95 protein-coding genes (1 of these 95 running past the window's edge) are annotated in these 115,343 nt (G+C 69.7%); 54 read left to right on the top strand and 41 right to left on the bottom strand.

Annotation, left to right across the window (positions count from 1 at the left end; translation table 11 throughout):
- Positions 1-11 precede the first annotated feature (11 nt).
- Positions 12-722 (bottom strand): hypothetical protein, encoded by a 711-nt coding sequence (locus OV208_RS27590; RefSeq protein ID WP_267576909.1) that lies wholly within the window; start codon positions 720-722, stop codon positions 12-14.
- A 115-nt stretch (positions 723-837) separates the two neighbouring features.
- On the opposite strand from OV208_RS27590, the gene OV208_RS27595 reads away from it, so the two are divergent.
- Positions 838-1,671 (top strand): hypothetical protein, encoded by an 834-nt coding sequence (locus OV208_RS27595; RefSeq protein ID WP_120543427.1) that lies wholly within the window; start codon positions 838-840, stop codon positions 1,669-1,671.
- Between the two features lie 12 nt (positions 1,672-1,683).
- Complete coding sequence (locus OV208_RS27600) at positions 1,684-2,994, top strand: M18 family aminopeptidase (protein WP_267576910.1); 1,311 nt, start codon at positions 1,684-1,686, stop codon at positions 2,992-2,994.
- A gap of 109 nt (positions 2,995-3,103) precedes the next feature.
- On the opposite strand, the gene OV208_RS27605 is transcribed toward OV208_RS27600, so the two are convergent.
- Positions 3,104-5,221: a M4 family metallopeptidase gene (locus OV208_RS27605; RefSeq protein WP_267576911.1), complete on the bottom strand. Its 2,118-nt coding sequence runs from the start codon at positions 5,219-5,221 to the stop codon at positions 3,104-3,106.
- A 369-nt stretch (positions 5,222-5,590) separates the two neighbouring features.
- Between OV208_RS27605 and OV208_RS27610 the strand changes: the two genes are divergently transcribed.
- On the top strand, positions 5,591-6,178 hold the full coding sequence (locus OV208_RS27610; RefSeq protein WP_267576912.1) for a DUF2378 family protein: 588 nt from the start codon (positions 5,591-5,593) through the stop codon (positions 6,176-6,178).
- A gap of 24 nt (positions 6,179-6,202) precedes the next feature.
- Here the strand turns inward: OV208_RS27610 and OV208_RS27615 are convergent, their stop codons facing one another.
- Complete coding sequence (locus OV208_RS27615) at positions 6,203-7,216, bottom strand: S1 family peptidase (RefSeq protein WP_267576913.1); 1,014 nt, start codon at positions 7,214-7,216, stop codon at positions 6,203-6,205.
- A gap of 180 nt (positions 7,217-7,396) precedes the next feature.
- Here OV208_RS27615 and uvrA point away from each other — a divergent pair, with 180 nt between their 5' ends.
- The 3 genes from uvrA (at position 7,397) to OV208_RS27630 (ending at position 14,585) form a co-directional block, all read left to right on the top strand.
- On the top strand, positions 7,397-12,700 hold the full coding sequence (gene uvrA / locus OV208_RS27620; protein WP_267576914.1) for an excinuclease ABC subunit UvrA: 5,304 nt from the start codon (positions 7,397-7,399) through the stop codon (positions 12,698-12,700).
- Positions 12,701-12,734: 34 nt separating this feature from the next.
- Complete coding sequence (locus OV208_RS27625) at positions 12,735-13,298, top strand: glutathione peroxidase (RefSeq protein WP_267576915.1); 564 nt, start codon at positions 12,735-12,737, stop codon at positions 13,296-13,298.
- A 141-nt stretch (positions 13,299-13,439) separates the two neighbouring features.
- Positions 13,440-14,585, top strand: a complete 1,146-nt coding sequence (locus tag OV208_RS27630; protein WP_267576916.1) for a chemotaxis protein — start codon at positions 13,440-13,442, stop codon at positions 14,583-14,585.
- A 12-nt stretch (positions 14,586-14,597) separates the two neighbouring features.
- Here OV208_RS27630 and OV208_RS27635 read toward each other — a convergent pair whose 3' ends face one another.
- The 5 genes from OV208_RS27635 to OV208_RS27655 all read right to left on the bottom strand — a co-directional run bounded on the left by OV208_RS27635 (position 14,598) and on the right by OV208_RS27655 (position 17,654).
- Positions 14,598-15,182, bottom strand: a complete 585-nt coding sequence (locus OV208_RS27635) for a DUF4136 domain-containing protein (protein WP_267576917.1) — start codon at positions 15,180-15,182, stop codon at positions 14,598-14,600.
- 127 nt (positions 15,183-15,309) lie between these two features.
- A complete protein-coding gene (locus OV208_RS27640) occupies positions 15,310-15,798 on the bottom strand; it encodes a hypothetical protein (protein WP_267577420.1) in 489 nt (162 codons plus the stop codon).
- 5 nt (positions 15,799-15,803) lie between these two features.
- The gene (locus tag OV208_RS27645; protein WP_267576918.1) at positions 15,804-16,334 is read right to left on the bottom strand and encodes a zf-HC2 domain-containing protein; all 531 of its coding nucleotides are present in this window, start codon (positions 16,332-16,334) and stop codon (positions 15,804-15,806) included.
- Positions 16,334-16,957, bottom strand: a complete 624-nt coding sequence (locus tag OV208_RS27650; protein WP_244238455.1) for an RNA polymerase sigma factor — start codon at positions 16,955-16,957, stop codon at positions 16,334-16,336. Before OV208_RS27650 ends, OV208_RS27645 begins: the two co-directional genes overlap by 1 nt.
- Positions 16,958-17,174: 217 nt before the next feature.
- Positions 17,175-17,654: a peroxiredoxin gene (locus OV208_RS27655; RefSeq protein WP_267576919.1), complete on the bottom strand. Its 480-nt coding sequence runs from the start codon at positions 17,652-17,654 to the stop codon at positions 17,175-17,177.
- A 121-nt stretch (positions 17,655-17,775) separates the two neighbouring features.
- Here OV208_RS27655 and OV208_RS27660 point away from each other — a divergent pair, with 121 nt between their 5' ends.
- The 4 genes from OV208_RS27660 (at position 17,776) to OV208_RS27675 (ending at position 23,535) form a co-directional block, all read left to right on the top strand.
- The gene (locus OV208_RS27660; RefSeq protein ID WP_267576920.1) at positions 17,776-18,954 is read left to right on the top strand and encodes a YcaO-like family protein; all 1,179 of its coding nucleotides are present in this window, start codon (positions 17,776-17,778) and stop codon (positions 18,952-18,954) included.
- Positions 18,951-20,132, top strand: coding sequence for a TfuA-like protein (locus OV208_RS27665; RefSeq protein ID WP_267576921.1), 1,182 nt, complete (start codon positions 18,951-18,953; stop codon positions 20,130-20,132). The genes OV208_RS27660 and OV208_RS27665 overlap by 4 nt, the downstream gene beginning before the upstream one ends.
- A gap of 397 nt (positions 20,133-20,529) precedes the next feature.
- Positions 20,530-22,497 carry a serine/threonine protein kinase gene (locus tag OV208_RS27670; RefSeq protein ID WP_267576922.1) on the top strand — a complete coding sequence of 656 codons (1,968 nt, stop codon included), beginning with the start codon at positions 20,530-20,532 and terminating at the stop codon, positions 22,495-22,497.
- 123 nt (positions 22,498-22,620) lie between these two features.
- Positions 22,621-23,535 (top strand): DUF2381 family protein, encoded by a 915-nt coding sequence (locus tag OV208_RS27675; RefSeq protein ID WP_267576923.1) that lies wholly within the window; start codon positions 22,621-22,623, stop codon positions 23,533-23,535.
- Between the two features lie 16 nt (positions 23,536-23,551).
- Here OV208_RS27675 and OV208_RS27680 read toward each other — a convergent pair whose 3' ends face one another.
- Together OV208_RS27680 and OV208_RS27685 are read right to left on the bottom strand one after the other, a co-directional pair.
- Positions 23,552-24,406, bottom strand: a complete 855-nt coding sequence (locus OV208_RS27680; RefSeq protein ID WP_267576924.1) for a type VI immunity family protein — start codon at positions 24,404-24,406, stop codon at positions 23,552-23,554.
- 48 nt (positions 24,407-24,454) lie between these two features.
- On the bottom strand, positions 24,455-25,258 hold the full coding sequence (locus OV208_RS27685; RefSeq protein ID WP_267576925.1) for a hypothetical protein: 804 nt from the start codon (positions 25,256-25,258) through the stop codon (positions 24,455-24,457).
- Positions 25,259-25,335: 77 nt separating this feature from the next.
- Here OV208_RS27685 and OV208_RS27690 point away from each other — a divergent pair, with 77 nt between their 5' ends.
- Entirely contained in the window at positions 25,336-26,109 is a 774-nt protein-coding gene (locus OV208_RS27690; RefSeq protein WP_267576926.1) for a DNA-methyltransferase, read from the top strand.
- On the opposite strand, the gene OV208_RS27695 is transcribed toward OV208_RS27690, so the two are convergent.
- Positions 26,088-26,726: a hypothetical protein gene (locus OV208_RS27695; protein ID WP_267576927.1), complete on the bottom strand. Its 639-nt coding sequence runs from the start codon at positions 26,724-26,726 to the stop codon at positions 26,088-26,090. The genes OV208_RS27690 and OV208_RS27695 overlap by 22 nt on opposite strands.
- A gap of 110 nt (positions 26,727-26,836) precedes the next feature.
- On the opposite strand from OV208_RS27695, the gene OV208_RS27700 reads away from it, so the two are divergent.
- The 3 genes from OV208_RS27700 (at position 26,837) to OV208_RS27710 (ending at position 30,632) form a co-directional block, all read left to right on the top strand.
- The gene (locus OV208_RS27700; RefSeq protein ID WP_267576928.1) at positions 26,837-28,114 is read left to right on the top strand and encodes a dicarboxylate/amino acid:cation symporter; all 1,278 of its coding nucleotides are present in this window, start codon (positions 26,837-26,839) and stop codon (positions 28,112-28,114) included.
- A gap of 74 nt (positions 28,115-28,188) precedes the next feature.
- Positions 28,189-28,671: an FKBP-type peptidyl-prolyl cis-trans isomerase gene (locus OV208_RS27705; protein ID WP_267576929.1), complete on the top strand. Its 483-nt coding sequence runs from the start codon at positions 28,189-28,191 to the stop codon at positions 28,669-28,671.
- A gap of 65 nt (positions 28,672-28,736) precedes the next feature.
- Complete coding sequence (locus tag OV208_RS27710; RefSeq protein ID WP_267576930.1) at positions 28,737-30,632, top strand: OPT family oligopeptide transporter; 1,896 nt, start codon at positions 28,737-28,739, stop codon at positions 30,630-30,632.
- 15 nt (positions 30,633-30,647) lie between these two features.
- Here OV208_RS27710 and OV208_RS27715 read toward each other — a convergent pair whose 3' ends face one another.
- The 3 genes from OV208_RS27715 to fusA form a co-directional block, all read right to left on the bottom strand.
- A complete protein-coding gene (locus tag OV208_RS27715) occupies positions 30,648-31,568 on the bottom strand; it encodes a flagellar motor protein MotB (protein WP_267576931.1) in 921 nt (306 codons plus the stop codon).
- 150 nt (positions 31,569-31,718) lie between these two features.
- The gene (locus tag OV208_RS27720; RefSeq protein ID WP_267576932.1) at positions 31,719-33,662 is read right to left on the bottom strand and encodes an ABC-F family ATP-binding cassette domain-containing protein; all 1,944 of its coding nucleotides are present in this window, start codon (positions 33,660-33,662) and stop codon (positions 31,719-31,721) included.
- A gap of 105 nt (positions 33,663-33,767) precedes the next feature.
- Positions 33,768-35,885 carry an elongation factor G gene (gene fusA, locus OV208_RS27725; RefSeq protein ID WP_267576933.1) on the bottom strand — a complete coding sequence of 706 codons (2,118 nt, stop codon included), beginning with the start codon at positions 35,883-35,885 and terminating at the stop codon, positions 33,768-33,770.
- Between the two features lie 156 nt (positions 35,886-36,041).
- On the opposite strand from fusA, the gene OV208_RS27730 reads away from it, so the two are divergent.
- Complete coding sequence (locus OV208_RS27730; RefSeq protein WP_267576934.1) at positions 36,042-36,404, top strand: nuclear transport factor 2 family protein; 363 nt, start codon at positions 36,042-36,044, stop codon at positions 36,402-36,404.
- A 9-nt stretch (positions 36,405-36,413) separates the two neighbouring features.
- The gene (locus OV208_RS27735) at positions 36,414-36,740 is read left to right on the top strand and encodes a hypothetical protein (RefSeq protein WP_267576935.1); all 327 of its coding nucleotides are present in this window, start codon (positions 36,414-36,416) and stop codon (positions 36,738-36,740) included.
- 16 nt (positions 36,741-36,756) lie between these two features.
- Here the strand turns inward: OV208_RS27735 and sthA are convergent, their stop codons facing one another.
- From sthA to OV208_RS27755, 4 genes are all read right to left on the bottom strand, one after another.
- Complete coding sequence (gene sthA, locus OV208_RS27740) at positions 36,757-38,160, bottom strand: Si-specific NAD(P)(+) transhydrogenase (RefSeq protein ID WP_267576936.1); 1,404 nt, start codon at positions 38,158-38,160, stop codon at positions 36,757-36,759.
- A 100-nt stretch (positions 38,161-38,260) separates the two neighbouring features.
- The gene (locus OV208_RS27745; protein ID WP_267576937.1) at positions 38,261-39,088 is read right to left on the bottom strand and encodes a pseudouridine synthase; all 828 of its coding nucleotides are present in this window, start codon (positions 39,086-39,088) and stop codon (positions 38,261-38,263) included.
- A 42-nt stretch (positions 39,089-39,130) separates the two neighbouring features.
- Entirely contained in the window at positions 39,131-39,349 is a 219-nt protein-coding gene (locus tag OV208_RS27750) for a hypothetical protein (RefSeq protein WP_267577421.1), read from the bottom strand.
- 103 nt (positions 39,350-39,452) lie between these two features.
- Positions 39,453-40,187: an RNA methyltransferase gene (locus OV208_RS27755; protein WP_267576938.1), complete on the bottom strand. Its 735-nt coding sequence runs from the start codon at positions 40,185-40,187 to the stop codon at positions 39,453-39,455.
- A gap of 272 nt (positions 40,188-40,459) precedes the next feature.
- On the opposite strand from OV208_RS27755, the gene OV208_RS27760 reads away from it, so the two are divergent.
- Both OV208_RS27760 and pbpC read left to right on the top strand, forming a co-directional pair.
- Positions 40,460-46,180 (top strand): Ig-like domain-containing alpha-2-macroglobulin family protein, encoded by a 5,721-nt coding sequence (locus OV208_RS27760; protein WP_267576939.1) that lies wholly within the window; start codon positions 40,460-40,462, stop codon positions 46,178-46,180.
- A 6-nt stretch (positions 46,181-46,186) separates the two neighbouring features.
- Positions 46,187-48,550: a penicillin-binding protein 1C gene (gene pbpC, locus OV208_RS27765; RefSeq protein ID WP_267576940.1), complete on the top strand. Its 2,364-nt coding sequence runs from the start codon at positions 46,187-46,189 to the stop codon at positions 48,548-48,550.
- A 7-nt stretch (positions 48,551-48,557) separates the two neighbouring features.
- On the opposite strand, the gene OV208_RS27770 is transcribed toward pbpC, so the two are convergent.
- Both OV208_RS27770 and OV208_RS27775 read right to left on the bottom strand, forming a co-directional pair.
- Positions 48,558-49,595, bottom strand: coding sequence for an NAD(P)/FAD-dependent oxidoreductase (locus tag OV208_RS27770; RefSeq protein WP_267576941.1), 1,038 nt, complete (start codon positions 49,593-49,595; stop codon positions 48,558-48,560).
- A gap of 101 nt (positions 49,596-49,696) precedes the next feature.
- On the bottom strand, positions 49,697-51,505 hold the full coding sequence (locus OV208_RS27775; protein WP_267576942.1) for a CotH kinase family protein: 1,809 nt from the start codon (positions 51,503-51,505) through the stop codon (positions 49,697-49,699).
- Positions 51,506-51,880: 375 nt separating this feature from the next.
- On the opposite strand from OV208_RS27775, the gene OV208_RS27780 reads away from it, so the two are divergent.
- Positions 51,881-52,354: a hypothetical protein gene (locus OV208_RS27780; protein ID WP_267577422.1), complete on the top strand. Its 474-nt coding sequence runs from the start codon at positions 51,881-51,883 to the stop codon at positions 52,352-52,354.
- A 38-nt stretch (positions 52,355-52,392) separates the two neighbouring features.
- On the opposite strand, the gene OV208_RS27785 is transcribed toward OV208_RS27780, so the two are convergent.
- Positions 52,393-55,983 carry a tolB protein precursor protein gene (locus tag OV208_RS27785; protein ID WP_267576943.1) on the bottom strand — a complete coding sequence of 1,197 codons (3,591 nt, stop codon included), beginning with the start codon at positions 55,981-55,983 and terminating at the stop codon, positions 52,393-52,395.
- A 183-nt stretch (positions 55,984-56,166) separates the two neighbouring features.
- Here OV208_RS27785 and OV208_RS27790 point away from each other — a divergent pair, with 183 nt between their 5' ends.
- The gene (locus OV208_RS27790; protein WP_267576944.1) at positions 56,167-57,624 is read left to right on the top strand and encodes an LVIVD repeat-containing protein; all 1,458 of its coding nucleotides are present in this window, start codon (positions 56,167-56,169) and stop codon (positions 57,622-57,624) included.
- 15 nt (positions 57,625-57,639) lie between these two features.
- Entirely contained in the window at positions 57,640-58,728 is a 1,089-nt protein-coding gene (locus OV208_RS27795) for an EAL domain-containing protein (RefSeq protein ID WP_267576945.1), read from the top strand.
- Here the strand turns inward: OV208_RS27795 and OV208_RS27800 are convergent.
- From OV208_RS27800 to OV208_RS27810, 3 genes are all read right to left on the bottom strand, one after another.
- Positions 58,718-60,226, bottom strand: coding sequence for a hypothetical protein (locus OV208_RS27800; protein ID WP_267576946.1), 1,509 nt, complete (start codon positions 60,224-60,226; stop codon positions 58,718-58,720). The genes OV208_RS27795 and OV208_RS27800 overlap by 11 nt on opposite strands.
- Positions 60,227-60,307: 81 nt before the next feature.
- The gene (locus tag OV208_RS27805) at positions 60,308-61,633 is read right to left on the bottom strand and encodes a flavin monoamine oxidase family protein (RefSeq protein ID WP_267576947.1); all 1,326 of its coding nucleotides are present in this window, start codon (positions 61,631-61,633) and stop codon (positions 60,308-60,310) included.
- A gap of 101 nt (positions 61,634-61,734) precedes the next feature.
- Positions 61,735-62,370 carry a hypothetical protein gene (locus OV208_RS27810; protein ID WP_267576948.1) on the bottom strand — a complete coding sequence of 212 codons (636 nt, stop codon included), beginning with the start codon at positions 62,368-62,370 and terminating at the stop codon, positions 61,735-61,737.
- Positions 62,371-62,691: 321 nt separating this feature from the next.
- Here OV208_RS27810 and OV208_RS27815 point away from each other — a divergent pair, with 321 nt between their 5' ends.
- From OV208_RS27815 to OV208_RS27930, 24 genes are all read left to right on the top strand, one after another.
- On the top strand, positions 62,692-62,922 hold the full coding sequence (locus tag OV208_RS27815; protein WP_267576949.1) for a hypothetical protein: 231 nt from the start codon (positions 62,692-62,694) through the stop codon (positions 62,920-62,922).
- Positions 62,923-63,060: 138 nt separating this feature from the next.
- Positions 63,061-63,612 carry a hypothetical protein gene (locus OV208_RS27820; RefSeq protein ID WP_267576950.1) on the top strand — a complete coding sequence of 184 codons (552 nt, stop codon included), beginning with the start codon at positions 63,061-63,063 and terminating at the stop codon, positions 63,610-63,612.
- Between the two features lie 98 nt (positions 63,613-63,710).
- Entirely contained in the window at positions 63,711-64,145 is a 435-nt protein-coding gene (locus OV208_RS27825; protein WP_267576951.1) for a tetratricopeptide repeat protein, read from the top strand.
- Between the two features lie 25 nt (positions 64,146-64,170).
- Positions 64,171-64,566 (top strand): hypothetical protein, encoded by a 396-nt coding sequence (locus tag OV208_RS27830; protein ID WP_120615625.1) that lies wholly within the window; start codon positions 64,171-64,173, stop codon positions 64,564-64,566.
- A gap of 9 nt (positions 64,567-64,575) precedes the next feature.
- A complete protein-coding gene (locus tag OV208_RS27835) occupies positions 64,576-65,412 on the top strand; it encodes a sigma-70 family RNA polymerase sigma factor (protein ID WP_120543104.1) in 837 nt (278 codons plus the stop codon).
- Positions 65,294-65,845: an ATP-dependent helicase HrpB gene (locus tag OV208_RS27840; RefSeq protein WP_244238367.1), complete on the top strand. Its 552-nt coding sequence runs from the start codon at positions 65,294-65,296 to the stop codon at positions 65,843-65,845. The genes OV208_RS27835 and OV208_RS27840 overlap by 119 nt, the downstream gene beginning before the upstream one ends.
- 107 nt (positions 65,846-65,952) lie before the next feature.
- The gene (locus OV208_RS27845; RefSeq protein ID WP_267576952.1) at positions 65,953-66,771 is read left to right on the top strand and encodes a type III secretion protein; all 819 of its coding nucleotides are present in this window, start codon (positions 65,953-65,955) and stop codon (positions 66,769-66,771) included.
- A 146-nt stretch (positions 66,772-66,917) separates the two neighbouring features.
- Positions 66,918-68,990, top strand: a complete 2,073-nt coding sequence (locus tag OV208_RS27850; protein WP_267576953.1) for a hypothetical protein — start codon at positions 66,918-66,920, stop codon at positions 68,988-68,990.
- 24 nt (positions 68,991-69,014) lie between these two features.
- Positions 69,015-69,692, top strand: a complete 678-nt coding sequence (locus tag OV208_RS27855; protein WP_267576954.1) for a FliH/SctL family protein — start codon at positions 69,015-69,017, stop codon at positions 69,690-69,692.
- Positions 69,693-69,708: 16 nt separating this feature from the next.
- Positions 69,709-71,022, top strand: a complete 1,314-nt coding sequence (gene sctN, locus OV208_RS27860; RefSeq protein WP_267576955.1) for a type III secretion system ATPase SctN — start codon at positions 69,709-69,711, stop codon at positions 71,020-71,022.
- Positions 71,023-71,084: 62 nt separating this feature from the next.
- A complete protein-coding gene (locus OV208_RS27865; RefSeq protein ID WP_193428325.1) occupies positions 71,085-71,573 on the top strand; it encodes a flagellar assembly protein FliH in 489 nt (162 codons plus the stop codon).
- Positions 71,574-71,607: 34 nt separating this feature from the next.
- The gene (locus OV208_RS27870; protein ID WP_267576956.1) at positions 71,608-72,534 is read left to right on the top strand and encodes a flagellar hook-length control protein FliK; all 927 of its coding nucleotides are present in this window, start codon (positions 71,608-71,610) and stop codon (positions 72,532-72,534) included.
- Positions 72,531-73,895 carry a type III secretion system cytoplasmic ring protein SctQ gene (gene sctQ / locus OV208_RS27875; RefSeq protein ID WP_267576957.1) on the top strand — a complete coding sequence of 455 codons (1,365 nt, stop codon included), beginning with the start codon at positions 72,531-72,533 and terminating at the stop codon, positions 73,893-73,895. Before OV208_RS27870 ends, sctQ begins: the two co-directional genes overlap by 4 nt.
- Positions 73,896-73,997: 102 nt before the next feature.
- Entirely contained in the window at positions 73,998-74,810 is an 813-nt protein-coding gene (locus tag OV208_RS27880) for a flagellar biosynthetic protein FliO (RefSeq protein ID WP_267576958.1), read from the top strand.
- A 10-nt stretch (positions 74,811-74,820) separates the two neighbouring features.
- On the top strand, positions 74,821-75,651 hold the full coding sequence (gene sctR / locus OV208_RS27885; RefSeq protein WP_324291421.1) for a type III secretion system export apparatus subunit SctR: 831 nt from the start codon (positions 74,821-74,823) through the stop codon (positions 75,649-75,651).
- A 16-nt stretch (positions 75,652-75,667) separates the two neighbouring features.
- Complete coding sequence (gene fliQ / locus OV208_RS27890) at positions 75,668-75,934, top strand: flagellar biosynthesis protein FliQ (protein ID WP_014398418.1); 267 nt, start codon at positions 75,668-75,670, stop codon at positions 75,932-75,934.
- Positions 75,931-76,749 carry a flagellar biosynthetic protein FliR gene (locus OV208_RS27895; protein ID WP_267576959.1) on the top strand — a complete coding sequence of 273 codons (819 nt, stop codon included), beginning with the start codon at positions 75,931-75,933 and terminating at the stop codon, positions 76,747-76,749. Before fliQ ends, OV208_RS27895 begins: the two co-directional genes overlap by 4 nt.
- Positions 76,750-76,767: 18 nt before the next feature.
- The gene (gene sctU, locus OV208_RS27900) at positions 76,768-77,844 is read left to right on the top strand and encodes a type III secretion system export apparatus subunit SctU (RefSeq protein WP_267576960.1); all 1,077 of its coding nucleotides are present in this window, start codon (positions 76,768-76,770) and stop codon (positions 77,842-77,844) included.
- Between the two features lie 9 nt (positions 77,845-77,853).
- A complete protein-coding gene (locus tag OV208_RS27905) occupies positions 77,854-78,129 on the top strand; it encodes an EscU/YscU/HrcU family type III secretion system export apparatus switch protein (protein ID WP_120543094.1) in 276 nt (91 codons plus the stop codon).
- Between the two features lie 51 nt (positions 78,130-78,180).
- Positions 78,181-78,663, top strand: coding sequence for a hypothetical protein (locus tag OV208_RS27910; protein WP_267576961.1), 483 nt, complete (start codon positions 78,181-78,183; stop codon positions 78,661-78,663).
- Positions 78,664-78,666: 3 nt separating this feature from the next.
- Positions 78,667-79,143, top strand: a complete 477-nt coding sequence (locus OV208_RS27915; RefSeq protein WP_267576962.1) for a SycD/LcrH family type III secretion system chaperone — start codon at positions 78,667-78,669, stop codon at positions 79,141-79,143.
- Between the two features lie 121 nt (positions 79,144-79,264).
- A complete protein-coding gene (locus tag OV208_RS27920) occupies positions 79,265-79,864 on the top strand; it encodes a hypothetical protein (RefSeq protein WP_267576963.1) in 600 nt (199 codons plus the stop codon).
- Between the two features lie 119 nt (positions 79,865-79,983).
- Complete coding sequence (locus tag OV208_RS27925; RefSeq protein ID WP_267576964.1) at positions 79,984-80,352, top strand: hypothetical protein; 369 nt, start codon at positions 79,984-79,986, stop codon at positions 80,350-80,352.
- Positions 80,353-80,565: 213 nt separating this feature from the next.
- On the top strand, positions 80,566-81,348 hold the full coding sequence (locus OV208_RS27930; protein WP_267576965.1) for a carboxypeptidase-like regulatory domain-containing protein: 783 nt from the start codon (positions 80,566-80,568) through the stop codon (positions 81,346-81,348).
- A gap of 120 nt (positions 81,349-81,468) precedes the next feature.
- On the opposite strand, the gene OV208_RS27935 is transcribed toward OV208_RS27930, so the two are convergent.
- The gene (locus OV208_RS27935; RefSeq protein ID WP_120538026.1) at positions 81,469-81,696 is read right to left on the bottom strand and encodes a hypothetical protein; all 228 of its coding nucleotides are present in this window, start codon (positions 81,694-81,696) and stop codon (positions 81,469-81,471) included.
- 320 nt (positions 81,697-82,016) lie between these two features.
- Here OV208_RS27935 and OV208_RS27940 point away from each other — a divergent pair, with 320 nt between their 5' ends.
- Positions 82,017-83,084, top strand: a complete 1,068-nt coding sequence (locus OV208_RS27940; RefSeq protein ID WP_267576966.1) for a DUF1521 domain-containing protein — start codon at positions 82,017-82,019, stop codon at positions 83,082-83,084.
- A gap of 58 nt (positions 83,085-83,142) precedes the next feature.
- A complete protein-coding gene (locus OV208_RS27945; RefSeq protein WP_267576967.1) occupies positions 83,143-83,655 on the top strand; it encodes a tetratricopeptide repeat protein in 513 nt (170 codons plus the stop codon).
- 175 nt (positions 83,656-83,830) lie between these two features.
- Here the strand turns inward: OV208_RS27945 and OV208_RS27950 are convergent, their stop codons facing one another.
- Entirely contained in the window at positions 83,831-84,058 is a 228-nt protein-coding gene (locus OV208_RS27950; RefSeq protein ID WP_120538026.1) for a hypothetical protein, read from the bottom strand.
- 278 nt (positions 84,059-84,336) lie between these two features.
- On the opposite strand from OV208_RS27950, the gene OV208_RS27955 reads away from it, so the two are divergent.
- Positions 84,337-84,804, top strand: a complete 468-nt coding sequence (locus OV208_RS27955; RefSeq protein ID WP_267576968.1) for a tetratricopeptide repeat protein — start codon at positions 84,337-84,339, stop codon at positions 84,802-84,804.
- Positions 84,805-84,892: 88 nt separating this feature from the next.
- Positions 84,893-87,016, top strand: coding sequence for a type III secretion system export apparatus subunit SctV (sctV, locus tag OV208_RS27960; protein ID WP_267576969.1), 2,124 nt, complete (start codon positions 84,893-84,895; stop codon positions 87,014-87,016).
- Between the two features lie 69 nt (positions 87,017-87,085).
- Here sctV and OV208_RS27965 read toward each other — a convergent pair whose 3' ends face one another.
- Both OV208_RS27965 and OV208_RS27970 read right to left on the bottom strand, forming a co-directional pair.
- Positions 87,086-88,144, bottom strand: coding sequence for an FHA domain-containing protein (locus tag OV208_RS27965; RefSeq protein WP_267576970.1), 1,059 nt, complete (start codon positions 88,142-88,144; stop codon positions 87,086-87,088).
- A 28-nt stretch (positions 88,145-88,172) separates the two neighbouring features.
- Positions 88,173-89,234, bottom strand: coding sequence for a tetratricopeptide repeat protein (locus OV208_RS27970; protein ID WP_267576971.1), 1,062 nt, complete (start codon positions 89,232-89,234; stop codon positions 88,173-88,175).
- Between the two features lie 103 nt (positions 89,235-89,337).
- Between OV208_RS27970 and OV208_RS27975 the strand changes: the two genes are divergently transcribed.
- Entirely contained in the window at positions 89,338-89,856 is a 519-nt protein-coding gene (locus OV208_RS27975) for a hypothetical protein (protein ID WP_267576972.1), read from the top strand.
- Here the strand turns inward: OV208_RS27975 and OV208_RS27980 are convergent.
- Positions 89,798-90,643, bottom strand: a complete 846-nt coding sequence (locus tag OV208_RS27980; protein ID WP_267576973.1) for an RDD family protein — start codon at positions 90,641-90,643, stop codon at positions 89,798-89,800. The genes OV208_RS27975 and OV208_RS27980 overlap by 59 nt on opposite strands.
- 227 nt (positions 90,644-90,870) lie before the next feature.
- Here OV208_RS27980 and OV208_RS27985 point away from each other — a divergent pair, with 227 nt between their 5' ends.
- The gene (locus tag OV208_RS27985) at positions 90,871-93,972 is read left to right on the top strand and encodes a cyclic nucleotide-binding domain-containing protein (protein WP_267576974.1); all 3,102 of its coding nucleotides are present in this window, start codon (positions 90,871-90,873) and stop codon (positions 93,970-93,972) included.
- A 7-nt stretch (positions 93,973-93,979) separates the two neighbouring features.
- On the opposite strand, the gene OV208_RS27990 is transcribed toward OV208_RS27985, so the two are convergent.
- On the bottom strand, positions 93,980-95,473 hold the full coding sequence (locus OV208_RS27990; protein WP_267576975.1) for a hypothetical protein: 1,494 nt from the start codon (positions 95,471-95,473) through the stop codon (positions 93,980-93,982).
- A 1,164-nt stretch (positions 95,474-96,637) separates the two neighbouring features.
- Here OV208_RS27990 and OV208_RS41410 point away from each other — a divergent pair.
- From OV208_RS41410 to OV208_RS28005, 3 genes are all read left to right on the top strand, one after another.
- Positions 96,638-97,090, top strand: coding sequence for a 5'-nucleotidase C-terminal domain-containing protein (locus tag OV208_RS41410; RefSeq protein ID WP_420715058.1), 453 nt, complete (start codon positions 96,638-96,640; stop codon positions 97,088-97,090).
- Positions 97,091-97,200: 110 nt separating this feature from the next.
- On the top strand, positions 97,201-98,220 hold the full coding sequence (locus OV208_RS28000; RefSeq protein WP_120544047.1) for a stage II sporulation protein M: 1,020 nt from the start codon (positions 97,201-97,203) through the stop codon (positions 98,218-98,220).
- Positions 98,217-98,678, top strand: coding sequence for an inorganic diphosphatase (locus OV208_RS28005; RefSeq protein ID WP_120544046.1), 462 nt, complete (start codon positions 98,217-98,219; stop codon positions 98,676-98,678). Before OV208_RS28000 ends, OV208_RS28005 begins: the two co-directional genes overlap by 4 nt.
- 3 nt (positions 98,679-98,681) lie before the next feature.
- Here OV208_RS28005 and OV208_RS28010 read toward each other — a convergent pair whose 3' ends face one another.
- The 11 genes from OV208_RS28010 to OV208_RS28060 form a co-directional block, all read right to left on the bottom strand.
- The gene (locus OV208_RS28010) at positions 98,682-99,989 is read right to left on the bottom strand and encodes a DUF58 domain-containing protein (protein WP_267576977.1); all 1,308 of its coding nucleotides are present in this window, start codon (positions 99,987-99,989) and stop codon (positions 98,682-98,684) included.
- Positions 99,986-100,987, bottom strand: a complete 1,002-nt coding sequence (locus OV208_RS28015) for an AAA family ATPase (protein ID WP_267576978.1) — start codon at positions 100,985-100,987, stop codon at positions 99,986-99,988. Before OV208_RS28015 ends, OV208_RS28010 begins: the two co-directional genes overlap by 4 nt.
- Positions 100,984-102,261, bottom strand: a complete 1,278-nt coding sequence (locus OV208_RS28020) for a DUF4350 domain-containing protein (RefSeq protein WP_267576979.1) — start codon at positions 102,259-102,261, stop codon at positions 100,984-100,986. The genes OV208_RS28015 and OV208_RS28020 overlap by 4 nt, the downstream gene beginning before the upstream one ends.
- Positions 102,254-104,155, bottom strand: coding sequence for a DUF4129 domain-containing protein (locus OV208_RS28025; RefSeq protein ID WP_267576980.1), 1,902 nt, complete (start codon positions 104,153-104,155; stop codon positions 102,254-102,256). Before OV208_RS28025 ends, OV208_RS28020 begins: the two co-directional genes overlap by 8 nt.
- Positions 104,156-104,161: 6 nt before the next feature.
- Complete coding sequence (locus tag OV208_RS28030) at positions 104,162-104,428, bottom strand: hypothetical protein (protein ID WP_120545917.1); 267 nt, start codon at positions 104,426-104,428, stop codon at positions 104,162-104,164.
- A 56-nt stretch (positions 104,429-104,484) separates the two neighbouring features.
- Positions 104,485-106,086: a transcription termination factor Rho gene (rho, locus tag OV208_RS28035; RefSeq protein ID WP_267576981.1), complete on the bottom strand. Its 1,602-nt coding sequence runs from the start codon at positions 106,084-106,086 to the stop codon at positions 104,485-104,487.
- A gap of 269 nt (positions 106,087-106,355) precedes the next feature.
- Entirely contained in the window at positions 106,356-108,839 is a 2,484-nt protein-coding gene (sppA, locus tag OV208_RS28040; RefSeq protein WP_267576982.1) for a signal peptide peptidase SppA, read from the bottom strand.
- Positions 108,840-108,887: 48 nt separating this feature from the next.
- On the bottom strand, positions 108,888-110,096 hold the full coding sequence (locus tag OV208_RS28045) for a PEGA domain-containing protein (RefSeq protein WP_267576983.1): 1,209 nt from the start codon (positions 110,094-110,096) through the stop codon (positions 108,888-108,890).
- A gap of 28 nt (positions 110,097-110,124) precedes the next feature.
- Entirely contained in the window at positions 110,125-111,564 is a 1,440-nt protein-coding gene (locus OV208_RS28050; RefSeq protein ID WP_267576984.1) for a PEGA domain-containing protein, read from the bottom strand.
- A gap of 117 nt (positions 111,565-111,681) precedes the next feature.
- Positions 111,682-113,613, bottom strand: coding sequence for a DNA gyrase/topoisomerase IV subunit B (locus OV208_RS28055; RefSeq protein ID WP_267576985.1), 1,932 nt, complete (start codon positions 113,611-113,613; stop codon positions 111,682-111,684).
- Between the two features lie 10 nt (positions 113,614-113,623).
- On the bottom strand, positions 113,624-115,343 hold the 3' portion of the coding sequence (locus tag OV208_RS28060; protein WP_267576986.1) for a DNA gyrase/topoisomerase IV subunit A. The gene runs 662 nt beyond the window's last position; 1,720 of the gene's 2,382 nt are visible here — the last part of the coding sequence; its start codon lies off the right edge, out of view; the stop codon is at positions 113,624-113,626.

The following is a 115,343-nucleotide window of genomic DNA, read 5'->3' on the forward strand; positions in this document are numbered from 1 at the left end:
GCGCTACGACTTCAGTACCGACCGCCGCCAGCCGCGGAGACGATGGCGGAGAGGATGCGGTTCTCCACGCCCCAGACGGCCTTGTTCATGCCCTTCACGCCCGCGCCGCGCATGTAGTCGGTGAAGTCGTGCAGGGCGGTGGAGCGCTGCATGCGCTCCGTCTTGGCCGCGTAGAGCAGCGGCGTGCCCGGCGCGCCCGTGAGGCCCAGGTCCGGACAGGCCTCCGACAGCTTCGCGCGGTCGATGCCCGTCACCGCGGACAGCATCGCCACGGTGAACTTGTGCACCGGCAGCTCGCGCGCGTTGGGCACCTTCTCCAGCACCTTCGCACGGTCCTTGGGGTCCGTGGCGAGCTGCTCCAGCGTCACCTTGGACATCTCCAGGATCTGCTCGTTCGTCACGTGCTTGTTGTCCAGGATGGCGCGGTCGAACAGGCTCTGCGGCGTGTCACCCTTGATGCTGATGTTCACGTCCGACAGCCGCGAGCGCATCGTCTGGATGGCGCGACCCACCTCGGTGTTCGCGCCGCCACGCCACGAGCCCGGCGTCGGCGCCACCGGCGGCTGCGTCGAGCGCACCCGTGCCAGCTCCGCGCGGTTGAGCACCTCCGCGCGCGACACCTGCGTCACCTGATTGGACCGGGTCGTCTGCGCGGCCGGGGCCTGCGTGCGGGTCGTGGCTGCGGGGGATGCGGCGGTGGGGGGGCGGCGGACGGACGTCATGGTCACCTTCTACCCTGGAACTCGGAGTAACGGATTATCGCCCGGGCGAGCAGGGGAGTTGCCTCGACTCACCCCGGCGCGTGCGTTCCGTCCCCGGGCCGCTATGGTGCGCGCCATGGCCCCGCGCTTTCCCACCCAGTTCGCCGACCTGCTCACCCCCAAGGGTCGCCGCATTCTCGAAGGTCGAGACTCCGAGACGTGCGGCGCGTTGTTGGACCCCACGCGTCCCTTCATCGCGCTGCAAGGCGTCATCGACGTGAAGAAGGCGTCGCAGGTCCGCGATGCGCTGGATGCGGCGATGCGCGACACGCTGGTGACGATGGAGGACCCCATCCCGGAGGACTCCATCTCCGGCATGGTGGAGAACTACACGGAGGCGCTGCCCAAGACGGTGCGCGTCCGCACCGCGCTCCTGGAGAGCCGGCGCTCGCGCTCATGGCGCGCGGCGGAGGCATTGGGGCTGGTGACGCTCCTGCGCTCGGACACGTTCGCGGGCTTCGCGGCGGCGGTGAGCGGTCGGGCACTCAAGCGGGGCTGGGGCATCCAGACGCTCTGCTACAGCCCCGGTGACTACACGGGCCCCCACACGGACCACCACCCGGAAGAGGACGACGCGCGCCACGGCTACGTGGACATGCACGTCAGCCTCACGATGCCCGCCGTGGACCACCAGTACCTCGTGTACGCGAAGGACGGGCACTTCTCCGAGCTCACGAAGGTCAGCACCGTGGGCGGCATCACCGTGTACCGGCTGCCCTTCTGGCACTACACGACGCCGCTCGTCGCGAAGAAGGCCCGCGAGGAGGCCGCCCGCCGCTGGGTGCTCCTGGGGACCTTCCTGGACGCCGGGCCGAAGACGCGCGCTTCCTCCACCATCCTGCCGGCGGGCGCACGCCTGCCTGTCCAGGGAACGACAGTGGAACGTGGCACGGAGGCCGGACGGCGTTAGCGTGCCGGGCCCATGAGCCCCACCGACACCGACAAGCAGGCCGGAGACCTCCTCCAGTACATCGACGCGTCGCCCACGCCCTACCACGCCGTGCGGGAGACGGCGCGCCGCCTCACCGACGCGGGCTACCGCGCGCTCGACGAACGTGAGTCCTGGTCCTTCAAGCCCGGGGACAAGGTCTTCGTGGTGCGCGGCGACACGAGCATCGCCGCCTTCCAACTGGGCACGAAGCCCGTGGATGCCACCGGCTTCCGGCTGGTGGGCTCGCACACGGACTCGCCCAACCTGCGCCTCAAGCCGAACGCGCCCCTCAACCGCCACGGCTACCAGCAGCTCGGCGTTGAAATCTATGGCGGGGTGCTCCTGCACACGTGGATGGATCGCGACCTGTCGCTCGCGGGCCGCGTGGTGGTGCTGAAGAACGGCCGCCCCGAACACCACCTGGTGGACTTCCGCCGGCCGCTGTTGCGCGTGCCCAACCTGGCCATCCACCTGAACCGCGCCGTCAACAGCGAGGGCCTGAAGCTCAACGCGCAAGAGCACATGGTGCCGGTGCTGGGCCTGGAGAGCGCGGGCCCCGCGGAGCTGCGCGCGCTGCTCGTGGAGGAGCTGGCGAAGGAGGGCGTGACGGCGGCCGCGGACGACATCCTGGGCTACGACCTGTGCCTCTACGACGTGCAGCCGTCCACGCGTTCGGGCCTGCATGGCGAGTTCCTCCACGCGCCCCGCCTGGACAACCTGGCGTCCTGCCACACCGGGCTCACCGCGCTCCTGTCACCGGGCGGCCCGCGTGAGGCGACGTGCGGCGTGGTGCTCTACGACCATGAGGAGTGCGGCAGCCGCAGCGCGCAGGGCGCCGCATCGCCGTTCTTGAAGGACCTCCTGGAGCGCATCGTCCAGGGGCATGCGGACGGGAAGGCGGATGCGTTCCACCGCGCCATCCGCCGCTCGTTCATGGTGAGCGCGGACATGGCGCACGCGGTGCACCCCAACTACCCGTCCATGCACGAGCCCAAGCACCAGCCGCAACTGGGCGGTGGCCCGGTCATCAAGACCAACGTGAACCAGTCCTACGCGACGGACGGCGAGTCGTGGGCGCACTTCGCCGCGCTGTGCAAGGAGGCGGGTGTCACGCCCCAGCACTTCGTCACCCGCACGGACCTGGGCTGCGGCAGCACCATTGGCCCCATCACCGCGGGGCAGTTGGGCATCCGCACCGTGGACGTGGGCAACCCCATGCTGTCCATGCACTCCATCCGGGAGATGGCCGCCGCGTCCGACGTGGCCCGCATGGTGGCGGTGCTGACGCGCTTCTTCGCGTGAAGGCCGGCGTGAAGCCGTCGTGAGACACCGGACGTGAAACAAAGGAAGAGGCGGGCCCGGTTTCGACACCGGACCCGCCTCGGAGTGCTTCAGGAAGCTGGGGTGAAGACTAGTTCACGCCGACCGCGGTCCAGGCGTCCTTGACCTTCTGGACCTGGTCGGAGGTCGCGCCGTACAGGTCCGTGGCGGACTTGATGGTGGCCTCGCGGGCCTGGGCGAACGTCGTCTTCGGGGTCATGTACGTGGTGAGGGCGCGGCCGAAGATCTTCAGGCCGTCCTCCATGCCGACGCCGCCCTTCACTTCCAGGCCGGACGTCTTGTTCTTGCCGCCCTCCACCAGGAGGTAGAAGGCGTTGTTGGAGATGCCGCTGGAGCCGTGCACCTCCGTCTGCTTCGGGTAGTTCTTGTAGTTGTCGACCGAGTAGTTGTCCTTGGTCGGGTCGTTCATGTAGCGCAGGCCGTCCTCGGAGTCGCCGTTGTTGGGCGTCCAGGCCGCCTCACCGACGGTCCAGTTCCACTTGGCCTCCGGGTTGTTCTTCGCCGCGTACCACTCCACGCCCGTGCCGATGATGTCGGAGAAGGACTCGTTCAGACCGCCGGACTCGCCGCTGTAGATGAGGCCCGCGGTGCGCTCGGTGAGGCCGTGCGCGATTTCGTGACCCGCGATGTCCAGCGTGGTGAGCGGGCCGGACTGCTTCCCGTCGCCGTCGCCGTAGCTCATCTTGTCGCCGTCCCAGTACGCGTTCACGTAGTTGTTCTTCACGTGCACGTAGTTGACGAGCTTCTCGCCCGCGCCGTCGATGGAGTCACGGCCCAGGACGTTCTTGAGGAAGTCGTAGGTCATGGCCGCGCCGTAGTGCGCGTCGATGCCGGCCTTGGCGCGCGCCGGGTCGGTGGCCTCGCCCCACTTGTCGTTGTCGTCGGTGATCTTCGTCTGGCCCGACGCGGTGGACGCGTTCTTCGCGTCGTAGGTCACCACGCCCTTGCCGCGCGTCGAGTCCTCCAGCGAATACGTGCCGTCCGCGTTCTTCGTGGTCTTCAGGTCCACGTGGCCGCTGTACATGGACAGGTCGTCCGCGGTGCCCGTGGGCGGGTTCTGCGGATCCGTCGGAGGAGGCGTGGTCTCCTTCGCGGTGATGTTCAGGCTCCAGTTGTTCAGGGTGCCCGTGTCACGCGCGGCCTTGTCCTCGACCGTGATGGTCCACTCGCCCTTGGTGCTCTCGCCCGCGAAGGTGCTGGACAGGTCGAAGGAGCCGGCGATGTCGTCCTTGGAGCCGCCCTTGCGGTCCTGGATCACGGCGGACTTGCCGGAGGGGCTGGTGACGGTGACCTTCAGGTCGCCGCTCCAGGTGTGCTTGATGTTCAGGTCCACGGACAGCTTGTCGACCGTGACGCCGTCCGGGATGTTGATCTTCGACTGGACCTGGCCCTTGTCCGGGATGGCGACGTTGGGGCTGGCCGTGCCGTTGACCTGCAGCTGCGCCGCGCTCGTCTTGCTCCAGCCGCCAATCTTGTTGAAGCTCTCCAGCACCTTCCCCGTGTTGGCGTCGATGATGTAGTTCTGCTTCTTCGGCTTCTCCTGGCCGGCGATCTGCGTCACTTCCACCTGGTAGGCGGAGTGGTACTTGCCTTCCACGTCCTGGTAGATGACGCGCTCGGAAGAGGGCTGCTTGTCGGCCTTGCCGCCCAGCTCCTTCTTCGCGATGTCGATGGCCGCCTGCGGCGCCAGCTTCGGCTTCTGCGAACCCAGGCCCGCGGGGATGGGGTTCTGCTCGCCCGTGACGCTGGACACCTTGCCGTCCGTGCCCAGGTGGCTGATGACCTGCTCACCGAACACCTTCACGCCCTCGTGCACGCGATCCAGGCGCACGTGCGTCATCCCCAGCTCGTCGCGCTCGACGCTCTTGGGCGCCAGCGTGGGGCCGGACTTGTTGGCCGCCAGCAGCGACGACGCCGTCATGGGCGGGGTGAGGTGCTTCAGCGACGTCTGGATGGCCGCCTGGGCCTCCTTGCTGTCCAGCGCGAGGCGGCCCTGGGCCGCGCCCTGCGTCGACGTCGTCGTGGGGGGCACGATGGCCGCGGCCGTGGTGGTGCCGGCCACGCCCTTGACGGACTCGAAGCCGTCCTTCACGCGCAGGACGTTCTGCGCCTTCGCGGGGGCCTTCGCGGTCTCAGTGGTGGGACGGAGCGTTACGGGAGTCTGACCGTCGGTGCGGCGAATGCTCATGGGTCACTCACACTGCAAGGGGGATGAAGGATTCTCGCATGAGCCAACTTCAGAGTTTCCGATGGGTTGCGAAAGTTAAAGCGCCTTCCCAGAAAACAATGAATACCGATGGTTGAGTTCCGGTGATTGCGTCGGTTGGCACGCAGATTTTACTTGCAGTTGGGGTCCTGCTCGACCCGAACTCCCGGAATCCCCGACGCAGGTCGTCACAAATCGAGTGTTTAATGGCGTGAAAAAAGGCCGGAAATTCTTGGAAAAATCCGTTGGGGCGGAAAGGGGCCCTGGCGGGCGGGGATGTGAGGACTGATACACTGATGCATGGTTTCCCGGCCGGGATGGGCGGGGGCTGGACCCTGGGGGGGTTGGCGCATGGAGCCTTGGATTCAGGAAACGACGCGGGAGCCACGGCTCCCGCTGATGGCGGTGCAGGTGCCGCGTCGCAACTTCGAGGGATTGTTTCAATACGCGCTGCGGCCGTCGGGTTCGTTCGCCCAGGCGCTGCGGGACGTGGGGTACGACCCGGAGGCGGAGGAGGCGGAGGAGTACTTCCCCCTGGAGGTGTGGCGCGCGTCGCTGGCGGTGGCGCGGCGGCACGCGTGCCCGGGGCTGGGGAGCGAGGAGGCCAACCGGGTGCTGGGCCACCACTACGTGGAGGGCTTCGGGCAGACGCTGGTGGGGCGCATCTTCGCCACGGCGGCGCCGCTGTTGGGCGCGGAGCGGGTCCTGGCGCGGCTGCCCACGTACCTGCGCGCGGGCCGCGAGGACCTGAAGCTGATGCTGGAGGCCCGGCGCGCGCGCGAATGGCGGGCCACGGTGATGGACACGGCTCCGCTGCCGGACTTCGTGGCGGGCGTGGTGGAGCAGGTGCTGCGCCGCACGCGGGTGTTGTCGCGCGTGGACGTGATGGAGCGCGCGTCCCACGGCTACTCGCTGCGGATCCGCTGGGACGACCCCTGAGGCCGTCCGTGCGCCCCGCCCCCTCTAATTGAGGTACGTCTTGGGCGGGGTGCGCCGGGCCAGCGAGGGCGGGTAGGCGGGGCGGGCCTGACGCCAGCGGCCGATGACGTCCATCAACCCGTCGAAGGTGTCGCGCAGGGCCCAGGCGCGGTCCTCCGCGTCCGGGAGGCTCTCGCACCGCAGCAGTCCGTCGCGCAGCGCGCGCTGGACGCCGGGGCAGTCGTCGCGCTCGTCGATGAGCTGTTCGGCGGTGTGGGCGTAGAGCCGGTAGCAGCCCTCCACGTCGCCCCGGTTGTATGCGGGGGCGCCCACGTTGATGGCGTGGCCCAGGAGGGCGGCCACGGACTCCACCGCGGGCGTAGCGCAGCCCTCCAGGAGGTTCACGGCATGCTGGGGCACGTGGCGCACGCGGGTGGCGCGTTGCCGGGGTGCATCCAGCGCGGACAGGGGACGGGTGGGGCCCGGGTTTTCAAGCAGGGGCGAGATGTAGCGCGCCGGGATGACGAGCCCCAGCGCGCGGCCGTTGGCGAGCGCGGCGGTGGCGAGTCCCACCACCTGTCCCCGGGCGTCCAGGACCGGGGCCCCCGACGCGTCCTCGGGGAGGGTGCGCGACAGCTCCAGCAGGGTGAGCCAGTCCCCCAGCACCTGCACCGCGCGGACCTCCAGGGCTCGGGCCTCGGAAGGACGGCCGGGGCGGGCATGCAGCACGTGGAGCCCCTCGCCTTCGGTCGGCAGCGTGGCGGGGCCCAGCGCGAGCGCGGGGGCGAGGTTCGGCACGGACAGCCGCAGGAGGGCCAGGTCGCGCCGCTCGTCCACGGCGGCCACCTGCACCACGGGGGTGCGCAGGCCGTCGGGCAGCACGGCGGTGATGGAGCGCGCGCTCGCCACCGCGTGGAGGCTGGTCACGACGTGGCCTTCGCAGGTGAGGACGAACCCCGTGGCGGTGTGTCCGCCCAGCTCCAGCAGCACCAGGGATGCCCCCGCGCGGCGCACGGCCTCGTCGGTCCGCGCGTGGCGGGCCTGATCATCGTCGGACATCGCAACCCCCGCTTGTGAAGCCCGGGCCGGCATTCCCAGCGGGTGAAGCCTGGGGAGGTGGCCCGGTCATCCTTGTAGCAGCCCGCCTGCCCCCCGCCCAACCCACCCGGGCATCCGACGGTGTTCTCCTCGACGTTGTGATTGGCGCGGGAGTGTCGGCTCGTTAAACCTCCGCCCGGCATGCACAAGACCCACCTCGTTGGCGCTCGCACCCACAACCTGAAGGATCTCTCCGTTGACCTGGCGGAGGGGGAATTCGTCTGCATCACCGGCGTGTCCGGAGGCGGCAAGTCGAGCCTCGCGCTGGACACCCTCTACGCGGAAGGCCAGCGCCGCTTCGTGGAGAGCTTCAGCCCGTATGCCCGGCAGTTCCTCGAGCGGCTGGAGCGGCCGCCCATGGAAGCGCTGGAGCCGGTGGCCGCGGGCGTGGCGGTGGACCGGCGCGCGCCGGTGAAGAGCTCGCGCTCCACGGTGGCGACGCTGGCGGACGTGGAGCCGTACCTGTCCGCGCTCTTCACCCGCGAAGCGATGCCGGTGTGCCCGGACTGCGGCCTGGAGGCGGTCCGCACCGACGCGCGCGTGGCCGCCAAGGGCGCCCTGCGCGAACATCCGGACGCGACCGGCGTCTTCACCTTCCCGGTGCGCATCCCGGACACGTCCGCGTTCCTGGACGCGAGGGCCCGCCTGCTCAAGGACGGCTACCACCGCCTGATGGTGCAGGGCGAGGTGAAGGAGTTGGAGACGCTCAAGCCGGGCGAGTCCACCGACCCCGCGGGCGTGGCGCAGGTGGTGGTGGACCGGGTGAAGTTGTCGGACGCGAACCTGTCGCGCGTCACCCAGGCGCTGGAGGACGCGTGGGCGCGCGCGGACGGCGAAGCGCTCCTGCACCTGCCGGAGTCCCCGCCGAAGCGCCTGCGCCGGGGGCTCGTGTGCCCCAAGTGCGCGCGCGAGTTCGAGCCCGCGAGGCCGGGCCTCTTCAGCTACCAGAGCCCGGTGGGCGCGTGCGCGCCGTGTCGCGGGTTCGGACGCACCATCGGCATCGACTGGGGGAAGGTGATCCCCAACCCGTCGCTGAGCCTGTCGGAGGGCGCCATCCGGCCGTGGTCCGGCCAGTCCACGAGCTGGGAGCGGGACATGCTCCAGCGCTGGTGCCGGCAGAAGAACATCCCGCTCGACAAGCCGTGGGAGAAGCTGACCGCCGCGCAGCGGGAGTCGGTGCTCGAAGGGTCGGGGGGCTACGACGAGGGCCGCGCCTACCCGGGCGTGCGCGCGTGGTTCAAGTGGATGGAGGGCCGCACGTACAAGATGCACGTGCGCGTGCTCCTGGCCCGCTATCGCGCGTACACGCTCTGCGAGAGCTGTCAGGGCGCGCGGCTCAACGAGCAGGCCCGCGCGTGGCGCGTGGGTGGGTTGGACCTGCCGGGCTGGCACGGGCTGGAGCTGACGGAAGGCCTGGCGCGCCTGGAGGCGCTGAAGACGCTCACGGGGCAGGGGGACCTGGCGCGGCGCGAGCTGTCCGGCCGCCTGCGCTACCTCCAGCGCGTGGGCCTGGGCTACCTCACGCTGGACCGCCCCGCGCGCACGCTGTCGGGGGGAGAAGCGCAGCGCGTGTCGCTCACCGCGGCGCTGGGCACGTCGCTCACGGGCGCGCTCTTCGTGCTGGACGAGCCCACCGTGGGCCTGCACCCGGGGGACGTGCCGCCGCTCACGGAGGCCATCGCGGAGCTGGCGGACCGGGGCAACATCGCGCTGGTCATCGAGCATGATCCGCTGGTCATCCGCTCCGCGCACCGCGTGCTGGAGTTGGGCCCGGGCGCGGGACGCCAGGGTGGAACGCTGTGCTTCGACGGCACCCCGGAGGCGCTGGCGAAGCGTCAGGACCTGCCCACTGGCCGGATGCTGTCCGGTGGCACGGAGGCGCCGCGCACGCCGCGCACCCGCACGGGAGCGCTGGTCATCCGCGAGGCGCGCGAGCACAACCTGAAGGACGTGTCCGTCCGCGTGCCGCTGGGCGTGCTGTGCGCCATCACCGGCCCCAGCGGCTCCGGCAAGAGCACGCTGATGGACGAGGTGCTCTACCGGCACCTGGCGCGCGGCCTGGGCGTCAAGGACGTGGAGACCCCCGGCGACGTGGCGGCGGTGGAGGGCGGCGCGCAGGTGGAGGCCATCACCTTCGTGGATCAGTCTCCGCTGGGGCGCACGTCGCGCGGCAACGCGGCCACGTACACCAAGGCGTGGGACCGGCTGCGCGAGCGCTTCGCGTCTGAGCCCGAGGCGGAGGTGCGGGGCCTGACGTCCGCGCACTTCTCCTTCAACGTGGACAAGGGCCGCTGCGAGGCCTGCGCGGGCGAAGGCTACGAGACGGTGGAGATGCAGTTCCTCGCGGACGTGGCCCTGCTGTGCGCGGTGTGCCGGGGCCGGCGTTTCAAGGAGGAGGTGCTCGCGGTCCGGCACCACGGCTTCAGCGTGGCGCAGGTGCTGGAGATGACGCTGGATGAAGTGCTCCAGCACTTCGGCGACGACGCGGCGCTCAAGCGCACCCTGGGCCCGGCGCAGCGCCTGGGCCTGGGCTACCTGCCCCTGGGCCAGCCCCTGTCCACGCTGTCCGGTGGCGAAGCGCAGCGGCTGAAGCTGGCGCGCGCGCTGGCCAGCGACGCGAAGGGCACGCTGTTCCTCATCGACGAGCCGAGCGCCGGCCTCCACGCGGAGGATGTGAGCCACGTGATGGCGTCGCTGCACGCGCTGGTGGACCGGGGCGCGAGCGTGCTGGTGGTGGACCACGACGTGTCGGTGATGAAGGGCTCGGATTGGATCATCGACCTGGGGCCCAAGGGCGGTCGCGACGGCGGCCGGCTGGTGGCGGAGGGCACGCCCGAGGACGTCGCGAAGGTGAAGGGCAGCGCCACCGCCGCCGCGCTCCGGGGCGAGGGCAAGCCGCTGGCCCGCGCGGTGAAGCTGCGCAAGCCGGGCAAGGAGGCTCCGCCCGCCATCGAGGTGGAGCACGCGCGCGAGCACAACCTCCAGGACGTGTCGTGCCGCATCCCGCTAGGGAAGATGACCGTGGTGACGGGGCCCAGCGGCTCCGGCAAGAGCTCGCTGGTGTTCGACGTGGTGTTCGCCGAAGGGCAGCGCCGCTTCCTGGAGACGCTGACGCCCTACGCGCGGCAGTTCCTCCCGACGCTGCCGCGTCCGGACGTGGAGCGGATCAGCAGCATCCCGCCCACCGTGGCGCTGGAGCAGCGCACGTCGCGCGCGGGCGCCACCAGCACCGTGGCCACCGTCACCGAGGTGGCCCACTACCTGCGCCTGATGTACGCGAAGATTGGCGAGCCGCACTGCCCGAACGACGACACGCCCATCGGCGCCACCACGCCGGCGGCGCTCTTCGCGCAAATCACCTCGACGAAGGGGGACGGGCAGGTGCTGGCGCCCGCGGTGCGTGCTCGCAAGGGCACGTACCTGGATGTCTTCACGGCGGCGGCCCGCGCGGGCATCACGCAGGCCATCGTGGACGGGGAGCTGGCGTCCACGGACGACCCGCCCCGGCTGGCGAAGACGAAGGAGCACGACATCGACCTCGTGATGTACGAGGGCAAGCTCGCGAAGCTGCCGCGTGAGCTGTTCGAGTCCTCGCTCAACTGGGGCAAGGGCGCGTTGAAGGTCCGCACGGGCAAGGCGGAGACGCTCCTGTCCAGCGAGCGCACCTGTCCGAAGTGCGGCACCGCCGTGCCGGAGCTGGATCCGCGCTGGTTCTCCTTCAACACGAAGCAGGGCCGCTGCGAGTCGTGCGAAGGCACCGGCGTGCAGGGCGGCGCGACGGCGATGGCGGAGGGCGAGACGGCCCCGTGCAGGACGTGCGGTGGCAGCCGGTTGGCGCCCATGCCTCGCGCGGTGCGGTTGGAGGGCGCTCGCTACCACGAGGTGGTGCAGGCGTCGGTGACGTCCACGCTCGCGCGCGTGCGCACCTGGAAGCTCAAGGGCGACCGGGCGCTGCTGGGTGAGACGGCGCGGCAGGAGATGCTGCGGCGGTTGGAGTTCCTGGAGCGCGTGGGCCTGGGCTACCTGTCCCTGGACCGCAACGCGGCCACGCTGTCTGGTGGCGAGATGCAGCGGCTGCGGCTGTCCGCGCAGTTGGGCGCGGGCCTCACCGGCGCGCTGTACGTGCTGGATGAGCCCACCATCGGCCTGCATCCGCGGGACACGCACCGGTTGCTCGACAACCTGCGCGCGCTGGTGGACACGGGCTCCACGGTGCTGGTGGTGGAGCATGACTCGGACACCATCCGCGCGGCGGATCACCTGCTCGACCTGGGGCCCACCGGTGGACGGGGCGGCGGCCACATCCTGGCCGAGGGCCCTCCGGACGTCGTGCTGGAGTCGGACTCTCCCACCGCGCTCGCGCTCCGGGCCGCTCAGGTCCGGCCTCCGTCAGGGCGGGGCGAGCCCCAGGCGTGGGTGGAGCTGAAGGGCGCTCGCGCGAACAACCTCCAGCGCGTGGACCTGCGGCTGCCGGTGGGTCGGCTCAACGTCGTGTCCGGCGTGTCGGGCTCCGGCAAGAGCACGCTCATTCGTCAGGTGCTGTTCCCGGCGCTGAGGGACAGGTTGGGACTCGTCACGTCGAAGCCCGGCGCGTTCGATTCGCTCAAGGGCGTGGACTCCATCAAGCGGGTGTTGTCGGTGGATCAGTCGCCCATCGGCCGCACGCCGCGCTCGGTGCCGGCCACGTTCCTGGGCATCTGGGACGAATTGCGCCGCGTGTTCGCGGCCACGCCCGAGGCGAAGATTCGCGGCTTCGGGCCCGCGCGCTTCTCCTTCAACACCGCGAGCGGCGGCCGCTGCAAGGTGTGCGAAGGGCAGGGTGCCATCTCCCACGAGATGTCCTTCCTGCCGGACGTCGTCACGCCGTGCGAGGCCTGCAACGGGGCGCGCTTCGACGCCGCCACGCTGGAGGTGCGCTACCACGGCCTCACCGTGGGCGATGTGCTCCGACTGTCCGCGGACGAAGCCAAGGACGTGTTCCGTTCGCTGCCCAAGGTGGCCGCGCCGCTGGTGTGTCTGGCGGACCTGGGCGTGGGCTATCTGCAACTGGGCCAGGGCTCCAACACGCTGTCCGGTGGCGAGGCGCAGCGGCTGAAGCTGGCCGCGGAGCTGACGGCCACCTCCCGCCACGAGCCCACGCTGTACGTGCTGGATGAGCCCACCACGGGCCTGCACCTGGGCGACGTGGAGAAGCTGATTACGTTCCTGGGCCGGTTGGTGGACCGGGGTGACACGCTGGTGGTCATCGAGCACCACCCGTCGGTCATCGCCGCGGGCGACCACGTCGTGGAGCTGGGGCCGGAGGGCGGCGAGGGCGGTGGCCGCATCGTGGGCGAAGGCACCCCCCGCGAGGTGGCGAAGCTCAAGACGCCCACGGGCCGGGTGTTGAAGACGGTTTTTTCCACTGAAGAACCCAAGGCCCGCGTGGCTTCGCGGGGACGGTGAAACCTTGAACCTCTTCCGGCATCCTGCGCGTCGCATGCGAACCCCACTGCTGTTCACCGTCGCGACGGTGCTCTGCCTCTCCACGGCGGCTTCCGCCGCGGAACCCAAGACCGAGAAGAAGCCCATGTCCTTCCATCAGCTCTCCGCCAACCGGCTGGACGGCAAGCCCGAGAAGCTGTCGGACTTCCAGGGCAAGGTCGCCCTCGTCGTGAACACCGCGTCCGAGTGCGGCTACACGCCGCAGTACAAGGGCCTGGAGGCGCTGTACGCGGGCTACAAGGACAAGGGCGTCGTCGTCCTGGGCTTCCCGTCCAACGACTTCGGAGGTCAGGAGCCGGGCACGTCGCAGGAGATCGCGAAGTTCTGCGAGCTGCGCTTCAAGGTCACCTTCCCCATGTTCGAGAAGGTGAAGACGAAGGGCGAGGGCCAGTCCCCCGTCTACGCGTTCCTCGCCAAGGAGCACGGCGAGCCCAAGTGGAACTTCCACAAGTACGTGGTGGGCAAGGATGGCCAGGTGAAGGCCGCCTTCCCCAGCAGCGTCACGCCCGACAGCCCGGAGCTGAAGGCCGCGCTCGACAAGGCGCTCGCGGAGAAGTGACGTTCGTTTCCCGGTGCCGGGCCCGGTGCTTCCGGGGCCGCGCCGGGGTGGGATGCGAGGCCGTCCGACTTCCGACGCGGCCTTCCTTCCCGGGGGCTGCTCGGCTTGGCGCGCGGACGTGCGCAGCTTGGGTCCCGGCCCATGTTCCCTCGCTCCTGCTACTTCCGCTTCGTGACCGGGGTGCTGCTCGTCGCGCTCGTCGGCGGGTGTGCGTCGGTGGAGCCCCAGCGTTCGCAGCTGACCACGCGCGTGGGCCGTTCGGACCTGCCCGTGGCGGTGTTGCGTGCCCGCGTGCGCGACCTGGCCCGGCGCTTCTCCGGACTGCTGGAGGCCCTGGCGGACGACCTCGCCGTGCGCTCCCGTTCGCCCAAGGTGGCCGGGGCCATGCTGCGCTTCAAGGCCAACTCCGTGCCCGCCATGCAGAGCGCGCTCTTCCAGCCGGACCCCGTGGCCGCGCTCATCGACGCCTGGGCGCTGCTGGTCCAGATCCAGGACGCGCTGCCTCAATACGCCGAGGACACACCCCCGGAGCTGCTGTCCGCCGCCCGCGAATCGCTGGAGGACATGGAGGCCCAGCTCGAGGACGAGTGGCGTGAGATCACCGGAAGCGAGGACGTGACCCGAGCGCGGGACATCGTGCATGGGTGGGCCGCGGAGCATCCGCTGACGGGACCGCTCGTCACGCGCCAGTCCACCGCGCCGCTCCTGGCCTCCGTCACCGAAGCCTCCGGCGGCGGACTGCGCTCCACGGCGGCGGGACTCATCGAGGACACCCGGGACCTCACCTCGCGCGTGGACCTCTACGCGACCAGCCTGCCCCGACAGGCACGCTGGCAGGCGGAGCTGGTCGTGGACGACGCGATGCGCTCGCCCCTGCTCCAGTCCACGCTGTCGGAAATGGGCCGCACCGTGGACCTGCTGGAGCGCGTGGGCTCGGTGGCCGCGAACACGCCCGCGCTCATCGCCCACGAACGCAAGGCTGTCCTGGACTCGCTGCACGCCGAACGACTGGGCCTCCAGGGCTTCGTCACCGAAGAGCGACAGGCGGTGCTCGCGGAAGTGGACCGCGAACGCAAGGCGGTGGTGGACGCGCTGCATGCTGAACGCGTGGCCACGCTCCAGCAGATGGACGGGCTGGCGCGTGGCTGGGTGGACCACGCGTTCGACCGGCTGGGGCCCCTGGTGGACCGGGTCTTCCTCTGGCTGGTGCTGCTGGTGGCGCTGGTGGGCGCGGGTGGCCTGCTGGGCGCGTGGGTGCTCACGCGCGCCCTGCGGCGCTCGCACTGAGCGGGGCCGTGCCTACTTCTGCTTCTCCGCCTTGGGCGGGAACTCCTTCATCATCTTCTCCACGCCTTCGTCGAGCTTCTTGCCGGCGCTCTGGATGCTCGGGGTGTCGCCCAGGTTCGCCTGGGCCGTGCCGCGCCACACGAGCTTCTTCTCCTTCGCGTCCACCACGTCGAGGATGAGCGTGCCGACGTCGTACTGGCGCACGTAGGTTCCTCCTCCGCCGTACGGCCCGTAGTACGAGCCCCAGAACGGATCCCACGGGTAGCCGTAGTAGTTGTCCACCATCTCCGCCGACAGCCGCGTGTCGATGGCGCCCTGCCAGCCGATGAGGAAGTCCGGGTTCTCGCTCGCGTCCACCTTCCGGTAGCCCCTCGACTGGAGGTCCTGGTTCACCGCCTCCTTCACGCGGGAGTCGGTGATGTCGTTGTTGATGCGCGCGTCCTGGGTCTTCTGGGGCTGCGCCATCCACGAATAGGTGCGGAAGTTGTCGATCCGCTGCACCGCCGCGGGGTCGTAGTTGGTGCCTACGTCAACGCCCGCGCAGGACGCGAGCCCCAGGCCCACCAGCACGGGAACGACACGGGACAGCAGACGCATGACGGCCTCCTCGGGGACGTTGTGCCCCGGGGAACGGGACACGGTCGGCTTCATGACGTTGGGCACAGCCCGGAACGATGTCCCGGTCGCGCCCGCCCGTCCGCCTCCGACTCCCGGGAGGGGCGGCTCAGTCGCCGCGCGATCCCTTGTCTCCCTTGCCCTTGAACCACTTCGCGCCCTCGGACCGGGCCAGGACGACGGCCAGCCGCGCGCGCTTCTGCGGGGTCAGGTCCTTGGCGAGCGCCTGATACATCTCCCGGTCCAGCGCGGAGATCTGCGCCCGTGCGTCGAAGACCTTCTGCGCCGCCGCGTCCACCTGCCCCAGCGCCGCGCTGTCGCCCCGCGACGCCAGGTGCAGCGTGCGAGCGGAGTCCCGCACCTGTTCGCGCAAGGGCCGACGGCGCTCCTCGAAGCGGCGCAACGTCTCATCCATCTTCAGGGCCTGCGCGCTGTCCAGCTCCAGCGTGTCCGCCAACTCCAGCACCTGGCGCAGGCGCTGCCGCTGTTCGGCCTTCGCCGTGCGCTCGGGGTCGCGCGCTTCCGGTCCTTTCGCGCCGGGCTGGGCCAGGGCCATCACCGGCAGCGCGAACGCCAACGCCCAGGTCATCCGCTTCATCGTCTTCACAGGGCCTCTCCCAGGTCGTCGAAGTCGTCGTCCCAATCCATCATGTCGTCGTCGCTGTCGGAGATGGACGCCAGCGCGTCCGCGTCCAGCGGCTCCAGCCCGGCCCACGCCTCGAACGCGGCCATCGTCTCCGCGTCCATGTCGCCGCCGCCGCTGCCCGCCATCGGGACGGTCGTCCCTGTCCGGGGCGCCTTGAGCCGCTCCAGCGCGGACGGGCCCAGCATCAGCGCCACCACCGCGGCGACGGCGGCGAGCGAACCCAGCGCCCGGCGTCCCATCCACCGGCGCGTCTGTTCCCGGCGCCAGGCCGCCAGGGTCCGCGCGCCCAGGCCTTCCTGCGCGCGCGCTTCGATGGCCGTCTGGGGCGGCAGCGTCACCAGGCCCAGCACCTCCTGGGCGGACGCCACCTCCGCCTGACAGGCCGCGCAGGACTCCAGGTGGGACCGGAAGCGCGTGGCCTCCTCATCCTCCAGCGCCCCGGCGGCGTGGAGGCTCGCCTGCTCCTCGTATTCCACGCACGCACCCATCACGGCTTCTCCCCTGGCGTCCCGGTCACGTCGGCCTTCAAGCGTTTCACCGCGTGGTGGAACTGCACCTTCGCGTTGTTCTCAGTGATGCCCAGAGTCTGGGCGATGTCCTTGAACGGCAGTCCGCCGTCCACCCGCAGCGTCAGCACCTCGCGCTGGCGGCGGGGCAGGGCGAGCACCGCCTGGCGCACCTGCTGTCCGCGCTGGGTGCGCTCCAGGGCCGCCTCCACGCTCTCCCCGTGATCCCCCGCCACGTCGTCCGTCACCGCTTCCACCAGCACCGGCCGCCACCGGAAGCCCTGCCGCGCGTGGTTCTTCGCCAGGTTGAGCGCCACCCGCACCAGCCAGGCCCGGAAGGGCGCGGGCGTCGTCGGGTTGAAGCGCGCGAACACCCGGCGCGAAGCCTCCAGGGCCCGGAGGAACGCCTGCTGCGTCAGGTCCGCCGCGTCCTCCGCGCTCGTGGTGTAGCGGCGCATCAGCGCGAAGACGAGCCCCCGGTGCCGCTCGAAGAGCTGGCCGAACGCCGCCGCGTCCCCCGCCAGGAAGGCCCCACACAGGGCCTCGTCCGTGGGAGTCCCCGCGCCCTGTCCAGGCCGCGCCAGTCCTAGGACCCGTCCGCTCACATGGCCTCCAACCCGCCAGCGCACGGAAGGTTATTTTCCGGGCGATTTCGCCCTGAAAATCCACCGGGCGTCCGGAATCCGGCAGCCGGGCCAGGAGGCCTGGGGGTGGCCTGGGGACGGCTCGGAGCGGGCCCGGGGCCGGCTTGGAGGAGGAACGGCCAGGAAGGACTGCCCGGGAACCCGTCGGGCGCGACGGGGCGCCTCCAGGGCACCGGCGTCAGGCGGAGGCGCTGGTCCCGCCGGGGGCGGCGGGGTGCGTCTGGAGGTACTTCAGCACGTCGTCCAGGTGCCGGTAGACGCGCACCTCGTGCTGGATGACGTGTTCGACGGTGCCGTCCGCGCCGACGATGAAGGTGACGCGCCGGTCCACGTTGAGCAGGGGCCACAACACGCCCCAGGCGCGGCTGATCCGCCGCTCGTCGTCCCCCAGCAGGGCGAAGTGGATGCCCTCCTGTTCGGCGAAGTCGCACTGGGTGGTGAGGGTGTCCACGGAGACGCCGACCAGCTCCGCGCCCAGCTCGCGGATCCGCTCGTGGTTGTCCCGGAACGCCCGGTTCTCGATGGTGCACCCCACCGTGAAGGCGCGGGGGAAGAAGAAGAGCACCACCCGCCGGCCGCGCAGCCCCGACAGCCGCACGTCCTGACCGTGGCAGTCGGTCGCGACGAAGTCTGGCGCGAGGTCTCCGACAGAAATCATGCGGTGCGTACTCCTCCCGGGGCAGCGGGCTCCGCCTTCCCCTACCACGTTTTCCCCGTCATCCCACGCCGCGCCGCGCCGGCCGCCCGGTCCGTCGGGAATCTGGCTAAGGTCTCCCATCGTGTTGCCTGCCAGGACTGAACTCGACGACCCCGCCTTCCGCAGCGCCCTCGCCACCGCCCTGGGGGTGACGCGGGTGGCGCGCGTCACCGGCCTGGACCGCACCGGCGTGGAGGTGGCCTGCGCGGTGCGCCCCGGAGGCCACGTGCTCCAGGTCTGCAACGGCAAGGGCCTCACCTTCGAGGACGCCGCCCGGGGCGCGCTCCTGGAGACGGCGGAGCTGTGGGCGGCGGAGACGGTGCGCCCGGAGCGGCTGCGCTGGGGCACCCGCGCGGAGCTCGAACGGGCAGGCGCCCCCGTCTGGGGCGTGGAGTCCCTGGGGTCCGCGGGGCAGGTGGCGGTGCCGAGGCTCGCGGGGCCGGACGTGCGGCTGGCGTGGTGCGAGGCGAAGGACGCGCGAAGCGATGCGCCCGTCTGGGTGCCGGCGCAGGGGGTGTACTGCCCGCCGTCGGGGACGGTGGAGCTGGGGCCGGTGTCGGTGGGCTGGACGACGAACGGCTCCGGCGCGCATCCGGACTCCGAGCGCGCCCTGCTGCACGCGCTCCTGGAGGCCACCGAGCGCGACCAGCTCTCGCGCGCGCTGCCGGAAGGGTGGACGGAGGCCGGCGTGGTGAAGCGCATGGTGCGCCCGGAGAGCCTGCGGGACGGTGCGCCGCGCACGGCCGCGCTGTGGGAAGCGCTGCACGCGCGAGGGTTCCACGCGTACCTCTTCGACGTGACGCCCGCGCCCCGTGGGCGGGGGGGCCGTGGGGCGGTGGGGTTGCCGGTGGCGGCGGCGGTGCTGGTGGACGCGGAGGAGGGGCCGGTGCCGCTCACCGCGGGCTATGCGTGCGCGCTGGAGCGGGACGAGGCGTTGCTCAAGGCCCTGCTGGAGGCCGCGCAGTCGCGGCTGACGGACATCCACGGCGCGCGCGAGGACGTGGAGGCGGCGGACCGCGACGCGGCGCTGGGATTCGCCCAGGCGCTGTCGGAGGTGCGGCCCCGGCACCTCGCGGAGGACCTCCCGGAGGTCGACCCCCGGCGCACGCGCACGGTGGCGGCGCGGGTGCGCACGGTGTTGACCCTGCTGGAGGGGGCGGGCTTCGCCCAGGTGGCGGCGATGGCGTTGGACGCCCCGCTGGGCGGGCTGCACGTATGGAAGGTCGTGGTACCGGGCATGCGCGTATCGGAGCTCCTGTGAAGCGGCGGGCCGAAGACCTGGTGGTGTTCCTGGGGCCCTCGTTGCCCGCGGCGGAGGCGCACAAGCTGGCGCCGTGCACGGTGCTGCCCCCGGCGCGCCAGGGCGACGTGTGGCGGGCGCTGTCGCTCAAGCCCCGCGCGCTGGTGCTGGTGGACGGCGTCTTCGAGGCGCAGCCGTCGGTGTGGCACCACGAACTGCTCGCGGCGATGGAGGCGGGCGTGGCGGTGTTCGGCGGCGGCAGCATGGGCGCGCTGCGCGCCGCGGAACTGGCCTCGCACGGCATGGTGGGCGTGGGCCGCATCTTCGGCTGGTACCGCGACGGCGTGGTGGTGGACGACGCGGAGGTGGCGCTGCTGCACGCGGACGCCGAACACGGCTGGCGTCCGCTCACCGTGCCCCTGGTCAACGTGCGCCACGAGGCGGAGCGGGCGCGCAAGGCCCGCGTGCTGGGACGCTCCGGAGCGCAGGCCCTGGTGGACGCGGCCGCGGGCCTCTTCTACCAGGAGCGCACCTGGGCGCGGATCCGCGAGGCGGTGGCCCCCGCCTGGTCCGTCCCGTCGCTCGCGGCCTGGGATGCGTGGTTCGCGGACGGGGTGGAGGACCTCAAGCGGCTGGATGCCATCGCGTGCGTGCGCTCCGCGGCGGAGTTCGTGGGCCTGTCCGCCCCCGCGATGCCGGGCGCGCGGCGCAATCCCTCGTCGCTGGTGCGGCGTCGGCGGCTGGTGGAGGACGTGACGCGCGTGGGGGGCCGGGCCGTGGACTCCGGCCAGGTGCTGGAGCTGCTGCGCGGTGCCCCGGACGCGGCGGCCTGGGCGGAGGCGGGCCTGCGCAGGGCGCTGCTCGCCGGGTGGGTGCGCTCGCTGGGCCTCACGGTGACGGAGGAGGAGATCGCCACCGAGGAGGCCGCGTGGTGGAAGGAGCGGGGCGTGCGCTCTTCGCGCCGCGAGGCCTTCCTCGCCGCCAGCGGGCTGGACGCGCCGGGCCTGCGCCGGTTGTGTGAGACGCGCGCGCTGGAGCGGCTGGCCCTGGCGCAGGCCTCTCGGCTGCTGCCGGATGGGCCCTCGTGGGACGAAGCGCTGGCGTCCGAGGCCCGGCTGGGCGGCCAGTGGGAGCAGGCTGCCCGGGCGCTGCTGTCTCAGGCGGATGCCACGGACGAGGACGCGGCTGAAGGCGACTGACGCGAGCAATCCCAGGCAGCGAGGTCGGCAGGACCCCGCCGGGGAGCAAACCGCCGTGTCCGGGCGATACACCGTGTCTCACCGAAACCCGAAGGCCCCCGGGCTCCCTGCCGGGTTGGCCGTCCGCTCAGGGGTCCGCCTTCCCAGGACGTCGTGAAAAAACGTGACAGCCCCGCACGGCCAGCTAGGGTCAACCCCGGAGGTTGTCCGCATTGAGCACCGCTCCCTGGGTGGTTCCGCCGAGGTGGCCCGCGCCGTCAACGGCCGGGTGCGCTCGCGGTTTGCGGGGAATCCAACCTCCGTGGTGGGATGCGACAGGGAAGGTCCCCCCGGCGGTCTTGTTTCACCGACACCGCGCTCCTACTTCGCAGGTTGTGTCGCTTCTTGAGCCAGGGCCATGACGACGCCGCTCCACCCGGACCAACTGGAAGTCGGCCACCACGTCGGACCGTGGCGCATCGTCGGCTCGTTGGGTGCGGGAGGCTTCGGCCGGGTCTTCAAGGTGGAGCGGGGCGGGCACGTCTACGCGCTGAAGATTGCCTTGCGTCCGGCGGGGCCGCACGCCGCGGAGGAGGAGGACGTCAACGGCCGGCTGTCGCGTGAAGTGGCGGCGCTGCTCGCCTGCGCGCCACATTCCAACCTGCCGCGCGTGCACGCGGTGGATCGCTGGCCCGCGCCGCCGGATGGCTACTTCTTCCACGTCACCGACTACGTGGACGGAGAGACCTTCCACGAGTGGCGCTGGCGGGTGAAGCCGTCCGCGGCGCACCTGCTCACCGTCTACACGGAGGTCGTGCGGGTGGTGGCGGATCTGCACCGGCGGGGCGTGCACCACCGGGACCTGAAGGCGGACAACCTGCTCATCCGCCGCGTGGATGAACGGCCGGTGCTCATCGACCTGGGCACGGCGCGCATCCCGGGCGCCTCCACGCTGACGGTGGGCGTGGCGCCCGCGTCTCCGCACCTGTTGCCGCCCGAGTGCGTGGCCTTCCTGCGCGAGGGCTCCTGGAAGTCGGGTGCGAACTTCGACGCGGGCGTGCCCGGAGACCTCTACGCGCTGGGCGCGCTGCTCTACGAATCGCTGACGGACGGCTACGCGTTCGACCCGAGGCTGCCCTACGACCGGCTGCTGCCTGCAATCGAGACGGTGGTGCCGCGCGCCCCGCATGAGGTGAACCCCAAGGTGCCCCAGGCCCTGGGCGACATCGCGATGCGGCTGCTCTCCAAGCGCCCCGAGGATCGCTATTCGAGCACGGAGACGCTGCTGCAGGCCCTCTGGGAGGCCGCGAAGGACAAGCGCCATCAGGAGTGGAAGCTGTCGCTGGACATCCCGGTGGACCGGGAGGCGCCGTTGGTGGACCGGGGCGTGGTGTCGCTGTCCCAGTTCCCCGGGACCGCCGGGCCCGCCCTTGAGCCCGAACCCGTGTCGGAGCCGGTCGAGACCCCAACTCCATCCACCGAGTTGCCTCCGTCCCCTGATGCGTCCGTTCCAGGGGAGGAGACGCCCCTGGACGTTCCACCGTTGTCCGGGGCGCGGCGTCACCGCATCGCCGGGTTGCTGGGCCTGGGGGTTCTGCTCCTGGGCCTGCTGGTCTTCGGTCTGTTCCGGTCGGTTCCGAGCACCCGCCGCCCCGCTGTCCCGCCTGATTCAGAGAAAGGAAGTTCGTCCGTGACGCCAACCCCGAGTCTTCCCGACGCCTCCGTGCTCGCGGTGGCGTCCGCCCCGGATGCGGGGGCTGCCCCCGAGGAGGCGCCATCCGCGCCCGTTGAGGACGCCGAAAGGGTCGCGGCCACGACCACGCCCGTGAAGCCCTTGCGCACGGATGGGGGCGTCCTTCGCAAGGTCGCCGGAGCGGCCGCCGCGGCCTGCGTGGGCGCTTCCTGCGGGGGCGGCACTGGCAGGATCGTACGCGAGGGCGACACCCACGACCCGTGCCCCAGGGGCGCCGCCAGGGCCATGCGGGAACTGCAAGTTGCACCCAGGGGGGTTGCCCTTTGGGCGAGCGCGTCGGAGGACCGATACGTGGGCATGGTCCCGGTCTCCCCGGGATGGCGGTCCATGAAGGTTGACCCAGCTTCAGCGTATCTAGGCGATGAAGACGGCGATTTTCGCATGAAGGTGAGAATCATCTTCGGGAAGACACGCACGCGGTTCCTGATCACGGAGCTGACCAAGCCGGATGGGACGATCCTGCCGGTGTGCATGGATTACATCGCGGAAGAGGATAAACTGCCCGGCTTTGAGTCGCGTATCCCTCAGGAGGGGAGTCGAACTCCGCGGGACACGGCCACGGTTCGCTACGTCCCGGGCTTCTTGAGATTCGTGGTTCCGGTGCAGTCCTTTGTGAACGTGGACGACGGCTGACGGCGCCCTTCGCAGGGTCGCACTACCCAGGGGGATGGGGCCTCGTGGGGTAGGGGGCTTCGGACGAGCCTCGTGGTAAACAGGGAGGCCCCTGTTGCCCCGGTTCGAGGAGCCCTCCACACCGTGCCCTCCTGTCTGTCCGTAGCGCTCCCGGTCCTGCTCTGGTCGACGTGCCTCCTGGCGGCTGCTCCCCACCAGGAGGTGAAGGGGGAGGCAGGGGAGGTTCTTCGTGTGGAGGTGGGCCCGGAAGGAACCTCGACGCGGCCCATCCGGATGGGCTTGGGGCTGAGCACGACCCTGCTGTTCGACACCGACATCCAGCAGGACCAGGTGAGCCTGGAAGGACGCGCCCAGTTCGTTCGGGTGAGCACGGGCAATGCGCTCCTCGTGCTCGTTCCCTCCGGGGAACTGCGCGTGGGGGAAACCCTGAAGCTGTCTGTTCCGTACAAGGATGCGACCCTTCCCGCGCGGCTGGTGCTGACCCTTCAGGTCCAGATCGAGGCGGTGGACCGTCAGGTCGAAGTCTCCCGGCGGTCCCGCTCCGCGGAGTCGTACCGCCAGGAAGCGGAACAGTTGCGCGCGGAGCTGGAGCGCTTGCGCCAGGGCGACGCGCGGGGGGCCGCGCTGGCTCCTGAAAGGCTGGAAGGATTCCGAGCCCTCGTGTTGGGCACGGGCGCGATTGCGGACATCAGCGTGAGAGCCGAATCCCATGGCCTGACCTGCCAGAATCCGTGTTCCCTGCGCATTGCGCGAAGCTGGGCGTACAGCGGGGGGACACGGCGGGCCCTCCACCTTGAGTTGGAGTTGACCGGCGGCGCGCCATGGACCATCGGGCGCGCGGTGTTGTCCGATGGCAAGGGGCATGAGTGGGAATCGCTGACGCCCTGGCAAGCCGCGCCAGCGACGCCCGGTTCGACAACGCGGGCGACCGTGGAGTTCGAGATGAACGAGGGCAAAAAGCCGGGGCCCTACTCCCTGAGGATATGGGATGCGACGGGGTCGCGCAGTTCGCTGTTCACGGATGCGCTTTTCCTGTGAAGGCTGGCCCTGCGGTTCAGTCGAGGAACCGGCGTTCCCAGCGGCGCAGGGCCCCGTTCTCACGGAAGGGGCGCGCTGCTTCGCGCGACGTCAGCCAGGGCTCCAGGACCCGCGCCAGCTCACGGTAGGCGGGCAACACGCTTCCCTGGGAGGTATCGCCCGCGTCGGGTGCGTCCCCCAGGATGACCACGGTACGGTCCTCCCCGAGCGGTTGCACGGCCGTGCCGGGGTGCGTGAGCCGGGCCCGCAGGGCTTCCGCGCCGCCCAGTTCGCCCAGGACGGGAGGTCCCAGGAAGTTCATCCAGTGGATGCCACGCACACGGGTTCCCAGGTACCGCGAGGCATCCTCGTCGGGAACATCCATGCCTGGGTACAGGATGCGTTCTTGCTCCAGACGTTCACGCACGCCCGAAAGCTGTGACAGGGCATGGAAGGCAAGCCCCGCGTGGCCAGAGTCGAAGGGGAGGACTGTCGCCAGCTCCGACGCCAGTCTTTGAACGCGAGCAGGCCCCTGTCGTTCAAGGAACGCCGTGGGAAGCCAGCATGAAATGGCGCAGACAGCCCGGGCTGCATCTTCCTCAGACAACGCGCCCTGGTCCTGGCCCTGATAATTGAATTCATGGTCCGCGACACCGCTCGGCCTGTCGGTCAATTGCAGCCTGGGAGCGCTTGCTTCGCGCAAAGCGGTGCGTTGAACCGCCCACGCTTCGGCCGTGAGTTCCTGCCAGTCCCCTTCCGTGTCGGGATACCAACGCAGAACATCGCGGCCCACCGCCTCCAGGTAGACGTCCAGGGCGCGCAGGACGCTGTGCCCCATCTCCTGATGGGAGCGGTGCATGTAGAAGGAAATGCAGATGCCTTCCTGGAGCACGACAGCGCCATTGCGTGCATGGACGCGAATCCGGGGCGGGGCGTTCATTCAGTGGACTCCCCATCCGGGCGCGACAAGTGAGACGTTGTCGCCGAACGCCGCGCGATAGACTTCTCCCTGGTTTTTGCCCTCGTGCGGTGGCCCCTCTGGATACCTTCGCCAACTTGGATTGTTGCTGATGGGGCAGGGGAACTTGAAGTCGAAGACCTCCTGGACCTTCAGTGGATTTCCCACGTGGATGACCACATCCGGCACCAGAGTTCCCCTGAGCTTTACTGTACGGCCTGACAGGATCAATGCCTGCTCCGCCTCGGGACTGATCAGCTCCAGTGCCTTCGTCTTGGGATCATACCGGTAGCGAGGCTTGAGGCTGAACCCGCCGGGACGTTCGACGGACAGTCGGGCCTGGACGCAGCGCATGGCCGCCTCGTGCTTCATCTGGCCCAATTGCATGGCCCGGGTGATGGGGTTCCCTGCTGCGTCCGTCCCCACGACTTGCCTGCACTGCTCCGCCGTGGGCGTCTGCCCAGCGAAGAGCTGCTTGTTCACCTCCCAACTGGCTTCACTTGCACACGTCTCCATGATCTCCCGGCCCCGTGCTCGCGCCGCCTCGTCCATCACCTTGAGCGCCCCCGCGACGGACGCCCCCGCCTGGGCGGAGGCCCGGATGCTCATGGGCAGGACCGTCTCCTCGCCCACGACCCGGGTGCAGTACGCCGGGTTCTGCCGACATGCGTTCGAGCCCGAATCCATCGTCTGCTTGAGTTCGCGCCGAGTCCGGCCGACACCCGTGGACTGACACCCTGAGAGAAGCAGCAGGCCCATGAGGGCCGCCGTGAACCGGAAGCGCATGCCCCGAAGCGTGCCAGAAATCCCGCCATCCGCGTCCCCATCCCGGCCGCCCCGCCGTGTAGGGTTCCGCCTCAACGATGACCTCCGACCTGACGCCCGAATCCCTGCGCTGCGTCCGCGCCGATGCGCGCGAGCCCGAGGGCTACCGGGCCGCCCTCGGCGACACGCGCGCCTCCCTGCTCCACACCGATCCCCCCTATTGCCTGCTCACCCGGCGTCGCAAGGGCGGGGATCTGCGCGACCCCCGCGCGCACAAGAAGATCGACCGCAACCCCATCGTCCGCTTCGAGTCCGTGCGCGACTACCGCGTCTTCTCCGACGCCTGGCTGTCCCGCGCCGTCGCGCACCTCACCCCCGACGCGCCGCTCATCATCTGGACCAACCTGCTCGGCAAGGAGCCCATCCTCAGTGCTGCCCGCGAGCTGGGCTATCCCCACCTGCGCGGCGAATACGTCTGGGGCAAGCGCACCACCGACAAGAACGCCAACGAGCAACTGCTGCGCGTCTACGAGGTCGCCCTCGTCATCGCCCGCACGCCCGAACCGCCGCTCGCTCCCGGTGACGCGCCCACCGTGTGGGCCGTGGTCGGTGGCTACGACGACGACGCGGAGGCCACGCAGTGGGGCGGCCACCCGCACCACAAGCCCTTCTCCGTGCTGGAGCCGCTTGTGCGCACCTGGAGCCGTCCGGGGGACACCGTGTTGGATCCGTTCGCCGGCAGCGGCTCCATGCCCTCCGCCGCCCTGCGTCTGGGCCGCCTTCCTGCCTGCATGGAGGTCGAACCCGAGTGGGCCGACCGCGTCACCTGGCGCCTGCGCGACACCGCCCGTCAGCTTCCCAGCGCGCGGTAGTAGCGCGTCTCGCTCCACGTCGGCACGTCGGTGGGACGGTGGTCCCACCAGTTCATCACCAGCGTCCTGCGCTCGCGCGAAGGCCCCGGCAGCTTGCCGTCCGGCACCTGGTTGTCCGCGTCCAGCACCCCGTGCGTCAGCGTCCCGTCGAACACGACCAGTCGGTTGGGACGCGGCGCCACCAGCGTCAGGTCCTCCAGTCGGTCCGGCGCGAGCGACGGATTCGCCGCCGACGGCAACTCCCGCGTCACCGCCAGCGCTCCGCCGCGCACCCGGTTGAGGAACAACACCGACGAGCGCTTCGGATGCACCAGCTTCCCGGTGCTCAGCGCCAGCCGCTCATCCCGGTCCTGGTGGAAGTCCACGCGCACGTCCGTGGCCCGCATGCGCGACAGCCACCACTCCACGCCGGCAATCCGCCGCCCCTTCGCCACGGAGGGCCGCAGCGCGTGGATGACCTCCTCCACCACGTTCTCGGGCGTCCCGAAGGCGTACCAGAACGTCGTCTGGTAGGTGTTGCGCAGGCGCTCCCCCTTGAGCTCCCCCACGCGCCGCGACAGGCGGTGGAAGAGGGCAGGGGGCAGGGCGGTTTCGGTGAGCTGGACGAGGGATTCCACGGTGGGCCGGGAGCTTTCCCCCGAACGCGAGGTGGGCGCCACCTCCTTTCACCGCTAGGCTTCGCGCCCCTTTCCCCTCCAGCGGTCCGGAGGGCGCGGAGACCGCCCGGATGAAGCCCCACCAGAAGATGCTCCTCGGCATTTCCGTCGGCGCGGTGGCCGGGCTCATCGCCAACGCCGTGTTCGGGGACGCGCCCTGGCTCCGCGGCCTGGTCGAGCACGTCACCAACCCCGTGGGGCAGATCTTCATCCGGCTGCTGCTGATGCTCGTGGTGCCCCTGCTGTTCTCCGCGCTCGTCGTCGGCGTGGCCGAACTGGACTTGAAGCAGGTGGGCCGCCTGGGTGCGCGCACGCTGGGCTACACCGTGGTCCTCTCCGTCATCTCCGTCCTTATCGGCCTGCTGCTCGTCAACACGCTGCGGCCCGGGGATGGCTTGAGCGATGAGGCCCGAGCGCTCGCCCGCACGGGCACGCAGATCAAAGCCGCGCCCCCCCCCGGTGACACGTCCGTGGGCGCGCTCTTCATGTCCATGGTGCCTACCAACCCCATCAAGGCCGCGGCGGACGGGGACATGATTGGCCTCATCGTCTTCTCGCTCATCTTCGGTCTGGGCCTGGCGCTCACCCCGGGCGAGCCCGCACTGCGCCTCAAGGAGGCCATCCAGGGGCTCTACGACGTGATGATGAAGCTCATCGACGGGGTGCTGAACCTGGCGCCCATCGGCGTGGGCGCGCTCTTGTTCTCCATGACGGCGCGGCTGGGCTTCCACATCCTGGGACAGCTGGCGTCGTACGTGGGCGTGGTGCTGCTGGCGCTGAGCATCCACATGTTCGTCGTCTACTCGCTGTCCGTGCGCTTCCTGGGCGGCCGCAACCCGGTGGAGTTCTTCCGCTCCTGCCGGCTGGCCATCGTCACCGCCTTCTCCACGTCCTCCTCCAGCGCCACGCTGCCCACCGCCCTCAAGGTGGCCGAGGAGAACCTCCACCTGCCGCGCAACGTGTCGCGCTTCGTGCTCACCGCCGGCTCCGCGATGAACCAGAACGGCACCGCGCTCTTCGAGGGCGTCACCGTCCTGTTCCTCGCGCAGGTCTACGGCGTGGAGCTGGGCCTGGGGCAGCAGGCGACCATCATGTTCATCTGCGTGCTGGCGGGCATTGGCACCGCGGGCGTGCCGGCGGGCTCCATCCCGGTCATCGCCATGATTCTGGGCATGTTCAACATCCCGGTGGAGGGCCTGGGCCTCATCCTCGGCGTGGACCGCTTCCTGGACATGTGCCGCACCACGCTCAACGTCACCGGAGACCTGGCCGCCGCGGTGTACGTGTCGCGCGGGGAGCCGCCCGACCGCCCGGTCGGCGAGGAAGCAGCGGAGTCCCCCGCGTCCTGACGTCGCCGTCCCCCGGTTCCACCTTTGCCCGAAGTCTCACTCCGTCGTCCCTGAAGCCAAGGAGCTTCCTCCGCATGAAGATCGCCAACGGTCGCGTCGTCGCGCTCGAATACCGCCTCCATCTGGGAGACGGAGAGGTCATCGACCAGAGCGCCCCGGGCCAGCCGCTCGCCTATCTGCACGGGCACAAGCAGATCGTCCCCGGCCTGGAGGGCGCCCTGGACGGACTGGACGTCGGGGAGAGCAAGCAGGTGGTGGTGACGCCGGAGCAGGGCTACGGCCAGCACAACCCCGAAGGGCTGCGCACCGTCCCCCGCACGATGCTGCCCCCGGGCTTCACGCCCCAGGTGGGCCAGACGCTGATGGCCCAGACGGAGGAGGGCAACGTCCCCCTGCGCATCCAGACCGTCAATGACGACTCCGTCGTGGTGGACCTGAACCATCCGCTCGCGGGCAAGACGCTCCACTTCGCTGTCACCGTGCGCGAAGTGCGTGACGCGACGCAGGAAGAGCTCACCCACGGCCACGTGCACGGGCCCGGCGGCGCGCACGCGTAAAGGCGCCGTCCCCGTGCAGGGACCGTTTCGTTCTCCATGGGGGCGTGCACTATCTTCGCGCCCCCATGGCTCCTCCCGTCCCGAACCCCAGCCAGCTCCGCGTCCCCGCGCCCGACCCTGACGCCGTCCCGGAGCGGCCGGGTGCCTCCGCGGCGATGGATCCAGAGCTGTACTGGCGGGAGCACGTCTACCAGGGCGGCGCGCGGCAGCTCACCGTGCGCGCCATCATCGCCGGGATGCTCATTGGCGCGGTGATGTGCCTGTCCAACCTCTACGTCGTCCTCAAGACGGGCTGGAGCCTGGGCGTCACCATCACCGCGTGCATCCTGGGCTTCGCGGTGTTCGGCACGCTGCGCTCGCTCCGGCTGCTCACGAAGGAGTTCACCGACCTGGAGAACAACGCCATGGGCTCCGTGGCGTCCGCGGCCGGCTATATGACGGGCGGAGGTAACATGGCCGCGGTGCCCGCGCTGCTGATGCTGACGGGGACGCTGCCGTCCGCGGGCTGGCTGATGGTGTGGTTCGGCGTCATCTCCGCGCTGGGCGTCTTCGCCGCCATCCCCATCAAGCGCCAGCTCATCAACATCGAAGCGCTCCCGTTCCCCACCGGCACCGCCACCGCGGAGACCATCCGCGCCCTGCACGGCCACGGTGAGGTGGCCCGCCAGAAGTCGCGCCTGCTGGGCATCGCGGGGCTCGTGGGCGCGCTGCTGGTGCTGGTGCGCGACGCGCGCTTCACCTGGCTGAAGAACCTGCCGGAGAAGGTGAGCCTGCCGTTCAACATCCTGGGCCGCGAGGCCGGCAAGTGGTCGCTGTCGTTCGACTTCAGCCTGCTGCTCATTGGCGCGGGGGCGCTGGTGAACTTCCGCACCGGCTGGTCCATGCTGCTGGGCGCCTTCCTCACCTACGGCTTCCTCGCGCCGGAGATGTTCACCCGGGGCGTCATCCCGGAGGTGACGTACAAGGCCATCAACGGCTGGGCGCTGTGGACGGGCTCCGCGGTGCTGGTGTCGTCGGGCCTGCTGTCGTTCGCCTTCCAGTGGAAGAGCGTGGTGCGCTCCTTCTCCGCGCTGGGCGGGCTCGTGGGCCGCAAGCCGAAGGAGGACGCGAAGGTGGATCCGCTCGCGGACATCGAGTGTCCCCCGGCCTGGTTCCCCCTGGGCTTCGCGCTCCTGGGCCCGGTGGCCGTCTTCCTGATGGCGTACCTGTTCCAGATTCCGTGGTGGGCCGGCGTGCTCGCGCTGCCGCTGGCGGTGGTGATGGGCGTCATCGCGTCGCGCGTGACGGGGGAGACGGACACCACGCCCACCAAGGCGCTGGGCCCCGTCACCCAGCTCATCTTCGGAGCGCTCGCCCCAGGCAACATCCCCGCGAACATCATGAGCGCCAACGCCACGGGCGGCGTGGGGCTGCACTCCGCGGACCTGCTCACGGACCTCAAGTCCGGGTGGCTCCTGGGCGCGGCGCCGCGTCAGCAGTTCTTCGCGCAGCTGTTCGGCGTCGTCGCGGGCGCCGTCGTCATCGTGCCCGTCTTCAACCTGCTGGTGCCGTCCGCGGACGTGCTGGGCACGGAGCAGTTCCCCGCGCCCGCGTCCATGGTGTGGGCCGGCGTGTCCAAGATGTTGGCCACCGGCGTGTCCGCGCTTCACCCCACCGCGCGCGTGGGCGCCCTGTGTGGAACGCTCCTGGGCGTGACGCTGGTGCTGTTGGATCGGTGGGCCCCGCCGAAGGCGAAGGCCTTCATCCCCACGGCGTCGGGCCTGGGCCTGGCCATCGTCATCCCCGGCTCCAGCTCCATCAGCCTCTTCGTGGGCTCCGCGCTGGCCGCGCTGCTGCGCCGGGTGAAGCCGAAGCTGGCCGACGACGCTGTGCTCCCCGTCAGCTCCGGTTTCATCGCGGGCGAGAGCCTGCTGGGCATCGCCATCGCGATGGTGAAGGCCTTCGGCTTCATGCCGAAGTAGCGGCGCGGGGCTGCTTCAGTCCACCTTGCTGGTGGCCCAGGACAGGCCCGCGACGAAGCGGAACGTGGGTGTGTCCAGGCCCGCGCCCACGCCCGGGCCACCCATCACATACAGGTCCAGGCTGGACAGGGCATGGCGGCGGATGGCGATGAGCAGCTCCGCCCCCACCTGGCCCCCCTGGAGCGGCACGCCGGCGATGACGCTCACCTCGCCGCGCGTCACCTCGCCGCCCCGCGACGTCACCGTGGCGCCGAATCGCAGCTCATTGCCCAGGATGTCGCCCTCCGAATAGGACACGGGCCGCAGGTCCTGGCGCTTGCGCAGGTACACGCCTGCCTCGCCGCCCACCTGGAAGCCTTCGCCCACGTAGCCCAATTGCAGACGCGGATGCCACGCGTAGTCCTCGTACGCCTGCGCCGTGCGGCTGCCCACCGGCAGGCCCGCCGTCATCTCCAGGGCCACGTTGATGGGCGCGCCCAGGGACTGGCGCAGGACGGCCGCGCGAGCGCTCAGCCACGGCGTGGCGAGCCCTCCCGTCTTGGGCGGCGCGTACTCCAGCGTGGGCTTTCCACCCTGCATCAGGATGAAGGGCAGCTCCGCCCCGACGTCCAGCCACGACAGCACGCCGTAGCCCAACGTCAGATGCGCGGTCATCTTGTTCTCGACGAGCCCCGTGCCCTCACCCGGCTCCCAGCGCGTCTGGAAATGCATGGGCAGCTGCTCGTAGTGGTAGTTCAAACCCACCCGGAGCTGCCCCGGCGCCAGCGTCCGGCCCGTCCCCACCACGAGCGAACCCAACGCTCCCGGATCCAATCGCAGTCGTTGCAGGTCAAACTGTGGAAGCGGCCCCGTGGGACCGCTTTCCAGGGCGTGGGCGGACAGCGGCAGGGTGAACAGCGCGGCGGCGGCGACGAGTACAGAGGCCGGACGGAGCACTTCACAACTCCTGTGTCAGGGACGCGAGACAGTGAGACCCGAGCGGCGAGACTCTAGTCCGAGTCCCGCGTTCCTGAAATCCTACGCAAGGACAGGCGTGTGTTGTTTGCCTCGCGCAACGATTCTCACCCCTGCTCCCGTGGCCGTGACTCAGGCCGGGGCTGCCGCCAGGTCCTGCAATTCCTGCCATCGCGCATAGAGCCGCTCCACCTCGGCGCTGGTGGCGTCCAATGACTGCTGGATTTCCGCCGCCTTGGACCCGTTGCTGTAGACGTTCGGGTCGGCCAACTGGGCCTCCAGGCCGGCCTTGCGCTTCTCGGCGACCTCGATGGTGGCCTCCATGCCGTCCAGTTCGCGCTGGTCCTTGTAGGAGAGCTTCGCCATCTTCTTCGGCGCGGCCTTCGCGGGCGCTTCCACGCGTGGCGGCTCGTCCTTCTTCGCCTCGTTCTTCTTCGCGGCGGCGGCGGCCTTGAGGGCGGCGGCCTGCGTCTGCTCGCGCAGCCGCTTGTACATGTCGTAGTTGCCCTCGTAGCGGGTGACCTTGCCCTGTCCGTCGAAGGAGAGGATGGCGGTGGCCACCTTGTCGAGGAAGTAGCGGTCGTGCGTCACCAGCAGCGTGCTGCCGGCGAAGTCCAGCAGCAGCCGCTCCAGGATGTTGAGCGTGACGATGTCCAGGTCGTTGGTGGGCTCGTCCAGCACCAGCACGTTGGCGCCTTCCAGGAACAGGCGCGCCAGCAGCAGCCGGTTGCGCTCGCCGCCGGACAGCGCGCCCACCTTCATGCGCTGCATGGGCACCGGGAAGAGCAGGTCCTCCAGGTAGTCGCGCAGGGCCACCCGGCGGTCCGCCAGCTCCACGTGGTCCTCGCCGTTGGAGGCCGCCTCGTACACCGTCTGATCCGGATCCAACTGGGCGCGCTGTTGGTCGTAGTAGGCGACCTTGGTGTTCTTCCCGATGACGAGCTTCCCCTCGTCCGCGGGGATTTCGCCCAGCATCACGCGCAGGAAGGTCGTCTTGCCCACGCCGTTGGGCCCCAGGAAGCCCACGCGTTCGCCGCGCTGGAGGCGGAAGTCCACGCCGTCCAGCACCTTGCGGTCCCCAAAGGACTTCTTCAGGCCTTCCGCTTCGATGACGGTGTGGCCCAGCCGGGGCGCCGCCACCACGCGCAGGTCCGCCACCTTGGGACGCTGGAAGCCCTTCTCCGCCAGCAGCTTCTGCGCCCGCTCGATGCGCGCCTTGCTCTTGGTGCGCCGCGCCTCCGGGCCCTTGCGCAGCCACGCCACTTCCTGGGCAATCCAGCGCCCGCGCTTGTGCTCCGCCGTCTCCGCGTTCTCCTGCGCGACCAGCTTCTGCTCCACGTAGGCCGCGTAGTTGCCGGGGTAGGAGACGAGGCCGCCACCGGGCTGGATTTCGACGATGCGGTCCACCAGGTCGTCCAGGAAGTAGCGGTCGTGCGTCACCAGCAGCAGCGCGCCGGGCAGCTTGTCGAGCTCATCCTCCAGCCAGTCCACGGTGTCCGCGTCCAGGTGGTTGGTGGGCTCATCGAGCAGCAGCAGGTCCGGGCGGGTGAGCAGGGCCCGGGCAATGGCCACTCGCTTGCGCAGGCCTCCGGAGAGCTGTGACACCGGCCGGTCCCAGTCCTTCACGCCCAGCCTGTCGAGCAGCATCTTGGCGTGGTGTTCGGTGTCCCAGCCGCCCGCCTGTTCGATGCGGTCGCTCAGGACGGACATCTGCTCCAGCATCTTCTGGGTGGCGTTGGCGGGGTCCGCCTCCAGCTTGCGCGACAGCTCCGCGTGCGCGTCCAGGGCCGCCTTGAGCGGGGCCTGGGACACGGCCAGCTCGCTCTGCACCGTGGCGCCTTCGCCGAACTCCGGCTCCTGGGGCAGGTAGGTGACGCGGGCGCCCCGGCGCAGTTGCAGCTCGCCCAGGTCCGGCTTGGAGGCGCCGGCGAGGATCTTCATCAGGGAGGACTTGCCGGAGCCGTTGACGCCGACGAGGCCCACGCGCTCACCCTCCTCGATGGTGAAGGTAAGGCCCTCGAAGACGGTGCGGCTGCCGAAGGCGAGCTGGACGTTGGCGGCGCGGAGCAGCGTCACGGGGAGAACCTCTGGAAAGAGAAGGGGAGGAAAGCGAAAGGGCGCCCCCCACTTGAGTGAGGGAGCGCCCTTCCTACTGCCAGAGCGGCGTCTGGGAAGCCCGGACTACTTGCGGGCGGCCTGGTCCGCGGCCTGCTTCTCGCGGTACGTCGTCATCAGGGCTTCGGCCTCGTTCTTCGGCACCTGCGAGTACCGGGCGAACTCCATCGTGAACTCGCCCTTGCCCTGGGTCGCGGAGCGCAGGTCGGTGGAGTAGCCGAACATCGTGTTCAGCGGCACCTCGGCCACGGCCGTGAGGTAGCCCTCGGCCGTCTCCGTGTTGAGGATGGTGCCACGGCGCTGGTTCAGCTGACCGACGACGGAGCCCTGGAACTCCTCCGGCGCGCTGACTTCCACCTTCATGACGGGCTCCAGGATGATGGGCTTCGCGGAGGCGTAGCCCTCGCGGAAGCCCATGATGGCGGCCGTCTTGAACGCGTTTTCAGACGAGTCGACCGCGTGGAAGGCGCCGTCGTTGATGACCACGCGCAGGCCCACCACGGGGAAGCCGATGAGGCTGCCCTTCTTCACGGCCTCGGCGAAGCCCTTGTCGCACGCGGGGATGAACTCGCGCGGGATGGAGCCACCGACGATGTCGTCCACGAACTCGTACTGCTGCACGGCGTCCGAGGGCAGGGGCTCCACGTAGCCGCACACGCGCGCGAACTGACCGGAACCACCGGTCTGCTTCTTGTGCGTGTAGGCGAACTCGCCCTTCTGGCTGATGGTCTCGCGGTACGCCACCTGCGGCTTGCCGGCCTTCACTTCGCAGTCGTACTCGCGCTTCATGCGCTCGATGTAGATTTCCAGGTGGAGCTCACCCATGCCGCGGATGATGGTCTGCCCGGACTCTTCGTCGCGCGACACGCGGAAGGTGGGGTCTTCCTTGTTGAAGCGGTTGAGCGCCTTGGAGAAGTTGGTCGACTTGGTGCGGTCCTTCGGCTCCACGGCCAGCGAGATGACGGCATCCGGAACGAACATGGACGTCATCGTGTAGCTCACGCTGCCGTCGGTGAACGTGTCGCCGGACGCGCACTCGATGCCGAACAGCGCGACGATGTCGCCCGCGGTGGCCTCGTTGACGTCGTTCATCTGGCTGGAGTGCATGCGCACGATGCGCGGCACCTTGACCTTCTTCTGGTTCACCTGGTTGACGATGAAGTCGCCCTTGGTGACGCGGCCCTGGTAGATGCGCATGTACGTGAGCTGCCCGTACCGGCCGTCCTCCAGCTTGAACGCGAGACCGACGAAGGGCTTCTCCGGATCCGACTCCAGGATGACCTTGGCCTCGTTGTTCTTCTGGTCGAGCGCCTCGTTGGACGCTTCCTTGGGGCTCGGCAGGTAGCTGCACACCGCGTCGAGCAGCAGCTGCACGCCCTTGTTCTTGTACGCGGAGCCGCACATGACCGGCGTCATCTTCAGCGCGATGGTCGCGCGGCGCACGGCCTCACGCAGCTGCTTCTCGCTGATGTTGTCCGGGTCGGTGAGGAACACCTCGCCCAGCGTGTCGTCCACGTTGGCGATGCCTTCGATCATCTCCGCGCGGCGCAGCTCGGCCTCGTCCTTCATGTCCGCGGGGATGGCCTCCTCACGGATGTTCTCGCCGTTCTCGCCGTCGAAGTAGTACGCCTTCATCGACAGCAGGTCGATGAGGCCCTGGAAGCGGTCCTCCGCGCCGATGGGGTACTGGAGGCGCACCGCGTGGTGGCCCAGCTTCTCCTTCAGCTGCAGGGCCACGCGGTCGTAGTTCGCGCCAGCGCGGTCCATCTTGTTGATGAACGCGATGCGCGGAACCTTGTAGCGCTTCATCTGGCGGTCCACCGTGATGGACTGCGACTGCACGCCCGACACCGAGCAGAGCACCAGGATGGCACCGTCGAGGACGCGGAGCGCGCGCTCCACCTCGATGGTGAAGTCCACGTGTCCCGGCGTGTCGATGAGGTTGATGTTGTAGTCGCCCCACAGCGCGAACGTGGCGGCGGACTGGATGGTGATGCCCTTCTCACGCTCCAGGTCCATCGAGTCCATGATCGCGCCCACGCCGTCCTTGCCGCGGACCTCGTGGATCTCGTGGATCTTGCCCGTATAGAACAGGATGCGCTCGGAGAGCGTCGTCTTGCCCGAGTCGATGTGGGCAGAGATACCGATGTTACGAATCTTCTCGATGGTTGCGCTGGTGGCCACGATCCGGTCCTTCTTCTCTTGAAAAAATTGCCTGAGGGAACAGAGCAGGCGGGGCCCTTACTTCCCACAGGTCTCAGTTACCAGACAAATCCGCACGATGCGGGGCGTACATCCGCCTACGTTCCGCCATCTGCATACAGCTGAGGCTTCATAACAATGAACGCGAGCGAAAACTTCTCCCTGGCCCGCGCCTGGCTGCGCGCCTTCAACGCCCACGACGTGACGGCCCTGGTGGCGCTGTACGCCGAGGATGCAACGCACACCTCGCCCAAGATTCGCGTCCTCCACCCGGAGACGGGAGGGCGCCTGGTGGGCCGGCCGGCCCTGGAGCGGTGGTGGAAGGACGCCATCGCCCGGCTGCCAGGCCTGCGGTACGAGGAGACGGCCCTCACCGCCGACGGGGACCGGGTGTTCATGGAGTACCTGCGGCACGCCCCGAATGAAGCGCCCCTGCCGGTGGCGGAGGTGTTGGACGTTCGGGACGGGCTCATCGTCGCGTCGCGCGTCTACCACGGATAAGGTGCCCCCATGGCGAACCCCCTCAATTTCGACCGGGACTTCGGTTACCTGCTGCCCTTCATGGACAAGGTGGCGTCGGCGGCGTCGGACCTGCCGGACGCCTCCGCCCGCGAGGAGCTGGTGCAGCTCATGGTGGAGGAGAAGCTCCGCTGGGAGCGGATCCGCTCGCTCCTCCAGGGGGCCTCGGGCCGGGGTGCGCCCTCCATCCAGCCCCGCGAGGCGTCCCGGCAGCCCTCGGCCGCGCCCGTGATGGCGCGCGTGTCGTCGGATGACGTGAACCGGGTGGCCCGGCGCGAGGCGGGCTTCACGGTGGGAAGCCTCAAGGACTCGCGCTGAAGCGGGCTCCGTTGGATCAGGCGCTGCTGACGCGCACCTGATCCAACGCGTCGTAGGTGGCGGCCTTGTAGGCCTCCGACAGCGTCGGGTAGTTGAAGCAGGTCTCCACGAAGAGCTGCGCGGTGGAGCCGGTGAGCAGCGCGGTGAGCCCCACGTGCACCAGCTCCGAGGCCTGCTCTCCCAGCACGTGCACGCCCAACAGCTTCATGTCGTCGCGGTGGAAGAGCAGCTTCAAGAGGCCCTGCCGCTCCCCGATGATCTGCCCGCGCGGGTTGTTGTCGAAGGTGGCTCGGCCCACGACGTACGGGATGCTGCGCGCGCGCAGGGACTCCTCGGTGTCGCCGGCCATGGAGACTTCCGGGATGGTGTAGATGCCGTAGGGGAGGATGGGCGTCAGCGTGCGCTTGCCCGGCCCGAAGGCGTGCTCCATCGCGATGCGGGCCTGCTCCATGGACGTGGAGGCCAGGGCCGGGAAGCCGATGACGTCTCCCACCGCGTAGATGTTTGGCACGGCCGTCTGGTACGCGAGCCCGACTTCAATCTGCCCGCGCTTGCCCTGCTTCACGCCCAGCGCCTCGATGCCCAGGCCCGCGGTGTTGGACGTGCGGCCGGAGGCCACCAGCACCTGGTCCGCCTCCAGCACCTCGCCCGTGGACAGCTTCAGGCGGATGGGCTCCTCGTGGGACTCCGGGACGTGCGCGGACTCCACCACCTGGCCCAGGCGCAGCCGCACGCCCAGCGTCTCCATGCAGTCGCGCAGCAGTTGGCCGATTTCGGCGTCCAGGAAGGACAGCAGCTCGTTCTTCACCTCCACCAGCGTCACCGGGATGCCGAGCGCGGCGAACATGCACGCGTACTCGCAGCCGATGACGCCTCCGCCCACCACCACCAGCGTGCGGGGCAGGGTGGTGATGTCCAGGATTTCATCCGAGTCATGCACGCGCGGATCGCCGAAGGGGTACAGCGGCGGGCGGTAGGGCGACGAGCCGGTGGCGATGAGGACGGTGGGGGCGGCGAGCGTCGCCACCACGGCGCCATCGTGGGTGACCTGCACGGTGTTCGCGTCCAGGAAGGAGCCCTTGCCCTGGAACACCGTCACGCCGTGGCGCTGGAGGTTCTTGTGGATGCGCTCGCGCTCCATCTGCTTCACGCGGCGCTCGCGGAAGAGGAAGTCGGAGACGGTGGCCTCGTGGCGCAGGGTGGCGTCCACGCTGTAGAGGCCGCGCGCCTTGAAGCCGGACAGGTGCAGCGCCGTCTCGCGCAGCGTCTTGGAGGGAAGGGTGCCGGTGTTGGCCGCGGTGCCGCCGAGCACCGGCTCGCGCTCCACCACCGCCACCCGCTTGCCCGAAAGCGAGGCTTGGATCGCGCCCCACTCTCCGGCCGGTCCAGAGCCGATGACCACCAGGTCGAAGTCCGCCATGGGCCGCACCCTATCCCTTCCGGCGGGCTGCGCTAACCGGGAAGTCACCCGCCGGGCGCCTGTTTCCCAAGCACCGCTGGAGCCCAACCCTGGAGACCCGTCAGGCGTCCTCGGTCTCGGGGGCGGCGGTCGCGGTCGCGCGGCCGGTGTAGTGCAGCTTGTCGCGAACCTCCGCTTCGGTGAGCAGCCGGAAGCCGCCCTCGGGCAGGTCGCCCAGGACGATGTCGCCCACCGCCTCCCGGTGGAGCGCGCGTGCGGGCAGGCCCACGGCGCCCAGCATCCGCTTCACCTGATGGTGGCGGCCTTCCGTCAGCGTCACCTCCACCGTCTTCTCGTCGCGCACGCGCACAAGGGCGGGGCGGGCGGGGCCGTCATCCAGCATCATCCCCTGGCGAAGCGGCGCCACGCGCTCCTCGTCCGCGATGCTGAACACCGTGGCCACGTAGCGCTTGGGCAGGTTCGTCTCCGGTGACGTGGCGTGGGCGACCAGCTTGTCGTCGTTGGTGAAGAGCAGCAGGCCCGTGGTGTCCACGTCCAGCCGGCCCACTGCGTGCCACGTGAAGCTCGCGAGCTCCGTGGGCAGTTGGGGCAGCAGCACCTCGAACACGGTGCCGGTGCGGTGCTGGCGCGCGGTGGAGGACAGCACGCCCGCGGGCTTGTGGAAGGCGAGCACGTGCGTGGGCGCCACCTTGCGCACCGGCAGGCCGTCCACCTTGAGGACGGCGTCGGGTGGCACGGGCGTCAGGTGCGTCTTCACCACGTGGCCGTTGATGCTCACCCGGCCCGCCTTGATGGCGGCCTCCGCGTCCTTCTGGGGCATGGCGCCGGCGCGAGCGAGTGCCCGGGACAGCCAGTCCGGCTTCTCCTTGCCCTCCCAGCGGTTGGGGCGGGGAGGGGACTTCGGCGGCCGTTCGGGCTTGCGAGGCATGGGCGCGGCACTGTAGCCGCGCGGGGCGGCGGTGCGTTGGGGTTACTTCCGGACCTCTTCATCCGGATCGTCTCCCTCGGCGGAACCGGGCGTGCGGCCGGGCTCGTCACCGTTGGCCATGCGGTGGGGTTCGTCCTCGAATTCGCCGTCCTCCGCCGTCTGGGGCGTGCGGCCGGGCTCCTCCGGGCGGTCCTCATGGGGCGGGGCCAGCTGGCCGGGGCCGGGCTCGGTGCCTCCCATGATCATCGATTCGTAAGGCATGTGGTTCACGTGGCGCTCCTCCCTGCGAGGGGTTCGGCACTTTCGTGAAAGGTAGCGACGCTCCGGGGTCCTGCCCGAAGGGCCAGGACGTCCCCCTGCCTGCTCAGCCCCCGTCCCTGGGGGGCGGGAAGTGCTTTCGCACGGTGTGCAGCGCGGCCAGCCACAGCCGGGCTTCGTTGCGCGTGAGCCGGGAGCGTCGCAGGGGCGCGAACAGGTCCCTCACCGCCGTGCGCCCGGGCTGCTCATCCACCAGGAAGCCCCCGGTGGTCAGGAGCGTCTCCAGCGTCGCCTCCACCCGCGCCAGCTCCGCGTCGGTGGCGGCCAGCGGCAGGGGCCCGGGGGGCGGCGCGCTTTCGGCGAGCGCGGCCATCCGCACCTCGTAGGCGTAGAGCAGCACCGCCTGCGCCAGGTTGATGGAGGGCTGCTCCGGCGCGGTGGGCACCGCGGACAGGTCGTGGCAGCGCTCCACCTCCGCGTTGGTGAGCCCGCTTCGCTCATCCCCGAAGACGAGCGCCACCGGGCCCTGCGCCGCCCGGGCCACCAGCTCTTCTCCGACGGCGCGAGGGGACAGGCGACGTTTGCCCTCCACCTTGCGCGAGCTTGTCCCCACCACCCAGACGCAGTCGGACACGGCGGCCTCCAGCGTGTCCGGCCGCTTCACCCCACCCAGCACGTCCTCCGCGTGCACGGCGAGCCGGTGCGCCGGCCCCAGGTCCTCGACCTCCGGCGTCACCCAGGCCCAGTCGGACAGGCCGCAGTTCTTCAGGGCGCGGGCGGCGGCGCCCAGGTTCTCCGCGTTGCGCGGGCGCATGAGGACGAATCGGACGGGCAGCACCATGGGCTGGCAACCCTAGCGCTCCGGCCGACTCCCGGGGTCCCCCAGTTGACCGCCACGCCCCTCCGCCTCCAGTCTGCGCGCCGAAATCCCGCGTCCCGAGCGCGTCCGGACACCACGCGAGTGTGGCTGCCTGGACACCCTGTGGGCCCGCGGACGCGCACGGGGGAGCGCCGGCACGTGGTCGCCGGGCCGCACTTTCCGTGCGCCTCCGAGGTGCCCCACGCGCGGCACGCGGAATGAAATCGGTCCCGCCGCCACCCCCGGAGGAAAACATGTCCCCGCAGTCCGCTGTCCCGCCCAGGCCCCCGCGCGCACCCCGTGCCCGCTGGCTGCTGTCGGCGTTCCTGGTGGGCTCCCTGCTCGCCAGTTGCAAGCAGGAACCCGCGTCACCGCCGCCCGCCGCCACCCCCTCCACCTCCCCTGGGACGGCGGATGCCACGAAGCCGGGCACCCCTCCGGTCGCCGCCCTGATGCGGACGGAGACGCTGACGCCGGTCATCCACGAGCTGGCCAGCGAGAACAGCCTCCCCGAAGGCATCGTCGTCGAGTTCTCCCGCCCCGTGCGCCCGGGCAGTGAGTCCGTCCTGGGCAGCGTGCTGACGATTTCGCCCCCCGTGGCCGGCAGCCTGTCGTGGACCGGGCCGTCGTCGCTGCGCTTCACCCCGGCGGCCTCCGGCTTCACGGCCGGCGCGACGTACACCGTGTCCGTGGACTCGGTGGGCACCGATGCGGGCGTCGTGAAGCCGCCGTCGGAGCGGGCGTGGCGCTACAACTTCACCACCTACGCCTTCAAGTTCGTCCAGGTGGTGCCCACGCGGATGGACCTGACCAAGGGAGTCGTGGAGCTGAGCGTCACCTTCTCCGGCCCCGTGGACCTGGCCGCCGTGCGCTCCCGGTCGAGCTTCCGCGTCGGGGACGCTGGCATCACGGACGTGAAGTGGACCACCCGCGCGGACACGCGCAACTCGCTGGCCGTGACGCTCACCCACCCGAAGCTGCGGGCCGCGGCCATCGTGCAGTTCGCGCTGCGCGACGGGCTGGCGCAGGCGGGAGCGCCCGACACGCGCGCTCCGGCGGCCAACGCCAGCTTCCCTCTGGCCGGCGGCAAGCGCACGGACATCACCTACGTCAGCCTGGAGGAGGGCGCCAACGGCTACTTCTTCGAGGTGAGCTGCCGCGACGTGGAGGCGGACGCGTCCCCCAGCCCTGTCGATGAGCGGTGGGATTCCTACTACTACGACGACGACAACCGGGGCTGCACGCTGAGCGACGCCGTGGCCGCGGAGGCCCTCCGCTTCAAGCCCAAGGTGAAGTTCACCGTCGCGCCGTCGCGCCGTGGCTTCCGCATCTTCGGTGACTTCAAGCGCGGCCCGCACACGCTCTCCATCGCGGAGGGCACGCCCACGGTAGGTGGCGGCACCTTCCTGGGCGCCTTCTCGCGCGGCTACTCCGTGCCTGCGCGCGCTCCCCAGGTGCGCTTCTCCACCAGCGGTCGCTACCTGCCGCGCAGCGCGTGGAAGAACCTGCCCTTGCAGCACCTCAACCTGGAGGAGGTGACGCTCACGGTGCGCAACGTGCCGCCGGAGAACCTCGTCTACTGGATGAGCGATGACTCCGACGAGAAGGCGAGCGAGCGGACCAGCAACGTGCTCTTGCGCAAGGACGTGCCGCTCAAGTCGACGCCGGACTCGCTGCTCACCACCTACGTGGACGTGGCCTCGCTGGTGCCGTCCACCACGCGCGGCCTCGTGGAGATCACCGCCGAGCGCGGCGACTACCGCGCCGCGTCCCGCATCCTGCTCACCGACCTGAGCCTCGTCGCCAAGAAGGGCGGGCCCGCGCCGGGCTCCAAGGACTCCGGCGAGGTCTGGGTCTGGGCGCTGGGCCTGGAGAGCACCGAACCCTTGTCCGGCGTGGAGGTGTCGCTGGTGAAGAAGAGCGGGCAGACGGTGGCCCGCTGCACCACGCAGGGGGACTCCGGCTGCCAGCTCAAGGTGCCCGCGCCGGACGCGGATGACAGCGTGCCGTTCGCGCTCGTGGCCCGGAAGGGTGACGAGCTGACGTACCTCAAGTACGACGAGCTGAAGACGGAGATCGCCAACTCGGACGTGCAGGGCGAGCCGTACCGCGCCGAGCAGCCCTACCGCGCTTCGCTCTGGTCGGACCGCGGTGTGTACCGCCCCGGTGACACCGCGCATGTGGCCGCGGTGCTGCGCGGCCAGGACAACCTGGCGCCGCCCGTGGGCATGCCGGTGGAGGTGCGCGTCATCGACCCGCGCGAGCGTGAAATCCGCAAGGAGACGCTGAAGACGAACGCGGCGGGCCTGGTGTCGTTGGATCAGACGTTCGCGGCCTTCCAGGACACGGGCCGCTATTCGGTGCGCCTGAAGATCGCCGACCGCGAGGTGGCCTCCTACGGCCTGAGCGTGGAGGAGTTCGTCCCGGAGCGCATGAAGGTGACCGCGGCCACGGAGGCCCCTGGCTACAAGCAGGGCGCGGAGATCCCCGTGGCCGTGGAGGCCGCGTACCTCTTCGGCGGTTCGGCGGAGGGCAGCCCGGTCGAGATGACGTGCCGGCTGGAGTCCGCGCCCTTCAAGCCCAAGCAGAACGGGCAGTACACCTACGGAATCTGGCGCCAGGACGGCAACGAGCCCCGGCCCGTCACGCTGGGCCAGGTGAAGGGCACGCTGGATGCGAAGGGACAGGCGCTGCTCAAGTGCCCGGCGCAGGCGGCGTCGGGGCCCGTCAAGGGCGCGTCGCGGCTGTCCGCCGTGGCCAGCGTCTTCGAGTCCGGCAGCGGCCGCGCCACCATCGGCGAGGCGAACGTGCCGGTGCACCCGGAGGCGTACTACCTGGGCCTCCAGGCCAACACGCAGAAGGTGAAGGCGTCCACGCCCTTCACGGTGTCGGGCGTGGTGGTGGACTGGAACGGTCAGCTCGTCGCCGACGGCAAGGGGCCGAAGACGGTGGAGCTGGAGTACCAGTTGCTGGAGGAGAACTACGGCTACTACTACGACGAGGAATCTGGCTACGAGCGCTACCAGCGCTACCTGCGTCCCCAGCGCGACGGCCAGTTGACGGCGAAGGTGGAGGGCGGCCGTTTCACCGCCACCGTGACACCGGGCCGCGACGGCGCGGGCTACCTCGTGCGTGCTCGCGCGGGTGCCACCCAGTCGGATTTGGCGCTGGAGGGTGACGGCCGCTACTACTGGTGGGGCGAGGGCTCGCGCGTGGATCAGACGCCGCGTCCGATGAAGCCCACCGCGCTGGAGCTGTCGCTGCCCGCGAAGGGCAAGGTGGGCGAGGCCCTCACGGTGAAGGTCAAGGCGCCCTACCGGGGCCGCGTCCTCTTCACGGTGGAGACCGACCGCGTGCTCTTCACGACGTGGAAGCAGGCGGAGCCCGGCGAGGTGTCCTGGAGCTTCACGCCGACGGAGTACGCGCCCAACGTCTACGTGAGCGCGTTCCTCGTGAAGGATCCGCACCTGGAGTCCGCCAAGGCCTTCATGCCCGACCGCGCCTTCGGCGTGGGTAGCATCTCGCTGGAGCCGGTGGACTTCACCCAGGCCGTCACGCTGACGGTGCCCAAGGAGGTCCGCTCCAACGACACCCTCACCGTGGACCTGGCGCTGGAGGGCGTGGAAGGCCCCACCTTCGCCACCGTGGCGGTGGTGGACGAGGGCATCCTGTCCCTCACGCGCTTCCAGAGTCCGGATCCGCTCAAGGAGATCTTCACCCGGCGCGCGCTGGGCATCCAGACCTTCGAAACGGTGGGCTGGGCGCTGCTCGTGCCGCCCGGAGGCAACTCCAGCTCCACGGGTGGTGACGAGGGCGGGGCCGCGGGCCGCGTGCAGCCCGTCAAGCCGGTGGCGCTGTGGAGCGGCGTGGTGGAGGTGCCGGCCTCCGGCAAGCTCCGCGTGCCCTTCAAGTTGCCGCAGTACCGGGGCGCGGTGCGGGTGATGGTGGTGACGGCGGGCAACAAGCGCATCGGCCGGGCCAGCGCGCAGGTGCTGGTGCGCGACCCGCTGGTGCTCCAGACGACGCTGCCTCGCTTCCTCACCCAGAACGACGACATCCAGATTCCCGTCTTCGTCACCAACCTGTCCGGCAAGGCGCAGGACGTGAAGGTGACGCTGGCGGCCGAAGCCCTGGCGGTGCCGGGGATGGCGATGCCCGCGGACGTGGGCTCGCCGCTGAAGCTGAGCGGCAAGAACGAGGGCCGGGCCCGGCTGGAGGATGGCAAGTCGCGCACCTTCGTGTTCCAGGGCCGCGCGGTGCAGTCCGTGGGCGCGGCGCGGCTCATCGTGACGGTGGAGGGCGGTGGCTACACGTCACGCGAACAACTGGACGTGCCGCTGTCCCCGGCCGGTCCGCGCGAGCGCAGGATTCAGCAGGTGGAACTGGCGCAGGGGACGACGGACCTGGGGCCGCTGCTCCAGGGCTGGGTGCCCACCACCGAGCGCACCACGGTGTGGGTGACGAACAATCCCTACGCGAAGTCGCTCCAGCACCTCTCGTACCTGGTGCGCTACCCGTACGGCTGCATCGAGCAGACGACGTCCTCCACCCGGCCGCTCCTGTACGTGAGCCAACTGGTGGAACGGGTGGACCCCACGCTCGTCTCCACGGCGAAGGTGGAGGACATGGTGCAGTCGGGTATCAACCGGGTGCTGTCGATGCAGACGTCTTCGGGCGGCTTCGCCTACTGGCCGGGTTCCCAGGAGCCCGTGGGTTGGGGCACGGCCTACGCGACGCACATGCTCCTGGACGCGCGCAAGCTGAAGTACCCGGTGCCGGAGGACCGACTGGAGAGCGCGCTCACGTGGCTGGGCAACGAGCTGACCCAGAACGAGGGCAAGCTCAGCCGGGACGACCACTACGGGCACGCGGAGCCGTACATGCACTACGTGCTCGCGGCCGCGGGCAAGGGACGCAAGGCGCGCGTGCAGGCGCTGGTGACCGCGCTGGAGACGGGCGCGAAGAAGAAGCCGCTCACGGGTGAAGAGCTGGAGGACCAGTACATGCTCAAGGCCGCGCTGTGGCTCTCCGGCGACCGTCGCTACGAGAAGGATCTGCGCGGTCCGGACCTGTCGCCCGTCACCGACGAGCGCAAGAACAACTGGTCGTTCTATTCCGACCGGCGTCGGCGCGGCATGCTGCTGAGCACCTTCCAGGACCTCTTCGGCGACGCGCCGGAAGGCGAACCGCTGGCGCGCATGGTGGCGACGGCGCTCCAGACGCGCTCGTCGGCGTACTACTCCACGCAGGAGCTGGTGTGGGGCATCACCGGCCTGGGCAAGCGGCTGCAGGGCACGGCGACCAGCTTCACGGCGCCCACGCTGATGGCCGGTGGAAAGGCCGTGGCGGCCAGCCCGGAGAAGGACGCGCGCGTGTCGGACCGCACGTGGTCGCTGGCGCGCGCCAGCGAGCGGACCGGCTTGTCGGTGGAGATGAAGGACAAGGGGACGGGCTCCGTCTACCTCATCGTCAACAGCGAGGGCGTGCGCACCACGCCGGAGGTGAAGGTGGGTGGCCAGGGGCTGACGCTCAAGCGCACCTGGCACTCGCTGGATGGCACCGCGCTGGACCTGAAGTCGACGCCGGTGAAGTTGGCGGACCTCATCTACGTGCAACTGGAGGTCACCAACACCACCGGCGAGCGCATCCAGAACATCGCGCTGGTGGACCGGTTGCCGGCGGGCTGGGAGATTGAAAATGCCCGCCTGGGCCGGGGTGGCAGCGTGGACTGGGTGTCCGCTGAGGAGCAGTGGGCCCCGGACTACGTGAACGTGCGCGACGACCGCATGGAGGTGTTCGGCGCGCTGCAGGCCCGTGAGACGAAGAAGGTCGTCTACGCGGTGCGCGCGGTGACGGCGGGCTCCTTCACGCTGCCGTCCGCGGAGGCCGAGGCGATGTACGACTCCGAGACCTGGGCCCGCGAATCGGCGGGCACGGTGCAGGTGGTGGGCCCCTGGAAGGACGACCTGCTCTAGGCCCCCATGCGTCGCCTGCATCTGAGCAAAAGGAAGTGGGTGGGGGGGCTGCTGGCGGGGCTCGTGCTGCTGTGCACGGGCCTCGCGGCGGCCTGGTGGGTGCCGTTGCCGGAGCGGTTGGCGGCGCCCCCCTCGGTGGTGATGGCGTACCGGGATGGCTCGCCCGCGTACGTCTTCCTCGCCCCGGACGAGCGGTGGCGCATTCCCGCGCCGAAGGACCGCATCGACCGGGCCTATGTCCGCGCCCTGCTGGCGCTGGAGGACAAGCGGTTCTTCCAGCACCCGGGCGTGGATCCGCTCGCGGCCCTGCGCGCCGTCGGCCTCAACTTGAGCCGGGGGCGGCGGGTGTCGGGCGCTTCCACGCTGACGATGCAGTTGGTGCGCGTGCTGGAGCCACGGCCGCGCACGTTCACCTCCAAGGTCGTGGAGTCGTTCCGCGCCGCGCAACTGGAGGTGCGGTTGTCGAAGCAGGAGGTGCTGGAGGCGTATCTCCAGTTCGTGCCGTACGGCCGCAACGTGGAGGGAGTGGAGGCGGCGGCGCTCGCGTACTTCGGGCACACCGCGCAGCACCTGAGTCCGGCGGAGATCTCCACGTTGCTGGCGGTGCCGCAGAACCCGAACCGGCGGTTTCCGTCGCCGGAGAACACGGCCCGGTTGCGCTCGGCCCGGGACGACATCGCGAGGCGGTTGTTGGAGTCGGGGGGCCTGGGCGTGGAGGGGGTGGCCTCCGACGTGGTGCTGGAGGAGGTGCGCGCGACGCAGGTGCCGGACGTGTTGAAGCCGTTCCCCCGGGAGGCACCGCACGCGGCGGTGTGGCTGAAGGCGCGCCGGCCGGACGTGGCGTGGCTGAGCACGACGCTGGACGCGGGCACGCAGCGCCTGGTGGAGCGCACGCTGGGCGACGCGGCCCGGCGGCTGGAGCGGCAGGGCATCCACAACGGCGCGGTGGTGGTGGCGGACCGCGACTCCGGCGAATTGCGCGCGCTGGTGGGCAACTTCGACTTCTTCGACGGGAAGAACGGCGGGCAGATCATCGGCTTCGCCACGCCGCGCTCTCCGGGCTCGGCGCTCAAGCCGCTGCTGTACGCGCTGGGGATTGATCAGGGCCTGGTGGGGCCGGAGACGCTGGTGACGGACATCCCGGCGGCGTACGGCGGGTATGCGCCGCGCAACTTCGACGGGCGCTTCCAGGGGCTTGTGCGCATGGAGTCCGCGCTGTCGCAGTCACTCAACCTGCCGTTCGTGAAGCTCCTGGAGCGGCTGGGCGTGGAGGGCTTCCTGGGCTCGCTGCGACAGGCGGGCGTCACCAGCCTGGATCCGCACCCGGGGCACTACGGCCTGTCCGCGGCGGTGGGCGGGCTGGAGCTCACGCCCCTGGAACTCGCGGGCATCTACCTCTCGCTGGCGGGGGATGGACAGGCCCGGCCGCTGCGGGTGCTGGCGGAGGAGCTGGGGCCCGCGAAGAAGGCCCGCGCGCTGGTGTCACCGGGAGCGGCGTGGCTGACGCGGCAGGCGTTGTCGCTGCGCGACCGGCCGGACTTTCCGGAGCGCCGACGGCTGACGGGCCTGCCCGCGCGGGTGCACTGGAAGACGGGCACGAGCTTCGGCAACCGGGATGCGTGGGCGGCGGGTTCGGGGCCGAAGCACACGGCGGTGGTGTGGCTGGGCAACTTCAACCACGCGTCCAGCGTCCACCTGGTGGGCGCGGAGAACGCGGCCCCGCTGTTGTTCGATATCCTGGAGGGCGTGGGGCCGCGCGGCGCGCTGTTGCAGGAGGAGGACGTCGCGCCGCCGAAGGACTTGGTGCGCGTGGAGGTGTGCGCTTATTCGGGGCACCTGCCGACGGACGCATGCACGCAGCGCAAGACGGTGGACGCGGTGCGCACGGCGGTGCCGACGACGCCGTGTCCGTATCACCACCGGGTGGAGGTGGATGTGGAGTCGGGCCTGGCGGTGACGCCGAGCTGCCGCGCGGGGCGCCAGACGGAGTCGCGCGTGTACCTGACGTGGCCGTCCAGCCTGCGCCGATGGCTCGCGGAGCAGCAGCGCCAGTTGCCGGAGCCGCCCCCGCTCGCGCCCGGTTGTGTCGCGGGAGGGGAGCGCGACACGCCCATCATCCTCTCGCCCCCGGAGGGACAGGTGGCGCTGCTCATCCCCGGCATGTCCGCGAGGGAGCAGGAGGTCCCGCTGGAGGCGGAGGCCGCGCAGGACCGGGAGCTGACCTGGTTCGTGGACGGCGCCTTCCTGGGCACCGCGCGCGCCGCCGAGCGCCTCTGGTGGCGGCCCTCGGTGGGCACGCACGACATCCTCGTCACCGACGACCGGGGCCTCACCGCCCGCCGCACGCTGGTGGTTCGCGAGCGCGAATAGCACTGGCTCAAGGACCGCGAACGCCTTCGACCACCCGACGGGCCAGCGCCACGCCACTGAGGAACGCACCCTCCACGCGCGGCCCCGCGCACCAGTCGCCGCAAGCGCCCAGCCCTGCCTCCGCGTCGTACAGGGCTGGCGTGTCCAGGGGAGGGGAGGGCATCGCGAAGCGCCAACGGTGGGCTACCGCCTCCACCGCGCGCACGCCCGTGCCCAGGGCTTGAGCGAACGCCTCCAAGAGCTTCGGAGCCACCTCCTCCGGCGTCTCCTCCAGGTGCGCGGCGCTGTACTCCGGCGACCCGTGCAATACCCACCGCTCCCCCGAAGCCCGCCCCGGTTTGCTCGCCTCGCGCGCCACCCACGACAACGGCGAGTCCTTCACGAACGCCCCATCGAGCGCCAACGCTACGGGCTCCTCGAACCGGGCCATCACCGCCCAGCACGGCGACAGCCGAGCCCCCTTCGCCTGATCCGCCAGCGCGGGAGCCCCCGCCAGGAGAGGCACGGCCTGCGGAGCGGGAACCGCGGCCACGACCACCTCCGCCAGTCCCAGGTCCTCGCCCGAGTCCGACGTCAGCCGCCACGCCTTTCCGTCCCGCGACACCCGCTCCACCCGGACCCCGCTCCGGAGGTCCAACCCCTCCGCGAGCACCTTCGCCACCGAGTTCATCCCCGGCACGCCCACGTACCGCACGGACTCCTTCGCCGAAGGCGCCACCGCCCCGCGCTCCAGCGTCCCGATGCGGCCCTGCCACTCCGCCGCGACCCCTTGCGCCACCCACGCCTCCACCAGCGCCACGAAGAGCGGATCCCTCGCCGTGAAGTACTGCGCCCCATGGTCGAACGTGCCGCCATCCGCACCGCGCCGCGTGGCCAGCCGCCCGCCCGGTCCACGTCCCTTGTCCAGCACGCGCACGGGAAAGCCCGCTCCCGTCAGCACCCGGGCGAGCGTCAGCCCCGACACGCCCGCGCCGATGACTGCCACGCGGGGCAGGGGACCACCACGGCGAGGCAGCAGGTCATCCAGAGCGCGAGAGGCGGGCATGGTCCGGGTGCTAACCCGTTCCACCCCGCCCCGCACGTGCCCTGCTCAGCGGTTGATGCCCGGCGGACAGCGGACCCACGGCCCGCTGTCCGCGCGACGACTCAGCGCGCCTCCCAACCCTTCTCGCCGCGGGCGTAGTGCCTGCCCGAGGGCAGCTCGCCGTAGAAGAGCAGGTCCTTCATGCCCACCACCGACTTGCCGTCGAACAGGCCCACTTCGCCCTTGGCGGGGAAGGTGATGCCCAGCGCGGCGGCATCCAGCCGCACCGCCTGACCCGGCGCCACCGTGATGCTGCCCAGCACCACGCCCGTGGGCGGCGCCACCTGCGTGGGCGCATGGTCACTGGCCGCCAGGCTCACCCGCAGGTTTGTCGTCAGCGTCATGCCCTGGAGCGACACGGCCTGCGTGCCCCGGTTGGTCACCTCCACCCAGCCCGCGCGGGGGTCGAAGGCCCCCAGCACCAGCGTGGACTTCTGCGCCGCCAGCCGCTTCACCTCCGCCTTCACGAATTCGCGCCGCACCTGCACGAAGCGCTTCATGTACGCCTTGCCCGCGGTGAAGCGCGCGTAGTCCATGTACGGGTCGGTCTTCATGGACGGATCCACCAGCGCGTGGAGCTGGTCGATGTATGGGTTCATCACCTCCGGGGTGAAGAGCTCCTCCAGCGCCTTGTCCAGCCGAGCCTCCAGCCGGGCGCGCAGCACGGGGTTCATCACCACGCGCGTGCCCAGGTTGGAGAACACCGGCAGGTAGCCCGGGTAGCTGGCCGTCTCCAACTTGCGCTCCTGGTACATCTTCTCCACCCAGCCATCCAGCAGCGTGAAGTTGAACAGCGGGTGCTTCATGTTCTTCGTCGTCGCGGACATGTCCTGGACGGTGTTCGTGTACCACCAGCGCGCGTCCGCGTTGTTCAGGTCCCAGGGCACGTAGCGCCAGCGCCCGGTGATCTTGTCGTTCAGGAAGTAGCTCTCCGAATCCTCCACGTAGTTGTTGGACATCAGCGCGTCCAACACCATGGAGCGCACGTAGGACTCCACCTCCAGGTTCTTCTCCAGCGTGGTGACGAACTCCGGCTCCGGCGTGTGGTTGATGACGTCCAGCACCTTCCACAGCGCGTCGTTGGGCTCCTTCTCGTTCGTCTTCTTCACCCAGTCGCCCTGGTAGGGCACCTTCCACGTCTTGAACTCCGTGTCCTTCCATCCCGCGCGATAGATGGACGCATCGTCGTCCGGCAGCTCATGCGCCTTGAGGAAGGCCTTGTTGACCTGCTCCACCTCCAGGAACACGCCCTCGTACTGGCCATTCACGGACAGCCGCACGAACTTCGCCGTGGACGCGGGCACCCGCATCGCCGTCAGCAGGTCGTAGGCGATCTTCTCCGCCAGCATCGACGCGTCGGCGTACTCAGCGATGAGGTTGAGCGACGTACGCCCCTCGAACTTGTCCTTGTCCGCGAAGCTGACGTTCCAGCTCTTCTTGTCGAAGAAGCGCGCGGATGCGCCGCGCAGCCGCACCTTCACGGGCAGCGTCTTGCCGTTGGCCTGGAACGTCGCGTCCTGCTCCTCCGTCCACGGGTCGGCCTGGAACTTCGCCATCGCCTCCGCGGGGATGACCAGCGCGTACTCCGCCATCGCCACCTGCACCTTCGGCAGCGTGAAGGGCCGCTCCACCTCCGGAACCGGTGGCGGATCCACGGGCGGTGGATCCACCGGAGGCGGTTCTGTCGGAGGAGGGTCCACGGGAGGTGGATCCACGGGCGGTGGATCCACCGGGCCCTGGGGATCGGTCGTGCCGGGATCCGTGATGCCGGGATCCGTCACGGCGGGAGGAACATCGGGATTCGACGAACCGGCACCACCGCACGCGGCCAGCAACATCGAGAGACTGAGCAGGAGCCTTGAGCGCATCATTGACCTGTCCAGGAGCAAGGCGTGTGCCTCCCAAGGGACGCGTCGGATGGTCCCCTACACGCCCTGCGGGGTTGGCAAGTGGCCTCTTCAAGTCCACCGGACCGCCACGGATGGGGAAAATCCCTTCTCACCCGGTGAGGCTCGTGCGCCTGAGGGCACCGCATGGCGGACCGCGTGAGACCTTCATTTCACGGCTGCCTGCCCGGTATCCCAAAGCAGCGGAGCAGGCGTCCCGTGTCCGAAGGTCGGGCCGGGCAGCCGGGCGAAGGCCGCCGGACGGAGCGCTGTGCACGAACGCCTGGGGCAGCCCTAGCTTTCCAGGAGCAGGCTGGAGGACGGCCCGAGCCCGTCCGCGAACCCGTCAGGGGAGTGATGATGGAGTCCTGGAACCAGACCTCGTCCGATGCCGCGCGGACCCATACGCCATCCACGGTGAACCGTCGCATCGACGCGCACGTGGAGTCGTGTGTCCGCTGCATGGCCGAGCGAGCGGACCGCGCGGAGATGAGCCAGTACCTCGACAAGCTGGAGCGCGAATGGGAGATGCACCGCGCCGTGGCCGTGGGGGGCTCCGCGCTCGCGTTGGCGGGGCTGCTCCTGGGGGGCCGTCGCGGCCTCCATGGCTGGCGCGTGCTCAGCGGCGTGACGCTGGCCCTGCTGCTTCAGCAGGGCCTCACCGGCTTCGGGCCGCTGTCCGCGCTGGTGCGCACGCTGGGCGTGCGCACCCGCAGGGAGATTGACCTGGAGAAGTTCGCCATCAAGGCCCTGCGCGGAGACTTCGAACGCATCCCCAACGACGGGGGGCCGCTGGCTCGCGCCAACGCCGCCCTCGTCGCCGCGCAGTCCTGAGGCGCGCTGTTGCGAACCACGACCGCGGTGCCTGAACGTCAGTGCACCAGGGGCGTGGTGTAGCCGCTGCCCAACGACGGCATCAGCGAGAAGCTGGGCGCGGTGGCGACCGCCTTCTTGCCGGTGTCCTTCTGGTCGAAGAAGCCGTTGAGGCCGGCGACGCCGATGGAGAAGTTCGTCACCCAGCCCTCGTCGGGCTTGCCGGCGGCGGCCTTGATGTCGAACGGCCGCGCGAAGTGCAGCCGTAGGAGGAGGGGCCCCAGCGACAGGTTGAAGCCCACGACCGCGTTGAGGACGCGGTGGTCCCAGAGGTCGTGCGTCCCATCACCCACGCCGCCCGCGTCGATGGCCGCGATGGCCTCCAGGTCGCTCAGGAAGGCCACCCGGATGATGTCGTTGAGGGGCAGCTGCGCCTCCAGCGTGGAGTAGACGAAGTGCTGGCCCAGCAGCCACTCCTCGTCGCCGAAGTTCACGCCGCGCAGGGTGTCGAAGCTGGACAGGTAGTAGGAGCGCGCGTACCGGCCGCCCACCGTGCTGCCCGCGCCCAGGCGGATGAAGATGTTGCTGCGGCCGTAGATGGGGAAGTACCGCTCCATGTCCAACCGCATGTTGCCGTACGCCTGCCCGTCGAAGGGCTGCAAGCCAGCGGTGGCCTCCAACAGGATGGAGCTGCCCGCGAGCGGTCCCGTCGCGTAGTGGTACTTGAGGCTGTCGTAGCCGATGCGGCCGCTCAGCTCCGTCTGGAAGCGGATGTGTTGGTTGTCGGCGCGCCACGCGGACAGCAGCTCCATGTTCGACTCGTTGCGCTCCGGGAACGCCAGGTAGAACTCGTTGTAGTCGTCCAGGAAGTACTTCGTGCCGCCGACGCTCAGGTCGCCCTGCACGTAGAAGAAGGTGCTGAGCGGGTAGCGCAGGCTGCCCAACGCGCCGAAGTAGCGCTCTGACGAGATGAAGAACGGCCGCTGCTCCGGCGGCAGGTCGTCGAACGTCTTGTCGATGCGGAAGCGCAGCGACTGGAAGATGCCGCCGCCCCACGTCGTGCGCTTCTCGTCGTTGATGTAGAGCAGCAGGCCGTCCGTCAGCTCGAACGAGCCATACACCGCCAGCGACAGGACCATCTGGTGGTCGCGCAACCGGTCTGACGCGGACGCGAACACCTGGCCCACGAAGCCGCCGCCGCCCGCGCCCGCGAAGCCGAAGATGGGCCCCAGTTCGATGTTCTCACGCGTGAAGGGCCGGTAGGCCAGCGCGTCGGTGAGCGGCCGGATGGCCATGGGGGAGGGCGGATCCGCCTGGGGCGCCTTGGGGTCCTCCAGCGACAGCATGCGCGGCGGACGCAGGAGCGACGGCTTCCGCTCACCGGACATGTGGAAGAGCATCCACAGGCCGCCGTCGGGGCCGGGGCCCGGTTCGAAGACGCCCGTCGTCAGGTCAGTGCGCCGCACGATGCGGCCATCCGACAGCAGCTCATGGAGGTCCGAACTGCTCTGGTTGAAGGCCACGAAGAACACGCGCCCGTCGGCGAGCGCGATCGGATCCGCCTGGTCGCGCTCCTCGGTGGTGAGGCGCTCGGCCTGCCCCACGGGCGCGTCCGGCTTCACGCGGAAGAGGTTGTACTTGCGGTGGGACGTGGCGTCGGACGTGTAGATGATGCCGGACGGGCCCCAGGTGAGCTGCCGCTCGGCGAACACGTCGTTGGTCAACTGCTTGGGCTTCGCGTCCGGCCCCTGCGACAGGTCGATGACGTACACGTCGCGCAGGCCCGAATCGTTGATGCCGATGAACGCAAGGAAGCGCCCGTCCGGGGAGAACGCCGGCGAATAGATGGCCAGCACCCCCTGCCTGTCGATGCGGTACTCGCGCCGGTCACCCACCTCCAGCTTCACCGTGAGGCCCACCTCCCGCCCGATGCCGGTGCGGACGGCGGAGCGCCTCACCAGCACGTCCGTGGATTTGCGCTCCTGCAGGTGCACGTAGTCCTGCACGTACAGCACGTCGCGGCCGGTGCGCTCCGCCACGAACGCGAGCTTGTCCTTGGTCAGCGCGAAGTTGCGGCCGGACACCGGGTGCAGCGACTCCACGCCCGGCACGCCGTCGCCCGCCACCTTGACGTTCTTCTCCGGAGAGCGCGGATCGATGAGGTACAGCCGGCTTTCGCCCGTCTCCGGCACGATGGTGCGCAGGGCCAGCACGTTGCCGTCCGGACCGCTGGTCATCGCGGTGACGATTCCGGGCGTCTCGCCCAGCGAGTCCAGCGAGGGCGCCGTCTGCGCGGAGTCCAGGTACGTCTTGAACGAGCGGCGCTTGAGCCAGTTCTCGAAGCGTGCGGAGATGCGCTTGGGGTCATCCCCCGTGAGCCGCTCCAGCAGCTCCTCGAACTTGAGCGACGGCGCATCGCGCGAGCCGCCCACCAGCCGGGGCGCCTCCTCCAGCAGGCGCTGGATGATGCCCGCGCCGTACTCCTCCTCCAGGAAGGCCACGCGCGCCTGACCGACCTTGTAGATCCACAGGTAGCCGTACGGCCCGGGGGAGAAGAAGTCGAGGAACGCGTAGCCCCTCATCAGGTCCGGGTTGACCAGCAGGTCCCGCACCATCATCTCCGCCTCGGGATCCAACCCGCGCTTGGCGTAGAACTCGGCCAGACCTTCGATGAACCACAGCGGATAGCCGCCCAGTGGATCCCCGAACACCTTGGCCTGCTCCGCCACGGTGCGCACCTTCTGGATGGTGAACTGGTGCGCCAGTTCGTGGGTGCTGATCTCATCGAACAGGTGGTGGTCGCCCAGGTACGGCAGCGACAGCTTCAGGTCCTCGGTGCTGGTGACGCCCAGCGTGCCCTCGGAGACCGCGAACACGTTCGTCTGGAGGAACTCCGCGTAGCTGCTGTAGAGGATGTACGGGAACGTCTCCGTGGGGACGTACTTGAACTGGTCCACCAGGTACCGGTACGCCTCCTCGACGATGGGGGCGGCGCGCTCGGCCACCGCCCGCTCGCGCTCGTAGAAGTAGAAGCGCACGCCACCCGTCTTGGCGCCCAGGTCCTTCGCGTAGGTGTATTTGAAGCCGCCGTCCGAGCCGCCCAGCATCAGCGGGGAGCCGGAGAACGTGGTTCCTCCATCGTCGCCGACCATGCCCGCGACCGCGCCCGCATGACCCGCCGTGCCGCCGTCCGCCAGCGCCACCACGCCAGGGGGCGGGATGCCGCCGTCCTCCAGCCCGACGACGGTCGGTGGCCCGCTGCCCGCGTCCGCCGCTCCCCCGTCGGGCGCGACGCCCGCCGTCAGGGTGTTGCCCGGGCCCGGGGGCGCCGACGTCACCTGTCCAGAAGGGGTGACCTCCGGGCCGCCCGGGGGTGACAGCGTGTCGCCCGTCTGCGGCGACACGGTGGGCGCCTGGGGAATCGCGCCGCCCTGCGTTCCGGGGGGCTGATCATGCGCGGTCTTCCCCGGGGGGGGAGCGACACCGGTCGCGCCAGGGCCCACGAGGATGTCGATGTGCCGCCACTCGAACTCGTAGCTGTTCACGGGCGTCTTCCCCGCGCGACGGGGGACGACGAAGACCTGGGCGAGCACGAGCTCCGGAAGGAGCAGGGCCAGCAGCACGGCGACCACGTGCGGACGGGGGTTCAAAAAGCACCTCGTAAGGCGAGGAGACAGGCGTATCAGGGGCCCGGTGGGAGGCTCGCTCTCCCATCGGAAACGCACAAGCGGTTCATTTGTTTCTTTGCGTGACGGTGGACGTCCGGGGTGTTCACCCTCTGCGCGCGGGAGGGGACTTGGCTCCGGTCGGCATCGCCCGGTATGGAGGAGGGAATGAACCGCCTCCCCCTCGTGGCCGCCACCGTGTTCCTCGCCGTCGGATGCGGCAATTCCGATGATTCCGACAACAAAGCCGAGTGTCAGGTTGAAGCCATCGACCTGCCCGGTTGTGACCGCTCGACCCTGGCCGCGGTCCAACCCGAAGGCATCTGGAACACCAACATCGCGTTCGAGGACGGTTACATCGGTCCGTCCACCCTCCGCTTCGACCCCGGGGATCCGCTGCTCATCGGCCTGCCGATGACGACGAAGCAGATCACCGGGGACACCTTCTTCCTGGCCAGCGACGTGACGGGCTCGGATGGCGGTGCGATGCGCTACGCGTTCGCCGGCTGCAAGGCCTCGGGTCCGGGCGAGGTGCTGGGCGTGGTGCGCGTCTGTGTCAACGGGACGAAGACGCGCCAGGGCACGTTCACCGCGAAGCGCGTGGTGCGGCGTGAAGGCGAAGCGGAAGCCGACCGCGTGGAACTGCTGAGCGAGATCGCCCTTCCTGGAGGCCGGCCCACGGGCGTGGTGGTGGCGGGCGGCTATGCGTACGTGACGGCGCGCGAGGAAGGCCTGGTCGTCTACGACGTGAAGGACCCCGCGCACCCGACGCTTGCGTCCAAGCAGAAGTTCGGGACGGAGGTGTTCACCACCGCCCTCGTGTCCGGCTCGACGCTCTTCGTGGGCACCTACGACAGGGGCCTGCGTCTGTGCGACCTGACCGTCGACCCCGCGGTCCCGAATTGCACCAAGCAGTTCCTCTCGGAGGCGGCGACGCCGACGCGGGTGGACGCGCTGGCGAAGGATGGCAACCTGCTCTACGTGGCGTCGCCCACGCCCCGCTCGGACGTCATCATCCTGGATGTCACCCAGCCGCTCGCGCCGGTGCTGGTGGTGCGCTACGCGGTGGAGGGCACGAGCGCCACCGCGGGCGAGTTCCCCTACGCGCTGACGGTGCTGGAAAACCGCCTGTACGTGAGCAACTGGAGCTACGGCGTCTCGGTGACGGACGTCACCAACGTGGCGACGACGAAGGCGCCCAAGCTGCTGGGCCGCTACGCCGGGTTCTCCACCAGCGCCCTGGCCGTGGGCAAGCTGGGCACCGCCCCCGCCGTGTACGCGGGCTCGGATGCGTGGGGCTCCTCGGTCCTGACCCTGGACGCCACCACCCCGGAGGCCATCGTGCAGCGCGACGAGCTGGCGCTGCGCAAGGAGGCTTCCCTGGGAGGCCTGGCGTTGTCGGGAACCACGCTCTACATGGCCAACTACCAGGACGGCCTGCGCGCGTACGACGTGTCCACGCTGGGGACGCTCAAGCCCTCTGGGTACTTCAACACCTGGAGCGACACCGACACGCGCCGTGGGTTGACCTACTTCGAGGGCCTCCAGGGCGTTCACGTGGCGGACGGGCTGGTGTATGGGTGGGACACGACGCGCGGGCTGCTTATCTTCCGCCACACCCCGTGACGCCAAGGCCGCATCATGACCCAGGTGAACGGATGTGGTCGTTGCCAGACCCTGCCTGAGCCGCCCGATGGACCGGGGCGGCTCTTCCTGTGGCCCCCGCTGGGCCACAGCCTGGGCAAGCTGGTGGCGCACCTGCGCGAGGCGGGTGGGCCCTACCAGCTTCGCACCGATGCGCACTGCGTCGTGGTGGGGATGGGGCAGGGGGACCTGGGGCGGCTGTCCACGCTGCTGCCCAACGTGCTGACGGCGGAGGAGGTCCGGGGCACGCGAGCCCTCTTCGTTCCGGGGGACACGGAGCCGGGGATGGCGGACTTCCCGCGCGTGGACTCGCTGCAGCGCTTCACCATGCTCCAGCAGTCAGGGTGGCTGGTGGACATGCTGGCGGAGTCGCGGCTCACCTCGTTCTTCCAGCCCATCGTCCATGCGCAGGACACGTCCTTCGTGTTCGCGCACGAGGCGCTGATGCGCGGGCGCGACCGGGACGGTTCGCTGGTGTCACCGGCGCGGATGTTGGACACGGCCCGGGAAGCGGACCTGCTGTTCCAACTGGACCTGGCCGCGCGCACCACCGCCATCCGCGAGGCGGTGCGGCACCAACTGCGCACGCACCTGTTCATCAACTTCACGCCCACGGCCATCTACGATCCGGCCTTCTGCCTGCGCTCCACGGTGGCGGCCATCCGCGAGGCGGGCATTCCGCCGGAGCACGTCGTCTTCGAGATCATCGAATCCGACCGGGCCGCGAACGCCGAACACCTGCGCTCCATCGTCGACTTCTACCGGAAGGCGGGCTTCAAGGTGGCGTTGGACGATTTGGGGGCGGGCTACTCGTCCCTGAACCTGCTCCACCAGCTGCGTCCGGAGTACATGAAGCTGGACATGGAGCTGGTGCGCGGCGTCCACGCGGATCCCTACAAGGCGTCCATCGTGCAGAAGCTGCTGGAGATCGCCTGCCAACTGGGAATCCAGACGGTGGCGGAGGGCATCGAGACGCCCGAAGAACTCTCCTGGGTGCGCAGGCACGGCGTGGACTTCGTGCAGGGATACCTCATCGCGAAGCCGTCGGCGGTGCCGGCGCAGGTCACCCCGCGCCTCAACGATTGAGCAGGGCGTTGGACGAACCCGGCCGGTCCAGGGTCGCGGCGCGCATCAGGCGAAGCTCGTCGCCGGCCGTCTGAAGGGCGATGCGCGCGGCGTACACGTCCCGGCGCCCGGCGGCATCCCGGGCGAGGGCGATCTGCGCGCGGGCCCGTTGGGTGTAGACGACGACCATGCCTTGCCCGTCGGTCGAAGCCGTCTGACCCACGACGGAGAAGTCCTCGTCGGCGATGTTCAGGGCGTTGTCCACGGAGAGTTCGCCCTGCTCCAGCGCCTGATCCGCCGCGAGCATCCACTGACCCGCGGACTGGATCCGCGCCAGCCGCTGCTGTCGGAACCGCTCGGCCTCGTAGGCGCGCTGTTCATGCACATCCACCTGGGACTGCACAGCCTGCGTGCGCTCGGTGGCCACGGCGTCGCGTTCCTGCACCTCCTGCTCGAGTTCGGCGATGCGCGCACGGAGGCGCGTGAGTTCCTCGTTCGACTGGGCCGTGTTGGCATTCGCCGCGATGGCGGTCCCGGCCGGTGTGCTTGTCGCGGCCTGTGCCGACTGGGCTGGAGCCGCCGTGCCGGTCGCGGCTTGCGTTGACTGGACTGGAGCCGTCGTACCGGTCATGGCCTGAGCCGACTGGGCTGGAGCCGTCGTGCCGGTCGCGGCCTGCGTTGATTCGACTGGGGCTGTCGTGGACGTGTTTCCGGATTGATCCGGTACGGACGTGCCTGTCGTCGACGGGCCCGGGGCCGTCATGGGCGTGCCGCCCGATTGATCCGGTACGGACGTGCCCGTCGCGGGCGCAAGTGAAGAATGAGTCGATGTCCCGGTGCCCGTCGTTCCGGACGCACCAGAGCCGCCGGTCGCGGTTTCCGGCGCGGCCAGACTTCCGGTCGTGGGCTCCTGCACCGTCACCTGCGACGAATCCAGCGGCGTGCCTCCCGTCGTCCCCCCCACCGGGGCATTGGACGCAGGGCTCGTGGAGGTCGCGCCCGTGTCCTCGGTCCCCCCGAAGCCTGGCGCATCGGTGTTCGTGGGCTGGGAAGTAGGAGCCGCGCCCGCGCCCGTCTGGGGCTGCCCCGCGGTGGTTCCCCCGCCGGTCGACGAGGTGCCGGCCGCACCCGCGCCCCCCGTCCCCGACGGCGCTTCCTGGGGCGCGGTCTCCTGGTCGGACGACGCATTGTCCGACGGCTGCGCTTCGAAGACCGTGGGAACGGGCGGAGGCACATAGGTCTGCGACTGCTGCGTGGCGACCTGTCCGGAATCGATGGGCACGCTGCCATCGGGCAGCAGCGGCGTGAGGGTATAGCCTCCCTGTGCCAGATCCGTCGGTGTATGGGCGTAGCCCTGCGGAGGGCGAGCACCGTCGGCGTCATCCGCGGCCTGTTCGTAGGCATCCTGGAGGGCTGCGGCGGCCGGGTCCCTCACGGACGGATCCTCCGGGGGCAGGGGCTCCACGTCCTGCGACTGTCCAAGGCTCAATCCCGCGACGATGGCGATCCAGAGGTGCATGCCCGGAAGATGTCCACGGGCGAACGCTTCCACATCACCCCCAGGGCTCCTCCGCCCGCCCGCCAGGAAGGCGACCCGGGCTCACGTCTTCCCGCGACGGGCCAGCAACTCGTCCGCCGCCCGCCGCCCGGTATCGAGCGCCCCGTGCACAGTGCCTTCTTCACCCCCGACATGCGTGGCCTCGCCCGCGAAGAACAAGGTCCGGCCCACGGGCCGGGCCAGCGCGGCGACCGCATCCATGGCCCCCGTGGGAATGACGGCATAACCGCCGCGCGTGTACGGCTCGCGTTGCCAGTCCTGCACATGCCACGCCTCCAGTTGTTCGTGGAGGTGCCGCACGGGCTGCCGGAACAGCCGCGAGAGCCCCTGGAGCGCGCGCTCCAGCACCACCCGTTCGCTCGGCTTCGACAGCGCCAACGCGCCGGGCCCGCCACTCCAGCCCACCAGATGCCGGGTGCACCGGTGGGGCGACAGCGTCCACCAGGTGGGGAAGGCCGCCCCCGGTGCATGGAAGAACCCGAAGCGCGCGGTGTCCGCCTGCTCCCGCCAGAACGCCGTGCGGAATCGCAGCAGCACCTTCACCAGGGGGCCCATCTCCAACTGGTTCCAGGCGCGTTCCTGCTCCCGTACGCGGGGCACGAAGCGGACGGCGCCAGGTGCCGGAGGACGGGCCCGCAGCACGCCCACCGGAAGTGTCACCACGGCCTGCCGGGCCTGGAATGTCCCGAGCGTAACCCCCTGCCGCGTCCGGGCCCGCACGCGAACCTGTCCCGGCTTCCAGCGCACCTCCTCGGCCACGGCGTTGAGCCACAGCGTGTCCGGCTTCGCGAACAGCTTCGCGGCCATCGCCCGCAGCACGCGGTCATAGCCCTCCAGCACGCGGGACGGCGTCGCACCGCCCGTGCTCGCGACGGACCGGTCCATCCTCGCGATGGCCAGCGTGCTCGCGATGTCCGGATCCGCGGCGTAGAAGCCCTCGACGTAGGAGCGGGCCATCGCGGCGACCAGGGGCGGCCACTTCCGCGCACGGGCCTGTTCCGCCACCCACGCGGTCATCGACCGGTCCGGAGGCTTCGCCGAGGTCAGGGCCTCCTGGAACGCGAAGGCCTCTTCCGCTTCCGCCAACTTTCCCCGCCACAGCAGCGCATGCCTGTCGTTGCAGGCTCCGACCGTCAGCCCCGCCTGCCGGATGAGCCGCAGGAGGGTGGGCGGCTTGCCGTGGACGAACTCGGCGCCCAGCTCCAGGGGCACGTCGCCCATCGGATCACGCACGGTCGCCACGCGGCCCCCCACGCGGTCCCGGGCTTCCAGGACGATGACCCGCAGGCCCTTGCGCATCAACTGGACCGCCGCGGACAGCCCCGCCGCACCGGCCCCCAGGATGATGACGTCGGCCGTACGGTCCATGCGGCTCCCGCTCCCACCATGGAGCCTCCACCGTGAGAAAAGTCCCGCGGCCCGCCGCAAGTCGGCGGGCCGCGAGCAGGGGAGAGGCACACGCGAAGGGACTAGTAGGTCTTCGGCGAACCGCTGGTGTCGTGCGTGCTGGAGCCGGTGTCCGGATTCATGCTGGAGTCGCTGTCGGAGGCACCCGGATCCTTGGTGCGGTCATCCATGCCCGAGCCGCCCTTGCCCTCGTTGATGGACGGATCCGGCGACATCACGTCCGTGCCCGAGCCACCCGTGCCCTGGCTCGGCGAGATGCTGGTCGCCACGTTCTTCTCGTCCTTCACCTGGAAGCTGGCGCGGATCTCCTGGCCCTCCTTCAGGCTCTTGGCGTTCTTCAGGGTCGGGTCGGTGAACTGGGTCTTGCTGTCGATGTCCAGCGGCACCACCGCGCCGTTCGCGCTGCTGATGTAGACCTTCTTGCTCTCGCTCTTGACGACCTTGCCCGTCAGCTCGTTCGCACCGGTCATGCTCGGCGAGTGGGCCGCGGATCCGGAGCCGCCCATGGCGTCGGTGCTCCCCATGGAGCCCTGCTGGGAGCCCTGCATGGTGCCGCCGGACTCAATCCGTCCCGGACTTCCCTGGGCCGGCACGTTGGTGGAAGGCGGCTGCGAAGGCTGCACGACGCTGTCCTGGGCCACGGCCACGCCAGAACCCAGCAACGCCGCGGACGCAATAACCCCAATGAGCTTCTTCATGGAATCTCTCCCGGAGGATGTGAGTGGGACGGGGCGACGACCCCCGTTCGGAAAAAGCTAGGGGCGATGGGGGTGGGGGACAGGCCGGGAGGGGGAGACCGGGTGCGTGCCCGTTCGCCCTGCGGCCCATGGGACGAGGTCTGGAGGCGACAAGCGGCCTGCTTGGCGACGTGTGGGGTGCTTGATGCCGGTGACGGATTCCCATAGCGTTCCAGGAAAGAGCTGGAGCCGGCCGCACGGTCGGTCCCCCGCCAGGAGATCGTGACTTCGATGCCCCCGCCCGCCAGGACCTCCGCGCCGACCCCTCCCCCGGAGCTGCCCATGCCCTCCTATCCCGCCGTCGAGACCTTCATCGAGAAGGCCTCCGCGGACGACGTGCAGGTGCTCTTCGCGCCCGTGAAGGAGGGCCTCGCCGGCCTGAAGGGCCCGCGCGCGGAAACCGGCAAGAAGGCCCAGGCTGCGATCGCGCGGGCCGAAGAGCTTTTGACGATGCTCGTGGACGTCCGCGAGAAGCTCGTCGCCGAGTCCAAGCAGCCCAAGGGCCGGAAATAACAGGCGTTTCGGGGGCCTGGACGATTTCTTGTCACCAGCAGGCAACCGGCGGCTGGCATCCCCGATAATCCATTGAAAGAGCCAAGGGATGATCCCAGGCTCACCTTTAATTCGCTGGCAGCAGCGCGGAGGCTGAAAATGGGCGTCAAGATCGACAGCGGCATGATGGGTCCGAACCTGCGTATGAACACCCAGATGACCACGGCTCGGCAGACGCCGAACACGAGCTTTGGCGCGCGTGTCCAGAACGGGCTGAACAACGCCGCGGGCGTCGTCGGCGCGGGCGTGGGCTCGGTGGCCGGCTTCGTGCCGGGCGCGGGCATCGTCTCCGCCGCGGTTTCCTCCGCGCAGACCTTCTCCGGCGCCGCGGGCTCCGGCATGGCGGGCGGCCCCTACGCCGGCGTGATGAACACCGGTTCCGGCGCGGTGCCCACCACGTCCATGCCCGGCACGGGCGCGGGCATCCCGGGCACGGGCGGCTCCTCCACGCTGGGCACCAGCGCGGGCGCGGGCGGCGTGAGCGACTCGCTCACGAACAACGGCAGCCTGAAGGCCATGATGGACGACAACGTCAAGCTGCTGAACATGCAGTCGGCCATGCAGCACGAGTCGCAGCTCTTCACGGCGGTTTCCAACGTCATGAAGTCGCGGCACGATACGACCAAGAACTCCATCGGCAACATCCGCTAGTCTTCGGGCTTCAGCGGACACACTGACCGGTGCAAGGAAGGCGGCCCTCGACGGCCGCCTTCCGTGCTTCCGGCCACGGGAAAGGCAGCGCGACGTCCATGGCGGAAACCTCCTCGGAGATTGCCAACAGCCTCGTGCCCCTGGCGCGCCAGCCGGCCATGGTGCTGCTGGAGTCTGGCTACCTGTGGCTCGACATGGGCCACTTCGACAAAGCCCGTGAAGTGTTCGTCGGGGCCGCCGCGCTGATGCCCAAGAGCGAGGTGCCGCAGATTGGCATCGGCGCCGTGGAATTCGCCCAGGGCCACCATGACAAGGCCCTCCAGGCCTACCGGGTCGCCCAGCGCCTGGCGCCCCTGTCGTCGCTGCCCCGGGCACACGCGGGGGAGGCCCTGTTGTTCATGGGCAAGGTGCCGGAAGCCCTCAAGGAACTGAAGGCCGCCATGGACCTGGAGCCGGAGGGCGACGGTGCCCGCCTGGCCCAGGCGCTCATCCAGGCGAAGGAAGCGGGGGCCCTGCCTCCGCCCAAGAAGTAGCAGGCAGGACGAAGGAGGTACGTCGATGGCGGTCGGTGGAGTCGGACGTGGGGGTGGGAAGGGCCGCGCGGGCGGCGTCAAGGGCGCGTCCGGTGCGGCGGGTGCCGCTGGCGCGTCCTTCGGCGGCAAGGTCGACAAGACCGAATCACTCGTCGGGCCTTCAGGTCTGGTAGGCTCCAGCAACGTCCAGGGCCCCCAGGCTGCGGATCCGATCGCGGCGCAAGCGCTCGCCATCGCCCGTCGGTTGAAGAACGGGGGCTTCAAGAGCAAGGAGGAGGCGACGAAGGCGCTCGTCTCCGAGGTGCTCCAGGAGAAGCTGCACATGAAGTCCGATGCCCTCACGGGCCGCATCGCCGGTGCCCTTCAGGATGATCCTCGGTTGAACCAGGTTCTCGAGCGGCTGTGGTCCAAGGCCGAGTGAGCGCGCCGCTTGCCTCTGGGTGAAGACAGGAAGGTCATCCTGGAGAAGTACGGCCCGTACGTGCGGTCGCTCGCGGCCACCGTGCGCAAGCAGTTCAACGCCCAGCTGGAGCTGGACGAACTGCTGGCCTATGGGCAGATCGGCCTCCTTGAGGCTGCGGAACGCTTCGACCCCAAGGTCGGCGCCAACTTCCTCACCTTTGCCCACTACCGCATCAAGGGTGCCATCTTTGATGGCCTCCGAAAGATGGGCGTCCTCCGGGGCGCGGATGCCCGCACCGCCTACCAGGGCGAGCGCGCCACCGCCTATCTTGGAAATCTTGCGGACCGCGAGCAGGGATCAAGCAACCGCGGGTCGTCATTCGACGATGATATCGGAGACATCTCGGATGCCGTGGCGGGACTCGCCGCGGTGTTCGCGGCGGGGGCGGAAGGGGCGGAGGCGGCGGGGTATGTCGACGAATCCCTCCCGGCGGATCAGCGCCTGGAGATGGAGCAGTTGAAGAACCGGGTGCGCTCGGCCATCGAGAAGCTTCCGGAGAAAGAGCGCAAGCTCCTGCAGGGCTATTACTTCCAGGGCAGGACCCTGGAAGAAGCAGGGGCTGAAATCGGGCAGTCGAAGAGCTGGGCGTCGCGGCTTCATGCGCGGGCCATTGACCGGCTCAAAGAACTCTTGAACGAGGAGGAGGAACTCCCTCCCCCCTCGACGGATGCAAGGAGGGTGTCACATGGCGGCTCCGATGAGCGGCATCTCCGCGGGACAGGTGGCGCAGCAAAAGCTGCAGGATCAGGGCGCCCAGCAGACGAACAAGACGGGCGCGTCGAAGTTCGACGGAGTTCTCGCTGACAAGGCCCAGGGCGCCGACAAGGCGGACGCGGCCCAGGGCGTGAACAAGGCCCAGGCCGCCAACAAGGTGGACACCGTTCGCCAGGTCGAAACCGTCAACAAGACGGAAAAGGCCGGCATGAACAAGGTCAGCGGCGCGGCGCAGCAGCCGGCCACGGCCAAGGGCGCCGAGCCCGTGGACGCCAAGGCGGAGACCGCCAAGACGGGCAAGTCGGGCGGAATGGTGTCCGACCTCGTCTCCGGTCTGGAGAAGGGCCAGATCAGCATGGACAAGCTGATCAAGGAGGCCAGCTCCGGCAAGAACATGTCCAACGCGGAGATGCTCGGGCTCCAGGCGTCCATGTACAAGTACTCGCAGGAACTCGATCTGACCTCCAAGGTCGTCGAGAAGGCCACCAGCGGCCTGAAGGACGTCGTCAAGACCCAGGTCTGAGTTCCCACCCGCCGGGCCATGGCGGCATGCGAAGGGCGGTCCCTCCCGGGTTGGGAGGGGGCGCCCTTCCGCGTTTTGCAAGGGCCCTGTTAAGCTACGTCCCGCCCATGACTCGCCGAACGCCCGCCTTCGCCGCCCCGCTCCTCGCCCTGTTGCTCCTCACCGGCTGCTCCATCGAGCTGCAGCACGAGCTGACGGAGGCGGACGCCAATGAAATCTACGTGCTGCTCAGCAAGAACGGCATCAACGCCAAGAAGGAGAAGGCGGAGGGTGGCAACGAAGTCCGCTTCACCATCGTCGTCCCCAAGGGCGACGCCGCGCAGGCCGCGGAACTCCTGAAGCGCAACTCGCTGCCGCGTCCGGTGGAGAAGGGCCTGTCCCACTTCGCCAAGGGCAGCATGGTGCCCACCGCCACGGAAGAGCGCGCCATGCTCCTCAAGGCGATGGCCGGTGAGGTCTCCAACGCGCTCAATCAGATCGACGGCGTGCTGGAAGCGCGCGCCATCGTGATGATCCCGGAGAACAACGACCTGTCGCAGCCGGAGAACAAGCCGATGCCGTCGGCCTCCGTGTTCATCAAGTACCGCACGAACGAGCCCGGCAAGCCTCCCATCAGCACGGACGCGGTGAAGCAGTTCGTCGCCAGCTCCGTGTCGGAGCTCAAGCCGGAGGCTGTCACCGTGCTGATGACGGAGGCCCTGGCCCCCACGGCGGAGATGAGCGAGACCAACCGCCTCCAGGACGTGCTCGGCGTGCGCATGACGGCGGCCAGCGCTTCGACGTTCAAGGTCATCCTCGGCGGCGCGTTCGCGCTCATCCTGGCGATGATGGGCCTCACCGCGTGGACCTTCATGCGCGGCGGCTCCGGGGGCGGCGGCGCCGCGGCCCCCCGTCCTGCCCGTGCACGGGGTGGTCGTCCGGAGTGACGTCGGTCCTCCGTGGCCCTCCTGGGGCGGGCCACGGGACATGTCCTCCAGGCCGGGGACATGCCTACTTTCTTCAGCGGGCCACCAGGGGGCCCGCGAGGTGACCGTTGGATTCATTCTTCACCTCGCTCAGCAAGCGCCAGACCATGATGCTCCTCACCGCGGTCACCTTCGGTGGCCAGGAGAGCATGGCCGCGCTGGAGCACCTGCCCGATGACGAGGGCGCGCTCCTGAGGCACCGGGCGCAGGAGATCCTCCAGATTCCGCGTGAGAAGCGGCTGCCCGCGGTGGTGCAGGAGCTCAAGCGCCTGATGAAGGACCGGCGCGGTCAGCTCTGGACCGCGGATCCGGAGCGGCTGGCGGCGCTGCTGCAACGCGAGCGCGGGGCCCTGGTGGAAGTGACGCTGCGCGCGCTGCCCGGCAACATGGCGGACGCAGTGCGCGGCCACCTGCCGCCCTCGCGCGTGAAGCTCACCCGCGAGGTGCGCCCGCAGATCCTCGACATCATCCGCTGGAAGCTGGAAGAGGCGCTGGCGCGCGAGGTCGCCGGTCAGTCCGCGGGCTTCAAGTTCGCGGACGTGCTCAATCTCCAGACGCGCGAGCTGCTCACGGTGAGTGACCGCCTGGGCGCGCGCGTGCTGGGCCCGGCCCTGGCAGGGCTTCCTGAAGGAGATCTGACGGGCTTCCTGGAGGCACTGCCGCCGGACCTGCTCCAACTCGCGAGCAAGTCCGTGGCGGCCAATGCGCCGCGCAAGCTCCCGGAGGACGACGCGCGCGCGCAGATCACCCTCCATGAGGGCTTCAACCGGCCGGCCGGCGCCATCCGCAGCGCGGGTGTGCAGCGGCTGGCGCGGGCCTGTGTCGCGCAGTCGCCGGAGTTCGCCGCGCGCATGCTGGAGAAGCACCGCGGCGAGTTCGGCCAACTGGTGGCGAAGTGGGTGCGCGAGGAGCGCTCGCGGCCGACGGCCCGGGGCGATGGCGGCCGCACCGACATCGTGATGGACCTGGAGCGCCTGGCCGTGCGCGGCCTCATCGAGCGCCCGGTGCGTCTGACGGCGCCGCCGCGTCCCTCCGCCGTGCTGCCGCCTCCGCCGGGGGCGCGCAAGGCCGCGCCGCCGGAGGGCCGGTCCGCACCCCCAGCTCCCCCCGCGAGGCAGGGGGCCCCGGCCGCGAGGCCCGCGCCGGGACGCACCACGGCGCCGGATCCGTCCCGGTCGCCCGCGCTACGGGCCCCCAAGGGGCTGCGGGGCGGTGGCGAAAGCGCGCCCGCGGACGATGCCGGCGCGAAGCGCGACTTCATGGCCGAGCGTGCGGCCCGCCGCGCTGGGGCCGCGTCCAGCCGTGACGCGGGACCGGGGGCGTCGCCGGGAGCGGGGCGTCCACGCCCACCTGCGGGAGAAGGGCGGGGCCCGCCGGTCCTCCCGGAAGGGGACGCGAACGGCTCGCAGATGCGCCGGATGCCGGTGGAGCGTGAGCGGAGCCGCGTGTCCACGGCGCCGCCGGAAGGGGACGCGAACGGTTCGCAGATGCGCCGGATGCCGGTGGAGCGCGAACGGGGCCCCGCGCCCCGTGCGTCCATGGCGTCGCCCGAAGGGGACGCGAACGGCTCGCAGATGCGCCGGATGCCGGTGGAGCGCGAACGGAGCCGCGTGTCCACGGCGCCGCCGGAAGGGGACGCGAACGGTTCGCAGATGCGCCGGATGCCGGTGGAGCGCGAACGGGGGGCGGCACCCCGGACGTCGACCGGGGGCGTTTCCGGCCGCCGTGAACCGGAGGGCAGCCGTCCTACGCGCCCCGGGCCCATGGATCCGGAAGGGGCCCGCATCGGGCCTCCTCCCGCCCGGCTGGGCATGCGGAAGGAGTCCCGCCCGGCGCCGCCGGACGAACCCCAGGGCCGCCCTGTGCGGGCGGAGCGCCCTTTGCGACCGTCCTCCGAGGACGCTCCCCGCGAGCCCCGCCGTCAGGACCCCGCCGAGGGGGCCCGGGTGCTGGGCGCGCGCACCGGGAGCCGCTCCGCGGTGCGTCCCGAACCGGGAGCCGAACCCGAGCGTCCCCCGCGCGTGCTCGCCGGCCGTGCTGGCCCGGCCTCCGGGCAGGCGTCCCAGCGATCCACCTCCGAGGGCACGCAGGTGGGCCGCAGACGGCCCCCGCCCAGCCGGGAGGACCTGGAAGAGCCCGGAGCGCCTGGTGGGCGTGGACCGCGCGGCGGAACGCGCTAGCATCCGGTCCGCAAGGAGCAGCCCATGGCGATCGGCAAGGTAATCAAGGGGGATGGGGTGTCGGAGTCGGTGGTCGTCGCCACGTCCGAGCGACCGGCGCTGCGGCCCCCTCGCGCCGGCGTGATGAACGCCGAGGTCTTCGAGGCGCGTCAGGGCGCCCAGGGCATCATCGAAGACGCCCATCGCGAGAAGGAGCGCATCCTCGCGGAGGCGCAGCGTGAGAAGGAGGAACTGTTTGCCCGGGCGAAGGATGCGGGGCGGCAGGAAGGCCTGGCGCAGGCGACGGAGATCGTCCTCCGCGCGAAGATCCAGGCCGGGGAGCTGCTGACCTCCCAGGAGCAGGACATCATCGGGCTGGCGCTGAAGATGGCGGAGAAGATCCTGGGGCGCGACCTGGAGCGCGAGCCGGAGCTGATGGTGGACCTGTGCGCCGCGGCCATCGACAACCTGCGCAACGCGCGCGCCATGGTGCTGCGGGTGCACCCGAAGACGGCCGCGGTGCTGCGCGCCAAGCGCCCCGTGCTGATGGAACTCATCGGGCGCACGGTGGACCTGGCCATCAAGGAGGACCTGGAGGTCGCTCCGGTGGGCTGCATCGTGCAGACGGAGTTCGGGACGGTGGACGCGCAGCTGCCCACGCAGTTGGAGATGCTCCAGAACCTCCTGTTGCCAGACCCCGCGCGCAAGAGCGGTCCGGCCTGAGCCGGAGGAAGCAGCCATGGCCATCGACCTCTCGCGCTACTACGACCTCATCAAGGATGCGTCCCTCGTCCGGGTGCGCGGCCGCGTCACCGAACTGACCGGCCTCGTCATCAAGGCGAGCGTGCCCAACGTCCGCATCGGCGAGGTGGTGCTCGTCAAGAGCCGCACCCGTGGCGTCATGAAGTCGGAGGTCGTGGGCTTCGTGGGCGACGAGGTGATGCTCATGCCCCTGGGCGAGCTGTACGGCATCGGTCCGGACAGCGAGTGCATCCCCACCGGCAAGCCCCTGACCATCAAGTGCGGGGACGCGCTGCTGGGCCGCGTGCTCAACGGCGTCGGCGAACCCATGGACGGCCGCCCCCTGGACGGCGACGGGCTCATCGACTGGTCGGTGGACCGCGACTGTCCGGATCCGTTCACCCGCCAGCGCATCGAACGGCCGCTGCCCCTGGGTGTCCGCTGCATCGACGGGCTGCTCACCGTGGGCGAGGGCCAGCGCGTGGGCCTCTTCGCAGGCTCCGGCGTCGGTAAGTCCACGCTGATGGGGCAGATTGCCCGCAACACCCAGGCGGACCTGAGCGTCGTGGCGCTCATCGGTGAGCGTGGTCGTGAGGTGCGCGAGTTCATCGAGGACGCGATGGGCGAGGAGGGCATGAAGCGCGCCGTCCTGGTGTGCGCCACGTCCGACCAGCCCAGCCTCGTGCGTCTGCGCGCCGCCTACGTCGCCACGGCCATCGCGGAGTACTTCCGTGAGCGCGGCGGCAACGTGCTGTTCATGCTCGACACGGTGACGCGTCTTGCCCGTGCCCAGCGTGACATCGGCCTCGCGATTGGCGAACCCCCCGCGCGCCAGGGCTATCCGCCCAGCGTCTTCTCCATGCTGCCGCGCATCCTGGAGCGCACGGGCAACTCGGAGAAGGGCAAGTGCACCGCCATCTACACCTGCCTCGTGGCCGGCGGTGACATGGAGGAGCCCATCGCCGACGAAGTCCGAGGTATTCTCGACGGCCACTTCATCCTCAACCGTGCCCTGGGCGAGCGAAACCAGTGGCCGGCCATGGACGTGCTGGCGAGCCTGAGCCGTGTGATGAGCGGCATCGTCTCCAAGGAGCACAAGAAGGCCGCCGGCAAGCTGCGCGAGACGCTCTCCACCTACGAGAAGCAGCGCGACCTCATCCTCCTGGGCGCCTACCAGGCCGGGGCCGACGCGCGCACCGACTACGCCATCGAGAAGTACGACGCCATCATCGACTTCCTCAAGCAGGACACCCACTCCAACTCTCCCTTCGAGGAGACGGTGGAGCAGCTCATCGCTCTCTTCGAGGACTGAGGCTGGCTGCCCCGGAGGCGGGGGGCCCGGGCGGGGCGTTTTCCGGTTAGGATGCCCCCACCATGCCCCCGTACCGGTTGCAGGTGTTGCTGGACATGCGTGAGAAGGCGAAGGAGGAGGCCGAGCAGGCCTTCTCCGCCGCCATCAAGGCGCTGGAAAAGGAAAAGAAGGTTCAGGCCCAACTGGAGGCCGAACTGGAGCGCCGCAAGAAGGAGCGCAAGGCCAAGGTGGCCGAGTACTTCCAGCAGATGATGGCCAAGGGCGCCGGCATCAACGGCATGAACATGATGGGCCGCTTCGAGGAGCGCCTGAAGGACGAAGAGGCCCAGGTCGCCCTCCAGATCGAACACCAGAAGGAGGTCGTCAAGGCGGCCGCCCGTCTGGTCGAGCAGCGCCGCATGCTCATGGCCGAGGCCGCCAAGGAGCTGAAGGCCATCGAGAAGAACAAGGAAACCTTCGTCAAGCAGGTGCGCCAGGAGCGCCAGCAGCGCGAGGAGCTGAACCAGGAGGAGATTGGCAACGCCTTGTTCCTGGCCCGCCAGCGCAAGTAACCTCCCGCCGCCCCCGAAGTCAGGAGAGGACGCCATGAGCCGAGTTGACGACGATCGCGATGCCGCGCGCATGGCGGAGCGGATGATCCAGGAGCGCAGGCTTGCCGAAGCCAAGGGCAAGAAGCGCCTGGAGGGTGAGTCCCTCTTCTCCAAGCTGGTCCAGCAGGGCCAGGCGGAGAAGGGCCAGGCGGAGAAGGGCAACCCGAAGGCCGCGACCGACGCGAAGTCCCCCCAGAGCCTCGCCAAGGCGGTGCTCGCGCGCGCCACCCAGGGCCAGGGCAAGACCTTCGACGAGAAGCTGGCCCAGAAGGAGACCGGCTCGGCGAAGCCCGGGGAGAGCGCCCAGGGCGCCCAGCAGTCCCAGCGCCAGGGGGAGACGCAGTCGCTGACGCAGCGCTCGGAGACGCGCAAGTCGGAGGTCAAGGAGGACAAGCGCTCCAACGACGTGCGCGACGGCGACCTGACCAAGTCCGGCGGCGAGTCCAGCCGCCTGAGCGCCGAGAAGGGCGAGATGAAGGTCGACGTCAACGCCGGCGGTGGCAAGGGCGCGGGCGGTGGCAGCGGCAAGGAGAAGGACGAGAAGGGCGGGCAGATGGCCGCCGCGGGCTTCCGCTTCAACCCCGCGCTGATGGCGCCCGTCCCGGTGGCGAAGCCCAAGGACATGGCTGGCTCGGAGCGCCTGCGCCAGATGGCCAGTGAGATTGCCCAGAAGATCGTGGAGCGCGTGCGCGTGGGCACCAACGCCATGGGCAACGCGGAGTTCCAGATCGACCTGCGCGGGGACGTGCTCAACGGCCTGTCCATCAAGGTCAGCGCGAGGAACGGGAAGATCTCCGCCACCTTCAGTGGCAGCGACCGCGAAACACTGAAGCTGCTGGAAGAGCAGAGCGAGGGCCTGCGCAGCGCCCTGGGAGGTCGCGGGCTGGCGCTTGAGCAGCTGCGGTTCGAGGCGAAGACATGAGTCTGGAGCCGGACGACGAACCCGGAATCTACGAGCGAACCATGTTGGTCGACACCCGGAAGCTGGGCCCCTCTTCGAAGCCCGCCTCGGCACCGGCACAGCCGGTATTGCCCTGGCGGCCCTTCGTCTTCACGCACCTGGAGAAGGTGTCGCGCGCGCAGGGCCTGCTGGCGGAGCGGCTGCGCTGGCTCACACCAGGCCCGGGCACGCTGGAGACCCTCTGCGCGCGGCTCAAGGCCCTCTTCGACGTGGACGTGCGTCTGACGGTGGAGTCCGCCCAGGCGCGCCCCATGACGGAGCTGCGCCGCTTCCTGGGCGACCCGTCCTTCCTGGCGGTGCTCGCGCCCGGGGCGCTCGCGGGGCGGGCCGTGCTGGAGATTGAGCTGTCCCTGGCGCACTCGGCGGTGGACCTGCTGCTGGGCGGCGCCGGTGAGACGGTGGGCCTGCGGCCGCTGACGGACATCGAGGAGGGCGTGATGGGCTACGTCGTCCTGGAGGCCCTGAAGGAGCTGGCGCCCGGGCTGCAGGCGGGGGTTCCCCGTCCGAGGCTGGACGGCGTGGCCCGGGGCGTGGATGAGGTCTCCGCGAGGCTGGGCGAGGACGGCCCGATGCTGGCGGTGCACCTGAACGCGGTGGTGGGCCCGCATCGCGGCATCGTGCGGCTGGTGATTCCGTCGGCGGTGCTGGAGGCGGCCGAACCCGCGGTGGACAGCGCCCAGCGCCGCGAGCAGCGCCGCGCGAACATGAAGGCGCACGGGCGGCGGCTGTCCACGCTGCGCGACTGGCTGCGCGCGGAGATTGGCGTGGCGGAGCTGTCCGCCCAGGACCTGGCGTCCCTTCGGGTGAAGGACGTGCTGCTGCTGGACGCGCTGTCGGCGCGGCCGGACCGGGGCGAGGCCGGCACGGCGCAGCTGCGGCTGGGCCTGGGACGCACCGGGCACCTGGCGGCGGACGTGTACGTCGAGAACGGCCGCTACCGTGCACGCATCACGGAGGTCGTCCCCGGCGAGACGGGCCATTCCCAGGCGGAGCCCGGGGCCGGCGGAAGCGATAACGAGGACTTCACCAACCCGGAGCTGGACGTACCTCCGGAACTGGAAGGGGCGGCTTTGGACGACGCGAACAACCGGGATGGAAGCGATCTGCTCAGCGACCTGCCCCTGCAGGTGGCGGTGGAGCTGGCGCGCGTGGCCATCACGGCGGAGCAGGTGGTGGGATTGCGCACAGGGCAGGTCCTGGACCTGCGCCGTGGGCCGGGTGAACCCGTGGACCTGTCGGTCAACGGCAAGGTGGTGGCCCGGGGCGAGCTCGTCGAAATGGACGGACAGCTCGGCGTGCGCATCATCAACCTGGCGGGATGAGCCTTCCCGCCTCACGAGCCCCAGGGCAGGCGGGCAGGGGACCCTCGTTGCTCGGGGGGCCGTGGCGGTCCTGACTCGGGTGCACTAGGCTCGCGCCCATCCATGGCAGTCCTCAGTCTCTCTTCCTCGCGCGGGTTGCTCGGCGCCGCGTTGCTCTTCGCGTCGTCGGCCGTCCTGGCGCAGGCGCCCGTGGCGCCGCAAACGACCCTCGTCCCCGCCGCGCCTCCGGCGAAGGCCGACGCCGTCGTTCCACCGGCCGCGCCGAAATCCTCCGCCTCACCCGTGCCCGCGACGGGCGACGCGGCACCGGCCGCGCCCAAGGTCGCCGCCACGCCAGTTCCCCAAGGCCCCCCGGCGAAGGCCGCCGCAACGCCCGCCCCTGTCGTCGCGCCGCCAGCGAAGGCCGAGGCCCCCGTCGCGGCCCCGCCCACCCCGCAGGCACCGGAGCCCGACGCCGCGAATCCGGCGGACCGTGCCTCGCGCCACGCGGACGAACTGGACAAGGAACTGGGCATCGCCGCGCCGGAGGAGCAGGAGAGCCTGGGCTGGGTGGTGGTGCGCACGGTGGCGCTGCTGGGCGCGGTGCTCGCGTCCATCTACCTGACGCTCAACGTGGGCCTGCGCCGGCTGATGGGCCTGCAGGGTGTGCCCGTGGGCAAGGCGTCGGTCGTGTCGGTGATGGAGCGCATCCCGTTGGATCAACGGCGCACGCTCTTCGTCCTCAAGGCCGCGGACGAGTACCTGTTGGTGGGTGGCGGCGAGGGTGGCGTGCAACTTGTGTCGAAGCTGGACCGGGACGCCGTGGAGCGCATCCGCGCCGCGCGGCCTCCGTCGTCCCCGGTGTCCCTGAGTCCTTTCCTCCAGAAGCTCCTCTCACGCCGGACCGGTGGCCCCACGCCGCCGCCGGGCGCCTGAAGGCCGTCTCGTGAACCGTTCGTCTCCCGCCCGCTCGCCCCTGTTCCGCGCTCCGCCCTGGCTCTTCGCGGCCCTCGTGTCGCTGCACCCGTTCGTCGCGTCCGCGGCGAAGAAGGGGGGCGCGGACACCTCCATGCCGGACTCCCTGGTGAAGGAGGCGGTGAACTCCGACTCGTTCACCTCCCGTCCTCTCATCCTCATCCTCGCGCTCGCGGCCATGTCGCTGCTCCCGTTCGCGCTGATGATGGTGACGAGCTTCGTGAAGATTTCCGTGGTGCTCTCCATCGTCCGCTCGGCGCTGGGCACCCAGCAGATTCCCCCCACCCAGGTCATCACCGGCCTGGCCATCATCCTCACCGTCTACATCATGGCCCCCATCGGCCAGGAGATGTACCGGGCGGGCGGGGTGGACATCTGGTCCCGGGGCACCGCGGTGTTCTCCTCCGAAACGGTGGGCACGCTGCTGGGGGCCGCGGACAAGTCCAAGGAGCCGCTGCGTGACTTCCTGATGAAGAAGGTCACCAACAAGGACCGCACGCTCTTCTACAGCCTGGCGAAGAAGATGCGGAAGGAAGAGGACCGCAAGGACATCAAGCCCAATGACTTCATGGTCATCGTCCCGGCCTTCGTCGTGTCCGAATTGAAGGAGGCCTTCCAGATCGGCTTCCTGCTCTTCGTGCCGTTCATCGTCATCGACATGGTGGTCGCCAACATCCTGCTCGCGCTGGGCATGCACATGCTGTCGCCCACGACCATCTCCATGCCCTTCAAGCTGCTGCTGTTCGTGCTCGTGGACGGCTGGTACCTCATCGCCAAGGGCCTGGTCATCGGCTATCTGTAAGGAGCACCGCACTCCCATGAATCAGCTCACGTTCATCACCCAGGAGGCGCTGTTCCTGGTGCTCGTGGTCTCCGCGCCGCCGGTGCTCATGAGCCTCCTGGTGGGCTTCCTCATCTCGCTGTTCCAGGCCACCACGCAGATTCAGGAGCAGACGCTCACGTTCGCGCCCAAGGTCGTCCTCGTCTTCGGCGTGCTGGCCATGACGGGTCCGTGGATTGGCGGCCAGTTGCTGCGCTTCACCTTCCACGTCTTCGACCGCTTCCCGGCGCTCATCGGCAGATGAACATCGGCGAAGTCATGGCCGAGGTGAGCACTCGGTTCAACCTGTCGGTCACCATCTTCACGGTGGCGCTCATCATGTGCCGCGTGATGCCCATCCTCATCTTCAGCCCGTTCCTGGGCGGTGAGGTCGTGCCCGCGGAGATGAAGCTGGGCCTGGGCCTGCTCATCTCCATCGTGCTGTTCCCGTCCGTCGCGGACCGGATGGACAAGATCCCCATCAGCGCGCTCCCGTACATCGCGCTCCTCTGCAAGGAGATCTTCATCGGGCTGTGTCTGTCGTACATCGTCAACACGGTCTTCGACGCGGCCCGCGTGGCCGGCACGCTGATGGACACCATGTCGGGCAGCAACAACGCCCAGCTCTTCGTGCCGCAACTGGGCACCCAGGTGTCGCTCTTCTCCAGCCTCAAGGTGCAGCTGACGGTGGTGCTGTTCCTGTCGCTGGACGGGCACCACATCATCATCCGCGCGCTCGCGGACAGCCTCCAGGTCGTCCCGCTGGAGGGCTTCCCGCGCTTCAGCCATGGCGTGTGGCCCTTCTTCGACCTGATGATCCGCTCCTTCGCGAACCTGCTCACCGTGAGCCTGGCGCTGGCCGGCCCCGGCATGGTGGCGGCGTTCTGCACCGACCTGGCCCTGGGCGCCATCAACCGCGTCGCGCCGCAGGTCCAGGTGTTCTTCATCGCCATGTCCCTCAAGCCGCTGATGGGCGTGTTGATCATGTTCATCGCGATGCACGTCATCATCGGACGCATGCAGTTGGAGCTGGGCAACATGCTCCGCATGGTCCAGCGCGCCATCCAGCTCTTGGCCTAGGCGCCCCGGGATTCCTCCATGTCGGAAGAGAGTGGCGACAAAACAGAGGAGCCGTCGCAGAAGAAGCTCGACGACTCCCGCAAGAAGGGCCAGGTCTGGAAGAGCAAGGACCTGACGGCCGTGGCCGTGCTCGCCGCGGGCATGGGCATCGCCCGGTCCACGTGGGGCACGGTGGAGGAGGAGATCTCCGTCCTCTTCCGCTTCAGCTTCGATCAGATCGCCCACTCGAAGGACCTGGGGCTCGCGACCACCCAACTGCTCTACATGGGGCTGCGCACGATGCTGCTCCTCACGGTCCCGGTGGCGGCGGGCGCGGCGGTGTTCGGCGGGCTGATGGACTTCCTGCAGGTGGGGTCCCTCTTCACGATGGACCCGCTGATGCCCAAGCTGGACAAACTCAACCCCATCGCCGGGTTGAAGAACATGTTCACGAAGAAGACCTTCGTGGAGCTGCTCAAGAACCTCGTGAAGCTGTCGGTCGCCGCCTACATCGTCTACGGCGTGGTGCGCGACTCCATGCCCCTGGTCATCGAAACCGTGCGGCAGGACACCGACGGCATCATGATCATCCTGGGGGAGATCATCTACCGCGTGAGCGTGCGCATCCTCATGCTCTTCGTCATCTTCGGCATCTTCGACGTGTGGTGGCAGCGCAAGTCGTACATGAAGGACATGATGATGACGAAGGACGAGGTCAAGAAGGAGTACAAGCAGAGCGAAGGCGACCCGCACCACAAGGCCAAGCGCAAGGAGCTCCACCAGGAGATCATGGAGGGGGCCCAGATGGAGGCGGTGAAGGACGCCAGCGTCATCGTCACCAACCCGGACCACGTCGCCGTCGCCCTCATCTACGACCAGGGCAAGGACGGGGCGCCCCGGGTGCTCATCAAGGGCATGGACGCCAAGGCGGAGCGCATCAAGGCGCTGGCGCGTGCGTCGGACGTGCCGCTGCTGCGCAACGTGCCGCTGGCCCATGCGCTCTTGCGCGTGGAGGTGGGCGAGGAAGTCCCGGAGGAGCTCTACGACGCGGTCGCGGAGGTCCTGAACTTCGTCTACGGGCTGAAACAACAAGCGGCGCCCACGGCGCGCGCCTGAGGAGGGTCCATGGCCAGTGACGAAGAGGCGGACATCGCCATCGCCATCAAGTACGACAAGCAGGCGGACGGTGCGCCTCGCGTGGTCGCCAAGGGGATGCGCCTCAAGGCGGAGAAGATCAAGGAGATCGCCAAGCTGTACGGCATCCCCGTGATGCGCAACGTGTCCCTGGCGCACGCCCTGTACCGGGTGGACGTGGGGCAGGAAGTCCCCGAAGAGCTCTACGACGCGGTCGCCGAAGTGCTGAACTTCATCTACACCCTGCAACGGGAGCAGGCGGGCTGACGTCAGGGGGGCTGGACGCGGGCCCCTCACCTGGGTTGAAGTCGGCCTACCATGGCCAGAATCAACAATCCTCCCCCCAGTACAGCCCTTTGGCCCTGGGGTGGTCCCCGCAGCGTCCGCGAGCGGCTGGTGGATCCCGCCCAGCTCGATCGCGCGAAGAAGCTGCGCAAGGCGGGCAACCCGAAGAACCCCGCGCTGGCTTCGGCGGCGCTGCTGGACTCCATCGGTCCGGCGCACTCGTCGGAGGAACTCCGGCTGCCGCTGCCCCCGCACCCGGGCGGGCACGACGCGGACCTGGAAGGCTTCAGCGACCGGCCCTACCTGGCCAGCGTCGCCGGCCGAGGCGATGACGGACAGCGCCGGATGCTGGAGCGCGGCCTGTCGCGGGTGAACGCGCCGCCGGAGCGCCTGGAGCGCCTCAAGGCCCTGCTGCAGCGCGAGTCCGCGATGCTGGGCCTGGTGGATCAGGTGAGCGCGGAGTCGCAGGAGATCCTCCGCCGCATGTGGGAAGAGCAGAAGGACGAGGGCTACTGACCCATGGCGTCGCTGGACCCGGAGGATCCGCAGGACGAGACGAAGCTCACCGCGCTCCTGCAGCGCTGGGCGGAGGGCAAGGCCACGCTGCGCGAGGTGCGTGGCTATTCGAACGATGAGCTGTACGCCATCGCCAAGACGGCCTACTTCTTCTTCTACCAGGGCCGTGTGGCCGAGGCGCGCACGCTCTTCCAGGGCCTGTACGCGGTGAACCCCACGGACGTGTACTTCGCCAAGGCGCTCGGCGTGGTGGAGATGGCGGCCGGCAACGGACAGGGCGCGCTCGCGGCCTTCGACGTGGCGGCGAAGCTGGCGCCCCAGGATCCGTCCGTCTACGTAGGCCGCGCCGAGGTGAAGCTGGCCATGGGCCAGAAGCCCCAGGCGCTGGAAGATCTCCGCCGCGCCGCGGCGATGACGCCCGTGGATGATCCGGTGGTGCGCAAGGCCGGCGCCATGGTCACCGCCCTGACGCGACGCTGAAGCTCCGACCCACCAAGTCCTGGGGATTCCAGGGTTGGAAGAGCTTCAGGAGTTTCTAGACACCCTAAATGTTCTGCTAGGGTGGATGTATCAACCTCCCCCTTCACCCGAGGACAGTTCCATGTCGAATCCGAATCCTGATCCGCGAGTCCCCGCTGAGATGCCGCCCGCCGCGCCGGAAGAGCTGACCAAGAAGCGCGAGGGCATCATCTCCGGATTGGATGCCGCCTCGAAGGGCGCGACCGGGACGCTCCAGCAGGTGCTGCGCAAGATGTCCGAGCTGATCGTCAACACCAAGGACGGCGCTCACATGAACATGGCGCTGTACCAGGACGTGAAGGACGCCTTCAACCGTCACCTGGGCGAGGCGGGCAAGAACCCGGCCCTGGCCTCCATGCCTCCGGTCCTCATCGAGGCGGTGGAGTGGATGCAGAACTACCTGACCTCGCGCGGCTTCGAGCCCTCCGCCGCCGCCGCGCCCGCTGCCGCCGCCGCGGCCCCCGCCCAGGTGGCCAAGCCCGCCGCTGGCGGCCCGTCCGGGGCGAAGGACGCCTTCGTGAGCGACAGCGCGGCGAAGAAGCGCGCCGCCATCACGGGCGACGTGCCCCCTCCGCCCTCCATCGCGAACGCCCCGCCGCCGAGCACGCAGGAAGTGCAGAAGGATCTGGAGTCGTTCAAGGCGTGGATGAAGAACCCCGCCCTGGGCAAGCTCAAGGGCTAGCCGTCCGCCGCGGGGAGGGGGCGCTCTTCGTGAGGAGAACGCCCACCTGTCACGCAACTCCCAATTCTCCGCGCGGATAATCCCTTCAAGATTCAACTTCCTTCCTTCGGAGTTCCCCCATGGCTGTGAATGGTGTCGGAGCGGGTAGCACGGTGCAGAAGGCGTCGAACACGGACTCCGCTGCGGACAAGACCAAGGTCGTCAACGACGTCATCAGCTCGGCCGTCTCCGGGATGAACGAGTCGAAGGGCAGCCTCAGCTTCCTGGGCGAGGGCCGCATCGACAAGGTGAAGGGCAAGATCCAGGATGACATGAACAAGTTCATCCAGGCGAACCCCAACGCGACGCCCGCGGAGATTGAGGCGGAGGCGAAGAAGTCGGCCTCGAAGAACGAGTCCGTCGCCACCTTCGACAAGATGCGCGACGACAACTTCTTCAAGAAGCTCATGTCTCGCCGCAAGGAGCTCATCGGCGACATGTGGGGCTGAGTCGTCCCCACGCTTGCTGAAGTCCCGCTGCCGCCCGTTCCACCCTCAGAGGTGGGGGGCGGCAGTTGCTTTTGCGGGCAAGCGCCCAGGCGGGTGGGGCGCGTGGGCCAGAAGGGTCGCTACCTTGCTGTTCCTTCCGATAGAACCTGTCTGGGGACGGATGGACCCGGGCGGCCGGAGCCCGGACGGAGTCAGAACCCGAGGAGGACGCGGATGCGCTGGACGAGCAAGGCGGTGACCTGGGGCCTGGTGGGATTGCTGGGGGCCGTGGGCGGATGCACCAAGGAGACCGGAGGGGGTGGGGGAGGCACTCCGGAGGGTGGTCAGATGTCGGGCAAGGTGGTGGATGCCCGGGGCCAGCCCATGTCGGGGGTGACGGTCGTCGCCGACAACACGATGATCTACAACTCCAACGCCCTGGCGACGACGGGGTCGGATGGCACCTACCGCATCGACGTGAGCAAGCCGGCGGGAACCTGGCATGCCAGCGCGACGCACAAGGTCCAGTACAACGCCCGCTCCTACACCTTCGACCTGGATCCGAACGACGACGCCGTCTTCGCCGGAAACGAAGGCGCGGTGCGCAACTTCACCTGGAAGCTTTCGGGCAAGCGCGCCGACGACACCGGAAACTACGGCGGGTTCGTCGCGGTCTACGTGGATCAGCTCATCGATCCCGCGGATCCGGAGCAGGCCATCAACTCGGATGACATCGAGCTGACGCTGACGCCGAGCGGGAAGCTGGTGGACGGCAGCGACGGCGCCCCCATCACGAAGAAGCTGGTGCGCACGCCGGATGGTGACGCGGTGCAGGATGTGCCCGTCGGCCGGTACACGGTGACCGCGCGCTATGCGCAGGCGGGCAAGTCCCCCCGTCCGATGCAGGTCCGCATCCGGGACACCGGTGACTACGCCGACTCGGTGACCGCGGACTTCGACGTCCTCACCACCACCCGGCATCAGATCCTGCTGAACGCCCAGCTTCCGACGCCCTGAGCCGGGCCCGGCGCGGGGGGCCTGGTGCCCCCCGTTGTCGTACGGAAGTGCAGCCCGCAAAAGCGAAGAGCCGGCCTCCCGAGAAGGAGGACCGGCTCTCTCTGCCAGGAAGCGGCAGGATTACTTCATGTTGCCGATGATCGACATCGCGATCTCGTTCAGCTTCTTCATGATGTTGGAGGCGAAGGCAACGGCCTCCTGCTGCTTCTGGAGCATCAGCTGAGCCTCGGCGCGGGTACGGTCATCGCCCGTGAGGCCCTTCAGGGACGCCTGCTCGGTGGCGTTCAGGCCCTGGCTGGTGTTGAAGGCCTTCGAGATGGCGGCGCCGGCGACGGTAGCGTTGGACATGGGGTGTCTCCAGATTTGGTAGCGGGTGGGTGCGCTGCGAAGCTGCTTACAAAAGGATTATGGGGGATCGGGGTCCGGAAGTTTCCTGGGGATTTTCCGATTCAGATTTTCCCGCCTTTTCCCGGGGTCACCGGGTCCGCCCCACCCTCCAGGTGAGTCTTCCTGATCCATGGAGCGGCGCCTCCTGGGGTGGGTGGAAGCGGGCTGGAAAATTCGTTGCCTTCAGAGCGAAACTCTCGCCCTCCAGCGCACGACAATCCTTCCAGTTCATCTTTTGTAGCGCTTTCCTGACCTCGAGTTCCCTTTCCCGGGAGATGCCCATGGCGACGAACATCAGCGGCCTGAACACCCAGGCCCTCAGCGTGAAGAATCCTGCTCAAGGCGTTGTGAACGACGCGACCATCGCGAAGAACACGAAGCTCATCGAGACGACGCTGGGCCAGGTGGACAAGGCGATCGCCGGCGCGACCGCGAAGGCGGACAAGACCAGCGCCAAGGCCGATCAGATGGGCAAGTCCGTGACGGCGAAGAGCACCTCCGCCAGCTCGGGCGCCTTCCCCACGGAGCTGCCGAACCCCCTGGACAACGCGAACGCGCGCTACTCCCTGGAGGTGAAGGACAACAAGATCACCACCCCGGGCGGCTACGTCATCGAACCGCTCGGCCAGTTCGAGTGGAAGGTCACGGGTCCGGACGGCAAGGAGACCCGCGTGTGGGGCGATCCGCACGTCGACGAGGGCGACGGCGGTAAGTGGGACTTCAAGAACGACACCTCGTTCGTCCTGGGCGACGGCACCCGCATCAACGTCAACACCGTGCCCTACGGCAACGGCATGACCGTGACGGGCTCGCTGGACATCGTCATGGGTGACGACCACGTGACGGTGAAGGACCTGGACAAGGGCAAGGGCACCATCAGCGCGGTGAAGCGCGACGGCGTCGACGAGGCGGTCCGCTTCGCGGGTCAGAACAAGACCGTGGACGTCGTGACGATGGGCGCGTCCACGGACGACTGGACCTTCGAGAGCGCGGAGATCGTCGGCTCGGAGAACGGCGGCGAGGTCCTGAAGAAGGGCGGCGACGTCAACGTCAGCCACACCTACGGTGGTTCGGCGAACCCGGCCCTGGCGCAGAGCAACAAGGATCCGCTGGCCGCGCTGCAGGACCGCCTCAACGCGGTGACGAACACCTTCGACTCGCTGGCCCAGACCAAGTCCGCGGGCTTCAACCCGTTCAACCGGGTGGACGACTTCGGTGGCTCGTACGACAAGAGCAAGCACCGCAAGGGCATGACGGAGTCCTTCGACTCGGTCACCACCATGCTGAAGACCCTGAAGCAGATCCCGCGCATGAGTGATACCGTGCGTCCGCGCAACATCATCTTCTAGTCGCCACACCCTCCCGCGAGCGGGGCGGTGTGCTGCCCCGCTCGTCTGGAGGTTCACGTTGAGTGCCAAACCCCCGTCCCAGGCCCCATCCGCCGAGTCCCGCCAGCAGGAAGAAGATGCGCGGTTGATTCGTGGAGAGGTGACGCTGGGAGAGTTCCTGAAGATGCCCCAGGCGACGCTCTACCGCTGGGCGCAGACGGCACACCAGATCATGCAGGCGGGCAAGACGGCCCAGGCGCTGGACATCTTCAAGGGTCTGGTGGCCGCGTCCCCGTATGACAGCGTGCTGCACTGCCAGGTCGGCGCCGCGTACATGACGCTCGAGCGCTTCGATGAGGCCTTCGACGCCTTCGAGCAATCGCTCCGGTTCAACACCGACAACGGGGACGCGCTCGTGGGTCGGGGGGAAATCTTCCTGCGCCGGGGAAACGTCCCCGCCGCGCTCACGGACTTCAGCCGCGCCATCCAGAATGATCCGTCGCTGCAGCGCCGCTCCACGCAGCGGGCGCGCGGGACGTTGCTCGCGCTCAAGCAGCAGGCGGACCGGGTCCAGGGCAAGCCGGCGAAGTAGCCTCCGAAGCCCCGCGGTCCACCTTCCCGTTCGCGGCCCGGTCGCACGCTCCTGGCGTGGGTCCGGGCCGTGGTGCTTGCGGGGGAGGTGAGCGCGAAGGAAGTGCAGCCCGCAAAAGCGAAGAGCCGGCCTCCCGAGAAGGAGGACCGGCTCTCTCTGCCAGGAAGCGGCAGGATTACTTCATGTTGCCGATGATCGACATCGCGATCTCGTTCAGCTTCTTCATGATGTTGGAGGCGAAGGCAACGGCCTCCTGCTGCTTCTGGAGCATCAGCTGAGCCTCGGCGCGGGTACGGTCATCGCCCGTGAGGCCCTTCAGGGACGCCTGCTCGGTGGCGTTCAGGCCCTGGCTGGTGTTGAAGGCCTTCGAGATGGCGGCGCCGGCGACGGTAGCGTTGGACATGGGGTGTCTCCAGATTTGGTAGCGGGTGGGTGCGCTGCGAAGCTGCTTACAAAAGGATTATGGGGGATCGGGGTCCGGAAGTTTCGTCCCCATTTTCTGATCTTTTTTCCCGCCAGAAAAGGGGGCTCTAGAAAGCCGGGCCCACCACCTGGGACGCACCCTCTTTGGAGGTTGCCCCGATAACAGACTAAGCTGTCCGCGCCCGAAGCCACCTCTGTCCCCTGGTGGTCGGTTGCGGGCCCACGTCCTCCTGTCCTCCCTGTGAGGGACCCGCGCTGATGACGACCGAATCCAAGGCCACGGTGTTGCCCGACAACGAAAAGCCGCTGTCCGCCGCCGAGATGCTCGAACGGGCCACCGAGGGCTTCAACCTCTTCCAGGACGGGCGCTTCAGCGAGGCACTGGCCATCTTCGAGAACCTCCTGGCGATGGACGCGTCGGAGGCCTACTTCCACACGGCCCTGGGCGCCTGCCATCTGGCGCTGGAGGACCTGGATCAGGCGGTGGGGTGCTTCAACCGCGCCATCGAGCTGGATCCCACCGACATCACCCCCTTCGTCAACCGGGGTGAAGCCGCGCTGCGCCAGGGGAAGCTCACGGAGGCGGCCCAGGACTTCAATCGTGCCGTGGCGCTGGACCCCGAGGGCGTGGATCCTTTGAGCGCCCGTGCTCGGATGCTCGCCGCCGCGGCCATGGAGAGCGCCGAGGACGTGGGTGAGGCCGAAGCGCCCGAGGACGACGCGTAGTCCGACGGCAGGCCTCCTCCCTTTGCAGGGGAGGGCGTACCCCCCCTTGGGAACCAGGGCCGGCCCGGACTAGGATGGCGCCCCGACGATGACCGGCGATCCGAACAGTTTCCTGAACAAGTACTCCGATATCGTCCTGGCGGTGGTCGTCGTGGCCATCGTCGGGATGATGATCGTCCCGCTGCCGACGTTCCTGCTGGACATCCTGCTGACGCTGAACATCAGCATCTCGGTCATACTTCTTCTCATCTCCCTCTATGTGCCAGGCGCGCTGCAGCTGTCGGTGTTCCCGACGGTGCTGCTGATCACGACGATGTTCCGCCTGTCGCTCACCATTTCCACCACCCGACTCATCCTGCTCACCGGCGACCCGGGCGAAGTGGTGGTGGCGTTCGGCAACTTCGTGGTGCAGGGCAACTTCGTCGTCGGCGCCATCCTCTTCCTCATCCTGGTGGTGGTGAACTTCATCGTCATCTCCAAGGGCTCGGAGCGCGTCGCCGAAGTGGCCGCGCGCTTCACCCTGGACGCGATGCCCGGCAAGCAGATGTCCATCGACGCGGACATGCGCGCCGGCTCCATCGATAATGATCAGGGCAGGAAGAAGCGCCGCGACCTGGAGCGCGAAAGCCAGCTCTTCGGCGCCATGGACGGCGCCATGAAGTTCGTGAAGGGCGACGCCATCGCGTCCATCATCATCACGGTCATCAACATCGTGGGCGGCCTGATCATCGGCGTGACCCAGAAGGGGATGAGCGCGGCGGACGCGGCGCAGAAGTACACGCTGCTCACCATCGGTGACGGTCTGGTCGGCATGATTCCCGCCATCCTCATCTCCACCTGCGCCGGCATCCTGGTGACGCGAGTGGGCGGCGAGGAGGAGGGCGCGCACCTGGGCAAGGACGTGGGCACGCAGCTCACCGCCTACCCGAAGGCCATCGCCATCGCGGCGGCCATGCTCGTGGGCCTGGGTCTCATCCCCGGTCTGCCCAAGATTCCCTTCTTCATCCTCGGCGCGGGCGCGGGTTTCGGCGCGTACTCGATGATGAAGAAGAAGGACGCGGACACCGCCGCCGAGGAGGCGGGCCCCGCGATGGAGTCCAGCTTCGGCACCCCCGTGTCGTCGGAGCCGGCGCCCAAGGAGCAGCTCAACCCGGACTCGGAGCTGTTCATCCCCGTCGTTACCCCCATCGTCCTGGAGGTGTCCGACGCGCTGGTGCCCTTCGTGGACTCACGGCAGGACGGCGGCAAGTTCCTCTTCGAGCTCATCCCGTTCATGCGCGACGGCTTGTTCGTCGAACTGGGCGTCCGCTTCCCGGGCGTGCGCGCGCGCGGCAACGGCGGCCTGCCGCCCGGGGCCTACCAGATCCAAATCAACGAAGTCCCCGTCGTCACCGGCCAGGCCACCCTGGGCCACATCCTGGTGAACGACACGGTGGACCGCCTCAAGCTGATGAACATCCCTGGCTTCGAGGCCATCAACCCCGCGACGCGCCAGCCGGCCGCGTGGGTGCCGGAGCAGTTCCGGGAGACGCTGGAGTCCGCGGGCCTCACCACCTGGGACGTGCCCGGCTACATCATCCTGCACACCGCGGCCATCCTGCGGAAGAACGCCCGCGAGTTCATGGGCGTGCAGGAGACGCAGACGATGCTGGAGCAGTTGGAGAAGGCGTTCCCGGCCATCGTGAAGGAAGTCGTCCCGAAGATCGTCAACGTGCTGAAGCTGACGGACATCCTCGGGCGGCTCGTGGAGGAGGAGATCTCCATCCGCGACCTGCGCGGCATCCTCCAGTCCCTGTCGGAGTACGGCCAGGTGGAGGCGGACAACGTCATGCTCACCGAGCATGTCCGCGCCTCCATGCGCCGCTACATCTCCCACAAGTACGCCCGCGGCACCGGCACGCTCGTGGTGTACCTGTTGGATCCGAACATCGAGGAGGCCATCCGCAGCTCCATCAAGCGCACCTCCGCGGGCGCCCACCTGGCGCTGGAGCCGGAGATCGCCCAGGAGATCGTCAGCGCGGTGCGCTCCGAGTGCGGACACCTGCCGCCCAGCGCCCAGCGCCCCGTCATCCTGACGGCGATGGACATCCGCCGGTACGTGCGCAAGCTGCTGGAGTACGAGTTCACGCCCTCGTTCTCCATCCTCAGCTACCAGGAGCTGTCGCCCGAGCTGAACATCCAGCCCGTCGCCCGCATCTCCTCCGGTCGGTAGTTCCAGGGCCCCCGATTGGGGGCCCTTCGTTTTTCAGCCGCTCGCGACAAGGACGCCGGGCCGGAAGGCTCAGGCGCCCGCGAGCACGGCGATCATCAACACCAGGAAGGTCAGTCCCACCACGCCCATCACGATGAGCGGGACGAACTTCTTCTTGTCCGCCATCGCGGCCATCGCACCGCCGTTGTCCGGCTGGGGCTCGGGGACGTACTCGTTCGAGCCCTCGTCGGACGACTGCTCCTCGGAGCCACCCGAATTCGGGTCCTCGGCGGACTGGGAGGCTTCCTCGGGCGCGGGGGCGGGCTCCGGCTCGGGTTCCGGTTCCGGCGGGGGCGGCTCCTCGCGGCGGGGCGGGGAGGGGCGCGGCGGCGAGGGCGCCGGGGCGCTGGCGGGGCTCACCTCGTTGGAGATGCTCACCGGCTCGTCGGGCGGCTCGGCGGGGTCCACGTAGACGAAGCGCGTGGCGCCAATCTCCACCTCATCGCCGTCCTTGAGGGCCTTGCGGTTGACGCGCTTCTTGTTGACCTTGATGCCGTTGCGGCTGCCCAGGTCCTCCACGTGCGTGCCGGACCAGTCGCGGCGAATCTTGGCGTGCCTGCGCGAGACGAGGTCGTCCTTGAGGATGACGTCGGCTTCCTTCTCGTCGCGGCCGAAGACGTGCTCCTGCGCGTCGGAGATTTCGATGCGCTGGCCCTCTTTGGGGCCGTTCATGTAGCGCAGGAAGCGCTCCTCGCCACCGGCGAGCCCGCGCATCACGTCCTTCACCATGCCGCGCGCGATGAAGGACGTCTTGTCGCTCACGTCCTGGACGATCTCGACGACCTTGTCGAAGCGGACGTCGTATTGCGCGATGGCGATGATGTCGCCGTTGCGCAGCAGTTCCTTCTCTCCCTGGGGCAGGGGCTTGCCATTCACCTTCGTGCCGTAGGCACTGCCCAGGTCCTCCAGGAAGTAGAGCGTGCCTTCCTGGGTGATGCGCGCGTGGTTGCGCGACACCGCCTGCTGCGGAAGCATCACCTGGCAGGTCTTGTCCCGGCCCAGGGTGATGATCGCATCGTCGAGGACGACCTCTTTTCCAGAGGCGCCTCCGGCTTCGCTGCGCTGCGTGACGGTCAGACGGACGCTCATCGCGTGGAGTCGCTACCCGAAGGGACGGCTAGAATGAGTCGTTGGCCAGGAATCTCTCACACGCCTGATACTCGGTGGGGAATTCCTCGGAGGTACCAAACTTCATGAAGTTCTTGCAGGCCGCTTCGGCGTGGGTCTGCTTGTGCGCGTCCGAGAAGATCTGGAAGAGGCCGAAGTGGCAGGGCGCGAACTTGGCGTCCAGCTTCACGCACTTGCGGTAGGCGCCTTCCTCCTCCGTGAGCAGGCCCTTCTCGCGGTACTGGCGCGCGAGCAGGTAGAGCGCCGGGGCGCTGTTCTCCGCCGTCTGCGTGTCCTTGAGCTCCTTGAGGGCCGAGTCCGTCAGCGCCACCTTGCGCTGGGCGAGCGCCAGGTTGTTGAGGCAGCTGGAGTTCTTCTCATCCAGGCGGGCGCAGTTGCCAAAGGCCTCGCGGGCCTCGGCGAAGCGGCTCTGCTCCATCAGCACCGTGCCCAGGTCGTGCCACACCTCCGAGGAGTCCGGGGTGAGCTGAGCAGCCTGGGAGATGTGCTCGAAGGCCGACTCCAGCTCCTTCTCCTCGTAGGCCATGATGCCCAGGTTGTGGTGGGCGTTGGCGACGTTGGGATTGACGGCGAGCAGGGTGGCGAACTCCTTGCGGGCCTCCTTCTTCTTGCCCATCTTCATGTAGGCAAGACCCAGGTCGTAGCGCGACTCCAGGTTGTCCGGGTTGACCTGCAGGGCGCGCTTGAAGTTGTCGTGGGCCTTACCGTAGGCGCCTTCGTCCAGGTAGAGGACGCCCAGGTTCTGATAGGCCTGCAGGTGCTCCTGGTTGTAGCGCAGGGCCTTGATGAAGAACTCCTTCGCCTTGGGCTTGTTGCCCGAATACATGGCGATGAGGCCCTTGTTGGCCCAGAGGTCCGCGTACTGGGGGGAGAACTCCAGGCCCAGGTTGCAGTAGGTCTCCGCCTTCTGGAGATCCCCGTTGGCCATCTCCTGCGCGCACAGCTCATTGTTGATGAGCGCCCGTTCGTGCGGCGGCGGCGTGTTGAGGCAGGCGGTGGTGGTCAGGGAGGCGGCGGCGGTCAGCGTGAGGACGAGGCGGCGAAGACGCATGGCCGGGCGAGTGTAGGAGAGCGCCACCCCGAGAGGCAACGGCGGCCTGCCGCTGAATCAGCGCTGTTTTCCAGGGGTTAGGGCGGCTGTAGAGTGCCGCGCCATGCGGACCTACCTTTGTGCCTTTGGCTTGCTCGCCGCCCTGCTGGGCGCGACCCCCGCCCACGCCCAGTTCTCCAACCGGAGCCTGGGACTGTCGCTGGGCTACATGGACTTCAAACGCACCGCGGGACTCGCGGGCACGCCCTTCCTGGGCCTGGAGGGCAGCCTCTACGTGGAGAACGGCTTCGAAGTCGTCTCCCTGTCGAAGCTGATGTTCCCGAAGGACACCTTCGCCACGCCGGAGAAGCGCGTGGTGGGCCTGGCCCCGTCCATCGGCATCCGCTACCTGCTGCTGGAGGAGACGCTGCGTCCCTACATCGGCACGGACGTGAGCTACCTCATCGTCTTCAAGGAGCAGACGAGCAACTTCGTGGGCATCGGGCCCAACGCGGGGCTGGACTACTTCGTCACGGACTCGGTGAGCCTGGGCGTGCGGGCGCAGTACAACTTCTACATCGCCCTCAACGAGGATACGCAGACGTCGCTGACCGGTTCGGTGGGCCTGGCGGCGTACTTCTAGGCGATGCCGGACGCCCCGGGCGCTTGTTCGGGGCGGGCAGCAGCGTGGCGGCGACGAGCAGCGTCCACTTCTCGTCCGAGAGGTGGGCGGGCTTCTCCATCGCGAGCGAATCCTGGAGCCGGGCGCCCAGCGTGGAGAACAGCCGCAGCCGGGCCTCCATCCGGAGCTCCTCGCGCCGCAGGGCCGCGGACAGCACCAGCTCCCGCTCCTCGGTGGACAGGCGCTTCACGCGGGCGACGAACAGCGGATCCGCGAGCAGCCCCTCGTCGCCCCGGGTCTCCAGCGCGGAGGGCACCTTGAGGCGGCGCTCGCGCACGACGATGGTGCCGGCGAGCAAGTCTCCCAGCCGCTGGTGCGAGCGCGAGACGAGCGCGGTGGTGCCGCCCACCAGGTAGAGGAATGGCAGCCGGTCCACGACGCGCGCCAGGTTGCGCAGCGCCGCGTGGTAGAAGCCGATGCGCACGCCGCTCTCCTGGATGACCCTGAGGGACAGGGCGCGCTTGCCCACCGTCTGCCCAGCCCAGGCGGTCTCCAGCGTGATGCCGTACCCCCAGTCCACCAGGAAGTAGATGACGATGCCCAGCGCGCTGGCGAACCCGGGGAACGCGGCCATCGCGACCTGGAACACCAGCAGCACCACCATGGTGGTCAACCCCACGATGACCGCGTCCACCAGCCACGCGAGGAAGCGCGAATACACGCCCGCGAGCGTGAAGCGGAACTCCACGTACTCCGGGGTGAGCACCGTGTGGGTGCCGTCAAGCAGGGTGTCGGAAGCGGGCGTCACGGGGCGCAGTGTATGCCACCCGGACCGCGTCCCGACGCCGTTCGCGGAACGATTCCGTGGGGGCCGCAAGGATTCCAGCGGCGCGCGGGAGTTTCTTCCCTGCCTCCACGCAGAGGGCAGCCGGGCGAGCATCCCCGTCCACCCGGGGGGCAGGTGCGGGGCAGGCCTCAAGGGTGTTATTCGTGAATAGCGGGCTCCCACGCTATCCTGTCCGCATTCCCGCGCCCGTGGCCTCTTCCGAAATCTCATCCTGGAACCGCCGCGTGCTGCCAGCGGGCGCCTTCCAGTTCGCGCTCATCGCCGGGGTGACGCAGCTCAAGACGGCGGCGAACGCGCTGGTGCTGTCGCGCTTCGAGTCGCAGGCGCTGCCCTACCTGTACCTGCTGGGCGCGCTGATGACAGCGACGCTCACGCTGCTGCCCCGGGGCCGGCCCGACGCGCCCACTGAATCCCCGGGCATCCTCACCGGCGTGGGCGGCGTGCTGGCGCTGGGACTGGCGGCGGCGCTGTCCGCGGGGCAGCGCATGCCGGCGCTGGCGCTGTACCTGTTCGCGGACTGCTTCAGCACGTTCGTGTCGTTCCGCTTCTGGGGCCGCATGGCGTCCGCGTTCGACGCGCGCGAGGCTCGCCGGGCGTTCACGGTGCTCAACGGCTTCGGCATGGGCGGTGGCATCGCGGGCGGCCTGCTGGTGCAGGCATTCGCAGTGCGGCTGGGCACGCCCGTGGTCGTGGTCAGCGGCGCGGTGAGCCTGCTGGCCGCGGGGGCCATCTACCACCACCTGCACCAGACGGAGCCCGCACCGCCGCAGCGCACGCGCTCACTGCAGGCGTGGTTCCCGGCGTGGCGCTACCTGGGCGAGAGTCCGTACGCGCAGGTGCTCGCGGCGCTGGGCATCGCGTTCGCGGTGCTGTCGTCCTTCGTGGACTACCTGTTCCGCCTGCGCGTGGAGGGCACGCTCAGCGAGGACGGGCTGGCGGCGCTCTTCGGTTCGTTGCAGTTGTGGATTGGCCTCTTCTGCGTGGCCTTCCAGCTGCTCGTGGCGGAGCGGCTGCTCAAGCGCATGGGCCTGCTGATGTACCTGGCGCTGGTGCCGGTGGTGCTCGCGCCGCTGGCGGGTGCGACGCTCGCGACGGGCGAACTCTGGCCGGTGCACCTGCTGCGGCTGGTGGAGACGGCGGTGAGCTACTCCATCCTGCCGGTGGGCATCCAGTTGCTCTACGCGGCCGTCCCGGACGAGCAGCGCGAGGGCCTGCGCAGCGCGGTGGATGGCCTGTTGCGCAAGGGCGGCGTGGTGCTGGCGGGCGTGCTGCTCATTGGCGCGGGGCGCGGGGCCAACGGCATCACCATGGCGGTGGCGGTGGTTGGGCTGTGCGCCGCGCTGGGCCTGCTGCTCGTGCGCCTCAAGCCCGCGTACCTCACGGCGCTGGGCGAACAGGTGGGCGCGCACGAAGAGGAAGAAGTCGAGCTGGGCGTCGATTCGCAGAAGCTGCTGGTGGAGGCGCTGGGCGCGCCCACGCCGGAGCGCGTGCTGCGCGCGGTGGACATGCTGGAGCAGGCGGAGGCGCCGCTGCGCCAGCATCTGGCCGCGCTCCTGGCCCACCCCCACGAGCGCGTGCAGGAGCGCGGCGTGACGCTGGCGCTGAGCCTGGAAGCGCGCGAGCTGGCGCCCATGCTGGAGCGGCTGGTGGAGGAGGGCCCCCGGCGCCCCCGCGACCAGGCCGTGTGGGCCCTGGCGCGCCTGTCCCCGGAGCGCGCGGAGCGGCTGTTGCCGCCGCTCTTGACGAGCTCCGACGTGGGCCTGCGCTGCGCGGCCATTGGTGCGCTGATGCGCACGCAGGTCAACTCCGCCGCGCTGGAGTCGCTGCGCGAGTTGCTGTCGAAGGGGGACCATGCCCCGGTGGCGGAGCGGCGCGAGGTGGCGCGGCTCTTGGGGCGGCTGAAGGATCCGCGCTTCGCGGGGCCGCTGTCGCTCTACCTGGAGGACATGGACATCTCCGTGCGCCGCGTGGCGCTGGTGGCGGTGGGGGCGGGCGGCTACGTGGAGCTGGCGCCGCGCCTCCTGCCGTTCCTCACCTGGCGCGAGGAGCGTCCGGCCGCGCGTGAGTCGCTGGTGCAACTGGGCGACGCGGTGACGCCGCTGTTGGAGTTGCAGCTCAACAACAAGGCCGCGCCGCTGGCCATGCGGATGCAACTGCCCCGCGTGCTGCGCGGCATCGGGACGTCCGCGGCGCTCAACGCGCTGCTCTTCTCCAACGTGCGCGACGACGCGGGCCTGCACTTCCGCATTGGCGCGCAGTTGTCGCGGCTTCGCGAGGAGCAGCCGGACCACCCGGTGGACGTGGACCGGATCCACGAAGCGCTGGGCCGCCGCCGCGACACGTACCGCCAGCTCGTGGGGGCCTTCCGCGACGTGCAGGCGGCGCTGGGCCCGCAGTCGCTGCTCACCCGCGCGGTGGGCGACCGGTTGGATCAGGCGCTGGAGCTGTCCTTCTTCCTGCTGGGCCTGCTGCACCCGCCCCAGGCGATGCGGCGGATCCACCAGCACCTGGTGGGCTCCGACTCCCGGCGCCGCGCGTATGCGCTGGAGCTGCTGGAGAACCTGGTGGCCGTGGAGGAGCGCGAGCTGGTGATGGAGCAGGTGGAGGCCCACCACCGCGAGCTTCCTCCCGGGGCGCCGGGCCGGCTGTGGCGGCGGCTGGCGGGGCTCGTGCAGAGCGAGGACGTGGTGCTGCGCGCGTGTGCCCGCTACGTGGCGCGGGTGAATGGCCTGGATGTGCTCCCGCAGGAGGGTGAATTGAGCGACAAGATCGTCCAACGGATGTTCGCGCTGGAAGGCGTGAGCGTCTTCTCCCAGAGCGACGTGGATGACATCGCCGCCATCGCGGAGGTCGCGCGCGAGGCCGTGTTCCGCACCGGCGAGCGGCTCTACAGCCAGGGGGACCCGGGCGACGCGCTCTACGTCATCGTCGAGGGCGCGGTGGACGCGTTCCGCAACGGCGAGCACGTGCTGCGCTTCCAGGCGAAGGAGGCCATTGGCGAGGTGAGCCTGCTGGATGGCGCGCCCCGTCCCACGGACATGGTGGCCGCGGTGGACTCACGCGTGCTCGTCATCGACCGGCGCGACTTCCTGGACCTGCTGGCGGACCGGCCGGAGCTGCTCACCGGCTTCTTCCGCTCCGTGAGCCAGCAGCTCCAGAGCGTCATCGACCTGCCCGCGCGGCGGGAGACGGGACAGCGGCTGGAGCTGGGTGTCGCGCAGCAGCCCCAGGTGCCGCTGGAGGGCATTGGCGGACTGCCGCCCGAGGGCAACGCGCCCTCGGACGTGTGACGCGGCGTCAGTCCCCCGCGTCTTGAGGGGGCCGCGGGGCGTCCTTCGAGGGCTGCTGGGGATCCAAGCTGTGCAGGTGGGCCGCGGCCACCGGGATGAACGGCCGCGTGAAGCAGCGCAAGGGCGGCAGGGTGCCCACGAAGCGCGCCAACGCGAGCCCCGCGAAGACCCACGGCTGACGCTCCACGCTCGCGATGGGGGAGGAGACCCCTTCCGTCCTTCGCGTCAGCACCGCCTCGTACCAGCGGAAGGGACCCCAGCGCAGGAATGGCAGCACCCGGGCGATCGCGTGCCAGCCGCGAAGGAACCAGGGGGGACGCGAGACGGGGGACACCCAGGCGCGGTCGCTCTTGGCGGAGGTGAAGACGACGAGCCACCAGAAGGCCCAGGCGGAGCTGAGCACGGGGAACAACACCGTCCTCCAGGGCACCGGCGCGGTGATGGCCGCCACCACCGGGAGGCCCAGCGCGAAGAGCACGTAGGCCCTCCACCGGCGCTGGAGCTTGGCCTTGATCCACGGGAAGTTGAGGCGCACGCGTGGGGTGAGCTGGGGATCCTCGGGCGTGATGCCGGTGGCGAGGCTCGCCTCGCGGGAGATGAGCGAGTGGTAGTCGCGGGACAGGGCGACGACCACCCACTGCGCCGCGCTCAACGACGTGAAGAACAACACCCAGAACTCCCAACTGCCCAGGAAGAAGACGCCCTTGTGCACCTGGGGCGTTTCGATGTTGAACCCCTTCTTCTGAGGCTCCTTCTGGATGGGGAAGCCCTGGGTCTTCGGATCCGGGGTGGCTTTGCCGCCCCCTTCTTCGAGGCCGGCGAGGACGGCGGCGGCGATCATGTCGCCCAGGTCCTCCGCGTCCTCCTCCACGTCCTCGTCCGGAGTGGTGCCGCTGGTGGTCCTGGCGCGTTCGGCGGCCTCCTTCGCTCCGTTCCCGGCAGCGGTCGCGGCGGCCTCCAGGGTTGCGTCATCCGCGGTCCCCTCCTCGATGGCGGTCGCGATGAGCGCGCTCACCGCCTTGCCCACGGAAGGGGTGTCGCCCTTCGCCGAGCCCGGATGGAGCTCGGCCCCCAGCGCCGCTTCAAGGTCCTGGGTCGCCTGGTCGAGACGGGCCTGGGCCTCCGGCCTCAAGGACCGGGCCGCCCTGGCGGAGGGTTTCGCCTGGGCCTCCTCCTCGTCCTGGAAGTTGTTCGCCGCCCAGACTCCCGCGAGGGCCAGGAGGAACGCCGTCTGGAAGCAGGTCACCCGCAGATAGCGCGCGCGCGTCGGGGCATCCGCCAGCGTCGTCCTCGCGATGTGGAAGGGCAGGCTCGCGCCGTAGAAGAACTGGCGGATGCGGCCTTCCGGAAGCGCGCCACGCACCGACTGGAAGTGCTCGGCGCCGCTCCGGGCCTCGCCCCACCACTTGCGCACCTCGTCCCGCAGCGACGAAGCGCCTGGACCGGCGGTAGAACCGCCCTCCGTTTCCTCTCGTAAAGGCTTGAAATCCTTGCCTTTCATGCCCGTCATTGGGCCACGCTACCACGGCGGGGATGTGCTAAAGGCCCGGCCGTGAACCCGAACCCTCTCTCGCTGCGTCCCTTCCGTCGTCCTACCCGCCAGCTCTGGCTGTCGTCCGGCGCGCTGGTCCTCGCCTTGGGAGCCCTCGCGGGCTGTGAGAAGACTCCCCCGCCTGCCCCGGCCACGCCTCCTCCGGCCGCGCCCGCGAAGCCCGCGGTGCCGTCCGAAGTGACGGTGCTCGTCACCGGCAGCACCCGTGGCCAGCTCCTGCCCGCCGACGGCAAGGGCGGCGCCGCGGAGCTGATGGGCCGCTGGGTGAATGATGAAAAGCACTGTGCCGGTCCGCTGAAGGACGGCCAGGCGACCTGTCCGGATGCCGGCACGCTCGCCCTGACGACGGGCGACCTGTGGACGGGCCCGGCCATCTCCTCCTTCTTCCTGGGCGCTCCGACGGCCGAGGTGATGGGGCACATGGGCTACGCCGCCTCCGCGCTGGGCAACCACGAGTTGTCGTACGCCAAGGACTCCTTCCTGAAGAACCGCGCGGCGGGGGGCTTTCCCTTCCTGGCGGCGAACCTGAAGGTGACGGACGCGTCGCTGGCGAAGGACCTGTCCATGCCCGCGTTCCAGGTCTTCGACCGGCGCGGCCTGAAGATTGGCGTGGTGGGCCTGACGTCGCAGAAGACGGTGGGCACGGTGATGTCCGGCCGCGCGGAAGGCCTGGAGGTCACCCCCTCCGAGGACGCGCTCAACACCGCCATCCCCGAGGCGCGCAAGGCGGGCGCGGACGTCATCGTCGTGGTGGCGGACCAGTGCCCCACCGACCTGCAGCCCATCGTCGCCAAGCACCCCGACTGGAAGGTTTCGCTCGTCGCGGGGGGGCGCTGCGCGGAAGTCTCCGCGCCGAAGACGGAAGGGGACACCACGTACGTGTCGCTGGGCCGCGGCTTTGATTCGTACCTGCGCGCGCACTTCAAGTTCGACCCGGCCAAGGGCGCGGGCCAGAAGCTGACCGGCGTGGAGACGAAGGTCGTCGACGTCACGGGCGGCACGCCGGACGCGGAGACGGCGAAGCGCATCGCCGAGTGGCAGACGAAGGTGGACGAGGCGCTGGGCCGGAAGATCGGCTTCACCAAGGCGGGCATCCCCCAGGACTCGCCGCTGATGGCGAAGTGGGTGGCCGGCGCGGTGCGCACGCAGCTCAACACCGACGTGGCCATCCTCAACAAGGGCGGCCTGCGTGGCGGCCTGCCGGCGGGCGACGTGACGCTGGGCAGCGTGTACTCGGTGATGCCGTTCGAGAACTCGCTGCTCACCGTGAAGCTCAAGGGCGAGGACCTGGCCAAGCAGTTGGAGAACCCCACCGCGCTCGTGGCGGGCCTCACCCCGGCGGGCAAGGGCAAGTTCAAGGACGCCAAGGGCAAGCCGTTGGATCCGAAGAAGGAGTACACGGTCGCCACCGTGGAGTACCTGTACTTCGGCGGTGACGGCTTCGGCTTCGAGAAGCTGGACGCCAACCCGGCCGAGACGGGCATGGCGTGGCAGACGCCCGTCGTCGAGTGGACCCAGGCCCAGTCCTCCACCGAGGCGAAGCCGCTGGAGAAGCTCATCAAGTAGGCACGGGGAGTCTTTTCCGCTTCCTGAAGCCACGGGGCGCCGGCGCCTCCCTGTCACAGGGGAGGGCGACCGGCGCCTCGCCATTTTCGGGGCTCGGCTAGACTGGCCCCATGGAGATGGCGGAGTTCATCGAGACGCGGCGCCCTCGCTGGCAGCAGTTGGAGTCGCTGCTGGACAAGTCCGAATCGGACGGGCTGCGCAAGCTGAGCCTGGAGGAGGCGCGGTCGCTGGGGAAGCTGTACCGCGCCGTCTCCAGTGACTTGTTGTGGGTGCGCGCGCGCAGCGGCTCCGCGGACGTGAGCGCGTACCTCAACGATCTGGTGGGCCGGGCGTACGCGCTGACGTATCCGGGCTCCCGGCCGCGCTTCGCGGACGTGTGGGCGTTCGTGTCGCGCGGCTTCCCGGCGCTGATGCACCGCGAGTGGCGCATGTACCTGGCGGCGGTGCTGCTGATGGCGGCGGGCGCGGGCTTTGGTTACGTGGGCATGATGGTGGATCCGGACGCGGCGCACTACCTGGTGCCGGAGCAGCACCTGGACATGGACCCCGTGAAGCGCGCCGCTGACGAGGCCGCTGGCAAGGGCATGTCCGTGGAGGAGCAGGCGCAGTTCTCCACGTTCCTCTTCACGCACAACATCCAGGTGGCCTTCCTGGCGTTCGCGCTGGGCATCACCCTGGGGCTGGGCACGGTGGTGATGCTGTTCGTCAACGGCCTGTTCCTGGGGGCACTGGCGCAGGTGTACGCGGCCAAGGGGATGACGGGGTGGTTCTGGGCGTGGATCCTTCCGCATGGCATCCCGGAGATGTCCGCCATCTGCATCGCGGGCGCGGCGGGGCTCGTCATCGCGCGGGGCATGGTGGCGCCGGGAGGACTGTCGCGCGGGCAGGCGCTGCGCAAGGAGTCGGTGACGGCGGTGAAGCTGTTGTTCGGCACGCTCGTGCTGTTCGTGCTCGCGGGCTTCATCGAAGGCACCGTGTCGCAGATCCACCCGCCGAAATTGTCGGTGGGCTTCAAGATCACCTTCGCGCTCACCGTGGGCGCGGGCGTCTACGCGTACCTGCTGTCGGACTGGATGCGCGGCCGTCGGCGCGGGGCTCGGGCCGAGGAGTCCGTGGGGACGGCGGGATGAGCGTGGGGCGCGCTGCTTCCGTGCCGGACCTGTCCGTGCCGCCCCTGCCGCGTGAGCCGGAGGTGCTCATCGAGTGCCCCCGCTTCTCCATGGTGAAGCGGCGCGCGGATGGGTCGGTGGACTTCGTGTCGCCGCTGCCGTGTCCGTACAACTACGGCTCCATCCCGGGCCTGCTGTCGGATGACGGCGACCCGCTGGACGCGGTGGTGCTGGGGCCGCGGCTGTCGCAGGGACAGCGCGTGCGCGTGCCGGTGGTGGCCGTGCTGGGCTTCATCGACGCGGGGAAGGGCGACCCGAAGGTGGTGTGCGGGACGCACCCCATGACGGCCTCGGAGCGCGCGGGCCTGGAGCGCTTCTTCCACGTCTACGCGCTGTTCAAGCGCGGGCTGCACCGCGTGCGCGGCGCCGTGCCCGACACGCGCTTCGTGGGCTGGCTGCGCGAAGGCCCCGAGGCCTGACGGCTACAGGACGCCGCGCGCCTTGATGTCCAGGTAGCGGTTCACCGCCGCGAGGCTCAGCTCGTCCGGAGCCACGTCCAGCATCTGCACGCCGCCCCGGCTCACTCGGGCCTTGAGCACTTCGCGGTCCGACAACAGCTCGGAGGCCACCGCGTGCTGGAAGGCCTGCTCCGGCCCGGACGGCGGCGTGCGCAGCAGCTTCTGCAACGCCGTGTCCTTCACCGACAGGCACAGCGGGACGTGACGGCGCGCCAGCCGGTGCAGCGGCGCGACCAGCGTGTTGGCCTGCTCCTCGTCGAGGAAGTCGGTGAAGACGCACAGGAGGCTGCGCCGGTTCAGGCGGACATTCAGCTCCTTGAAGAGCGCCAGGTAGTCCACGTACGTGAGGCTGGGTGTCGCGGAGTACAGCGTGTCCACCAGCTTGCGGTACTGGCCCCGGCCCGCCGCGGGCGGCAGGTACGCCTTCACGCCGTCCGCGAAGAGCGCCAGCCCCACGCGGTCCCCGTTGCGGATGGCCACGAAGGCGAGGAAGAGCGCCGCGTTCACCGCGTGGTCCAACTTGGTGAGCCCGTCCACCTGCGCCGCCATGGAGCGGCCCGCGTCCACGCAGATGAGCAGCGCCTGCGAACGCTCCGACTCCAGCACGCGCGTCACCGGACGGCCTCGGCGCGCGGTGGCCTTCCAGTCCACGTCGCGCACGCTGTCGCCCTGGGCGTAGTCGCGCAGGCGCGCGAACTCGCTGCCCCGGCCGTCGCGGCGCAACTGCCGCAGGCCCAGGTTCACCAGGTCCAACGCCGCGCCCGACAGGAGCAGCCGCCGTGCTCCGCGCAGGTCCGGGTACACCGACACCGAGCGCGCGGCGACGAAGGTGCGCTCCTGCGACATGAGCCCCAGCGGGCCCTTCACCCGCACGTGCAGGTCCCCGAACATGAACTTGCCACGCCTCACCGGCGTGGCCCGGTACACCCACTGCGTCTGGCTGTCCGGCGTGAGGCGCAGCGTGGCTTCGCCCGGTTCGGTGGTGAAGTCCGACGGCGCGTCGTCCTTCACGCGCACCTGCACGGTGCCCCGGCCCCGGTGCACGAGGCGCACGTCCACGCGGTTGGCCACGCCGACGTTGAGGCGCTCCGGCAGCGTGCGGTGCACCTCCAGCCTCACGCGGCGGGCGAGGAGGTAGTCGAACGCGGCCAGGGCCAGCGCCAGGGCATCCAGCGCCAGCACCGCGCCGCCCAGGCCCGGGAAGAAGCCCGCCAACGCCATGGGCAGCGCGAGCAGGGCCAGGAGCCCCCACAGGCGCTCGGAGGGAATCACCGGGGGACCTCGACGCCCTGGACCACTTCGCGCAGCACGTCCGCGGGCGTGGCCCCGTCCAGCTCCGCGTCCGGCGACAGCAGCAGGCGGTGGCGCAGCACCGGACCCGCGAGGAAGCGCACGTCATCGGGCGTGACGAAGTCGCGGCCCCGGAGCGCCGCCAGCGCCTTCGACGCGAGCAGCAGGTGCACGCCCGCGCGGGGCCCCGCGCCCAGGCGGATGTTGGGCGAGGTCCGCGTCGCCGACACCAGCTTGCGGATGTAGCCCAGCACCGGCGGCTCCACGTTCACTTCACTGAGCGCCGCTCGCGCCTGGAGCAGCCCGTCCTTCGTCACCGCCGCGTTCACGCCCGCGCGCGACAGGTCGCCTGAGTCGAAGCCCCGGTGCACGGCGTGGAGGATGGCGTCCTCTTCCTCCGGCGCGGGGTAGCCCACGTCGATCTTCAGGAGGAAGCGGTCCAACTGCGCCTCGGGCAGCGGGTACGTGCCTTCGGACTCCACCGGGTTCTGCGTGGCGAACACCGTGAACATGGGGGAGAGCAGCAGGTTGCGGCCCTCCAGCGACACGGCGCGCTCCTGCATCGCCTCCAGCAGCGCTGACTGCGTCTTCGCGGGGGCGCGGTTGATTTCGTCCGCCAGCAGCAGGTCCGTGAAGATGGGGCCGCGCGCGAGCACGAAGGATTGCGTCTTCAGGTCGAAGACGCTGGTGCCCAGGATGTCCGCGGGCATCAGGTCCGGCGTGAACTGGATGCGCTTGAAGTCCGCGCCCACGCTGCGCGACAGCGCCTTGGCCATCAGCGTCTTGGCCACGCCGGGCACGCCCTCCAGCAGGATGTGGCCTCCGGCGACGAGCCCGCAGAGCATCAGCTCCAGCGGTTCGTCCTGTCCGACCACGGCCTTGCGCACCTCGTGGAGGACGCCCTCGCGGATGGCGTTGGCGACCCGCACGGCGTTGCCGCCGTCCGGCGCGAGAGGAGGAGAGAAGGGCGGGGCGTTCATGGGGTTCCGGGTCGGGGCCGGCCAGTGCCGGCGGGGTGGATGCGCTCGCGCAGGTGCGCGGCGGAAGTGGCGAGGGCCTGCAGGTCGGCGTCCCTCTGCACGGCGTCGGACTGGCGGGCCACGTCGACGAGCCCGTCCGCCAGGTCCTGGCGTCCCCGCGCGCGAAGCCCTTCGGCGACGGCGGCGACGGTGGAGTGGGAGGGCAGGCCCGCGAGCGGCGCCAGTTGCTGCGTGAGGCCCCGGGAGATGAGCCCGGCGGCGAAGGCGTGGTGCCGGCCCTCGCGGTACAGCCGGCTCATGGCGAACAGGGCGTCCGTGGCGCCCACGCGCATGGCCTCGGGGGGCGGCAGGGGGCGGCCGAAGCGCTTCAGGGCGCCGGCCCACAGCACGACGCCGAAGAGCAGTTGCGCCACCGCGAAGTGCAGGCCGTAGCGGCGCGCGAAGTCCACGAGCGAGCGCTCGTTGGTGAAGCCGTGGTGGAACTCGTCGAAGGCGTAGGGGCCGGGGCCCAGGGCGCCCAGCGCGCTCAGCCAGAACTGGGCGTTGTCCGCCCGCGCGAGCGCCTGGTTCATCGCGAGCTCCGGGGCACCCACCACCAGCACGCGGCCCTCGCCCAGGGGAATCACCGCCGCCACCGGCATGCCCAGCCGCTCATCCTCCAGCACCGGGATGGCGTTCTCCGGCAGCCGCAGGTAGGCCTGGACCTTCGTCTCCACGCGCTCCACGCCCAGCGTGTACGGCGTGGGCAGCGGCGCCACCAGCGTGCGCATGGGCAGCGACGTGTCCGCCTTGTCCAGCTTCACGCCCAGCTCGTCCAACAGCGGGTTCTCGCGTGAGCCCCAGGGCACGTACACGAGCGAGTGGCCCGAGCGCACGTGCGCGAGCACCCGTTCGAGTTCGGCGTCTTCGAGCTGCTGGGCCCGCATCGCGTTGAAGCCCAGGTGGGGGGCCTCCTCGTCGTTCACGCCCGCGTCCGGATCCGAGGCGAGCCGCGTCTGATCCGGATCCTCCTCGTGCGAGCCCTCCACGTCGACGGCGAGCAGCACCAGTGCCTCCGGGCCGGACACGATGCGCAGGTCCGCCACGTTGCGCGTCACCGGCAGGCCACTCTCCTGTGCGAGCAGGAACAGGGCCCGCGCGCCATCTGGCTCCGCGCGGAAGGTGGACAGCGGATCCGCGAACCCGCCGCGCTGGGCGCCGCGCACCAGGAACGCGCCCAGGACGCCCGCGAGCAGCAGGGCTCCCAGCACGAGCAGTGGGAAACGGTCACGCACCGGCGGCCTCCTGCATGGGCGGCGCGGCGAGGAGCGGGGCGGTGATGGCGCGGAACTCCGTGTAGCCCTCCTTGCCTACGGGCACGTTGCCGTACCAGGCGAAATCGAAGCGGCGAGTCAGTTCCCGAAACGGAGCCTTCACTTCAGGCCGGCCCCGGAACGCGCGCAGGTAGTCCCAGTTGCTCAGCGTCTCGTCGTACAGGATGGCGCCGTCGCGATGCAGGCGCGACAGGAGCGCCAGGTACAGGTTGCGCACCGCCTCGCGGTACTCGCCCCGGGCCGCCAGCGCGTCGGCGAGGTGCGCCCAGCCCTCGGGTGGCCGAGACAGCGCATGGTCCGGATTGCCCGCGAGCGCCGCTGCGTCCACCGTGCTCACCTCCAGCCCGGGGCCTGATTCCACGCGCCGCCGCTTCAGGATGCTCACCACCACCACGCCCAGCACCGCCAGCGTCAGCGCGACCAGCGCCACCACCACGACGTCCGCCGCCGCGCCGCCGCTCAGCGGCAGGGCCGTCTCCCGGGGCTTCGGCAGCGGATCCTTCCGGCGGAAGAGCTCCTCCAGCCACTTGCCCAGCTTGTCGATGAACTGGCGCCACCAGCCCGGCTCCTCGGGGACTTTTTCTTCCTTCGGCTCCTTCGGATCCTTCTCCGGACGGTCCTGGAACTCCGGCCGCGCGAGGATGGAGCGCGCCCGGTCCGTGGCCGCCCGCGCATCGACACGCGCCTGGGCCTCCGCGGTGGCCGCCACCTGCGCGAGCCCCGTCTCCAGCGTCACCGCCGCCGACTCGCAGTCATCGTCGTCGTAGGCCTGCTGCTCCAGGTGGCGCACGAAGCGCTCCAGCTTCGCGCCCTCGGACGTGCCCAGCGCGTCGAAGTCCTTCAGCGCGGTGCCCTCCAGCATCTCGGGCATCTCACAGGCGTCCGCCAGCTTCTCCAGCCGCGCGCGCACGGCCTGACGCTCGGACGTCTCGGGCTTCTTCGCCGGCGCGGCCTCGGCCGGGGTGGGGCTCGCGAAGAGCACGCCCACGGCCACGAGCAGCGCGGCGGCGATCCCCTTCGCGTCCCCTGCGCCCACCGAGCCGCGCTTCGCGTTGCGCTCCGGCAGTTGCTGCACGGCGGCCAGGAGGTCCAGGCCTTCCTGCCGCACGCGCCCGTCGACGAGCAGCAGCGTGGCGGCCGCCGCGCGCAACGGTTCGAAGAGCGCGAACGTCGTCGCCGCGAGGAACATCAGCCACGGCGGGTTGTCCAAAGAGGCGAACCGCTCCGTGAACGTCAGGTCGATGCCCACCAGGTGCCGCGCCAGGTACAGCAGGAAGTTGAGCCCCACGTGCAGGTTGAAGAACACCAGCACCTGCACGCCCATCAGCCACCGCACCCCCGTGGCCGTCCCGCGCGACGGGCCCAGCAGCCGCGTGCACAGGCCGTACAGCTTCAGTGGGCTGCCCCGGCCCTGCATCGTGGCCGCGTAGCCCACGCCCTGCGCGGAGAGGACGATGAGCGCGATGCCCAGCGACAGCGTCACCGTGATCAGGTTGAAGAACGCCAGGTACGCCACCGTGATGCACAGGCTGGGCAGGCGCCCGAGCGCCGCGCGCATCGACGGTCGCACGGACGGATCCGCCTGCGTGCCCAGCAACACCTCCTGCACGTAGTGGCACGCCGCCCCCTGGCCCACGCCCCTGAGGAGCCACGCGAGCGTCAGGTACAGGGCGGGCAGGGTGGGGGAGCGGCCGTGGTCCACCGCGTCCACCAGGTGCAGCAGCGCGGCCACCACCGCGGCGCCTCCGGGCAGCGTGAGCGCCCACAGGCCGGCGTTGCGCGCGCACAGCCGCAGCGCCGCATCCATCAATGCCACCGGACCCCGGGGGCGTAGTTCGAGCGCGGAGACGGCCATGGTCTTTCAGCCCACCGCGTGGGCGGCGATGAGTACGCCGCCCCACAAGAGGACGGCGCCCACCAGCGCCAGCACCACGTTGACGACGCTCCACTCACGCCGGGGCGGCGGCCCCTCCAGCGCCTTGCGGCGCGTGTCCAGGCAACTGGCGCAGCGGTTGATGCCCTCGAACTGCGTGGTGCACTCGCGGCAGATGACGCGGCGGCACTCCACGCAGACACCCAGGCCCGCGCGGTCGGGGTGATAGTGGCAGCGGCCCGAGCCCTGAATCATGCGCACACCTTACGCAATCCAGGGCTCGCCACACCACCCCCGCGCGGGCAGCCGGGCTACATCTCGTCGAAGAACTCGTCGTTGTAGGTGTACCGGGCGAGCCGCTTGACGAGCGCCTCCATGGCCTCCACCGGCTTCACGGAGAAGAGCATCTGCCGCAGCTTCTTCACCTTCTCGTACTCGCGCAGGGTGAAGAGCTTCTCCTCCTTGCGCGTGCCGGACTGGGGGATGTTGATGGCCGGGAAGACGCGCTTCTCCGCGAGCAGCCGGTCCAGGGTGACTTCCGAGTTACCCGTCCCCTTGAACTCCTCGAAAATCACTTCGTCCATCCGGCTGCCGGTGTCGATGAGCGCCGTGCCGATGATGGTGAGCGAGCCCGCCTCTTCCGTCGCGCGAGCGGCGCCGAAGATGCGCTTGGGGCGCTCCAGGGCGCGGCTGTCCACGCCGCCCGTCATGGTGCGGCCGGAGCTGTCGACCTCCTTGTTGTAGGCGCGCGCCAGGCGGGTGATGGAGTCCAGCAGGATGACCACGTCCTTGCCCGCCTCCACCAGCCGGCGGGCACGCTCCAGCGCGAGCTCCGCCACCTTGAGGTGGTCGCCCGTGGGCCGGTCGGAGCTGGAGGCGATGACCTCCGCCTTGATGCTCCGGCGCATGTCCGTCACTTCTTCGGGGCGCTCGTCGATGAGCACCAACATGACGTGGCATTCCGGGTGGTTGTTGAGGACCGCCTGGGCGATGCGCTGGAGCATGATCGTCTTGCCCGTCTTCGGAGGGGCGACGATGAGCGCGCGCTGGCCCTTGCCGATGGGCGCGATGAGGTCCAACACCCGCGTGACCATCTCCTTGTGGCCGTTCTCAAGCTTCAGCCGCTCGGTGGGGTCCACGGAGGTGAGGTCCGCGAAGTGGGGCAGCCGGGGCGCGGACTCCAGCGGACTCCCGTCCACCGTGTCCACCTTCTGGATGACGCCCTTGTGCCCGCGCATCTGCGCGAACGCCGTCAGGTACTGGCCCTGACGCAGGCGCAGCTTCTGCACCAGATTCTTGGGCAGCTCCGGGTCGTCCGGCGACGCCAGCAGGTTGCGCTTCAGCTGTCGCAGGAACGCGTTGGGGCCCTTGGCCTCCGTGTCCAGCACGCCTTCCACCGGCGCCAGGTTCTGCTGCGCCTGCTGCTGGGCCTGGCCCCCTCCGCGCTGGTGCCGGGGGTGCTCGTGCTGCGGCGGCTGCTGGCGGGCCTCCTGCTGTGGCGGGCGGCCTTCCTGGGGCTGCGGCGCCTGCGGGGGGGGGCCGGCGGGGGGCTGCTGCTGTTGCTGGGCCTGGCGCTGCTTGTACTGCTCCAACTCCTGGGGCGTCAGGAACACCTGCACCTGCTGGCCGTCCGGGCCCGGCTGCATGCGGTAGGCCTGGCCCTCCGGGGTGAAGTGCACCTGCGCGCCACGACGGCGACGACGACGGCGGCGGCGGCGGCCACCCTGGCCGGCGGGGCTTCCGGGCGCGCCCCCCTGCTGGGGGCCTCCGGCGGAGGCATCCCCTTCGTCGGGGCCCTCGTCGCCGTCGTCGTCACCGCCATCGTCGTCCGCCTCGGGGGGCGGGGACGGGCGGGCGGCCACGGGCGGCGGCGGCGGGTTGCGGGTCTCGGGGTTGTCGGAATTCTCGCTCATGGGGCTCCACGCCATGACGGCCCTGGAGGGCGGCGGCCACAGGGGGTCGCCGGGGACGTCAGGAGGCAGGTTTTTGGGACAGGAAGCCGGACGCGGGGCCTGCGAGAAGGCCGAAACCGCCGGTTCCTGAAACCCCCCGACGGCCCTAGCGCCGGCCGGGAGGCACTCACCACCCTAACAGAGGGCCTGGAGTCAGCGCCCCAATTTTCGCCGCCCGTGCGCGTGACGTGTTCTCCGGGCGACCTCCCGGGTCCCTTCCAGGGGGCTTTTCAGCGGATGCGCACCGTGAAGGGGAGCATGGCCTTCAGGCCGGGACGCAGCAGCTCGGGCGACCCCAGGCCCACCTCCCGGGCGAGCGACGACAGGGCCTCCGGCGGACGCTCCGACAGCGCGGGCAGCAGCAGCCCCGCGAGCGCGTGCACCCCGGGTTCGCCGCCCAGGCCGGACAAGAAGCCGCGCGCGCCGCCCATCACGTCCAGGTCCAGCTCCTCCGAAGGGGCAATCTTCGCGCGCCTGCGGGCCGCGGCCACCGCTTCGTTCAGGCCGCCCAGGCCGTCCACCAGCCCCCGCGCGAGCGCGTCCTGGCCGCTCCACACCCGGCCCCGGGCCACGGCATCCACCTTCGCCTTGTCCATCTTCCGGTTGAGCGCGACCTCGGTGATGAACGTGTCGTAGGAGTCATCCACCCAGGCCTGCACCGCGACCTGCTGCTCCGGCGTCCACGGCCGCCACCACTCCAGCAGGTCCGCCATGTCGCCGCGCTTCACGGTCTCCTGGTTCAGGCCCAGCTTCGCGCCCAGGCCTTCCAGCGCGGGCTTCACGTAGTAGATGCCGATGCTGCCGGTGAGCGTGGTGGGCTCCGCCAGCACCTCGTCCGCGCCCACCGCCGCGTAGTAGCCACCGGACGCCGCCGCGTCGCCCATGGACGCGATGACGGGCTTGTGCCGCTTCGCCTCCAGCACCGCGCGGTACATCAGGTCCGACGCCAGCACGTCGCCGCCGCCCGAGTCCACGCGCAGCACGATGGCCACCACGGACGGGTCTTCCTGCGCCTGGGCGAGCGCGCGCACCACCGTCTCCGCGCCCGCGATGCGCGCGAAGCCCAGCGGATCCTCGCGGCTGCGGCCCCCGGTGATGTCGCCCAGGATCGGCACCACCGCGATGCGGCGGCGCAGCCCCCAGCGGTCCTCGCGCTCGTCGCGCGGCGCGTACGTCGGATGGAAGCGCAGGCCCGGGAACCACTCCGCCACGCGCGCGTCCAGCTCCGTCGCGGACACCACGCCATCCAGCAGGCCCGCGTCCTTCGCCCGGCGCGAGGACAGGATGCCCCCCGTCCACGCCGCGCGCAGCTTCTCCGGCGACAGCTTGCGGCCCGCCTCCACGGCCTTGTCGTTGTGCGCGACGAGGCCGTCCAGGTACGCGTCCAACGTCTCCTTCTCCGCGGGGCTCATGTCCGAACGGGTGAGCTGATCCGTCGCCGTCTTGTACTCACCCACGCGCGCCACGTCCCAGTGCACGCCCAGCTTGTCCATGGTGCCGCCAATCGACGTCACGCTCAGGGCCAGGCCGTTGATGGGCAGGGACGCCTCCGTCAGCGCGTACACTCCGTCCGCCGCGGACGCCACCAGGTACGCGCGGTCATCCCCCGACAGCATCACCACCACGACCTTCTTGCCCGCCTGCCGCAGCCGCAGGAAGGCCTGACGCAACTCCTCCGCGCCGCCCCAGCCCACGCCGGGCAGGCCTTCCATCTTCACCATCACGCCCTTCAGGCGCTCGTCGCGCGTGGCCAGGTCCAGGAACTTGAGCAGGCGCAGGTACGGGTCCGACTCGCTCACGCCCAGCACCGACAGCACCGGGCTCACGCCGCCCGACAGCATGTCGTCCAGGTCCAACAGCGTCACGACGCCGTTGGAGCCGTGCACGGAGCGGTAGCGCTCCGACGACAGGCGCAGTTGCAGCACGTGGTCCAGGCCATTGCCCGCGCCGCCCGCCGCGTACGTCAGGCCCGCGTGGCCCAGGTCCACCGTGGCGGAGAACTGGAGCGAAAGCGGGATGCCGCTGACGAAGCCGTGCGACAGGCCGCCGCCCAGCCTCAGGCCGCGCAGCACCTCCGCCTGCACCGTGTACGTGGCCAGGCCTTCGCGGAAGCCGCCTTCGGAGAAGAGCCAGTCCACGCCCAGCGTGTAGCGCTCGTCCAGCGGGCGCAGGCCCACGCCGAAGTTGTACCGGCGCGGCAGCTTGAGGCCGTCGCTTTCGGGGGCGTTCAGGTCCCTGGCCACCGCGGCCAGCGACAGGAAGCGGGCGGGGCGCGCGGTGACGCCCACGTCCCAGCTGGTGAGGCCGCCAATGGCGCGGTCATCGGAGCTGAAGTCGTGGAAGGCTGCGCCCAGTTGCAGCGTGCGAGGCCCCAGGGAAAGGCCGAAGGACGTCTTGCGGTAGTCCGGGGCGTTCTCGCCGCGGATCCACTCCAGGGAGAAGCCCGCGCCCAGGCCCAGGAAGTGTGTGCCCAGGAACACGGCGTCGCCCACGGAGTCCGACTCCAGGTTGCGCTCGTGCAGGTAGAAGAGCTGGCCCGCGTCGATGAAGCCCAGGCCGGCGGGGTTGAGCGACAGCGCGGGCGCTTCGTCTATCAACGCCGCGTTGGTGGGCGGCAGCGTGACGCCCCGGGGCGGGGCGGCTGTGTTGCTGACGGTGCCCGTCTGGGCGAGCGCGAACGTCGGGAGGAGGGTCAACAGCGGCAGGAGGCGCATACGGCCCGGGACTCTAGGGACAGTCCGCCCAGGGACAAGCGCTGGCTGCTACCAGTCCTCGGTTCCCGACATCGAATCCAACGGATCATCGCCGGATTGCCGCTTCTCGGACTGTTTGCGCTGTCCGCCGCGGTCCTCCGAGCTCCAGTCCTCCGCGCCGCTCTTGCCATCCAGCGGGTCGCGGACCTTCAGGACCTTCTCGCCTTCGGTGTTGATGAGCTGGTTGACCACCCGCTCCATCTCCAGCTTGAGCTGCCCGTATTCGTCGCCCTGGAGCACCAGCCGCTTGGAGCCCAGGCGCTTGCCGCTCTTCACGTCGAAGAGGCCCACCGCCAGCTCCGTGCCCCGCTCCGGGATGACGCGCACGGTGCCGACGAGCGTCCGGTCCAACCCCAGCGACTTGCCCAGCGCCACCACGGCGTTGGCCGGCTTGTCGCTGGGACGCGACATGTCGCCCAGCACCTTGTCCAACTGCACGTCGTAGGCCTTGTAGGTGGCCGTCGGGACGAGCGCCGCGCTGACCTCCATGTCGTCCGGGGTGACCTCCGCGATCTGCCCGAACTGGCGGAAGCCGGGGCGCTCCATGCGCACCAGGTGCTTGCCCACGGGAAGGGCGGGCACCGTCATGGGCGTGTAGCCCACCGCCTCGCCGTCCACGAAGACGCGCGCCCCCGCGGGACGCGACTTGAAGGTGGCGGTGCCGCGAAGCTGCGCGGTGCGGCTGGTCGCCACCTGCGCGCGCAGCCCGATGAACTCCCGGCTGAAGCGCTTGGGGCTCAGCTCGAAGGTGGGGTTGAGCGCCATCAGGTCCATGAGCAGCAGCTTCGCCTCCTCCACGTCGCCCCGGAGCTGGAGGATGGCGCCGTGCATCGCCAGCGCGTCGCACAGCGGGAAGCACGAGCGCATGGCCGCGACCGAACCGTCCAGCTCCTTGAGCGTCGCGCGCACCTTGCGCTCCGCGTCCTCGTACTCGCGCGCCTCGAAGGCCTTGGCGCTCTCCTCGAAGCCCTTCTTCGCGCGCTGGAGCGACGCCTGGGCCGCCGCGTCGTCCGGCAGGCCGAACAGGTCGCGGGGCTTCTTCACGGAGTAGTTCGCGAAGTTGCCCAGCGCGTCGTTCATGAAGCCCTCCATCTGCACCCCCGAGGACTCGGACGACGGGTCCATGGGGATGATCAGCGCGGAGATGCGGCCCGGTGGGGGAGAGGACGACAGCGCCAGGGCGGGCAGCAGCAAGAACGCGAGCGAGAGGGCTTTCATGGGGAGTCCTGGAAGCTGGACGCGGTGGCTAGAAGGAAATTCCACCGGGCAGCCCGTTCACGGGATTGAAGCCGCTGCCGCGGTCCGTCGTGGCCACGTACACCACGCCCGCGGTCACCGCCGCCACGCCCGCCGCCGCGGCCCAGAACCAGGGCTTGCGCAGCACCGAGTCCGACGACGACACCGACTCCTTGTCGTCGGAGGTGCGGCCCTTGGGCAGGGCGGCGCCGGTGAGGAAGGTGTGCACCTGGTCCGCCGCCGCGTCCGCGCTGTACTTGCCGTCACGCTTGGTGAAGTCCACCTCCACGTCGCGCAGCCGGTTCTTCGTGCGCAGGTCCCACGCCTGCACCTCGCCGTGCATCCGGCCCTTCTTGTCCTGGTACGCCGCCGCCAGCACCACGAAGCGCGCGTTGAGCCGCTCGCCGATGGCGCCCACTTCCGGCGGAACGCCGTCCGCGGAGAAGGCCTGCTCCGTGCCGGCCTTGGCGGCCGCGTCACGCAGCGCGGACAGGCCGGGCGCGGGCGCGAGCTTCGCCTTCACCTCGGCGGACGCGGAGGACTTCACCTCCGTGTACGACGCGGACGGCGCGTAGCCCGGCAGCACCACCTGCACGGGGTAGCGGCCCGGCGCCAGCTTGAGGCCGGTGAGCGGCGTCGCGCCCACGTCACGGCCGCGCACCAGCACGCGCGCGCCCTGCGGCTGGGACGTCACCACCAGCGAGCCCTGGGGCTGCGCCTCCAGCTCCTTCTGCGCTTCCGTGAACACCCGCTGCACGTCCTGGCCGAACTGCCCCGCGTCCGGGCGCAGCGACGGCTCCGCCACCAGCGCGTTCGTGAAGGACACCTTCGCGCCCGCCACGTCTCCGTTGAGCAGCTGGGACGCACCCTGGAAGAGGAACGCCTCGCCCAGCTTCTCCGCGCGCAGGTCCCCGGGCCGCTGCACGTAGGTGTCCGCGGCCTCCTTGAACTTCACCGCCGCGGTGTCCGGATCCAGGTTGTCGTACGCGGAGCGGCCCTCGTCGAAGAGCGCGTCGCCCTTGGGGATGCCCTGCGGTTCCGACGCCGGGAAGGCCGCCGCCAGGTCCACGAACCGCACATCGCCCGCGGCGCCCAGCTTCCGGGACAGCGCGTCCTCCAGCTTCGCCGCCTGGTCCGAGGCCGCCGACTGGCGGGCCACGCCGAACAGCGCCACCGCGCTGGTGGTGGCCGCGCGCGTCTCCGCGGCGACCGCCGCGGGCTTCGCGATAGGGGAGGTCGCCGCCGGGGTGAGCGCCTTCGTCGTCGCCGCCGGCGCCACGGGGGCCACCGGCGCGTCCGCCGAGGGGCCCGGTTCGTCCGGAGGGGTGAAGGTGTCCTCGGGCGCCGGCGCGGGCTGCGTCGCGGAGGGCCGCTTCTTCTTGGCGGTCTTGCGCTTGGTGGCGGCGTCGGCAACAGGGGCGCTCAGCACGCAGGCGAGCGCGAAAGTCATGGCAAGGCGGGTCGTGTTCACGATTCCACCGATGCTAGCCGACCGGCGGGTCAGAAGACCAATGCCCCTCCCGGGACGGCCGCTGCCGCCCCGGGGTGGGCCTGGAGTCCCGTTTTTTCAGACGTCGAGGTCCTGCACTTCGCCGGCCATCTCAGTGATGAACTTGTAACGCGCGGAGACATCCTTGCCCATCAGGTCGTTGATGATGCGGTCCGTCTCCAGGGCGTTGTCGATGGTGACGCGCAGGCTGATGCGGTTCTTCGCATCGAGCGTCGTCTCCTTCAGCTCGTCGGCGGTCATCTCGCCCAGACCCTTGAAGCGCATGATGTTGGGCTTGGCGTTGCCCCGGACCTTCTCGCGGATGATGCGGTCGCGGTCCGGTTCGTCCAGGGCCCAGTATGTCTCCTTGCCGATGTCCACCCGGTACAGCGGGGGCTGGGCGATGTGCACCGCGCCCGCCTCAATCAGGGGCCGCAGGTGGCGGTAGAAGAACGTGAGCAGCAGCGTGGCGATGTGGTGGCCGTCGCTGTCGGCGTCCATCAGCAGGAAGACGCGGCCGTACCGCAGCTTCGTGATGTCGAAGTCCGCGCCGATGCCGCACCCCAGCGCGCTGACGATGTCCTGGAGCTCCCTGTTGGCGGCCACCTTGTCGGTGGACGCCTGCTCGGCGTTGAGCACCTTGCCGCGCAAGGGGAGGATGGCCTGGGTGCGCCGGTCGCGACCCTGCTTGGCGGAGCCGCCTGCGGAGTCACCTTCCACGAGGAACAGCTCGCTGGACTGGGGGTCCGTGGACGAGCAGTCCGCCAGCTTCCCGGGCAGGTTGAGCCGGTGGCTCACCGCCGTCTTGCGGTTGATGGCGGCGGAGGCCGCGCGGGACGCTTCACGCGCGCGGGCGGCCAGGATGATGCGCGCCAGCAGCGCTTCCGCGATGGACTTGTTGTCGTTGAGCCACTTCTCCAGGGCCGGCCGGATGGCGCCGTCCACCTGGGCCGTGGTCTCCGGGTTGTTGAGGCGGCCCTTCGTCTGCCCCTGGAACTGGGGCTCCACCACGTACACGGACAGGATGGCGGTGATGCCTTCGCGGATGTCCTCCGCGGTGAGCGTCACGCCCTTGGGCGTCAGGTCGTGCGTGTCGATGTAGTTGCGCATCGCCTTGACGATGGCCGCCCTCAACCCCGCCTCGTGCGTGCCGCCCATGGCCGTGGGGATGCCGTTGACGTACGAGCGCACGTGCTCGTCCGTGGCCTCCGTCCACGCCAGCGCGACCTCCAGCCGGACCTCGTTGTCACGCGAGTAGTAGAACGGCGTGCTGCCCGTGGGGACGATGGGCTTCTGCCGCTCCGACACGACCTTGGTGAGGTACTCGGCGATGCCGCCGTCGTGCTTGTACGTCACCGTGGTGTGGGGCGTGGCCGTCTCATCCTTCCAGATGACGGTCATGCCCTTGTGCAGGTAGCTCTTCGCCTCCAGCCGCTCGCGCACGGCTTCCGCGTCGAACTTCTGCTTCTCCCCGAAGATCTCCGCGTCGGGTTCGAAGGTGATCGACGTGCCCGTGCCGCGCGCGGGGCCCTCCACCTTCAGCGCGCTCGTGGCCTTGCCGCGCGCGTAGGACTGCACGTGGCGCTTGCCGTCGCGTTTGATCTCCACCAGCAGCTTGCTGGAGAGCGCGTTCACCACGGAGCTGCCCACGCCGTGCAGACCGCCGGAGTGGATGTAGTTGCCCTGTTCGAACTTGCCGCCCGAGTGCAGCGTCGTGAGGATGACCTCCAACGCGGGCTTCTTGTGCTTGGGCATCATGTCCACCGGGATGCCGCGCCCGTTGTCCACGACGGTGATGGATTTGGCGCCCTTGTGGAGGATGACCTCGACGGTGGTGGCGTAGCTGTTGATGACCTCGTCCACCGAGTTGTCGAGGATCTCCCACAAGAGGTGGTGGTAGCCCGTGGTGTCGGTGCCACCGATGTACATGGCCGGGCGCTTGCGCACCGGCTCCAGGCCTTCCAGGACCTGGATGTCCGCGCCTGTGTAGCTTTCCTTCTTGGTCGCCATGGCCTTCCCGCTACTCCTTCTTCTCCGGCAGCGGCACGAAGGTGACGGGACGCGCCACCTCCTTCACCGTGTCGCGCTTGGACATCTCGTGGCCCTTGCCGCCGCGCGCCGTCACCGTGAACTTCGCCGGTGACAGGTGCAGCTTGCGGCCCTTCTGCGTCTCGAATTCCAGCGTGGCGTCCTTCTGGTTGGAGGGCGCCGCGAGGAAGTCCACCACCCGGTCGCCCGGCTCCACCTTGATGACCTGGACGCCCTTGCCAGGGCCGGCCAGCTCATTGATCTCCGCCACCTTGCACACGAGCGCGCTCGTCTTCTCCGTGAGGACCGCGAGCAGGTCGCGGTCGCCCACCGGCTGCGTGCCGATGATCTCGTCGCCCTCGCCCGTCTTCGCGTAGCGGCGGCCGGCGCGGGTGGACACTTCCGAGTGGGGCGCGAGCAGCACGCGCATGCCCAGGCCCAGCCGCGTCACCGCCACCAGCTTCGCCGGCTGGGGCAGGCGCGGGTCCAGCGACAGGGCGCCCACCACGCGCTCATTGTCGTCGAACTTGAACAGCTTCTGCACCGGGTCGCCGTAGCCGGTGGACGCCGGCACGTCGTTGAAGCGGGTGACGTAGGCGGTGCCCAGGTTGGTGAACAGCACCAGGTTCGTCTTCAGGCTGCCCGCGAGCACCGCCATCACCGCGTCGCCTTCACGCAGACGGGTGGTGGAGGGGTCCTTCACCTCGCGCACGCGCTTGATCCACCCGTCGCGGGTGATGACCACATGGGCGTCCTCGTCCGCGATGAACGCCTCCGCGGAGAACTCCACCTCTTCCGAACCGGCGCCGCCAATGCGCGTGCGGCGCTTGTCGTTGTACGCCGCCTTCATGCCAGTGAGCTCGTCGCGGATGACGGCCCAGCGCTTCTTCACGTCCTTGAGGATGCCCTCGATGCGCTTGATCTCCGCGCGCTTCTCCTTGAGGTCCTTCTGGACGACCAGGATCTCCAGGCGCGCCAGCTTGTAGAGCTTCATCTCCAGGATGGCTTCGACCTGGATCTCATCCAGCTTGAAGCGGGTCATCAGCTTCTGGGCCGAGTCCTGCTTGCCCTCGGACTGGCGGATGATGCGGATCATCTCGTCCAGCGCGTCGTAGGCCTTCTCGAAGCCCTCGAGGATGTGGACGCGGCGCTTGAGCTCCGCCAGCTCGTGCTCGAAGCGCTTGGTGACGATCTCCAGGCGGAACTCCAGGAAGTACTGGAGGATGCTCTTGAGGTCGAGCCGCTTGGGCGTGCCGACGTCCGGGTTCTCCGACGGGACGAGGCAGGTGAGGTTCACGCCGAAGGTCGTCTGCAGGGGCGTGTGCTTGTAGAGGTACGCCATCACCAGCTCCGGGCTGGCGTCCTTCTTCAGCTCCAGGACGATGCGCACGTCCTTGGTGGACTCGTCGCGCACGTCGGTGATGAGCGGCAGCTTGCGCTCGCGCACCAGCTCGCCAATCTTCGCGACGAGGGTGGACTTGTTCACCGTGTACGGGATGGAGGTGACGACGATCATCTGGCCGCCGCGCTTCAACTCCTCCAGCTTGTACTCGCCGCGGATGCGGACGCCGCCCTGGCCTGTCTCGTAGATCTCCCGCAGCTCCGGCTTGCTGTTGAGGATCTGCCCGCCGGTGGGGAAGTCCGGGCCCTTGATCCACTTGAGCAGGTCCTTGACCGCGAGCTCCGGGTTCTCGATGAGGGCCAGCAGCGCG

Origin of the sequence: Corallococcus sp. bb12-1, assembly GCF_026626765.1 — a bacterium.
GTDB lineage: Bacteria > Myxococcota > Myxococcia > Myxococcales > Myxococcaceae > Corallococcus > Corallococcus terminator.

Excerpts from the sequence above, each read along its gene's own strand:
- OV208_RS27590 (WP_267576909.1), bottom strand. The coding sequence starts at position 722 with ATGACGTCCGTCCGCCGCCCCCCCACCGCCGCATCCCCCGCAGCCACG.
- OV208_RS27595 (WP_120543427.1), top strand. The coding sequence starts at position 838 with ATGGCCCCGCGCTTTCCCACCCAGTTCGCCGACCTGCTCACCCCCAAG.
- OV208_RS27600 (WP_267576910.1), top strand. The coding sequence starts at position 1,684 with ATGAGCCCCACCGACACCGACAAGCAGGCCGGAGACCTCCTCCAGTAC.
- OV208_RS27605 (WP_267576911.1), bottom strand. The coding sequence starts at position 5,221 with ATGAGCATTCGCCGCACCGACGGTCAGACTCCCGTAACGCTCCGTCCC.
- OV208_RS27610 (WP_267576912.1), top strand. The coding sequence starts at position 5,591 with ATGGAGCCTTGGATTCAGGAAACGACGCGGGAGCCACGGCTCCCGCTG.
- OV208_RS27615 (WP_267576913.1), bottom strand. The coding sequence starts at position 7,216 with ATGTCCGACGATGATCAGGCCCGCCACGCGCGGACCGACGAGGCCGTG.
- uvrA (WP_267576914.1), top strand. The coding sequence starts at position 7,397 with ATGCACAAGACCCACCTCGTTGGCGCTCGCACCCACAACCTGAAGGAT.
- OV208_RS27625 (WP_267576915.1), top strand. The coding sequence starts at position 12,735 with ATGCGAACCCCACTGCTGTTCACCGTCGCGACGGTGCTCTGCCTCTCC.
- OV208_RS27630 (WP_267576916.1), top strand. The coding sequence starts at position 13,440 with ATGTTCCCTCGCTCCTGCTACTTCCGCTTCGTGACCGGGGTGCTGCTC.
- OV208_RS27635 (WP_267576917.1), bottom strand. The coding sequence starts at position 15,182 with ATGCGTCTGCTGTCCCGTGTCGTTCCCGTGCTGGTGGGCCTGGGGCTC.
- OV208_RS27640 (WP_267577420.1), bottom strand. The coding sequence starts at position 15,798 with ATGAAGCGGATGACCTGGGCGTTGGCGTTCGCGCTGCCGGTGATGGCC.
- OV208_RS27645 (WP_267576918.1), bottom strand. The coding sequence starts at position 16,334 with ATGGGTGCGTGCGTGGAATACGAGGAGCAGGCGAGCCTCCACGCCGCC.
- OV208_RS27655 (WP_267576919.1), bottom strand. The coding sequence starts at position 17,654 with ATGATTTCTGTCGGAGACCTCGCGCCAGACTTCGTCGCGACCGACTGC.
- OV208_RS27670 (WP_267576922.1), top strand. The coding sequence starts at position 20,530 with ATGACGACGCCGCTCCACCCGGACCAACTGGAAGTCGGCCACCACGTC.
- OV208_RS27685 (WP_267576925.1), bottom strand. The coding sequence starts at position 25,258 with ATGCGCTTCCGGTTCACGGCGGCCCTCATGGGCCTGCTGCTTCTCTCA.
- OV208_RS27690 (WP_267576926.1), top strand. The coding sequence starts at position 25,336 with ATGACCTCCGACCTGACGCCCGAATCCCTGCGCTGCGTCCGCGCCGAT.
- OV208_RS27700 (WP_267576928.1), top strand. The coding sequence starts at position 26,837 with ATGAAGCCCCACCAGAAGATGCTCCTCGGCATTTCCGTCGGCGCGGTG.
- OV208_RS27705 (WP_267576929.1), top strand. The coding sequence starts at position 28,189 with ATGAAGATCGCCAACGGTCGCGTCGTCGCGCTCGAATACCGCCTCCAT.
- OV208_RS27710 (WP_267576930.1), top strand. The coding sequence starts at position 28,737 with ATGGCTCCTCCCGTCCCGAACCCCAGCCAGCTCCGCGTCCCCGCGCCC.
- OV208_RS27730 (WP_267576934.1), top strand. The coding sequence starts at position 36,042 with ATGAACGCGAGCGAAAACTTCTCCCTGGCCCGCGCCTGGCTGCGCGCC.
- OV208_RS27735 (WP_267576935.1), top strand. The coding sequence starts at position 36,414 with ATGGCGAACCCCCTCAATTTCGACCGGGACTTCGGTTACCTGCTGCCC.
- sthA (WP_267576936.1), bottom strand. The coding sequence starts at position 38,160 with ATGGCGGACTTCGACCTGGTGGTCATCGGCTCTGGACCGGCCGGAGAG.
- OV208_RS27745 (WP_267576937.1), bottom strand. The coding sequence starts at position 39,088 with ATGCCTCGCAAGCCCGAACGGCCGCCGAAGTCCCCTCCCCGCCCCAAC.
- OV208_RS27750 (WP_267577421.1), bottom strand. The coding sequence starts at position 39,349 with ATGCCTTACGAATCGATGATCATGGGAGGCACCGAGCCCGGCCCCGGC.
- OV208_RS27755 (WP_267576938.1), bottom strand. The coding sequence starts at position 40,187 with ATGGTGCTGCCCGTCCGATTCGTCCTCATGCGCCCGCGCAACGCGGAG.
- OV208_RS27760 (WP_267576939.1), top strand. The coding sequence starts at position 40,460 with ATGTCCCCGCAGTCCGCTGTCCCGCCCAGGCCCCCGCGCGCACCCCGT.
- pbpC (WP_267576940.1), top strand. The coding sequence starts at position 46,187 with ATGCGTCGCCTGCATCTGAGCAAAAGGAAGTGGGTGGGGGGGCTGCTG.
- OV208_RS27770 (WP_267576941.1), bottom strand. The coding sequence starts at position 49,595 with ATGCCCGCCTCTCGCGCTCTGGATGACCTGCTGCCTCGCCGTGGTGGT.
- OV208_RS27775 (WP_267576942.1), bottom strand. The coding sequence starts at position 51,505 with ATGATGCGCTCAAGGCTCCTGCTCAGTCTCTCGATGTTGCTGGCCGCG.
- OV208_RS27780 (WP_267577422.1), top strand. The coding sequence starts at position 51,881 with ATGGAGTCCTGGAACCAGACCTCGTCCGATGCCGCGCGGACCCATACG.
- OV208_RS27790 (WP_267576944.1), top strand. The coding sequence starts at position 56,167 with ATGAACCGCCTCCCCCTCGTGGCCGCCACCGTGTTCCTCGCCGTCGGA.
- OV208_RS27795 (WP_267576945.1), top strand. The coding sequence starts at position 57,640 with ATGACCCAGGTGAACGGATGTGGTCGTTGCCAGACCCTGCCTGAGCCG.
- OV208_RS27800 (WP_267576946.1), bottom strand. The coding sequence starts at position 60,226 with ATGCACCTCTGGATCGCCATCGTCGCGGGATTGAGCCTTGGACAGTCG.
- OV208_RS27805 (WP_267576947.1), bottom strand. The coding sequence starts at position 61,633 with ATGGACCGTACGGCCGACGTCATCATCCTGGGGGCCGGTGCGGCGGGG.
- OV208_RS27810 (WP_267576948.1), bottom strand. The coding sequence starts at position 62,370 with ATGAAGAAGCTCATTGGGGTTATTGCGTCCGCGGCGTTGCTGGGTTCT.
- OV208_RS27815 (WP_267576949.1), top strand. The coding sequence starts at position 62,692 with ATGCCCTCCTATCCCGCCGTCGAGACCTTCATCGAGAAGGCCTCCGCG.
- OV208_RS27820 (WP_267576950.1), top strand. The coding sequence starts at position 63,061 with ATGGGCGTCAAGATCGACAGCGGCATGATGGGTCCGAACCTGCGTATG.
- OV208_RS27825 (WP_267576951.1), top strand. The coding sequence starts at position 63,711 with ATGGCGGAAACCTCCTCGGAGATTGCCAACAGCCTCGTGCCCCTGGCG.
- OV208_RS27830 (WP_120615625.1), top strand. The coding sequence starts at position 64,171 with ATGGCGGTCGGTGGAGTCGGACGTGGGGGTGGGAAGGGCCGCGCGGGC.
- OV208_RS27840 (WP_244238367.1), top strand. The coding sequence starts at position 65,294 with ATGGCGGCTCCGATGAGCGGCATCTCCGCGGGACAGGTGGCGCAGCAA.
- OV208_RS27845 (WP_267576952.1), top strand. The coding sequence starts at position 65,953 with ATGACTCGCCGAACGCCCGCCTTCGCCGCCCCGCTCCTCGCCCTGTTG.
- OV208_RS27850 (WP_267576953.1), top strand. The coding sequence starts at position 66,918 with ATGATGCTCCTCACCGCGGTCACCTTCGGTGGCCAGGAGAGCATGGCC.
- OV208_RS27855 (WP_267576954.1), top strand. The coding sequence starts at position 69,015 with ATGGCGATCGGCAAGGTAATCAAGGGGGATGGGGTGTCGGAGTCGGTG.
- sctN (WP_267576955.1), top strand. The coding sequence starts at position 69,709 with ATGGCCATCGACCTCTCGCGCTACTACGACCTCATCAAGGATGCGTCC.
- OV208_RS27865 (WP_193428325.1), top strand. The coding sequence starts at position 71,085 with ATGCCCCCGTACCGGTTGCAGGTGTTGCTGGACATGCGTGAGAAGGCG.
- OV208_RS27870 (WP_267576956.1), top strand. The coding sequence starts at position 71,608 with ATGAGCCGAGTTGACGACGATCGCGATGCCGCGCGCATGGCGGAGCGG.
- sctQ (WP_267576957.1), top strand. The coding sequence starts at position 72,531 with ATGAGTCTGGAGCCGGACGACGAACCCGGAATCTACGAGCGAACCATG.
- OV208_RS27880 (WP_267576958.1), top strand. The coding sequence starts at position 73,998 with ATGGCAGTCCTCAGTCTCTCTTCCTCGCGCGGGTTGCTCGGCGCCGCG.
- fliQ (WP_014398418.1), top strand. The coding sequence starts at position 75,668 with ATGAATCAGCTCACGTTCATCACCCAGGAGGCGCTGTTCCTGGTGCTC.
- OV208_RS27895 (WP_267576959.1), top strand. The coding sequence starts at position 75,931 with ATGAACATCGGCGAAGTCATGGCCGAGGTGAGCACTCGGTTCAACCTG.
- sctU (WP_267576960.1), top strand. The coding sequence starts at position 76,768 with ATGTCGGAAGAGAGTGGCGACAAAACAGAGGAGCCGTCGCAGAAGAAG.
- OV208_RS27905 (WP_120543094.1), top strand. The coding sequence starts at position 77,854 with ATGGCCAGTGACGAAGAGGCGGACATCGCCATCGCCATCAAGTACGAC.
- OV208_RS27910 (WP_267576961.1), top strand. The coding sequence starts at position 78,181 with ATGGCCAGAATCAACAATCCTCCCCCCAGTACAGCCCTTTGGCCCTGG.
- OV208_RS27915 (WP_267576962.1), top strand. The coding sequence starts at position 78,667 with ATGGCGTCGCTGGACCCGGAGGATCCGCAGGACGAGACGAAGCTCACC.
- OV208_RS27920 (WP_267576963.1), top strand. The coding sequence starts at position 79,265 with ATGTCGAATCCGAATCCTGATCCGCGAGTCCCCGCTGAGATGCCGCCC.
- OV208_RS27925 (WP_267576964.1), top strand. The coding sequence starts at position 79,984 with ATGGCTGTGAATGGTGTCGGAGCGGGTAGCACGGTGCAGAAGGCGTCG.
- OV208_RS27930 (WP_267576965.1), top strand. The coding sequence starts at position 80,566 with ATGCGCTGGACGAGCAAGGCGGTGACCTGGGGCCTGGTGGGATTGCTG.
- OV208_RS27935 (WP_120538026.1), bottom strand. The coding sequence starts at position 81,696 with ATGTCCAACGCTACCGTCGCCGGCGCCGCCATCTCGAAGGCCTTCAAC.
- OV208_RS27940 (WP_267576966.1), top strand. The coding sequence starts at position 82,017 with ATGGCGACGAACATCAGCGGCCTGAACACCCAGGCCCTCAGCGTGAAG.
- OV208_RS27950 (WP_120538026.1), bottom strand. The coding sequence starts at position 84,058 with ATGTCCAACGCTACCGTCGCCGGCGCCGCCATCTCGAAGGCCTTCAAC.
- OV208_RS27955 (WP_267576968.1), top strand. The coding sequence starts at position 84,337 with ATGACGACCGAATCCAAGGCCACGGTGTTGCCCGACAACGAAAAGCCG.
- sctV (WP_267576969.1), top strand. The coding sequence starts at position 84,893 with ATGACCGGCGATCCGAACAGTTTCCTGAACAAGTACTCCGATATCGTC.
- OV208_RS27965 (WP_267576970.1), bottom strand. The coding sequence starts at position 88,144 with ATGAGCGTCCGTCTGACCGTCACGCAGCGCAGCGAAGCCGGAGGCGCC.
- OV208_RS27970 (WP_267576971.1), bottom strand. The coding sequence starts at position 89,234 with ATGCGTCTTCGCCGCCTCGTCCTCACGCTGACCGCCGCCGCCTCCCTG.
- OV208_RS27975 (WP_267576972.1), top strand. The coding sequence starts at position 89,338 with ATGCGGACCTACCTTTGTGCCTTTGGCTTGCTCGCCGCCCTGCTGGGC.
- OV208_RS27990 (WP_267576975.1), bottom strand. The coding sequence starts at position 95,473 with ATGAAAGGCAAGGATTTCAAGCCTTTACGAGAGGAAACGGAGGGCGGT.
- OV208_RS41410 (WP_420715058.1), top strand. The coding sequence starts at position 96,638 with ATGGCGAAGTGGGTGGCCGGCGCGGTGCGCACGCAGCTCAACACCGAC.
- OV208_RS28000 (WP_120544047.1), top strand. The coding sequence starts at position 97,201 with ATGGAGATGGCGGAGTTCATCGAGACGCGGCGCCCTCGCTGGCAGCAG.
- OV208_RS28005 (WP_120544046.1), top strand. The coding sequence starts at position 98,217 with ATGAGCGTGGGGCGCGCTGCTTCCGTGCCGGACCTGTCCGTGCCGCCC.
- OV208_RS28015 (WP_267576978.1), bottom strand. The coding sequence starts at position 100,987 with ATGAACGCCCCGCCCTTCTCTCCTCCTCTCGCGCCGGACGGCGGCAAC.
- OV208_RS28025 (WP_267576980.1), bottom strand. The coding sequence starts at position 104,155 with ATGGCCGTCTCCGCGCTCGAACTACGCCCCCGGGGTCCGGTGGCATTG.
- OV208_RS28030 (WP_120545917.1), bottom strand. The coding sequence starts at position 104,428 with ATGATTCAGGGCTCGGGCCGCTGCCACTATCACCCCGACCGCGCGGGC.
- rho (WP_267576981.1), bottom strand. The coding sequence starts at position 106,086 with ATGAGCGAGAATTCCGACAACCCCGAGACCCGCAACCCGCCGCCGCCG.
- sppA (WP_267576982.1), bottom strand. The coding sequence starts at position 108,839 with ATGCGCCTCCTGCCGCTGTTGACCCTCCTCCCGACGTTCGCGCTCGCC.
- OV208_RS28045 (WP_267576983.1), bottom strand. The coding sequence starts at position 110,096 with ATGAAAGCCCTCTCGCTCGCGTTCTTGCTGCTGCCCGCCCTGGCGCTG.
- OV208_RS28050 (WP_267576984.1), bottom strand. The coding sequence starts at position 111,564 with ATGACTTTCGCGCTCGCCTGCGTGCTGAGCGCCCCTGTTGCCGACGCC.
- OV208_RS28055 (WP_267576985.1), bottom strand. The coding sequence starts at position 113,613 with ATGGCGACCAAGAAGGAAAGCTACACAGGCGCGGACATCCAGGTCCTG.